This is a genomic window from Citrobacter sp. RHBSTW-01044 (assembly GCF_013781945.1).
Taxonomy (GTDB): domain Bacteria; phylum Pseudomonadota; class Gammaproteobacteria; order Enterobacterales; family Enterobacteriaceae; genus Citrobacter; species Citrobacter braakii.
Genome location: NZ_CP056180.1, coordinates 3384052 through 3499394 on the forward strand (window position 1 = coordinate 3384052; position 115343 = coordinate 3499394).

General features: G+C 52.7%; 109 protein-coding genes and 7 tRNA genes (2 of these 116 only partly in view). 76 read left to right on the plus strand and 40 right to left on the minus strand.

Annotated features, from left to right (window positions below; genetic code table 11):
- Positions 1-447: the 3' portion of an AbrB family transcriptional regulator gene (locus HV352_RS16515; protein WP_016156000.1), read on the plus strand. 600 nt of this gene lie to the left of the window's left edge; 447 of the gene's 1047 nt are visible here — the last part of the coding sequence; its start codon lies off the left edge, out of view; the stop codon is at positions 445-447.
- On the opposite strand, the gene nei is transcribed toward HV352_RS16515, so the two are convergent.
- Genes nei through ybgI form a run of 8 tightly spaced genes read right to left on the minus strand, consistent with a single transcriptional unit; the run spans position 444 to position 6739 of the window.
- Entirely contained in the window at positions 444-1235 is a 792-nt protein-coding gene (gene nei, locus HV352_RS16520; protein WP_104651689.1) for an endonuclease VIII, read from the minus strand. The genes HV352_RS16515 and nei overlap by 4 nt on opposite strands.
- A gap of 14 nt (positions 1236-1249) precedes the next feature.
- On the minus strand, positions 1250-1894 hold the full coding sequence (gene pcp / locus HV352_RS16525; RefSeq protein WP_019076289.1) for a pyroglutamyl-peptidase I: 645 nt from the start codon (positions 1892-1894) through the stop codon (positions 1250-1252).
- A 9-nt stretch (positions 1895-1903) separates the two neighbouring features.
- Complete coding sequence (locus HV352_RS16530; RefSeq protein ID WP_016152277.1) at positions 1904-2899, minus strand: DUF979 domain-containing protein; 996 nt, start codon at positions 2897-2899, stop codon at positions 1904-1906.
- Positions 2896-3618, minus strand: coding sequence for a DUF969 domain-containing protein (locus HV352_RS16535; RefSeq protein WP_181634902.1), 723 nt, complete (start codon positions 3616-3618; stop codon positions 2896-2898). The genes HV352_RS16530 and HV352_RS16535 overlap by 4 nt, the downstream gene beginning before the upstream one ends.
- A 55-nt stretch (positions 3619-3673) precedes the next feature.
- On the minus strand, positions 3674-4408 hold the full coding sequence (pxpA, locus tag HV352_RS16540; protein ID WP_181634903.1) for a 5-oxoprolinase subunit PxpA: 735 nt from the start codon (positions 4406-4408) through the stop codon (positions 3674-3676).
- Entirely contained in the window at positions 4398-5330 is a 933-nt protein-coding gene (gene pxpC, locus HV352_RS16545) for a 5-oxoprolinase subunit PxpC (protein ID WP_047359481.1), read from the minus strand. Before pxpC ends, pxpA begins: the two co-directional genes overlap by 11 nt.
- Positions 5324-5980 (minus strand): 5-oxoprolinase subunit PxpB, encoded by a 657-nt coding sequence (pxpB, locus tag HV352_RS16550; protein ID WP_046274709.1) that lies wholly within the window; start codon positions 5978-5980, stop codon positions 5324-5326. The genes pxpC and pxpB overlap by 7 nt, the downstream gene beginning before the upstream one ends.
- Before the next feature lie 15 nt (positions 5981-5995).
- The gene (gene ybgI, locus HV352_RS16555; RefSeq protein ID WP_016152273.1) at positions 5996-6739 is read right to left on the minus strand and encodes a radiation resistance protein YbgI; all 744 of its coding nucleotides are present in this window, start codon (positions 6737-6739) and stop codon (positions 5996-5998) included.
- Between the two features lie 289 nt (positions 6740-7028).
- Between ybgI and dtpD the strand changes: the two genes are divergently transcribed.
- Positions 7029-8510 (plus strand): dipeptide permease DtpD, encoded by a 1482-nt coding sequence (dtpD, locus tag HV352_RS16560; RefSeq protein ID WP_016152272.1) that lies wholly within the window; start codon positions 7029-7031, stop codon positions 8508-8510.
- 49 nt (positions 8511-8559) lie between these two features.
- On the opposite strand, the gene HV352_RS16565 is transcribed toward dtpD, so the two are convergent.
- From HV352_RS16565 to HV352_RS16575, 3 genes are all read right to left on the minus strand, one after another.
- On the minus strand, positions 8560-9510 hold the full coding sequence (locus HV352_RS16565) for an Rpn family recombination-promoting nuclease/putative transposase (RefSeq protein WP_181634904.1): 951 nt from the start codon (positions 9508-9510) through the stop codon (positions 8560-8562).
- Between the two features lie 161 nt (positions 9511-9671).
- Positions 9672-11090 (minus strand): deoxyribodipyrimidine photo-lyase, encoded by a 1419-nt coding sequence (gene phrB / locus HV352_RS16570; RefSeq protein WP_181634905.1) that lies wholly within the window; start codon positions 11088-11090, stop codon positions 9672-9674.
- A 124-nt stretch (positions 11091-11214) separates the two neighbouring features.
- Positions 11215-11421, minus strand: a complete 207-nt coding sequence (locus HV352_RS16575) for a YbfA family protein (protein ID WP_003022870.1) — start codon at positions 11419-11421, stop codon at positions 11215-11217.
- A 308-nt stretch (positions 11422-11729) separates the two neighbouring features.
- Between HV352_RS16575 and kdpF the strand changes: the two genes are divergently transcribed.
- The 9 genes from kdpF to potE all read left to right on the plus strand — a co-directional run bounded on the left by kdpF (position 11730) and on the right by potE (position 23664).
- Positions 11730-11819, plus strand: a complete 90-nt coding sequence (gene kdpF / locus HV352_RS16580) for a K(+)-transporting ATPase subunit F (protein ID WP_001670793.1) — start codon at positions 11730-11732, stop codon at positions 11817-11819.
- A complete protein-coding gene (kdpA, locus tag HV352_RS16585) occupies positions 11819-13498 on the plus strand; it encodes a potassium-transporting ATPase subunit KdpA (RefSeq protein WP_046274707.1) in 1680 nt (559 codons plus the stop codon). Before kdpF ends, kdpA begins: the two co-directional genes overlap by 1 nt.
- A gap of 20 nt (positions 13499-13518) precedes the next feature.
- On the plus strand, positions 13519-15567 hold the full coding sequence (gene kdpB / locus HV352_RS16590) for a potassium-transporting ATPase subunit KdpB (RefSeq protein WP_016152268.1): 2049 nt from the start codon (positions 13519-13521) through the stop codon (positions 15565-15567).
- 8 nt (positions 15568-15575) lie between these two features.
- The gene (gene kdpC, locus HV352_RS16595; RefSeq protein WP_016152267.1) at positions 15576-16142 is read left to right on the plus strand and encodes a potassium-transporting ATPase subunit KdpC; all 567 of its coding nucleotides are present in this window, start codon (positions 15576-15578) and stop codon (positions 16140-16142) included.
- Positions 16143-16152: 10 nt separating this feature from the next.
- Positions 16153-18837: a two-component system sensor histidine kinase KdpD gene (gene kdpD, locus HV352_RS16600; RefSeq protein WP_047359485.1), complete on the plus strand. Its 2685-nt coding sequence runs from the start codon at positions 16153-16155 to the stop codon at positions 18835-18837.
- On the plus strand, positions 18834-19511 hold the full coding sequence (kdpE, locus tag HV352_RS16605; protein ID WP_016152265.1) for a two-component system response regulator KdpE: 678 nt from the start codon (positions 18834-18836) through the stop codon (positions 19509-19511). Before kdpD ends, kdpE begins: the two co-directional genes overlap by 4 nt.
- A 278-nt stretch (positions 19512-19789) precedes the next feature.
- The gene (speFL, locus tag HV352_RS16610) at positions 19790-19894 is read left to right on the plus strand and encodes a leader peptide SpeFL (RefSeq protein WP_114149115.1); all 105 of its coding nucleotides are present in this window, start codon (positions 19790-19792) and stop codon (positions 19892-19894) included.
- Positions 19895-20149: 255 nt separating this feature from the next.
- A complete protein-coding gene (speF, locus tag HV352_RS16615; protein ID WP_016155988.1) occupies positions 20150-22348 on the plus strand; it encodes an ornithine decarboxylase SpeF in 2199 nt (732 codons plus the stop codon).
- Positions 22345-23664: a putrescine-ornithine antiporter gene (potE, locus tag HV352_RS16620; RefSeq protein ID WP_016155987.1), complete on the plus strand. Its 1320-nt coding sequence runs from the start codon at positions 22345-22347 to the stop codon at positions 23662-23664. The genes speF and potE overlap by 4 nt, the downstream gene beginning before the upstream one ends.
- 71 nt (positions 23665-23735) lie before the next feature.
- On the opposite strand, the gene pgm is transcribed toward potE, so the two are convergent.
- Positions 23736-25376, minus strand: a complete 1641-nt coding sequence (gene pgm, locus HV352_RS16625; protein ID WP_181634906.1) for a phosphoglucomutase (alpha-D-glucose-1,6-bisphosphate-dependent) — start codon at positions 25374-25376, stop codon at positions 23736-23738.
- Between the two features lie 24 nt (positions 25377-25400).
- Entirely contained in the window at positions 25401-25943 is a 543-nt protein-coding gene (gene seqA, locus HV352_RS16630) for a replication initiation negative regulator SeqA (protein WP_016152261.1), read from the minus strand.
- Between the two features lie 194 nt (positions 25944-26137).
- Here seqA and ybfF point away from each other — a divergent pair, with 194 nt between their 5' ends.
- The 9 genes from ybfF to HV352_RS16675 all read left to right on the plus strand — a co-directional run bounded on the left by ybfF (position 26138) and on the right by HV352_RS16675 (position 33781).
- Positions 26138-26911 carry an esterase gene (ybfF, locus tag HV352_RS16635; RefSeq protein ID WP_181634907.1) on the plus strand — a complete coding sequence of 258 codons (774 nt, stop codon included), beginning with the start codon at positions 26138-26140 and terminating at the stop codon, positions 26909-26911.
- Positions 26912-27039: 128 nt separating this feature from the next.
- The gene (ybfE, locus tag HV352_RS16640; RefSeq protein WP_003022842.1) at positions 27040-27327 is read left to right on the plus strand and encodes a LexA regulated protein; all 288 of its coding nucleotides are present in this window, start codon (positions 27040-27042) and stop codon (positions 27325-27327) included.
- Positions 27328-27482: 155 nt separating this feature from the next.
- Positions 27483-28013, plus strand: coding sequence for a flavodoxin FldA (gene fldA / locus HV352_RS16645; protein WP_003022839.1), 531 nt, complete (start codon positions 27483-27485; stop codon positions 28011-28013).
- 210 nt (positions 28014-28223) lie between these two features.
- A complete protein-coding gene (locus HV352_RS16650) occupies positions 28224-28310 on the plus strand; it encodes a ryhB-regulated fur leader peptide (RefSeq protein WP_049259739.1) in 87 nt (28 codons plus the stop codon).
- A complete protein-coding gene (fur, locus tag HV352_RS16655) occupies positions 28303-28749 on the plus strand; it encodes a ferric iron uptake transcriptional regulator (RefSeq protein WP_003022836.1) in 447 nt (148 codons plus the stop codon). The genes HV352_RS16650 and fur overlap by 8 nt, the downstream gene beginning before the upstream one ends.
- Before the next feature lie 129 nt (positions 28750-28878).
- Positions 28879-29805, plus strand: coding sequence for a tricarballylate utilization LysR family transcriptional regulator TcuR (gene tcuR / locus HV352_RS16660; RefSeq protein ID WP_047501718.1), 927 nt, complete (start codon positions 28879-28881; stop codon positions 29803-29805).
- A 97-nt stretch (positions 29806-29902) separates the two neighbouring features.
- Entirely contained in the window at positions 29903-31306 is a 1404-nt protein-coding gene (gene tcuA, locus HV352_RS16665; RefSeq protein ID WP_181634908.1) for an FAD-dependent tricarballylate dehydrogenase TcuA, read from the plus strand.
- On the plus strand, positions 31293-32432 hold the full coding sequence (gene tcuB, locus HV352_RS16670; protein ID WP_181634909.1) for a tricarballylate utilization 4Fe-4S protein TcuB: 1140 nt from the start codon (positions 31293-31295) through the stop codon (positions 32430-32432). Before tcuA ends, tcuB begins: the two co-directional genes overlap by 14 nt.
- Positions 32433-32485: 53 nt before the next feature.
- Positions 32486-33781 carry an MFS transporter gene (locus HV352_RS16675; RefSeq protein ID WP_047501723.1) on the plus strand — a complete coding sequence of 432 codons (1296 nt, stop codon included), beginning with the start codon at positions 32486-32488 and terminating at the stop codon, positions 33779-33781.
- 51 nt (positions 33782-33832) lie between these two features.
- Here the strand turns inward: HV352_RS16675 and chiQ are convergent, their stop codons facing one another.
- Positions 33833-34165 carry a ChiQ/YbfN family lipoprotein gene (chiQ, locus tag HV352_RS16680; RefSeq protein ID WP_016155980.1) on the minus strand — a complete coding sequence of 111 codons (333 nt, stop codon included), beginning with the start codon at positions 34163-34165 and terminating at the stop codon, positions 33833-33835.
- 49 nt (positions 34166-34214) lie between these two features.
- Positions 34215-35621 carry a chitoporin gene (gene chiP / locus HV352_RS16685; protein ID WP_016152254.1) on the minus strand — a complete coding sequence of 469 codons (1407 nt, stop codon included), beginning with the start codon at positions 35619-35621 and terminating at the stop codon, positions 34215-34217.
- A 635-nt stretch (positions 35622-36256) separates the two neighbouring features.
- Here chiP and HV352_RS16690 point away from each other — a divergent pair.
- The 3 genes from HV352_RS16690 to HV352_RS16700 are packed head-to-tail and all read left to right on the plus strand — an operon-like array spanning position 36257 to position 40718.
- Positions 36257-37258, plus strand: coding sequence for a LacI family DNA-binding transcriptional regulator (locus tag HV352_RS16690; RefSeq protein WP_181634910.1), 1002 nt, complete (start codon positions 36257-36259; stop codon positions 37256-37258).
- A gap of 34 nt (positions 37259-37292) precedes the next feature.
- A complete protein-coding gene (locus HV352_RS16695; RefSeq protein ID WP_181634911.1) occupies positions 37293-39401 on the plus strand; it encodes an ADP-ribosylglycohydrolase family protein in 2109 nt (702 codons plus the stop codon).
- Positions 39402-39434: 33 nt separating this feature from the next.
- Complete coding sequence (locus tag HV352_RS16700) at positions 39435-40718, plus strand: extracellular solute-binding protein (RefSeq protein WP_181634912.1); 1284 nt, start codon at positions 39435-39437, stop codon at positions 40716-40718.
- A gap of 58 nt (positions 40719-40776) precedes the next feature.
- On the opposite strand, the gene glnS is transcribed toward HV352_RS16700, so the two are convergent.
- Together glnS and nagE are read right to left on the minus strand one after the other, a co-directional pair.
- Positions 40777-42444, minus strand: a complete 1668-nt coding sequence (gene glnS, locus HV352_RS16705) for a glutamine--tRNA ligase (RefSeq protein ID WP_149381177.1) — start codon at positions 42442-42444, stop codon at positions 40777-40779.
- A gap of 187 nt (positions 42445-42631) precedes the next feature.
- Positions 42632-44581: a PTS N-acetyl glucosamine transporter subunit IIABC gene (gene nagE, locus HV352_RS16710; RefSeq protein ID WP_181634913.1), complete on the minus strand. Its 1950-nt coding sequence runs from the start codon at positions 44579-44581 to the stop codon at positions 42632-42634.
- Between the two features lie 342 nt (positions 44582-44923).
- Between nagE and nagB the strand changes: the two genes are divergently transcribed.
- From nagB to HV352_RS16770, 12 genes are all read left to right on the plus strand, one after another.
- Complete coding sequence (nagB, locus tag HV352_RS16715) at positions 44924-45724, plus strand: glucosamine-6-phosphate deaminase (protein ID WP_003022803.1); 801 nt, start codon at positions 44924-44926, stop codon at positions 45722-45724.
- A 60-nt stretch (positions 45725-45784) separates the two neighbouring features.
- Positions 45785-46933 carry an N-acetylglucosamine-6-phosphate deacetylase gene (gene nagA / locus HV352_RS16720; protein ID WP_019076270.1) on the plus strand — a complete coding sequence of 383 codons (1149 nt, stop codon included), beginning with the start codon at positions 45785-45787 and terminating at the stop codon, positions 46931-46933.
- A gap of 8 nt (positions 46934-46941) precedes the next feature.
- Positions 46942-48162, plus strand: coding sequence for an N-acetylglucosamine repressor (locus HV352_RS16725; protein WP_016152247.1), 1221 nt, complete (start codon positions 46942-46944; stop codon positions 48160-48162).
- A 155-nt stretch (positions 48163-48317) separates the two neighbouring features.
- Positions 48318-49070, plus strand: coding sequence for a ribonucleotide monophosphatase NagD (nagD, locus tag HV352_RS16730; RefSeq protein WP_005121413.1), 753 nt, complete (start codon positions 48318-48320; stop codon positions 49068-49070).
- Positions 49071-49322: 252 nt separating this feature from the next.
- A complete protein-coding gene (asnB, locus tag HV352_RS16735; protein ID WP_003835552.1) occupies positions 49323-50987 on the plus strand; it encodes an asparagine synthase B in 1665 nt (554 codons plus the stop codon).
- 222 nt (positions 50988-51209) lie between these two features.
- Positions 51210-51286, plus strand: a tRNA-Met gene (locus HV352_RS16740).
- Between the two features lie 8 nt (positions 51287-51294).
- A tRNA-Leu gene (locus HV352_RS16745) sits at positions 51295-51379 on the plus strand.
- A 23-nt stretch (positions 51380-51402) separates the two neighbouring features.
- Positions 51403-51477 (plus strand) — tRNA-Gln (locus HV352_RS16750).
- A 37-nt stretch (positions 51478-51514) separates the two neighbouring features.
- Positions 51515-51589 (plus strand) — tRNA-Gln (locus HV352_RS16755).
- A gap of 21 nt (positions 51590-51610) precedes the next feature.
- Positions 51611-51687: transfer RNA gene (locus HV352_RS16760), tRNA-Met, on the plus strand.
- 43 nt (positions 51688-51730) lie between these two features.
- Positions 51731-51805, plus strand: a tRNA-Gln gene (locus tag HV352_RS16765).
- 36 nt (positions 51806-51841) lie between these two features.
- Positions 51842-51916 (plus strand) — tRNA-Gln (locus HV352_RS16770).
- Between the two features lie 103 nt (positions 51917-52019).
- On the opposite strand, the gene ubiF is transcribed toward HV352_RS16770, so the two are convergent.
- A complete protein-coding gene (gene ubiF, locus HV352_RS16775; RefSeq protein WP_016152246.1) occupies positions 52020-53195 on the minus strand; it encodes a 3-demethoxyubiquinol 3-hydroxylase in 1176 nt (391 codons plus the stop codon).
- Between the two features lie 145 nt (positions 53196-53340).
- Here ubiF and miaB point away from each other — a divergent pair, with 145 nt between their 5' ends.
- The 10 genes from miaB (at position 53341) to rihA (ending at position 63823) form a co-directional block, all read left to right on the plus strand.
- Complete coding sequence (miaB, locus tag HV352_RS16780; RefSeq protein ID WP_016152245.1) at positions 53341-54771, plus strand: tRNA (N6-isopentenyl adenosine(37)-C2)-methylthiotransferase MiaB; 1431 nt, start codon at positions 53341-53343, stop codon at positions 54769-54771.
- A 191-nt stretch (positions 54772-54962) separates the two neighbouring features.
- A complete protein-coding gene (locus HV352_RS16785) occupies positions 54963-56009 on the plus strand; it encodes a PhoH family protein (RefSeq protein WP_019076268.1) in 1047 nt (348 codons plus the stop codon).
- The gene (ybeY, locus tag HV352_RS16790; RefSeq protein ID WP_003835559.1) at positions 56006-56473 is read left to right on the plus strand and encodes an rRNA maturation RNase YbeY; all 468 of its coding nucleotides are present in this window, start codon (positions 56006-56008) and stop codon (positions 56471-56473) included. The genes HV352_RS16785 and ybeY overlap by 4 nt, the downstream gene beginning before the upstream one ends.
- 162 nt (positions 56474-56635) lie before the next feature.
- Positions 56636-57514, plus strand: coding sequence for a CNNM family magnesium/cobalt transport protein CorC (gene corC / locus HV352_RS16795; protein ID WP_005121418.1), 879 nt, complete (start codon positions 56636-56638; stop codon positions 57512-57514).
- A 24-nt stretch (positions 57515-57538) separates the two neighbouring features.
- Positions 57539-59077 carry an apolipoprotein N-acyltransferase gene (gene lnt / locus HV352_RS16800; protein ID WP_094760687.1) on the plus strand — a complete coding sequence of 513 codons (1539 nt, stop codon included), beginning with the start codon at positions 57539-57541 and terminating at the stop codon, positions 59075-59077.
- Positions 59078-59434: 357 nt separating this feature from the next.
- Positions 59435-60343, plus strand: a complete 909-nt coding sequence (gltI, locus tag HV352_RS16805; protein WP_016152242.1) for a glutamate/aspartate ABC transporter substrate-binding protein GltI — start codon at positions 59435-59437, stop codon at positions 60341-60343.
- Between the two features lie 288 nt (positions 60344-60631).
- Entirely contained in the window at positions 60632-61372 is a 741-nt protein-coding gene (gene gltJ / locus HV352_RS16810; protein WP_016152241.1) for a glutamate/aspartate ABC transporter permease GltJ, read from the plus strand.
- A complete protein-coding gene (gene gltK, locus HV352_RS16815) occupies positions 61372-62046 on the plus strand; it encodes a glutamate/aspartate ABC transporter permease GltK (RefSeq protein ID WP_003022757.1) in 675 nt (224 codons plus the stop codon). The genes gltJ and gltK overlap by 1 nt, the downstream gene beginning before the upstream one ends.
- Positions 62046-62771, plus strand: a complete 726-nt coding sequence (gene gltL / locus HV352_RS16820) for a glutamate/aspartate ABC transporter ATP-binding protein GltL (protein ID WP_003022754.1) — start codon at positions 62046-62048, stop codon at positions 62769-62771. Before gltK ends, gltL begins: the two co-directional genes overlap by 1 nt.
- Before the next feature lie 116 nt (positions 62772-62887).
- On the plus strand, positions 62888-63823 hold the full coding sequence (rihA, locus tag HV352_RS16825) for a pyrimidine-specific ribonucleoside hydrolase RihA (protein WP_046274594.1): 936 nt from the start codon (positions 62888-62890) through the stop codon (positions 63821-63823).
- Between the two features lie 45 nt (positions 63824-63868).
- Here the strand turns inward: rihA and HV352_RS16830 are convergent, their stop codons facing one another.
- Positions 63869-64351, minus strand: a complete 483-nt coding sequence (locus HV352_RS16830; protein WP_003022748.1) for a zinc ribbon-containing protein — start codon at positions 64349-64351, stop codon at positions 63869-63871.
- 235 nt (positions 64352-64586) lie between these two features.
- Here HV352_RS16830 and leuS point away from each other — a divergent pair, with 235 nt between their 5' ends.
- From leuS to nadD, 4 genes are read left to right on the plus strand one after another with little or no spacing between them, the layout of a single operon-like run.
- Positions 64587-67169: a leucine--tRNA ligase gene (gene leuS / locus HV352_RS16835; RefSeq protein WP_181634914.1), complete on the plus strand. Its 2583-nt coding sequence runs from the start codon at positions 64587-64589 to the stop codon at positions 67167-67169.
- Positions 67170-67183: 14 nt separating this feature from the next.
- Positions 67184-67777 (plus strand): LPS assembly lipoprotein LptE, encoded by a 594-nt coding sequence (gene lptE / locus HV352_RS16840; protein WP_016152238.1) that lies wholly within the window; start codon positions 67184-67186, stop codon positions 67775-67777.
- Positions 67777-68808: a DNA polymerase III subunit delta gene (gene holA, locus HV352_RS16845; protein ID WP_181634915.1), complete on the plus strand. Its 1032-nt coding sequence runs from the start codon at positions 67777-67779 to the stop codon at positions 68806-68808. The genes lptE and holA overlap by 1 nt, the downstream gene beginning before the upstream one ends.
- A 1-nt stretch (position 68809) precedes the next feature.
- Complete coding sequence (gene nadD, locus HV352_RS16850; RefSeq protein WP_087121840.1) at positions 68810-69451, plus strand: nicotinate-nucleotide adenylyltransferase; 642 nt, start codon at positions 68810-68812, stop codon at positions 69449-69451.
- On the opposite strand, the gene cobD is transcribed toward nadD, so the two are convergent.
- Positions 69426-70520, minus strand: coding sequence for a threonine-phosphate decarboxylase CobD (gene cobD, locus HV352_RS16855; protein ID WP_137352683.1), 1095 nt, complete (start codon positions 70518-70520; stop codon positions 69426-69428). The two genes, nadD and cobD, sit on opposite strands and share 26 nt — an antisense overlap.
- A gap of 96 nt (positions 70521-70616) precedes the next feature.
- Between cobD and HV352_RS16860 the strand changes: the two genes are divergently transcribed.
- The 10 genes from HV352_RS16860 to lipA all read left to right on the plus strand — a co-directional run bounded on the left by HV352_RS16860 (position 70617) and on the right by lipA (position 80072).
- Positions 70617-71228 carry an adenosylcobalamin/alpha-ribazole phosphatase gene (locus HV352_RS16860; RefSeq protein WP_016155967.1) on the plus strand — a complete coding sequence of 204 codons (612 nt, stop codon included), beginning with the start codon at positions 70617-70619 and terminating at the stop codon, positions 71226-71228.
- Positions 71229-71482: 254 nt separating this feature from the next.
- Positions 71483-71800, plus strand: coding sequence for a ribosome silencing factor (gene rsfS, locus HV352_RS16865; protein ID WP_003022728.1), 318 nt, complete (start codon positions 71483-71485; stop codon positions 71798-71800).
- 3 nt (positions 71801-71803) lie between these two features.
- Complete coding sequence (rlmH, locus tag HV352_RS16870) at positions 71804-72271, plus strand: 23S rRNA (pseudouridine(1915)-N(3))-methyltransferase RlmH (protein WP_003022725.1); 468 nt, start codon at positions 71804-71806, stop codon at positions 72269-72271.
- Between the two features lie 30 nt (positions 72272-72301).
- Positions 72302-74203 (plus strand): peptidoglycan DD-transpeptidase MrdA, encoded by a 1902-nt coding sequence (gene mrdA, locus HV352_RS16875; protein WP_016152233.1) that lies wholly within the window; start codon positions 72302-72304, stop codon positions 74201-74203.
- 2 nt (positions 74204-74205) lie between these two features.
- Positions 74206-75318, plus strand: coding sequence for a peptidoglycan glycosyltransferase MrdB (mrdB, locus tag HV352_RS16880; RefSeq protein WP_006685529.1), 1113 nt, complete (start codon positions 74206-74208; stop codon positions 75316-75318).
- 10 nt (positions 75319-75328) lie between these two features.
- Positions 75329-76438 (plus strand): endolytic peptidoglycan transglycosylase RlpA, encoded by a 1110-nt coding sequence (gene rlpA / locus HV352_RS16885; RefSeq protein ID WP_016155966.1) that lies wholly within the window; start codon positions 75329-75331, stop codon positions 76436-76438.
- Between the two features lie 142 nt (positions 76439-76580).
- Complete coding sequence (gene dacA, locus HV352_RS16890) at positions 76581-77792, plus strand: D-alanyl-D-alanine carboxypeptidase DacA (RefSeq protein WP_003022711.1); 1212 nt, start codon at positions 76581-76583, stop codon at positions 77790-77792.
- A 106-nt stretch (positions 77793-77898) separates the two neighbouring features.
- Positions 77899-78162: a DUF493 family protein YbeD gene (gene ybeD / locus HV352_RS16895; RefSeq protein WP_003022706.1), complete on the plus strand. Its 264-nt coding sequence runs from the start codon at positions 77899-77901 to the stop codon at positions 78160-78162.
- Positions 78163-78258: 96 nt separating this feature from the next.
- Positions 78259-78900, plus strand: a complete 642-nt coding sequence (gene lipB, locus HV352_RS16900) for a lipoyl(octanoyl) transferase LipB (protein ID WP_016155965.1) — start codon at positions 78259-78261, stop codon at positions 78898-78900.
- A 206-nt stretch (positions 78901-79106) separates the two neighbouring features.
- A complete protein-coding gene (lipA, locus tag HV352_RS16905; RefSeq protein WP_003022702.1) occupies positions 79107-80072 on the plus strand; it encodes a lipoyl synthase in 966 nt (321 codons plus the stop codon).
- 77 nt (positions 80073-80149) lie between these two features.
- Here the strand turns inward: lipA and tatE are convergent, their stop codons facing one another.
- Both tatE and HV352_RS16915 read right to left on the minus strand, forming a co-directional pair.
- Positions 80150-80353 (minus strand): twin-arginine translocase subunit TatE, encoded by a 204-nt coding sequence (gene tatE / locus HV352_RS16910; RefSeq protein ID WP_016152230.1) that lies wholly within the window; start codon positions 80351-80353, stop codon positions 80150-80152.
- Between the two features lie 128 nt (positions 80354-80481).
- Entirely contained in the window at positions 80482-81270 is a 789-nt protein-coding gene (locus HV352_RS16915) for a deaminated glutathione amidase (protein WP_019076256.1), read from the minus strand.
- Between the two features lie 90 nt (positions 81271-81360).
- Here HV352_RS16915 and crcB point away from each other — a divergent pair, with 90 nt between their 5' ends.
- Positions 81361-81744 (plus strand): fluoride efflux transporter CrcB, encoded by a 384-nt coding sequence (crcB, locus tag HV352_RS16920; protein ID WP_003831281.1) that lies wholly within the window; start codon positions 81361-81363, stop codon positions 81742-81744.
- Positions 81745-81795: 51 nt separating this feature from the next.
- Here the strand turns inward: crcB and cspE are convergent, their stop codons facing one another.
- Together cspE and pagP are read right to left on the minus strand one after the other, a co-directional pair.
- The gene (cspE, locus tag HV352_RS16925; protein WP_000034825.1) at positions 81796-82005 is read right to left on the minus strand and encodes a transcription antiterminator/RNA stability regulator CspE; all 210 of its coding nucleotides are present in this window, start codon (positions 82003-82005) and stop codon (positions 81796-81798) included.
- 189 nt (positions 82006-82194) lie between these two features.
- Positions 82195-82758: a lipid IV(A) palmitoyltransferase PagP gene (pagP, locus tag HV352_RS16930; RefSeq protein WP_016155963.1), complete on the minus strand. Its 564-nt coding sequence runs from the start codon at positions 82756-82758 to the stop codon at positions 82195-82197.
- Between the two features lie 451 nt (positions 82759-83209).
- Between pagP and dcuC the strand changes: the two genes are divergently transcribed.
- A complete protein-coding gene (dcuC, locus tag HV352_RS16935) occupies positions 83210-84592 on the plus strand; it encodes an anaerobic C4-dicarboxylate transporter DcuC (RefSeq protein WP_016152227.1) in 1383 nt (460 codons plus the stop codon).
- A 149-nt stretch (positions 84593-84741) separates the two neighbouring features.
- On the opposite strand, the gene dpiA is transcribed toward dcuC, so the two are convergent.
- Both dpiA and dpiB read right to left on the minus strand, forming a co-directional pair.
- The gene (dpiA, locus tag HV352_RS16940) at positions 84742-85422 is read right to left on the minus strand and encodes a two-component response regulator DpiA (protein WP_016152226.1); all 681 of its coding nucleotides are present in this window, start codon (positions 85420-85422) and stop codon (positions 84742-84744) included.
- Complete coding sequence (dpiB, locus tag HV352_RS16945; RefSeq protein WP_046274583.1) at positions 85391-87052, minus strand: sensor histidine kinase DpiB; 1662 nt, start codon at positions 87050-87052, stop codon at positions 85391-85393. The genes dpiA and dpiB overlap by 32 nt, the downstream gene beginning before the upstream one ends.
- A 389-nt stretch (positions 87053-87441) precedes the next feature.
- Here dpiB and citC point away from each other — a divergent pair, with 389 nt between their 5' ends.
- The 8 genes from citC to rna all read left to right on the plus strand — a co-directional run bounded on the left by citC (position 87442) and on the right by rna (position 95096).
- Positions 87442-88518 (plus strand): [citrate (pro-3S)-lyase] ligase, encoded by a 1077-nt coding sequence (gene citC / locus HV352_RS16950; RefSeq protein ID WP_016152224.1) that lies wholly within the window; start codon positions 87442-87444, stop codon positions 88516-88518.
- On the plus strand, positions 88515-88811 hold the full coding sequence (gene citD, locus HV352_RS16955) for a citrate lyase acyl carrier protein (RefSeq protein WP_003831276.1): 297 nt from the start codon (positions 88515-88517) through the stop codon (positions 88809-88811). Before citC ends, citD begins: the two co-directional genes overlap by 4 nt.
- Entirely contained in the window at positions 88808-89716 is a 909-nt protein-coding gene (locus HV352_RS16960; RefSeq protein ID WP_019076252.1) for an aldolase/citrate lyase family protein, read from the plus strand. Before citD ends, HV352_RS16960 begins: the two co-directional genes overlap by 4 nt.
- 9 nt (positions 89717-89725) lie before the next feature.
- Positions 89726-91258, plus strand: coding sequence for a citrate lyase subunit alpha (gene citF / locus HV352_RS16965; protein ID WP_155574051.1), 1533 nt, complete (start codon positions 89726-89728; stop codon positions 91256-91258).
- 3 nt (positions 91259-91261) lie between these two features.
- Positions 91262-91816: a citrate lyase holo-[acyl-carrier protein] synthase gene (gene citX / locus HV352_RS16970; protein ID WP_181634916.1), complete on the plus strand. Its 555-nt coding sequence runs from the start codon at positions 91262-91264 to the stop codon at positions 91814-91816.
- Positions 91785-92690, plus strand: coding sequence for a triphosphoribosyl-dephospho-CoA synthase CitG (gene citG / locus HV352_RS16975; RefSeq protein ID WP_016152220.1), 906 nt, complete (start codon positions 91785-91787; stop codon positions 92688-92690). The genes citX and citG overlap by 32 nt, the downstream gene beginning before the upstream one ends.
- Before the next feature lie 25 nt (positions 92691-92715).
- Positions 92716-94179: a citrate/succinate antiporter CitT gene (gene citT, locus HV352_RS16980; protein WP_016152219.1), complete on the plus strand. Its 1464-nt coding sequence runs from the start codon at positions 92716-92718 to the stop codon at positions 94177-94179.
- Between the two features lie 110 nt (positions 94180-94289).
- The gene (gene rna, locus HV352_RS16985) at positions 94290-95096 is read left to right on the plus strand and encodes a ribonuclease I (protein WP_181634917.1); all 807 of its coding nucleotides are present in this window, start codon (positions 94290-94292) and stop codon (positions 95094-95096) included.
- Between the two features lie 41 nt (positions 95097-95137).
- Here rna and HV352_RS16990 read toward each other — a convergent pair whose 3' ends face one another.
- Both HV352_RS16990 and HV352_RS16995 read right to left on the minus strand, forming a co-directional pair.
- Positions 95138-95761 carry a flavin reductase family protein gene (locus HV352_RS16990; protein WP_181634918.1) on the minus strand — a complete coding sequence of 208 codons (624 nt, stop codon included), beginning with the start codon at positions 95759-95761 and terminating at the stop codon, positions 95138-95140.
- Between the two features lie 96 nt (positions 95762-95857).
- Entirely contained in the window at positions 95858-96688 is an 831-nt protein-coding gene (locus HV352_RS16995) for an alpha/beta hydrolase (RefSeq protein WP_181634919.1), read from the minus strand.
- Between the two features lie 275 nt (positions 96689-96963).
- On the opposite strand from HV352_RS16995, the gene rnk reads away from it, so the two are divergent.
- Positions 96964-97374: a nucleoside diphosphate kinase regulator gene (gene rnk, locus HV352_RS17000; protein WP_005120853.1), complete on the plus strand. Its 411-nt coding sequence runs from the start codon at positions 96964-96966 to the stop codon at positions 97372-97374.
- Between the two features lie 187 nt (positions 97375-97561).
- Positions 97562-97990, plus strand: coding sequence for a universal stress protein UspG (uspG, locus tag HV352_RS17005; protein WP_016152215.1), 429 nt, complete (start codon positions 97562-97564; stop codon positions 97988-97990).
- A gap of 69 nt (positions 97991-98059) precedes the next feature.
- On the opposite strand, the gene HV352_RS17010 is transcribed toward uspG, so the two are convergent.
- The 6 genes from HV352_RS17010 to ahpC all read right to left on the minus strand — a co-directional run bounded on the left by HV352_RS17010 (position 98060) and on the right by ahpC (position 104715).
- Positions 98060-98827, minus strand: a complete 768-nt coding sequence (locus HV352_RS17010) for a DmsC/YnfH family molybdoenzyme membrane anchor subunit (protein WP_049269767.1) — start codon at positions 98825-98827, stop codon at positions 98060-98062.
- Positions 98827-99384 carry a 4Fe-4S dicluster domain-containing protein gene (locus tag HV352_RS17015; protein ID WP_049269768.1) on the minus strand — a complete coding sequence of 186 codons (558 nt, stop codon included), beginning with the start codon at positions 99382-99384 and terminating at the stop codon, positions 98827-98829. Before HV352_RS17015 ends, HV352_RS17010 begins: the two co-directional genes overlap by 1 nt.
- The gene (locus HV352_RS17020; protein ID WP_181634920.1) at positions 99381-101657 is read right to left on the minus strand and encodes a molybdopterin-dependent oxidoreductase; all 2277 of its coding nucleotides are present in this window, start codon (positions 101655-101657) and stop codon (positions 99381-99383) included. Before HV352_RS17020 ends, HV352_RS17015 begins: the two co-directional genes overlap by 4 nt.
- Positions 101654-102208: a molecular chaperone TorD family protein gene (locus tag HV352_RS17025; RefSeq protein WP_181634921.1), complete on the minus strand. Its 555-nt coding sequence runs from the start codon at positions 102206-102208 to the stop codon at positions 101654-101656. The genes HV352_RS17020 and HV352_RS17025 overlap by 4 nt, the downstream gene beginning before the upstream one ends.
- Before the next feature lie 223 nt (positions 102209-102431).
- On the minus strand, positions 102432-103997 hold the full coding sequence (gene ahpF / locus HV352_RS17030) for an alkyl hydroperoxide reductase subunit F (protein WP_016152210.1): 1566 nt from the start codon (positions 103995-103997) through the stop codon (positions 102432-102434).
- 154 nt (positions 103998-104151) lie between these two features.
- A complete protein-coding gene (ahpC, locus tag HV352_RS17035) occupies positions 104152-104715 on the minus strand; it encodes an alkyl hydroperoxide reductase subunit C (protein WP_004859485.1) in 564 nt (187 codons plus the stop codon).
- 374 nt (positions 104716-105089) lie between these two features.
- Between ahpC and dsbG the strand changes: the two genes are divergently transcribed.
- The 4 genes from dsbG (at position 105090) to HV352_RS17055 (ending at position 108936) form a co-directional block, all read left to right on the plus strand.
- Positions 105090-105836, plus strand: coding sequence for a thiol:disulfide interchange protein DsbG (gene dsbG / locus HV352_RS17040; RefSeq protein WP_016155953.1), 747 nt, complete (start codon positions 105090-105092; stop codon positions 105834-105836).
- A gap of 204 nt (positions 105837-106040) precedes the next feature.
- Complete coding sequence (locus tag HV352_RS17045) at positions 106041-106961, plus strand: LysR family transcriptional regulator (protein ID WP_016155952.1); 921 nt, start codon at positions 106041-106043, stop codon at positions 106959-106961.
- 149 nt (positions 106962-107110) lie between these two features.
- Positions 107111-108334, plus strand: a complete 1224-nt coding sequence (locus HV352_RS17050; protein WP_149380549.1) for a phosphoadenosine phosphosulfate reductase — start codon at positions 107111-107113, stop codon at positions 108332-108334.
- Complete coding sequence (locus HV352_RS17055; RefSeq protein WP_016155950.1) at positions 108319-108936, plus strand: ParB/RepB/Spo0J family partition protein; 618 nt, start codon at positions 108319-108321, stop codon at positions 108934-108936. The genes HV352_RS17050 and HV352_RS17055 overlap by 16 nt, the downstream gene beginning before the upstream one ends.
- Here the strand turns inward: HV352_RS17055 and HV352_RS17060 are convergent, their stop codons facing one another.
- Entirely contained in the window at positions 108937-110097 is a 1161-nt protein-coding gene (locus HV352_RS17060) for a pyridoxal phosphate-dependent aminotransferase (RefSeq protein ID WP_046275110.1), read from the minus strand.
- Positions 110098-110229: 132 nt separating this feature from the next.
- On the opposite strand from HV352_RS17060, the gene HV352_RS17065 reads away from it, so the two are divergent.
- Positions 110230-111318, plus strand: coding sequence for an oxidoreductase (locus tag HV352_RS17065; RefSeq protein ID WP_181634922.1), 1089 nt, complete (start codon positions 110230-110232; stop codon positions 111316-111318).
- 103 nt (positions 111319-111421) lie between these two features.
- On the opposite strand, the gene HV352_RS17070 is transcribed toward HV352_RS17065, so the two are convergent.
- The 5 genes from HV352_RS17070 to HV352_RS17090 all read right to left on the minus strand — a co-directional run.
- A complete protein-coding gene (locus HV352_RS17070) occupies positions 111422-111619 on the minus strand; it encodes a YbdD/YjiX family protein (RefSeq protein WP_019076244.1) in 198 nt (65 codons plus the stop codon).
- A gap of 63 nt (positions 111620-111682) precedes the next feature.
- On the minus strand, positions 111683-113788 hold the full coding sequence (gene cstA, locus HV352_RS17075; RefSeq protein ID WP_016152202.1) for a pyruvate/proton symporter CstA: 2106 nt from the start codon (positions 113786-113788) through the stop codon (positions 111683-111685).
- 184 nt (positions 113789-113972) lie between these two features.
- Positions 113973-114386, minus strand: coding sequence for a proofreading thioesterase EntH (gene entH / locus HV352_RS17080; protein WP_181634923.1), 414 nt, complete (start codon positions 114384-114386; stop codon positions 113973-113975).
- Between the two features lie 2 nt (positions 114387-114388).
- A complete protein-coding gene (gene entA / locus HV352_RS17085) occupies positions 114389-115144 on the minus strand; it encodes a 2,3-dihydro-2,3-dihydroxybenzoate dehydrogenase EntA (RefSeq protein ID WP_016155947.1) in 756 nt (251 codons plus the stop codon).
- A protein-coding gene (locus tag HV352_RS17090; protein WP_016152199.1) for an isochorismatase crosses the window boundary here: on the minus strand, positions 115144-115343 show its 3' portion. 658 nt of this gene lie beyond the right edge of the window; only the last 200 of its 858 coding nucleotides appear in the window; its start codon lies off the right edge, out of view; its stop codon occupies positions 115144-115146. Before HV352_RS17090 ends, entA begins: the two co-directional genes overlap by 1 nt.

A 115343-nucleotide genomic window follows, 5' to 3' on the forward strand; every position in this document is an offset into this window, starting at 1 on the left:
CGTATCCCCTCTGGCGTCATGTTGCTACCGATGTTGGCAGGCGCATTGCTGAATGCTGGTGGCGTGATGGTGATCGAACTACCGGAATGGTTGCTCGCGATTGCCTATATGGCCATCGGCTGGCAAATTGGCCTGGGCTTTGACAAGCAGATCTTTTTAATGGCGTTGCGCCCCTTACCGCAAATCCTCTTGTCCATTTTTTCACTGATGGCGATCTGCGCCGCTATGGCCTGGGGACTGGCGCATTACATGCAGATAGATTTTCTTACCGCCTATCTGGCGACCAGTCCAGGCGGCGTGGATTCTGTTGCGGTGATTGCCGCGGGGAGTCACGCCGATATGGCGCTGATCATGGCGATGCAAACCCTGCGGCTATTCAGTATTTTATTGACTGGCCCGGCGGTGGCGCGGTTTATTTCGCTACACGCGCCAAAGCATCCCGCTTAGTGCTGACATCCTGGACACCAGTAAAAGGGTCGTGAAGAGAGCGTCGTTTTTTCGATGGTTCCGCCACAGCGCTCACAGGCTTCACCATCCCGGTGAAAGACCTTAAAGCGAAACAGCGCGCCGTGATGTTTATTCTCATCCACCAGCCCGCGGGTGTTATAGGACAAACGAGGAATATCAAGCAGCGCATGCGCCAGCGCATCCAACTGCTCATCTCCGAGCATCGACGCTTTATGCTGCCCGGTCAGCCCTACCTGCCAGAGAATCTCTACTCGCAGGTAGTTACCTAATCCCGCCAGAAAAGTCTGGTCCAACAGCAGGCCAGAAAACTGGCGATTGCGAAAACGCGGGGATAACAGACGCGCTTTCACGTCATCGGGCGTTAAACGTAAATCCAGGACGTCCGGCCCAACCCGTTGCAGGAACGGGTGGGTAGCGAGCTGTTCCGGCGTCAGCATGTCGATATCAGAGGCGCTATAGAGCAGAATAGTTTTGTCGTGTGTTTGCAACCTGACACGCAGAACCCGCGAAGTCTGCGGTATTTTTCCGGTATCCACTACTCGCCACACGCCATAGAGCTGATTGTGGCTGTACAGCGTCAATCCATTAGAAAAATGGGTCAGCAATGCTTTACCCCGCGTTTCAAGCTGGGTAACACTCTGCCCAATCAGTTGAGATTGATACGGTTTTAGCTGCTCAAAGGCAAACCAGACATCGGTCAGGGGTTTGCCTTTGACTGCCGCCTCCAGGTTATCCGCCGCGCGGCGGATCTCCGGGCCTTCAGGCATAAGACTGTCCTTTTTTAATGTGTTGCACCGCCCGTCACTGCGATATCACTCTCCACCTGCAACGCGGTGGCAATCGCAACTTCCAGCGCCCGGCGCACCGTGTCCGCTGCCATACTTGGTGCCCCGGGGTGCTGTGCAGCCTGTTGCGGCAAATAAGGGATATGAATAAATCCTCCCTTCACCGCCGGAACGTCACGTAGTTTATGCAGCAGGCCATACATCACGTGGTTACACACGAAAGTGCCCGCGGTCTGGGAAACCGAAGCCGGAATTCCCGCGTTGCGCATGGCAACAACCATCGCTTTGATCGGCAACGAACTAAACCACGCCGCCGGACCATCGGCCACAATCGGCACATCTACCGGCTGTTGACCCTGATTATCCGCAATACGCGCATCGTCAACGTTGATCGCCACGCGCTCCACGGTGACATCCGCGCGCCCACCCGCCTGCCCCACCGCCAGCACCAGTGATGGCGACAGCGCGTCAATCGCACCATTGAGTACGGCAAGAGATTCGCCAAAGACGCACGGCAGTTGGCGGGCAACGACGCGGCATCCGCCGATGATAGCATTGTCGAGGCCCGAGACCACTTCCCAGGAAGGGTTAACTGACTCGCCGCCAAAGGGTTCAAATCCCGTGATGAGTACTGTTTTCATCCTGTCACCTTACAAGAACATCAGGAAATACATCAGGAACACGTTGACCAGCAACAGCAGTATGCCGGTTGGCACCTGCGCTTTAATCACCGCGTTTTTATCCGGCAGCTCCAGCAGCGCTGCAGGAACAATGTTAAAGTTTGCCGCCATCGGCGTCATTAACGTCCCGCAATAGCCAGAGAACATACCAATTGCCGCCATTACTGCCGGATTGCCGCCGTGCTGCAGCACGAGGATCGGAATACCAATTCCAGCGGTCACGATCGGGAAAGCGGCAAACGCATTGCCCATGACCATCGTCAGCAATGCCATGCCGAGGGTGTACACCGCCACTGCGATAAAGCGGCTATCCACCGCCAGGTATTCTTGCGTCAGCCAGGAAATACCGCTGCCTACGCCCGCTGCCGTAAACAACAGCCCGAGCGTGGCCAAAATCTGCGGCAGGATGAACGCCCAGCCGATGGAGTCCAGCAGACGGCGCGCCTCCTGAATCGGTTGATGAACCCGCTCATGGGTCATTTTTATCGCCATCGCCAGACCAATCAACGAGCCTGCGGTCATAGAAAAGAGCGTCACCAGCGTGGCGTGATTACCCGGCCCAAACAGCGCATCCTGTAAGCCCGGAATATGGTTGAACATCAGCACGCCAATAACCGTTACCACCGGAATTGCCAGCGCCGGGAAAAACAGGCGGTTACCCAGACGACTGGCGCTTTCTTCGCGCTGTTGCTGCGTTCGTTGATGGTAGCTTCCCAGCTTCACGCCGCCAAAACCGGCGATCAGGGCCAGCACGACCACCGCAACGCCAACGGCAATATGCACCGTGCGTTTGTCGCCAAACAGCGAATATGTCCAGTCGCCAAGCAGAAACAGTACGCCGTATATGCCCCAAAACAGGCCGGTGGTGAAGCGACGCGGGTTCGCTTTGTCCTGCCAGGACATCAGCGCCACAATCAGTAATACCGCTCCCGCCAGCCAGTAGAGATAGCTTTGTTGAAAATTCATTTCGCTTCCCCTTTCGCTGCGGCATTCGCTTTCGCCACCTCACGTTGCAAATAGCTATCCAGACGCCACAGACGCGTACCGTGGATCAGGAATGCACAAATTGCCGTAGGGATCCCCCACAAGGCAATATGCAGCGGTTCGGTCTGGATCCCACCAGACTCCAGCATAAAGTTGTGCATAAAAATGATGGCGCCGAAGGCAACAAAGATATCTTCACCGAAGAACAGTCCGACGTTATCGGTCGCAGCTGACATGGCGCGTAGACGATAGCGTATCGCCCCAGGTATCTCGCCGTGATTTTTCTCTGCGGCTCCTTCCGCCATCGGCGCCAGCAGCGGACGCACCATCTGCGGATGCCCCCCCAGACTGGTCAGCCCTAACGCAGCGGTCGCTTCGCGAATGAACAGATAGACAATAAGCAGACGGCCACTGGTGGCGCTGCGGATTTTTGCAATCCACGCCTGAGCACGCTCTTTGAGTCCGTGGCGTTCCAGCAGGCCAATAACCGCCAGCGGGATCAGCAGGATAAATGGCAGGTTGCGGGTGTTAAGAAAACCTTCACCCAGCTTCTCAAGGATAGTGGCGATCGGCATATGCGCCGCCAGCCCCGTGACGATCCCGGCAATAATGACCACCAATACCGGGTTAAAACGTAAAAGAAATCCGACCACGATGACGGCGATCCCCGTCAATGGCCAGAGAGAAATTACCTCTCCCATAATTCAGTCCTGTATATGTTGTTGTGTAATATATTATTGTTTTGTATGAATAAATTTATGCGCTAATTTGAATGTTGCATGCATTGAATGCGGCTCGCAAGCGACGGGCAAAAGCGAGTGCGTGCTCACCATCCCCGTGAATGCATACCGTCTGGGCTGTCACGCTCGCCCACGTTCCACTCTGGCTTTTTACTCTGCCGGATTGCACCATTTCTAGCGTTTGCGCCAGCGCCTGCTCTTCATCCTCAATCAATGCGCCCGGCTGGCTGCGCGGCACCAGACTGCCATCCGCCTGATAACCCCGATCGGCAAAAACCTCCTGACGTGTTACCAGACCATAGCGTTCACCCGCACGAATCAGTTCGCTTCCCGCCAGCCCTACCAGAACCAGCGACGGATCGCAGGCATACACCGCTTGAGCAATAGCATCCGCCAACTGAGGATCTTTCGCCGCCTGGTTATAAAGCATACCGTGCGGTTTAACATGACGCATTACGCCGCCCTGCGCACCCGTGATGGCAGCCAGCGCACCAATTTGATACAGCGTCTGCGCATACACCGTTTCCACAGGCAGGGTCATGGCGCTACGGCCAAAATTTTCCCGATCCGGAAAACTCGGATGCGCGCCTATCGCTACGCCATTTTTTAGCGCTTCGCGCACGCTTAAAAGCATCGTCTGCGCATCACCGGCGTGAAACCCACAGGCGATGTTGGCTGATGACACCAGTTGCAGCAGCGCTGCATCGTTAGGGCATTCCTCACCGAGGTCTGCGTTGAGATCAATTTTCATTGTTAAGTCGCCATGTTAACTGTTCCAGATAACGCTGCCGATCGTGGCGCGCCTTAAGCGCTTCCTCCAGCGAACACTGCACAAAATGAATCGGCTGGCCGAGCGGGATCTGCGCCAGATGATACATATCCGCTTCGATGATACAGGCGATACGCGGATAGCCGCCCGTCGTCTGAGCATCGTTCATCAGCACGATGGGCTGACCATTATGCGGAACCTGCACTACGCCAGGGAGCAAACCATGCGACAATAACTCGCGATCGGTCGTGCGCGTCAGCGACTGCCCCTGCAAGCGATACCCCATACGGTTGCTTTGCGGACTCAGTTGCCACGGGGAGCGCCAGAAAGAAGCCTGCGATACTTCGTCAAACTCCTGGTATTCAGGCCCGGGGAGCGCACGAATGTGGTTGCCCCACATCAGCTGTTTTACGCCCTGCGGCCCGCTGAATTGCCGGGTCGATGCGCCAATTGCCAGCCGATCGCCATCACGCAGCAGACGCCCTTCCAGCCCGCCAATTCCGACTTTGAGATCGGTACTGCGCGAGCCCATTACTTCGGGTACATCAAAACCGCCCGCTACCGCCAGATAGCTGCGCATGCCGTGATGTGGACGTTTTAGCGTCAGACGTTGCCCGGCTTTCACCGGCAGCCGCCATCCGCTCCATACGGGAGTACGATCCAGGTGCGCTTCACATCCCGCACCGGTCAGGGCAAACCAGCCATCGGTTTCAAATTCCACCACCAACTGCCCCAGTGTGATTTCCAGCGCAGCGGCATTCGCATCATTACCCACCAGCAGGTTAGCAACGTTCAGCGCCGGTTTATCCAGCGCGCCACAGTGACTGATTCCGGATTGACGAAAACTATGGCGTCCCCCGTCCTGTACTGAGGTGTACATGCCAGCGCGAATGATGTTTAACATATCCCCTCCTTCTGCGGGACAAAACGCACGGTATCGCCAGCCCGTAACAGAATCGGCTCCTGCCGTTTTGGATCAAATAACGCAACGGAGGTACGGCCAATCAATTGCCATCCACCTGGCGTGGAAAGCGGATAGACCCCCGTTTGGGATCCGCCAATACCCACAGAACCTGCCGGAACAAGCAGACGCGGTTCCGCACGCCTCGGAGTATGGAGCGGTTCAGGTAAGCTCCCGAGATAGGGAAATCCCGGCTGAAAACCGATAAACCACACCACATAATCAACCGACGCATGAAGTTCGACGACCTGCTTGTCGCTTAATCCACTGTGCCGGGCGACCTCTGCCAGATCGGGGCCGAACTCACCGCCATAGGTCACGGGAATTTCAATAAAGCGCGAGTCCGGCTCCAGCGCCTCACTCTCTTCCCACCAGCGCTGTAGGCGTTCAATCGCATCCAGCGCCAGCGTTTTCGGGTCGCGCAGGGTAACCGTGATATTGTTCATTCCCGGAATAGCTTCCAGCACATTCGGGGCATCAACCAGACGCTGGGCCAGACGCCAGATGCGTTTCTGAGTCGCCAGCGTAATGGGAGGTTCCAGCTCAAGAACCACCGCACTTTCACCTAACAGATAACAACGCGCTCGCTGCACTTTCGTCCCTCTTTATTACGCTGGATTAGGAATATCGATAAAGGTTACGTCCAGATCGGTATTTTCATTCAGCCATTCGCTCAATGCGCGAATGCCGCCGCGTTCGGTCGCATGGTGACCAGCAGCATAAAAATGCAACCCCTGCTCGCGGGCTGAGTGAATGGTTTGCTCTGAAACCTCACCGGTGATAAAGGCATCGACACCAAACCGGGCTGCGCTATCAATGAAACTCTGACCGCCCCCTGTACACCAGGCGACGCGCTGAACTTTTTCCGGCCCGGTATCACCGCACCATAACGGTTTACGGCCTAAACGCGCTTCAATCCACGATGCCAGCTCCAGCCCCGGAACCGGCATGGAGAGTTCTCCCCATGGCACCAGCGGCTCGATTTCACCCATGACGGTGATCCCCAACAGCGCTGCCAGCTGCGCGTTATTACCCAGTTCCGGGTGAGCATCCAGCGGCAGGTGCCAGCCATACAGGTTGATATCATTTTCCAACAGCGTCTTCAGACGATGGCGCTTCATACCGCGAATAACCGGAGATTCGCCTTTCCAGAAATAACCGTGATGAACGATGACCGCATCCGCCTGCAGGCGTACCGCCTCGTCCAGTAACGCCTGACTTGCGGTCACGCCGGTCACGATTTTATGCACCGTCTCTTTGCCCTCAACCTGCAAACCATTCGGCGCATAGTCGCTAATGGCGGCGCTGTTCAGTTTGTCGTTGATCAGTTGTTCCAGTTCGGTGTTTTTCATCATCGTCCTCGTAGTCATAAATTCTGCCTGCCCAATCAGCAACACAGCTTAGGTTAAAATAGCGTTCCCGCTTGCGTTCGTCGATAGACATTTCACTGACACATCAAGAAACAATCACACCCGATTTGAACGCAATTTGCTTACCCCCACGCGATCTAATTCATGTATATTTATGCAATCAGACAGCATATTGCAAAAATAATCAGATCTGTATCAAAGTTAAAACTTTAAGGAAACACACTCGCGCAGCACGTTCAGCCTGTCGCGAGGCATTTACTTCGAGAAAAGAATGAATAAACAAGCATCTCAACCACGGGCGATTTATTACGTCGTTGCGCTACAAATTTGGGAATACTTCAGTTTTTACGGCATGCGTGCATTGCTGATCCTGTATCTCACTAACCAGCTTAAGTACGACGATAATCACGCATATGAACTGTTCAGCGCCTACTGCTCGCTGGTCTACGTCACGCCCATTCTTGGGGGATACCTGGCCGATAAAGTGCTCGGCAATCGAATGGCGGTGATGATCGGCGCATTTTTAATGGCAGTGGGACATCTGGTATTGGGCGCCAGCGAAATGGCCCCGGCGTTCCTTTATTTGTCGCTGGCGATTATTGTCTGTGGCTACGGTCTGTTTAAATCCAACATCAGTTGCCTGTTGGGCGAGTTGTATCAGCCTGAAGACCCTCGCCGTGACGGTGGATTCTCTCTGCTCTACGCTGCCGGTAATATTGGTTCAATCATCGCGCCCATTGCCTGCGGCTACGTGCAGGAAGAGTACAGCTGGGCGATGGGCTTTGCGCTGGCGGCGATTGGCATGCTGGCGGGGCTGGTGATTTTCGTATGCGGTAATCGCCATTTCGCCCATACCACCGGCGTCAACAAGGCCGTCTTGTGTGCGAAAAAATATATGCTGCCAAACTGGGCCTGGTTATTAGTTCTGCTGGTTGCAGCACCGCTGCTGATTACCGTTCTGTTCTGGAAAGAGTGGTCCGTTTACGCACTGATCGTTGCTACTGTTATTGGTCTGGCGGTTCTGGCGAAGATTTACCGCCAGGCGCAGACCCAGAAACAGCGCAAAGAGCTGGGGCTTATCGTTACGCTGACCTTCTTCAGTCTGTTGTTCTGGGCCTTTGCTCAACAGGGCGGCAGTTCGATTAGCCTGTATATCGACCGCTTCGTTAACCGCGATATTCTGGGATATTCCGTCCCTACCGCGATGTTCCAGTCGGTTAACGCCTTTGCCGTTATGCTGTGCGGTATCGTGCTGGCCTGGGTGGTCAAAGAAAGCGTTAGCGGTAATCGTACCGTCCGTATCTGGGGTAAATTTGCCCTTGGCCTCGGTTTAATGAGCGCCGGATTCTGTATTCTGACCTTGAGCGCCCGCTGGTCTGCGGCTTACGGTCACTCTTCCATGCCGCTGATGGTATTGGGGCTGGCGGTCATGGGCTTTGCCGAGCTGTTTATCGATCCGGTGGCTATGTCTCAGATTACACGTATCGAGATCCCAGGAGTGACCGGCGTATTAACGGGTATTTACATGCTGCTTTCCGGAGCCATCGCCAACTACCTGGCCGGCGTTATCGCCGATCAGACCTCACAAGGTTCGTTTGACTCAGCGGGCGCTATCAACTATTCCATCAATGCATATATTGATGTCTTTAGCGAAATAACCTGGGGCGCGCTGGCCTGTGTGGTGCTGGTGCTGCTGATTTGGCTGTACCAGTCGCTGAAGTTCAGAAATCGTCCGCTGGCGGTAGAGTCCTGAGTTTACAGGCCCGATGATGTAATAAGATTCGGGCCTGTTTTTCTGGAGATTATGCATGGTTTACAGCCAAATCTGCTTCTGAAACACCGGTCACCAGTTTTACCATTTCGCGTTCTATTCCCTGTTCCAACATGGTTTGCGCTATACGTAATGCCGCTTCTTGTTTTCCTTCTTCTTTGCCTTGTTGTAGTCCTTGTTGTAGTCCTTGTTGTAGTCCTTGTTGTAGACCTTCCTGTAATCCATCTAACCGTAACCGCTCTGCAATAGTCATCAGCCTCTCCTTGTGTTGGGGGATCCGTTGTGCCATCTCTTGCATAAACTCATTAAAGCGAGATTCATCGCCAGATTGTAGAATGTAATTAAACATCGCTTGTAATTGCGTGTCATTAGCGCATCCAGTAAGTAGCAGCGTGGTCAGTTGCTCTACCAGCCCCATCAAATCCCGCCGACGGATATGTTTTTGTATTAATTCCAGCAGCGCCATTCGCCTGTGAGCCATGATCTCATCATCGGGTACCACCGTTATGTCCACCAACGGAAATGCGCTGGAATAAAGTTGTCTTGCCACCACGGAGTCGGCAAAGGCATCCAGCCAGCACAACGAGTACGGATAAGGGCTTCGGCAGCCATGATAAAACAGCATCGGTATCACCAGCGGCAGTTCCTTATGCCCTGCGTCCAGATGGCGCTGCATCGCCGCCATCGCATAACGCAACAGACGAAAAGCCATATGCGGCTCGGCTGAACTTTGATGCTCTAAAACCACATAGACATAACCGTCGCCGTCGCGAGTGTGCAAAGACCAGAGCACGTCGGAGTAGCGCGAACGTAAATCCGCTTCAATAAAGCTTTCTGACTCCAGCTTCAGCGAATTCAAATCGCAAAGTGTCCGCAGTTCAGCTGGCAGGTGAATGTCGAGAAAATCCCGCGCAGTTTCGGGATGATGTAAAAACGTTTTAAACACCGCATCGTGCGGTGTGGATGTCGTTGGCGTTGTCATTAATTTCCGTCATCTGAATGAAGATGACGGAAATTTACTGCTGAGGGAAAACTTATGCAGCAGGGTATTCACGGTACTGAGAGCACGTTTCAGCGCTAATAGCTCCCGACTGCAACATGTTCATTCTGCTGGAAGGCATTACGCAGAAATCCGTCACATACTTATCCCTTGCGCGCCGCCTCATAGGCCGCCAGCGTCGCCAGTCTTGCCTGTTTATGATCGACAATCGGACGAGGATAGTTAAGCGTAACCTGCGCTTTTTCAGCCCATGTCCACGGATCATGAATGGCTTTACCCGGCACAACGCGCAGTTCCGGCAGCCACTGGCGGATGAACTCGCCGTCGCGGTCAAATTTTTCGCCCTGAGTCGTGGGGTTAAAGATACGGAAATACGGTGCGGCATCGGTCCCGGTTGAGGCCGCCCACTGCCAGCCGCCGTTATTGGCCGCCAGATCGCCATCGATCAGTTGCGACATAAAATATTGCTCGCCTTTACGCCAGTCGATCAGCAGATCTTTCACTAAAAAGCTGGCCGTAATCATGCGTAATCGATTATGCATCCAGCCCGTGGCGTTGAGCTGACGCATCGCCGCATCCACAATCGGGTATCCCGTGTTCCCTGTTTGCCAGGCATGCAAATGTGCCGGATTATTCTGCCATTGCACGCGATCGGTCCAACGGATAAACGGTTGATGCCGACACAGCACCGGATGGTAAGTCATCAGATGACGATAAAATTCACGCCAGATAAGTTCGTTCAGCCAGACGCTGCCTTCCCCTCCTTCAAGCGCCTGCGGCTGCTCCGCGAGCAGTCGATTCAGGCACTGGCGCGGCGACAATCCCCCTGTCGCCAGGCTCGCGGATAATCGACTGGTACCGTCAACCGCGGGGAAATCACGCCGTTGCTCATATTCTCTCGCGGCCTGCTGGCAAAACTGGCGTAATTGCGCGATAGCCAGTTTTTCTTCTGCCACAAACCGCTGCGCATCAAAATCTTGCTGCGGATAGCTCAGCGTTATTGATGTTAACGGAGCGTCAAGAGCGCCGCTTTCTCTCACCTTCGGCGCGCTAACGCATTCTGGAACACCCTCTTTAATCCGCTTCAGCCAGGCATTTTTAAACGGTGTAAAGACTTTATACATTTCGTGATTGCCGGTCATGACCGCCCCCGGAGGCAAGATCACGCTGTCGTCAAACCCTTCACACACCACATGGGGTAATGCCTTCTCAACGGCAACATCACGCTGACGTTCGTTTATTTCGTATTGATAGTTATAAAACAATCGGCTGACGCTATGCTGTGCGCAGACGTTTTTGACGGTTTCCACGCTGGTCGCAAAATCTGCAACTTCATCAAACAGAAGCGGGATGCCTTTTTCCGCCAGCGCCGCCTGCAACGCATTCAACTGCGCACTCACAAATGCCGCCTGACGTGGGGCCATTTCGTGCGCCTTCCACTGCTCAGGAGTAGAGATATATAGCGCGATGACCTGCGCAGTACGATCCCAACAAGCCGCCGCCAGCGCGAGGTTGTCATGCAGACGTAAATCACGTCGAAACCAGACCAGATGGGTGGTCATAATACTCCCGGATATAAATTAATCATTGCCACTCGTTATCTATTACACCGATAAGTGTAGACGTCGGCGCATAAAAAAAACCGCCACATTACTGTGAGCGGTTTTCTTGAGCAAGAACGATAACTTAGTAGAAATCGCAGGTGGCTTTTTCAGCCTGCTCCATCCACACCGGTTTATCACTGGTTTTAGACCAGACGCGGTGCAGGTAGCTGTAAAAACGAGCGCGGTCTTTCCAGAACAGCATGACCGGTAGCGCCAGCACGCCCGCCACTACGGCAAAGGTACGGCGCAAGAAAACAATGTGTGCTGGATATTCTTTATAAAAGTCCATAATCCTCTCCCATATATCTGTTCGGTGAATAGCACCGGAAAAATAAACTTGGTTAACTGATGAAAATAATACCGCCTTGTGTGTAATTTTGCTACTCATCCGACCACTTATTTTTATCTATTGATGCTCCGTTTAGCTTAAAACCGTAATTAAGTTACATAAAAGTTAAATTAATACTAACCATTAGTTAAATAATGGTTTTTGCCATTTTTATACTTTTTTTACACCCCACCCGCTGATTTTTGCGAAATCTTTGCAAGCAAAAACCTACGCTCTGGTTATCACATTTATGCCACTGGAGGTGCACTGTGAGTGCAGGCGTGATAACCGGCATTGTGCTGGTCTTTTTATTATTAGGTTACCTGGTCTATGCCCTGATCAATGCGGAGGCGTTCTGATGGCAGCCCAAGGATTTTTACTCATTGCCAGTTTCTTGCTGGTGCTATTTGTCATCGCCAGACCGTTGGGATTTGGGCTGGCTCGACTGATCAACAATACGCCCCTGCCGGGCCTGGTTGGCGCGGAGCATTTACTCTGGCGCGGTCTGGGCATCTCGCAGCAAGAGATGAACTGGCGGCAGTATCTGCTGGCTATCCTCGCTCTCAATGCGCTGGGCCTGCTGGTCCTGTTTTCGATGCTAATGGCGCAAAACCTGCTGCCGCTAAATCCCCAGCAACTGCCAGGGCTTTCGTGGGATCTGGCGCTCAACACGGCGGTGAGTTTTGTCACTAATACCAACTGGCAATCCTATGCTGGCGAAACCACCTTAAGCTATTTCAGCCAGATGGCCGGGTTGACCGTGCAGAATTTCCTGTCTGCGGCGACCGGAATTGCGGTGATTTTTGCCCTGACCCGCGCTTTCACACGCCAGAGTATGAACACGCTGGGCAACGCCTGGGTCGATCTGGTTCGCATTACGCTGTGGATCCTCGTCCCTATTGCGTTGCTCATTGCCCTGTTCTTCATTCAGCAAGGTACGTTGCAAAACATATTGCCTTATCAGCCCATCACCACCCTTGAAGGGGTGAAACAGCTGCTGCCAATGGGGCCAGTCGCCTCACAGGAAGCGATTAAGATGCTCGGCACTAACGGAGGGGGATTCTTTAACGCTAACTCATCGCATCCGTTTGAAAACCCAACCGCACTGACCAATCTGGTACAGATGCTGGCTATTTTCTTAATTCCCACCGCGCTGTGTTTTGCCTTTGGTGATGTAGTGGGCGATCGTCGTCAGGGGCGGACCTTACTGTGGGCCATGTCACTGATTTTTGCGGTCTGCGTTGCCGTCGTGATGTGGGCCGAAGTTCAGGGCAACCCGCACCTGATGGCATTCGGTGCCGACAGCAATATCAACATGGAGGGCAAGGAGAGCCGCTTTGGTGTGCTGGCCACGAGTCTCTTTTCCGTCGTCACCACAGCAGCATCCTGCGGGGCTGTCGATGCGATGCATGACTCCTTTACCGCACTGGGCGGCATGGTACCTATGTGGCTGATGCAGATTGGTGAAGTGGTCTTCGGCGGTGTGGGTTCAGGTCTGTACGGCATGCTGCTGTTCGTGCTGCTGGCGGTATTTATCGCCGGGTTAATGATTGGCCGTACGCCGGAGTATCTGGGTAAGAAAATCGACGTGCGCGAAATGAAAATGACCGCGCTGGCGATTCTGGTCACCCCTACGCTGGTCCTGCTCGGTACAGCGATCGCCATGATGAGCGATGCCGGGCGCAGCGCCATGCTTAATCCAGGTCCTCACGGCTTTAGTGAAGTCCTGTATGCCGTATCGTCTGCCTCGAACAACAACGGTAGCGCCTTTGCCGGATTAAGCGCCAATAGCCCGTTCTGGAACTGCCTGTTGGCCCTGTGCATGTTCTTCGGTCGCTTCGGCGTGATCATCCCCGTGATGGCTATTGCCGGGTCGCTGGTCAGTAAAAAGATCCAGCCAGCAAGCCCAGGCACGCTACCTACCCACGGCGCACTGTTTGTCGGGTTGTTAATCGGTACGGTGTTACTGGTTGGCGCTCTCACCTTTGTTCCTGCCCTGGCGCTTGGCCCGGTCGCAGAATACCTGTCATTACACTGAGTGATGCGGAGCACATTACTATGAGTCGCAAGCAACTGGCGCTGTTCGAACCCTCTCTGGTCGCACAGGCGCTGATGGACGCCGTGAAAAAATTAAGCCCACATACCCAGTGGCGTAACCCGGTGATGTTTATCGTCTGGCTGGGCAGTTTGTTAACAACCCTGTTAACGGTGGCGATGGCAACAGGTCATATGCAGGGCAGCCCGTGGTTTACCGGCGCGATAAGTCTGTGGCTGTGGATTACCGTTCTGTTCGCCAACTTCGCTGAGGCGCTGGCAGAAGGTCGCAGCAAAGCTCAGGCTAATAGCCTAAAGGGAGTCAAAAAAACCGCCTTCGCCCGCAAACTTCGCGAACCCAAATACGGCGCGGCAATGGATCACGTTCCTGCCGATGATTTACGGAAAGGGGATATCGTGCTGGTGGAAGCTGGCGATATTATCCCGTGTGACGGCGAGGTCATTGAAGGTGGCGCATCAGTAGATGAAAGTGCCATTACCGGTGAATCCGCGCCTGTGATTCGTGAATCCGGTGGCGATTTCGCCTCCGTCACCGGCGGGACCCGCATCCTCTCCGACTGGCTGGTTATCGAATGCAGCGTAAACCCCGGTGAAACGTTCCTCGATCGGATGATCGCCATGGTTGAAGGCGCGCAGCGGCGTAAAACGCCCAATGAAATCGCCCTGACGATCCTGCTGATTGCCTTGACCATTATCTTTTTGCTGGCGACCGCCACGCTATGGCCGTTTTCCGCCTGGGGTGGTAGTGCGGTCAGCATCACGGTGCTGGTTGCCTTGCTTGTGTGCTTGATCCCTACAACGATAGGCGGACTGCTCTCAGCGATTGGCGTCGCCGGGATGAGCCGCATGCTGGGCGCGAATGTCATCGCTACCAGCGGACGTGCAGTAGAGGCGGCAGGTGACGTAGACGTACTGCTGCTGGATAAAACCGGCACCATTACGCTGGGTAACCGTCAGGCTTCGGATTTTTTGCCCGCCCACGGCGTGGACGAAAAAACGCTGGCCGACGCCGCACAGCTTTCATCGCTGGCCGATGAAACGCCGGAAGGCCGCAGCATCGTGATCCTGGCAAAACAGCGCTTTAATCTGCGTATTCGCGACGTGCAATCTCTGCACGCTACCTTTGTGCCGTTTACCGCCCAAAGCCGGATGAGCGGCATCAACATCGACAACCGAATGATCCGCAAAGGGTCGGTCGATGCCATTCGTCGGCACGTTGAAGCCAACGGCGGCCACTTTCCCGCCGATGTGGAGCAGAAGGTCGAAAGCGTCGCTCGCCTTGGCGCAACGCCGCTGGTGGTTGCCGAAGGCTCCCACGTACTGGGCGTGATTGCGCTGAAAGATATTGTGAAAGGCGGGATCAAAGAACGTTTTGCTCAACTGCGCAAAATGGGGATTAAAACGGTGATGATCACCGGCGATAACCGCCTGACCGCCGCCGCGATCGCCGCTGAGGCCGGAGTGGATGACTTCTTAGCTGAAGCCACGCCGGAAGCCAAGCTGGCGCTGATTCGTCAGTATCAAGCGGAAGGTCGTCTGGTGGCAATGACCGGCGACGGAACCAATGACGCACCTGCCCTGGCGCAGGCCGACGTTGCGGTCGCCATGAACTCTGGAACCCAGGCAGCGAAAGAAGCAGGTAACATGGTGGATCTCGACTCCAACCCCACCAAACTGATTGAAGTAGTGCACATTGGTAAACAAATGCTGATGACGCGCGGTTCGCTGACCACTTTCAGTATTGCCAACGACGTCGCGAAGTATTTCGCTATTATCCCGGCCGCCTTCGCCGCCACGTATCCACAGCTCAATGCGCTGAACGTGATGGGACTGCATTCGCCAGACTCGGCGATCCTCAGCGCGGTTATCTTTAACGCGCTGGTTATCGTCTTTCTGATCCCGCTGGCGCTAAAAGGCGTGAGCTACAAACCTTTGTCCGCATCCGCGATGTTGCGCCGCAATTTGTGGATCTATGGTCTGGGCGGTTTGGTTGTGCCGTTTATCGGTATCAAAGCGATTGATTTACTGCTGACCCTGCTGGGTCTGGTGTGAGGTTTCAGATGAGTGGATTACGTCCTGCATTATCAACATTGATTTTCCTGATGCTTATCACCGGCGGGGCTTACCCGTTGCTGACGACCGCGCTGGGGCAGTGGTGGTTTCCCCACCAGGCTAACGGTTCGCTTCTTAGCGAAGGTCAGGTTGTTCGCGGCTCTGAGCTCATCGGGCAACATTTTACCGCTGCCGGTTATTTTCAGGGGCGTCCGTCTGCCACAGCTGAAATGCCCTATAATCCAATGGCTTCAGGCGGCAGTAATCTGGCAGCCAGCAACCCGGAACTGGATAAACAGTTGCAAAGCCGGATTGCCGCGCTGCGTGCCGCCAACCCGCAGGCAAGTCCTGCCGTCCCGGTAGAGCTGGTAACGGCTTCTTCCAGCGGGCTGGATAACAACCTGACGCCAGCCGCGGTGGCCTGGCAAATTCCCCGCGTGGCGCAGGCTCGCAACCTCAGCGTTGAAGAGGTTACGCGGTTGGTTGCACAATATACGCACAAGCCGTTGGTCAGTTTTATTGGTCAGCCGGTGGTGAACCTGGTGGAACTTAATTTAGCGCTGGATAAGCACTGAGAAAAAGGACATGCATAACGAACCCTTACGCCCCGACCCCGATCGCCTGCTGGAGCAGACCACGGCCCCGCACCGGGGAAAACTGAAAATTTTCTTCGGTGCCTGTGCTGGCGTCGGCAAAACCTGGGCCATGCTGGCAGAGGCCCAGCGACTGCGGGCGCAAGGGTTAGATGTGCTGATTGGCGTGGTGGAAACCCATGGACGCAAAGAGACCGCCGCGCTGTTGGACGGCCTCAGCATCCTGCCGCTAAAGCGACAGGCGCGTCACGGCCGCCATATCAATGAGTTCGATCTCGACGCGGCGCTGGCCCGCCGTCCGGCGCTCATTTTGATGGATGAACTGGCGCACAGTAATGCGCCAGGCTCACGGCATCCTAAGCGCTGGCAGGACATTGAAGAGCTGCTGGAAGCCGGGATTGATGTTTTTACTACCGTTAACGTGCAGCATCTGGAAAGTCTCAATGACGTGGTCAGCGGCGTTACCGGCATTCAGGTTCGTGAAACCGTACCCGACCCTTTTTTCGATGCCGCCGACGATGTGGTGCTGGTCGATCTCCCCCCCGACGATTTGCGCCAGCGCCTGAACGAAGGCAAGGTCTATATCGCCGGTCAGGCAGAAAGAGCAATCGAGCATTTCTTTCGCAAAGGTAATCTGATCGCGCTACGTGAACTGGCCCTGCGCCGCACGGCTGATCGGGTAGACGATCAGATGCGCGCCTGGCGAGGACGTCCGGGAGAGGAGAAAGTCTGGCATACCCGCGACGCTATTTTACTGTGCATTGGGCACAATACCGGCAGCGAAAAACTGGTACGCGCCGCCGCACGTCTGGCGGCGCGTCTCGGCAGCGTCTGGCATGCGGTGTATGTCGAAACGCCAGCGCTGCACCGACTGCCCGAAAAACAACGCCGCGCAATTTTAAGCGCTCTGCGGCTGGCTCAGGAGTTAGGCGCAGAAACAGCCACCCTTTCCGACCCCGCCGAAGACAAAGCGGTCATCCACTATGCCCGTGAGCATAATCTGGGAAAAATTGTGCTCGGGCGTCCGACTACGCGTCGCTGGTGGCGTAGCGATTCCTTTGCCGACAAACTCGCTCATCGCGCACCGGATCTCGACCTGATGATTGTTGCGCTCGATGAGCCCCCTTCACGCCCTGTGCTGCAAACGGCTGATAGTCGCACCTTTAAGGATAAATGGCGGGTACAAATTCAGGGTTGTGTGGTTGCCGTTGCGCTGTGCGCCATTATTACGCTAATCGCCATGCAGTGGCTAATGGCCTTTGACGCCGCCAACCTGGTGATGATCTATTTATTGGGTGTGGTGGTTATCGCACTCTTTTACGGACGCTGGCCATCAGTGCTGGCAACCTTTATTAACGTCGCCAGCTTCGATCTCTTCTTTATTGCCCCACGCGGGACGCTGGCCGTTTCAGACGTTCAGTACCTGCTCACCTTTGCCGTAATGCTAACGGTAGGGCTGGTTATTGGTAATCTGACCGCCGGGGTGCGTTATCAGGCGCGGGTAGCGCGTTATCGTGAACAGCGTACGCGTCATTTGTATGAGATGTCGAAAGCGCTGGCCGTCGGTCGGAGTCAGACGGATATCGCCGCCACCAGTGAACAGTTTATCGCTTCAACGTTTCAGGCCCGCAGCCAGGTTTTACTGCCCGGTGAGAACGGCAAGCTGGCCCCGCTCACCCATCAACAGGGCATGACGCCGTGGGATGACGCTATTGCCCAATGGAGCTTTGACAAAGGGCAACCGGCCGGTGCAGGCACCGACACGTTACCAGGCGTACCGTATCAGATTTTACCGTTAAAAAGCGCCGATAAAACGCATGGGCTGCTGGTAGTCGAACCGGGAAATTTACGCCAGCTTATGATCCCCGAACAGCAACGCCTGCTGGAAACCTTCACTCTACTGGTAGCCAGTGCGCTGGAGCGCCTGACGCTGACCGCCAGCGAAGAGCAGGCGCGGTTTGCCAGCGAGCGCGAAAGCATTCGCAACGCCCTGCTCGCTGCTCTGTCCCACGATTTGCGCACGCCGTTGACGGTGTTGTTCGGTCAGGCGGAAATCTTAACACTGGATCTGGCCAGCGAGGGATCGCCGCACGCGCGCCAGGCCAGTGAGATTCGCCAGCACGTTCTGAATACTACCCGACTGGTTAATAACCTGCTGGATATGGCGCGAATTCAGTCTGGCGGCTTTAATCTTAAGAAGGAGTGGTTAACGCTGGAAGAGGTGGTCGGCAGCGCCCTGCAGATGCTGGAGCCCGGTCTCTCTGCCCCGATAAATCTGTCGTTACCTGAACCGTTAACACTGATTCACGTCGATGGTCCGCTCTTTGAACGGGTGCTGATTAATCTGCTGGAAAACGCCGTCAAATACGCGGGGCCACAGGCGCAAATCGGTATTGATGCCAGCGTCGATGGCGCACATCTGCAACTGGACGTCTGGGATAATGGGCCGGGTATTCCGTCGGGTATGGAACAGCGCGTTTTTGACAAATTTTCCCGGGGAAATAAAGAGTCATCGGTGCCCGGCGTTGGGCTGGGGCTGGCAATTTGTCAGGCTATTGTGGACGTGCACGGCGGTACTATTTCGGTCCACAATCGCGCGCAAGGAGGAGCCTGTTTTCGTGTTACACTGCCCCAGGAAATCCCCCCTGAACTTGAAGATTTTCATGAGGATATGTGACGAACGTACTAATTGTTGAAGATGAACATGCCATTCGCCGCTTTCTGCGCACTGCGCTGGAAGCCGATGGCCTACGTGTATATGAAGCGGAAACGCTGCAACGTGGTCTGTTGGAAGCCGCCACGCGAAAACCCGATCTCATCATTCTCGATCTCGGCCTGCCGGACGGCGACGGCATTGATTTTATTCGCGACCTGCGACAATGGAGCGCGATTCCGGTGATTGTGCTTTCAGCCCGCAGTGAGGAAAGCGATAAAATTGCTGCGCTGGATGCCGGTGCCGATGACTATCTCAGTAAACCCTTTGGTATTGGCGAGCTACAGGCGAGATTGCGCGTGGCATTGCGTCGCCACGCCAGCGGTGCGTCTCCCGAACCGGTGGTACATTTTTCCAACGTCAAAGTGGATATTGCCGCGCGCCTCGTTCACCGTGGTGACGAGGAAATTCATTTGACGCCGATTGAGTTTCGTCTGTTAGCGGTTCTGCTAAATAATGCCGGGAAGGTACTGACGCAACGCCAGTTGTTAAATCAGGTTTGGGGACCAAACGCCGTCGAACACAGTCATTATCTACGTATTTATATGGGACACCTGCGCCAGAAGCTGGAACTGGACCCGGCCCGTCCGCGTCATTTTCTGACCGAAACCGGAATTGGCTATCGGTTTATGCCGTGAATTCTTATTCATTTTTTCTGATTAATTAATAAATATATTTTTCATTACTCATTCCACTGCATAATACTTATTATGCAGCCAGTAGAATATTGTAAAAAAATAATAAAATACAAATAAATAACATATAAACAACAAAACAGCATCTTGTCCCGCACTATGCATAAATGGCGACTAAATATTTTATAAACGATCGTTTTTTATTGATCTTCTTCACAGTTCATAGCCATTTCCTGGATAAAATACCCGCACCTTCCACTTATCCAGTAAAGGTAACTAAAATGGAAAATAATAGCCGTACAATGCCACATATAAGGCGAACAACGCATATTATGATGTTTGCCCACCGCAACAGTTTCGACTTTCATTTCTTTAATGCCCGTTAGTCTTCCGACTAAGGGCACTCAAGTATACAGGTCTTCCTGACTCTCTGTATCGCAGGCTAACGCCTGTATCCGCAGTGCTCTCCCTGCATAACCCTGTATTACCTGTGACCGGACCGGTTAGGGTTTATTGCATCTTCAAAAAAGCAATTTACTGATTTATTTATCAGCGGTATGACTTTGCTTTTTTTCCGGAGTTATCAATTTCTCATTTGAGAAATTGAGGACCTGCTATTACCTAAAAATAAAGAGATGAAAATGTCAGAATTAAAAATTGCCGTAAGCCGTTCCTGTCCTGATTGTTTTTCTACGCAGCGTTCTTGTGTAAATATCGATGAAAGTAATTTTATTGATGTTGCTGCTATCGTGTTATCCATCAATGATATTGAACGTGGAAAACTCGATGAAATTGACGCCACCGGCTATGGGATTCCTGTTTTTATCGCCACCGAAAATGAAGAACGTGTTCCATCTGAACATCTGCCGCGGATCTCAGGTGTATTCGAATGTAATGAAGCCCGTACCGCCTTTTATGGCCGGCAGTTAGAAACCGCCGCCAGCCATTATGAAACGCAGTTACGTCCGCCGTTCTTCCGTGCGCTTGTCGACTATGTCAATCAGGGTAACAGCGCCTTTGATTGTCCTGGTCATCAGGGGGGCGAGTTTTTCCGTCGCCATCCTGCGGGTAATCAGTTTGTCGAATATTTCGGCGAAACACTTTTCCGCTCCGATTTGTGTAATGCCGATGTCGCAATGGGTGATCTGCTGATTCACGAAGGCGCTCCCTGCATCGCACAACAGCACGCAGCTAAAGTTTTCAACGCGGATAAGACCTACTTTGTACTGAACGGGACCTCCTCATCGAACAAAGTGGTGCTTAACGCATTGCTCACCCCAGGCGATCTGGTGTTATTCGACCGCAACAACCACAAGTCAAACCACCACGGCGCGTTATTGCAGGCCGGGGCAACGCCGGTATATCTGGAAACCGCGCGTAACCCGTACGGCTTTATCGGCGGGATCGACGCGCACTGCTTTGAAGAAGGCTATCTACGTGAACAGGTGAGTGAAGTTGCGCCACAACGTTCGAAAGATGAGCGTCCGTTCCGTCTGGCCGTGATTCAGTTAGGTACCTACGACGGCACAATCTATAACGCCCGTCAGGTGGTGGATAAGATCGGTCATCTGTGCGACTACATCCTGTTTGACTCCGCGTGGGTTGGCTATGAGCAGTTTATTCCGATGATGGCCGATTGCTCTCCGCTGTTGCTGGATCTTAACGAAAATGACCCCGGCATTCTGGTCACCCAGTCAGTGCACAAACAACAGGCAGGCTTCTCCCAGACTTCGCAGATCCACAAAAAAGACAGCCATATTAAAGGCCAGTCTCGCTACGTGCCTCATAAACGAATGAATAACGCGTTCATGATGCACGCCTCCACCAGCCCGTTCTATCCGCTCTTTGCCGCACTGGACATCAACGCCAAAATGCATGAAGGCGTCAGCGGGCGCAACATGTGGATGGACTGCGTCGTCAACGGAATTGATACTCGTAAGTTGATCCTGGAAAACTGCCACCATATCCGCCCGTTCGTGCCGGAGATAGTAGAAGGTAAACCGTGGCAGGCTTATCCCACCGCTGAAATCGCCAGCGACCTACGTTTCTTCCATTTTGTCCCAGGTGAACACTGGCATGCTTTTGAAGGGTATGCCGAACACCAGTACTTTGTGGATCCATGCAAATTGCTGCTCACCACTCCGGGTATTAATGCACGTAACGGCGAATACGATACCTTCGGTGTTCCAGCTACCATTCTGGCTAACTTCCTGCGCGAAAATGGTGTGGTGCCCGAAAAATGCGACCTCAACTCCATCCTGTTCCTGCTGACTCCCGCAGAAGATATGGCGAAGTTGCAGCAGCTTGTCGCCCTGCTGGTGCGTTTCGAAAAACTGCTGGAAGCCGATGCCCCGCTAGCCGAGGTTCTGCCCTCGATCTACAAGCAGCACGAAGCCCGTTACGCCGGTTACACCCTGCGCCAACTGTGCCAGGAGATGCACGATTTGTATGCGCGTCACAACGTGAAGCAGCTACAGAAAGAGATGTTCCGTAAGGCACATTTCCCGCGCGTCAGCATGAATCCCCAGGATGCCAACTATGCATATCTGCGTGGTGAAGTTGAACTGGTGCGTCTGCCGGACGCTGAAGGTCGCATCGCGGCAGAAGGCGCGCTGCCTTATCCTCCGGGCGTACTGTGTGTGGTTCCGGGTGAAATCTGGGGCGGTTCAGTATTACGTTACTTCAGCGCACTGGAAGAAGGAATCAATTTACTACCGGGCTTTGCGCCTGAACTCCAGGGTGTCTACATCGAAGAACACGACGGTCGTAAACAGGTGTGGTGCTACGTGATTAAGCAACAAAGCGCGCAACCCGCTCTGTTGAAAGGGGAAATGTTATGAGCAAAGCCAAATCCAACAAAATGGGCGTCGTCCAGCTCACCATCCTGACCATGGTTAATATGATGGGATCCGGAATCATCATGTTGCCCACCAAGCTTGCGGAAGTCGGTACTATCTCGATCATCTCGTGGCTGGTGACTGCTGTCGGTTCAATGGCGCTGGCCTGGGCCTTCGCAAAATGCGGTATGTTCAGCCGTAAATCCGGTGGTATGGGGGGTTACGCTGAATACGCCTTTGGCAAATCCGGTAACTTTATGGCGAACTACACTTATGGCGTTTCGCTGTTAATCGCCAACGTGGCTATCGCCATCTCCGCCGTTGGCTACGGTACCGAGCTGTTTGGCGCCACACTGACACCGGTGCAGATTGGCCTGGCAACCATTGGTGTACTGTGGATCTGTACCGTGGCTAACTTTGGCGGGGCGCGCATTACCGGGCAGATCAGCAGCATCACCGTTTGGGGCGTCATTATTCCGGTTGTCGGTCTGTGTATCATCGGCTGGTTCTGGTTCAGTCCGACGCTGTACGCTAACTCCTGGAATCCACACCACGTCCCGTTCTTCACGGCTGTCGGCTCTTCCATTGCGATGACCTTGTGGGCTTTTCTGGGTCTGGAATCGGCCTGCGCCAACGCTGAAGTGGTAGACAATCCGGAACGCAACGTGCCCATCGCCGTATTGGGCGGTACGCTGGGCGCGGCGGTGATTTACATCATCTCCACCAACGTGATAGCCGGGATTGTGCCGAATATGGATCTGGCTAACTCTACAGCACCGTTCGGTTTAGCCTTCGCACAAATGTTCACCCCGGAAGTCGGTAAAGTGATCATGGCGCTGATGGTGATGTCCTGCTGCGGTTCACTGCTGGGCTGGCAGTTCACTATCGCTCAGGTATTCAAATCGTCGGCTGATGGGGGTTACTTCCCTAAAATCTTCTCTCGCGTGACCAAAGTAGACGCGCCGGTACAGGGGATGCTGGCTATCGTGATCATCCAGAGTGGTTTATCGCTGATGACTATCAGCCCGTCACTGAACAGTCAGTTCAACGTGCTGGTCAACCTGGCGGTGGTAACGAACATCATTCCGTATATTCTGTCGATGGCCGCGCTGGTAATTATTCAAAAAATGGCGAATGTTCCGTCGTCGAAAGCGAAACCGGCAAACTTCGTGGCGTTTGTTGGCGCATTGTACAGCTTCTATGCGCTCTACTCCTCTGGCGAAGAAGCAATGCTTTATGGTTCTATCGTGACCTTCCTCGGCTGGACGCTGTATGGCCTGGTATCACCGCGTTTTGAACTGAAAAATAAGCATAGTTAAATCCTGGCATAAAAAAGCCCGGTAGCGCTAACGCTTACCGGGCCTACAAAACGCGTCAGTACAAACAAGACTTACGCGTTTTTCAGCACTTCGCTGACAATCTCAACGGCTTCTTTTTCGATCTGCTTGCGATGTTCTTCACCAAGGAAGCTCTCGCAGTAGATTTTATAGGCGTCTTCAGTACCTGACGGACGCGCAGCAAACCAGCCGTTGTCAGTCATCACCTTCAGACCACCGATAGAAGCACCGTTACCCGGTGCCGCCGTCAGACGTGCCGTGATCGGGTCGCCCGCCAGCGTGCTGGCACTCACCATTTCCGGAGACAGCTTAGACAGCGCCGCTTTCTGCGCGGAGGTCGCGCTTGCCTGCAGGCGGTTGTAGCTTGGCGCGCCGAAGCGGGCTGCCAGTTCGTTGTAGTGCTCTTGCGGATTCTTACCGGTCACTGCGGTAATTTCTGCCGCCAGCAGGCACATGATGATGCCGTCTTTGTCGGTTGACCACGGTGTACCGTCAAAGCGCAGGAAAGAAGCGCCCGCGCTCTCTTCACCACCAAAGCCAAAGCTGCCGTCAAACAGACCGTCAACGAACCATTTAAAGCCAACCGGAACTTCGACCAGTTTACGCCCTAAATCATTCACTACGCGGTCAATCATCGCCGAAGAGACCAGCGTCTTACCAACGGCAACGTCTTTGCCCCACTGCGGACGATGCTGGAACAGGTAGTTGATCGCCACCGCCAGGTAGTGGTTCGGATTCATCAGACCCGCCGGGGTGACGATACCGTGACGGTCATAGTCCGGATCGTTGGCAAAGGCCAGATCGAACTTGTCACGCAGCGCCAACAGTCCCGCCATCGCGCACTCGGAGGAGCAGTCCATACGGATTGCGCCATCTTTGTCGAGATGCATAAAGCGGAAAGTCTGATCAACGTGATCGTTAACGATAGTCAGGTTCAGGTTGTAGTGCTTGGCAATACGCTTCCAGTATTCGATACCGGAACCGCCAAGCGGATCGACGCCCAGCGTCAGGCCCGCTTTCTGGATCGCCGCCATGTCGACGATGTCGGCCAGTCCTTCAACAAACGGCTGAACCAGGTCCTGCTCTTTTACATGACCAGATGCCAGCGCAGCGTCCAGCGACATACGCTTCACGCCTTGCAGACCGTCAGCCAGCAGAGCGTTAGCCCTGTCTTCCACCACTTTGGTGACGTTAGTATCTGCCGGACCACCGTTTGGCGGGTTGTATTTAATACCACCATCTTCCGGCGGGTTGTGGGATGGCGTGATCACAATGCCGTCAGCCAGCGGGCCGCCTTTTTTGTTGTGGACCAGGATAGCATTCGACACGGCAGGGGTTGGCGTAAAGCCGTTATTTTCCTGCACGATGACGTCCACGCCGTTCGCTGCCAGCACTTCCAGTACAGAGATAAAAGCCGGTTCAGACAGCGCGTGGGTATCCTTGCCCACGTAGCACGGGCCATTGATCCCGTTTTTCGCACGTTCTTCAGCAATCGCCTGAGCGATAGCCAGAATATGCGGCTCGTTAAAACTATGACGACCTGCACTGCCGCGATGTCCGGACGTACCGAACTTGACGGCGTGCTCAGCGTTCCCTGCCGTTGGTTTCAGTACATAGTACTGTGCCGTCAGTTGGGCGACGTTAATCAAATCACTCTGTTGCGCAGGTTGACCTGCACGGTTGTGGATTGCCATTGCCTGGTCCTTCTAATGCAAGGATTAAATTGTTCCGCAAACCTTTTCAATCAATTCCGCAGGGAATTGCATTGACTGCATGATGTGCTCAACCATGCTGCATTTACGGCCGGTATTGGTATTGGTGATCACCCAGTACGGCGTGCCTGGCACGTGTTTCGGTTTGGTTTGATTACCATTTTTCAGCAGCGTCTGTTCATCTGCTGCAAAATAAACGCGCGTACGACCATGCAACGATTCCGTTGCTTCGGCGAACGCGTTTTGATCCAGTGAATAGAGTGTAGACAGCACCAGCATAAAGCGATTTACTGCTTTCTTCTGCTCCGCATATTCGTCGGACAGCAGCAGTTCACGCATCGCGCGCACTTTATCTTTTACGGGGTTAACCGGCTTCGCTTCCACGACAGCTTGCACAGCGCGGACTTCTTTTACTACCGGAGTGACAGGCTGTGATGCGGCGGAAAACTTCAACATACGCCGTAAAATGTCGGATGCGCTCTCGCCGATATGCTTGGTGTGGCTGGCAATATAGCTATAGAGTTCATCATCAACTTCAATCGTTTTCATCTTAATCCAGTGCAGTGTTTAGCTGAATACAAGTTGTTGGGGTCAACACGCGTAGTGTAAAGGCAAATCCCAACAGCGGATAGCGTCAAGCCTGGTGGCTGGCAAAACTCAGAGTAACCGTAGTTGTTGCAGCCATGTGGCAGAATGGTCAACATGATACCCTAACCCGTGAGTGTGAAAAAAAGAACTTTGCCATGAAATTGAATATCCGAGCGCAATCTGCGCAAAACCTGCACAATAATTCTCCCATCGTCCTGGTGCACGGCCTGTTTGGCAGTCTGGATAACCTGGGGATCCTGGCGCGCGATCTGGTGGCCGATCACGATATCATCCAGGTTGATATGCGAAATCATGGCCTCTCCCCGCGTTCACCTGAGATGAATTATCCGGCCATGGCGCAAGATCTGCTGGATACGCTGGACGATCAACAGATCGAAAAAGCGATCTTTATTGGTCACTCGATGGGGGGCAAAGCCGTCATGGCGTTAACCGCGTTGGCCCCTGAACGTGTCGAACGGTTGGTAGCCATCGACATTGCCCCCGTTGACTATCATGTTCGCCGTCACGATGAGATTTTTGCTGCCATTAACGCAGTAACTGACGCGCAGTCCTCTTCGCGTCAGCAGGCGGCGAGCGTCATGCGCCAGCATCTGCAAGAGGAAGGCGTGATCCAGTTTCTGCTCAAATCCTTCGTGGACGGCGAATGGCGCTTTAATGTTCCCGTGCTGTGGGAGCAATATCCTCATATTGTCGGCTGGGAGACCATCCCGGCGTGGGTGCACCCGGCGCTGTTTATCCCCGGCGGCAACTCACCTTATGTAACCGAAGCGTATCGCGAACAACTGCTGGCGCAATTCCCGCAGGCTCGGGCGCACGTTATTGCAGGCGCGGGCCATTGGGTGCATGCGGAAAAACCGGAGGCGGTACTGCGCGCCATCCGTCGTTATCTGAGCGAACAGGTTAACTGATTAAAAACTCAGCGTCTGCGCGTGATTACGCGCGTGGGCGTTGGCGTGTCTCCCCTGCTGATGTATTATGGCGGGCTATCCATCCGGGCAGACGCCTGGCTGATTGTTTCCCCGAAGTCACCAAGATCATGGCCAAAGAACAAACGGACCGTACGACATTAGATCTGTTCGCGCAGGAGCGTCGCCCGGGACGACCCAAAACTAATCCGCTCTCGCGTGATGAACAGTTACGTATTAACAAACGTAATCAGCTTAAACGCGATAAAGTTCGCGGGCTTAAGCGTGTCGAACTGAAACTGAACGCTGATGCTGTTGACGCTCTGAACGAGCTGGCCGAGGCGCGCAACATGAGTCGCAGTGAACTCATCGAAGAGATGCTGATGAACCAACTCAGCGCATTGCGCGGTCAGGCTTAGTCTGAATTTCTGCTCTAAATCATAAATCGTGTAGCACAGAGTGCAGTCCTGCGTGTTTGCTGTTTCCGCATGCCTGACTGTTCTGCTATGATTGCCCTTATCCGTGGGCAATGCGCCACCACCATTTCAATAAGTTTCAAGAGGTTATTTTACTCATGGCAATCACTGGCATCTTTTTCGGCAGCGACACCGGTAACACCGAAAACATCGCAAAAATGATTCAAAAACAGCTTGGTAAAGACGTTGCCGATGTACATGACATTGCAAAAAGCAGCAAAGAAGACCTCGAAGGGTATGACATTTTGCTGCTCGGCATTCCAACCTGGTACTACGGTGAAGCGCAGTGTGACTGGGACGATTTCTTCCCTACCCTAGAAGACATTGATTTTAACGGCAAACTGGTTGCATTGTTCGGCTGCGGCGACCAGGAAGATTACGCAGAATATTTCTGCGATGCGTTGGGTACAATTCGCGACATCATCGAACCGCGCGGCGCAACCATCGTTGGTCACTGGCCAACGGCGGGTTATCACTTTGAAGCGTCCAAAGGCCTGGCGGACGACGACCACTTTGTGGGTCTGGCCATTGATGAAGATCGCCAGCCTGAATTGACCGCCGAACGCGTAGAAAAATGGGTTAAGCAGATCTCTGAGGAGCTGCACCTCGACGAAATCATCAATGCCTGATTTTGTGTGGCGCAGATTTCCATCTGCGCCACATCAATAGATAAAACCAATCAAAATAATTGCTACAAATTTGTAACTTTTTCGTCTGACCCTGTACAATGGCCGGATGCCAATCGGGTATTGCACAGTGTGTTTGTCGGCGATACCACGTTTTGATTAACAATATATGCCAGAGACTTGCAGTTTTCATTTAGCCATGGCAGTTCTATAATGAATCGCATTATCTCAAGTGCAATTTCTGTCACTTCTGTTAATGAAGTGAATCGTTTAGCTACAGGACAGATTCCGCATGACTGACAACAATACCGCATTAAAGAAGGCTGGCCTGAAAGTAACGCTTCCTCGTTTAAAAATTCTGGAAGTTCTTCAGGAACCGGATAACCATCACGTCAGTGCGGAAGACTTATACAAACGTCTGATCGATATGGGTGAAGAAATTGGTCTGGCGACCGTGTATCGCGTGCTGAACCAGTTTGATGATGCCGGTATCGTGACCCGCCATAATTTTGAAGGTGGTAAATCCGTCTTCGAACTGACTCAACAGCATCATCACGATCACCTCATCTGCCTCGACTGCGGCAAAGTGGTCGAGTTCAGCGATGATTCCATCGAGGCGCGCCAGCGTGAAATTGCGGCTAAACATGGTATTCGTTTAACCAACCATAGCCTCTATCTTTACGGTCACTGCGCCGAAGGCGATTGCCGCGAAGATGAGCATGCTCACGACGGTAAATAATGTAATGCTTTCTGAAAAGCCAACCATTCGGTTGGCTTTTTTTATGGGCGCTATCCCCTCTTTTCCCCTTCCCTCCACTCCTGTGTTGCTTTAATGTAAAAATCAATTATCCCTTCCCGGAGAGTCGAAATGGAACTTCGCCAGCTACGCTATTTTGTTCGCATTGTAGAAACCGGCAGCATGGGTAGCGCGGCGCTCGATCTCAATATTGGGGTTTCGGCACTCAGCCAGCAAATGTCCCGCCTGGAAAACGAACTCGCTATTCGCCTGCTGCAGCGCACCTCGCGTGGCGTGACGCCCACCAGCGCCGGACTGGCTTTTTACTCCCAGGCGCAGCTGGCGCTCCGCCACGCAGACGATGCAATCCTCGCCGCGCGAGAGTCCCGGCTTTCCGGGCACGTCAGCGTCGGTATGGCCCCCAGTACCGCTTCCGTTCTCGGCATGCCTTTTATTAACGCCATGCGGGAAAGCTATAGTGATGTCCGCCTGCATGTGGTGGAAAGCCTCTCTGGCAACCTGGAACGGATGATTAATACCCGCCAGATTGATCTGGCCGTGGTATTTCAAAAAGAAAAGCTCCTGCGCTGGAGCGCCAGACCGATTCTCGAAGAGCGCCTGTTTTTGATTGGGACTCATGCCTTACTGGCCGATATTGCCGATGACAATATTGCGCCAGCCCAGCTGGCAAGTATCCCATTGATAATGCCCAGTCCAGGCCACGGTCTGCGCGGCAGGCTGGAAGCAATTTGTCAGGAACACGCACTGCGCATTGAGATCGCCACAGAAATTGATGGTCTGGCGCTGCTAATGCGCGCCGTTCGCAGTGGAATCGGCGCTACTCTCCAGCCCGGCGCGGCGATTTCCCATCTTGATAAAGAGACGCTAAGAGTGATCGGCGTCCATAATCCAATACTGAGTCGCCCCAACTTTCTGGTCAGCCTTTCTGATGATGAGCTCACCCCCGCGGGCCTCGCCGCCCGCGTGGTGCTAACGAAAGTGATGCATCAACTGGTGGAAGCAGGAAGCTGGCCAGGTGCCATCCTTTACAATAACTAAAGCCCTCTTTAGCACTTCGTCATAGCGCCCGCACAAGCTGTGCGTATACATTTTAATTACAAATTTAACAATTAGTTAAATGGTAATGGAGTATACGATGGTTGATGTTCTGGTGATTGGCGGTGGCAATGCCGCGTTATGTGCTGCCCTAACCGCCCGGGAGCAAGGAGCTTCGGTACTCCTGCTCGAAGCGGCTCCACGGGAATGGCGCGGGGGAAATTCTCAACACACGCGTAATCTGCGCTGTATGCATGACGCGCCGCAGGATGTGCTGGTGGAAAGCTATCCTGAAGAGGAGTTCTGGCAGGATTTGCGGCGCGTCACCGAGGGAAATACTAACGAAGCCCTGGCGCGTCTGGTGATCCGCACCTCTTCACAATGCCGCGACTGGATGCGCCAACACGGCGTTAATTTTCAACCTCCTCTCTCCGGTGCTTTACACGTAGCGCGAACCAACGCCTTTTTTATGGGGGGCGGGAAAGCCCTCGTGAATGCCTATTATCGCAGCGCAGAAAAGTTAGGCGTGCAAATCCGCTATAACACACCGGTGCAGGCGCTTGAACTGCATAACGGTGAGTTTGTGGCAGCGCTGGCAGGCGAAGAGCGCATAACCGCTAAGTCCTGCGTGCTTGCCGCTGGCGGATTTGAGTCAAACCGCGAATGGCTGCGCGAAGCCTGGGGAGAGAACGCCCGTGGCGAGTGGCCTGCGGATAACTTCCTGATTCGCGGCACGCGCTTTAATCAGGGCGTACTGCTTAAATTTATGATGGATGCCGGGGCGGACATCATCGGCGAACCCTCCCAGTCACACTGCGTAGCCATTGATGCCAGAGCGCCATTATATGACGGCGGGATTTGCACCCGCGTGGACTGCGTTTCACTTGGCATAGTAGTCAACCGTGACGCAGAACGTTTTTATGATGAAGGCGAAGATTTCTGGCCCAAACGCTACGCCATCTGGGGACGCCTGGTCGCCCAACAGCCAGGACAGATTGGCTATTCCATTATCGACAGTAAAGCCATCGGCCACTTTATGCCACCGGTATTCCCCGGCGCACAGGCGAATACGCTGGCGGAGTTGGCGCATCAGTTGGGGCTGGATGCCGAACGCTTTACCCACACTGTGACGGCGTACAACAACGCCTGCCAGCCAGGTCAGTTCGATCATACCGTCCTGGACAACTGCACGACGAAGAAGTTATCCCCCGCGAAAACACACTGGGCGCGACCGCTGGACCAGCCACCTTACTACGGCTATGCCCTGCGGCCAGGAATCACCTTCACCTATCTTGGGTTAAAAGTGAACGAACGCGCTGCCGTACACTTTGCCGGGCAGCCAAGCCGCAACCTGTTCGTCGCCGGAGAGATGATGGCGGGCAACGTGTTGGGCAAGGGTTACACCGCAGGCGTGGGTATGTCGATCGGGACAACCTTTGGCCGCATTGCCGGAAAAGAAGCCGCGCTGGCAGCACGAAAGGAGGCACGTCATGAAGCAGCTTGAGAAACTGATCATCGAAGCACAAATTATCACCGAGCCGGAAGCAGAAGTTGAGCGTGTGATGCAGGTCTGTAACGCCTGCCGCTATTGTGAAGGTTTTTGCGCCGTGTTCCCGGCAATGACTCAGCGCCTGGAATTCGGTAAAGCGGATATCAATTATCTGGCTAACTTGTGCCATAACTGCGGCGCCTGCCTGCACGCGTGTCAGTATGCCCCACCTCATGAATTTGCCATCAACGTACCGAAGGCGATGGCGGAAGTGCGGCTCGAAACCTATCAGCACTACGCGCAACCCGCCGCCTTTGGCGCGCTTTATCGTCGCGCAGGCATCACTGTGACGCTGGCGCTGGTTTTCGGTCTGATCCTGTTTTTACTCCTCGCCATGAGTTTAAAGGGCTCGTTAATCCATCCTCCGCTGGCCGGGGATTTTTATCAAATTTTCCCGCATAACCTGCTCGCATGGATGTTTGGTTCGGTATTTATTCTGGCGATAGGTCTGCTGATAGCGGGTGTTCTCCGCTTCTGGCGCGAAATCTCTCCGGGTGTACCGCGTTCCGCTGAAATTGCTGAAGCCTCGCACAATGCGCTGACGCTGAAGTATCTCGATGGTGGGCATGGCAAAGGTTGTAACGAGGCAGATGATGCCTTCACCCTGATGCGCCGCCGTTTCCATCACTTCACCTTCTACGGTTTTATGCTCTGCTTTGCCGCCACCGTGGTGGCAACGGGCTATCACTACTTTGCAGGTATAGAAGCGCCCTATCCGTTCTTCAGCGTTCCGGTAATGCTGGGCACGTTGGGCGGCATTGGCCTGGTTGTCGGCCCGGCTGGCTTGCTATGGCTCAATTTTAAGCGTTCACCGCTGCATGGCGACGCACGGCAAAAACCGATGGATCGCGGTTTTATTTTGCTGCTGCTCCTGACCAGTCTGACCGGTTTAGCGCTGCTGGCGGGAAGAGACACCTCCTGGATGGCTATTTTGCTCGCCATTCACCTCGGCGTGGTCATGGCGCTCTTTCTGACCATTCCTTATGGAAAATTTGCCCACGGATTTTACCGCTGCGCAGCCTTACTCAAGTGGGCGATTGAGAAACGGCGCGGCAAACAGGCGGGGGTCGCAGGCGACTAACCCGCAAACTCTTACCTCTATAAATATTATGATAAGACAGTGGAGCAAACCCAATGACACAACAACCATCGCGCGCCGGAACTTTCGGCGCAATACTGCGGGTAACCAGCGGTAATTTCCTCGAACAGTTTGACTTTTTTCTGTTCGGTTTTTACGCCACCTATATCGCAAAGACCTTCTTTCCTGCAGAGAGTGAATTTGCCGGGCTAATGTTAACTTTCGCCGTGTTTGGTTCAGGTTTCTTAATGCGGCCTGTTGGCGCAATTGTGCTGGGTGCTTACATCGACAGAATTGGTCGCCGTAAAGGACTGATGGTGACGCTGGCGATTATGGGCTGCGGTACCCTGCTGATTGCCCTGGTACCCGGTTATCACAGTATTGGTCTGCTGGCCCCTGTCCTGGTATTACTCGGCCGATTATTACAGGGCTTTTCTGCAGGGGTGGAACTGGGCGGCGTCTCGGTTTATCTTTCTGAAATCGCCACCCCTGGCAATAAAGGCTTCTACACCAGTTGGCAGTCCGCCAGTCAACAGGTCGCCATTGTGGTGGCGGCTCTGATTGGTTACGGCCTGAACGCCACCCTGGGACATGATGAGATCTCTGAATGGGGCTGGCGTATTCCATTCTTTATTGGTTGCATGATTATTCCTTTGATCTTCGTGCTCCGCCGCTCGCTTCAGGAAACAGACGCCTTTTTACAACGTACGCACCGTCCCGACACCAGGGAAATTTTTACTACCATCATCAAAAACTGGCGTCTCATCGCTGCGGGTACGCTGCTGGTGGCGATGACCACAACGACGTTCTACTTTATTACCGTCTACACACCGACCTACGGTAGGGCTGTACTTCACCTGAGCGCTCGCGACAGCCTGATCGTCACCATGCTGGTCGGTATTTCTAATTTTATCTGGCTGCCGATTGGCGGGGCGATTTCTGACCGAATTGGTCGTCGTCCGGTGTTGATGGGGATTACCATCCTTGCACTGATCACCACCTGGCCGGTTATGCACTGGCTCACCGCCGCGCCAGATTTCACGCGCATGACGCTGGTTCTGCTTTGGTTCTCGTTCTTTTTTGGTATGTACAACGGGGCAATGGTCGCCGCACTCACCGAGGTGATGCCTGTCTATGTGCGTACGGTGGGCTTTTCACTGGCATTCAGTCTTGCCACGGCGATTTTTGGCGGCCTTACGCCAGTCATCTCCACAGCGCTGGTCCAGCTAACCGGGGATAAAAGCTCACCGGGGTGGTGGCTGATGTGTGCGGCACTTTGCGGGCTCGCCGCCACGGCAATGCTGTTTGTCCGGCTGAGTCGTAATTATCAACCGGTGGAATATAAACCCTGAAATGCAAACGGGCGGAAAACTCTCCGCCCGTTGTCTGTTTCATTTTTCGATTTACTGCGCAGTATTCTTGCTACGAATTTCCTGCCAGACCTTGTCGCAATCAGCATTAACGGACTGACCATTACCCGTGCGCGTAGCCTGGATGCATTGCTGATAATCCAGTACGCGTACGCTTTCTTCATTGGCAAACTGCTGATGCTGCTTTTCTTTCTTCAGCACATTCAACACGCTTTGGCAGGCTTCGATTTTCTCCGGTGATCCTTGCGCGGTAGTAATGCACGCGCTGTAGGCTTCTTTCAGACGACTGTCTTCTTTTGGTGCCGGGGATTGCGCGCAAGCCACCAGCCCGGATGCCATAACAGCGATGAGTATCAGTTTTTTCATAGCACTTTCCTCAACGATGCGGCAGGCGCCCGGCCTGCCGCTGTTGGCATTAGAAGATGGTGAACGGAGCAATAACGATGAATTTCACGTCGCGCTCATCCTGGAAGATGTTGCCGTAACCACCGCCCCAGCTCGGAATGTCTGAATGATTGTCGTACTGGGTGAAGTGCAGTTTAAACATGGTGCCCTTCGCACGCCCCTCTTGCAGGGTATAGACCGCATCCAGGCTGTAAGAAGATTCTTCGATAGTCCGGTTTTTGTCGTAGTACGCATCCGGATTGATCTGCCAGGTTGATGGCTTGGCATCCCATGCGTAAACGTAGGACGCGCCCACTGCCCAGCCCGGCAAATTCCAGTTCTTCAGGTCATACATTGCGCCGAAGAAGACAGCCTTTTCGCCGTTGGCGTTGAAGTCGGAACGGTTATCCCACCAGATATCCAGGCGACCGTTTGATGAGGCGTAGGTCGGGGTCATACGCTGCAGGAAGTACCCCTGCTGCCCGTCCGCTTTAACCCAGGTCCCTTCCAGACGCAGGTCAACCACTTCCGCCACTTTGTAGCCAAATGTCAGCGCCTGCAGCCAGGCCGTACCGTCATAAATATCGTTCACGGTGCGATCATCAACTTTGTCGCGCGCGCCGTAGAACTGATAGCTGGTGGTAAACGGGTTACCGCCTAAATCGAATTTATAGCTGGCTTTTGCGAAGTACTGATCGACGTAGCCTTCAGACTGACCAAATGCGGCTTCCAGCAACAGGTTATTTTTGAAGTCATATTTCGCGCCGATTGAGTGTAGATAATCTACGCTGGTCTTTTTATCAGCCTGATAGAATTTATCGACTTCAGTGTGCCATGGTGCTTTATATTCGTTGGCCCACATATAGGAGAAGCTCAGTGCACCAGCATCACCATAGTCGAAGTTGGCTCCGGCTTCAGCACCCTGATAGGTACCTGGCATAAAGCTCCAGTGCGGAGCCAACAGAGTCTGTCCGGTTGGTTGAATGTAACCGGCGCGCGCCCAGGTTGGGCCGAATTTAAATTTGGCTGCTGCTTTATAAAGGCTAATTCCGCTCTTATCGCCGGAGTAATCTTCATCATAGCCTTTATTTTTTGACGAGAATGCAATTTCGTTTGGATGGCCGCTTTCGCTACTTTCGTTCATTTCAATAGCGGTAAATGCTGCGATATCAATACCAAACATATCAGCCGCATAACCGGACTGGAAGTCGAGGTTAGCGTTCCAGGTGGAGTGAGAAAGGTTGGTTTTGTATTTGTCGTGATCGGTCACATCTTTACGGTCACGCTCACGCTGCCAGTAATAGATGCCGCCGGTTAAGGTTGAGTCATCAATAAACCCTTCGGCGTGTACCTGGGGAGCGACAACGAAACCCGACATTGCTGTGATACCGGCGATAGCCAGCGCCAGCGTACTACGTTTGCCACTAAACGTACGCATATGTTAATCCTCTTTGACGTATAACCCTTCGTTTTTCAAGCTGCATCAGTGTTGGCTTTACTCGGCCTTTGGCCTCGCCCATCGGGGACAGCGCACGCGCTGCGTCTCCGCCTTGATGCAACTCGAAATCCATTGGGTATAAAATGCTGCCGACAAAAGCGGACAGCGAAAAAACAAAAATTAAAAAAGTAGCGCTGAGAAAACCTCAGTGACTACAATGAATAGACTATTTTTCGCGACGCGAATTATCAATCTCTTTCTGTAACGAGTATGTAATAGTATGAGCAACCGCACATATTTTCTTGTTTTCTGTTACATTTTGCTTTGGGAGTAAAAAAAGTCACAAAAACAAGAAAAAACACTTTATATACATATAGATATCTTCAATTTTATTATTATATATATAATTCCACCCCTAATAATTGTCTTTTCATTCGCAAAACAAATTAATTCTCGAACGTCATTAATTCGCTCTGCAAACAGAACGTTTGAACTCCTGAATTTACTCTCCGTCGTTGATGTGACCGTCCTCGGATTTTCCACACAAATACACTCACTTTATAAGGTTTTTATTGACAGCTACCGGGTGTCCCATTATTCAAAGATGCAGGTTATACGTATAAGTTGATAAATAAATGACAAAACGCATCACGCAGAAAGACGTTGCGGCCCTGGCTGGCGTTTCACAGGCGGTGGTATCCGTGGTACTCACCAAAGGAAATCACACCTATCCACAGGAGACAGTGAGCCGGGTTGAGCAAGCGGCTAATCAGCTGGGATATATACCGAACCGTTTTGCACAAGCGCTGAAAACCAATAAAACCATGTCGATCGCCTGCATCGTGCCGGATATCGCCAACCCTTTTTATGCCTCGCTCGTCCGTGGTGTTCAATCGGTGACGGATAGGTATCACTACGATGCGATCGTGGCCAGCACCGATGGATTACGGGAAAGAGAGCTGCATTTTTTGCGCTGGTCAGCGCAGGGGCGGGTCGACGCCGTGGTGGGGACATTTTTTAACGTCGGGATGAAAGATTTTGCCCCGTATCTTCAGGCAGGGATCCCGATTGCACGTATTGAAGCCAGGATGAAAAAAAGCGGCCCGCTGCCGCTGCATAATGTTTATATCGACAACGCCGCTGCCGCGCGCAGCGCCGTCGAATATCTGCTGGCACAGGGGCACCAAAATATCACGATGATCGCCAGCGCTGGCGGTCCTGAGCCTGCCAGAGTGGAAGGATATCGCCAGGCGATGACCCAGGCCGGCCGCCTTCCGCGCATCAAAATTCTGCCAGGTTTTAACGAACAGAGCGGCTATCAGATCGCGATGCAGCTGATTAATGACGGCTCGCTCCCGGATGCGATTTTCGCCGCCAACGATTTAATGGCTATCGGCGTGATGCGTGCCGCAAGGGAGAAAGGCATCACTATCCCGGAGCAGCTTGCGGTGATGGGTTTCGATGATATTCCCGCCGCCGGGCTGGTGACCCCTTCCCTGACCACTATCGCCCAGTACCCGGAGCAGCTTGGGCAAAAAGCGGCCGCCCTCCTCCTGGCACAAACCGATATCACCGCGCCGCTCCAGGGCAGCACCACAGAAATGCCCTGGGGCCTGGTAAAAAGAGAATCCGCCTGAACGGCTGATAAAAAACCACACAAGGATCAAACAGATGGAATTGCCTTCAGATTATGAGTCGCGCGTTTATGCAGGGGTGTTAGGGAAATTAATCGGCGTCTACCTTGGCCGCCCTTTCGAAGGGTGGACCTACGAAAAAATTATGCAGGAGCTGGGGCCGATCCAGTATTACGTCCACGAAAAATTTAACCGTCCGCTGGTTGTCACCGACGATGATGTCGCCGGAACCTTTACCTTTATCCGCGCACTGGAAGATTATGCCCTGCCGCCGGATCTGAGCGCGGAACAGATGGGGCACTGCTGGCTTAATTACATCATTGATAAGCGCACCATTCTCTGGTGGGGCGGCAACGGTAATTCGACGGAACACACCGCCTGGCTGAATCTCAAAAAAGGCATTCCGGCTCCGCTAAGCGGAGCCATTGCGACCAACGGGAAAACGATTGCCGAACAGATTGGCGCACAAATCTTTATTGATAGCTGGGCGCTTGTCGCACCGGGACAACCCCGTCTGGCGGCAGAACTTGCCAAAAATGCCGCCAGCGTGAGCCATGACGGTGAAGCGGTGTATGCCGCTATGCTCTGGGCGGCGATGGAATCACAGGCCTTTATCTGCCAGGAGATCGAACAGCTTATTGACGTCGGACTATCCGTGATCCCGGCAGAGTCGCAAATAGCCCAGTTGGTTGGCGATATCCGTCGCTGGCGACGGGAAGATAACGACTGGCAGACGACCCGCCAGCGAATCGACGACAACTATGGCTATCACAAATATCCCAGCAATTGTCACATCATCCCTAATCATGCGCTGATGATTATGGCGATCCTTTACGCGCCGGACGACTTCCAGCAGGCCCAGTGCATTGTCAATACGTCAGGATGGGACACTGACTGCAATGCGGGGAATGTCGGCTGTCTGTCCGGCATTATGCTGGGACTCCAGGGTATTGACGCAGGCCCGGACTGGCGCGGGCCGCTGGCGGACAGAATGCTGATCTCCTCAGCCGACGGGGGGTTCTCCATAAACAACGCCGTGCGGATCACCGATTACCTGGTCGGGCTGGGACACCAGATTGCCGGTCTGCCGCGCCCTGAAGCCAAAAAATCCGGCGCGCAGTACCATTTCTCACTACCGGGCAGCGTGCAGGGTTTCCGCTGGCTTAATGAAGAAAATGCGGCCGCGGTTGAGGTTAAGAATGAGGCGCACCTGGGGCGGCAGATGTTGAGTCTGCACTATCGCCATCTTGCGCCCGGACTTCACGCCAGCGTGACCACGCAAACCTTTACCCCGCCTGAAATCGTGGAAATGCGCAGCTACGATTTAATGGCTACCCCACTTATCTACCCAGGTCAGCGTCTTCAGGCAACCCTGATTGCGCCACCGGATAACACATCCGCGTTAAACGTGCGGCTCTGCTACCGGGTTTATGATGACAACAATCAGCTGACGCCTCAGTACGGCGACGCGCAGATCATAGCCCCGGGTGAATCGCTAACGCTGGCGTTGGATCTCCCGGACTGCCAGGGCCAACCGATCGGCGAGATTGGCGTAACAATCAGCACAGATGCCCGCGTTGCCCGCGGTCGCCTGCTCATCGACAGTATGCGCTGGGACGGCGCACCTGAGCTGACCCTGCGTAAACCCACAGGGGAAACTAATTTTTGGTGGCGAGCCTGGGTAAACGGCGTGGATCTCTTTTCACGCCACTATCCCACCAGCTTTCGCATCTCCAAAGAGTACGACGAGGGATTGATTATTCACGGAACGCGGCAGTGGGATAACTACCGCGTTCAGAGTGACATTACGCTGCATTCAGGGGAGTACGGCGGTCTGGCTTTTCGGGTGCAGGGGATGAGGCGCTATTACGCCGCGCGCATCCTGCGCGACGGGAAATTACAGATCGTCCGCGTGCGCGACACCAGTACCAAAGTCCTGGCAGAAGCGGCGTTGTCCGACGTGTACGAGCGCCCTGTGTCGTTCGATATCAGCGTCAACGGGCAGATTATCTCCGTGACCGTTGACGGTAAAACGCTGCGCGTGGAGGACGCTGAACACGAAGCCTTGATGGATGGCGGGATCGGTTTACTGATTTGTGCGGGTGCGCTGTCGACGGACGCTATCCATATCAGCGCCAGTTGTTAATTAACGGAAATGGACGACAACAAGGGATTAAAAATGAACATACCAAAAACAATGCTGGCGCTGGTAACCGCCGTTTTGCTTTCAGGCTGTGAGGATAAACCGCAGCAGGTGACCATCGAATTTATGCACTCCGCCGTTGAGCAGGAGCGCCAGACCGTCATTGCCGGGATCATCAACCGCTTTCAGCAAGAGAATCCGGATATTATTGTGAAGCAAGTTCCCGTCGAAGAGGATGCCTATAATACCAAAATCATTACCCTTGCCCGCTCAGGATCACTGCCGGAGGTCGTCGAGGTCAGCCATGACTATGCCAAAGTCATGGATAAAGAGCAGCTTATCGACCACAAAGCGGTGAAAACGCTGATCGACAGGCAAGGTGAAAGCGCCTTCTACGACGGCGTGCTGCGCATTGTTCGTACCGAAGACGGAACGGCCTATACCGGCGTGCCGATCAGCGCCTGGCTACAGGGAGTCTGGTATCGGAAATCGGTACTGGCTAAAGCAGGAATCGACGAACCCAAAAACTGGACGCAGCTGCTGGAAGCGGCACGCAGGCTGACCGACAGCACCAGTAAAAAATATGGCATCGCGCTGCCGACGGCTGAAAGCGTCATGAGCGAACAAACCTTCTCCCAGTTCGCACTTTCAAACGGTGCCAATGTGTTCAACGCAAACGGCGACATCACGGTTAACTCAGCGGAAATGCAGGCCTCGCTGAACTATTATCGCGAACTGGCCCGCTATACCATGCCCGGCTCGAACAACGTAACAGAGATCAAAGACGCCTTTATGAACGGCACCGCGCCGATGGCGGTCTATTCGACCTACATCCTGCCAGCGATTTATCAGGATGGTTCACTGGCGGATTTAGGCTTTGTCGTGCCGAGCGAAAAATCACCTGCCGTATTTGGCGTTATCACATCATTAACGCTCACAGCCGGTCAGACTGAGGCAGAAACGAAAGCCGCCGAAAAATTTGTCAGCTTTATGGGACAGGCGCAGAACGCGGCTGACTGGGTATTGATGTCGCCGGGGGCGATGCTGCCGGTGACGAAGGCCGCCGCGCAAAACGTCAGTTGGAAGGACAACCCTGCCGTCAAAGTCTTTGGTAGCCTCCCTGAACAGCTGATTGCCCAGTACCCGAATATGCAGGTCTTTGGATCGGTCGGCGAGAAGAACTTTACGCGGATGGGGGATATTACCGGCTCCATGATCCTCAGTGAAATGGTCAATCAGGCGACGGTGGGTAAGCAGGAGACATCGGTGGTGCTGGAACGCAGCCAGCAGCGGGTTCAGGCGTTAATGCAGCATAAGTAAAACAGAAAAATCCGCCTCAAACGTCGCGTTGGCGGCGTTTGAGGCAGTGTGACAGCAATTACTCGCCGACTTTAGCCCACGTATCGCGCAGACCTACAGTGCGGTTAAATACCAGCTTGTCAGCGGTTGCATAGCGGCTGTCCAGGCAGAAGTAGCCTTCACGCTCAAACTGGAACGCTTTACCTGCAATCGCAGCCTGCAGTGACCGCTCACCGTAGCCCTGCTTAATGACCAGCGATTCCGGGTTGATAACGGACAGGAAGTCTTCCGCCGCACCTGGGTTTGGCACGCTAAACAGACGATCGTACAAACGGATTTCAATCGGCAGCGCATGGGACGCACTCACCCAGTGAATAACACCTTTTACTTTACGGCCATCAGCCGGATCTTTGCTCAGGGTGTCGGCATCGTAGGTGCAGAAAATGGTGGTGATATTCCCTTCTGCATCTTTCTCTACACGTTCAGCCTTGATCACGTAAGCATTACGCAGACGTACTTCTTTGCCCATCACCAGACGCTTGTACTGCTTGTTCGCTTCTTCGCGGAAGTCTGCGCGATCGATCCAAATTTCACCGCTAAACGGCACTTCACGGCTACCCATTTCCGGTTTGTTCGGATGGTTAGGCATGGTAACCAACTCGCTTTCGCCCTGCGGGTAGTTTTCGATAACCAGTTTCACCGGATCGATAACTGCCATCGCGCGCGGGGCGTTTTCGTTCAGATCTTCGCGAATGCAGGACTCCAGAGAAGCGATCTCAATGGTGTTATCCTGCTTGGTCACGCCAATGCGTTTGCAGAACTCACGAATAGCGGCAGCGGTATAACCACGACGACGCAGGCCAGAAATCGTCGGCATACGCGGATCGTCCCAGCCTTCAACGTGCTTGTCGGTCACCAGCAGGTTCAGCTTGCGTTTGGACATCACGGTGTATTCCAGATTCAGGCGCGAGAATTCGTACTGGCGCGGGTGAACCGGAATGGTGATGTTGTCCAGCACCCAGTCGTACAAACGACGGTTATCCTGGAACTCCAGCGTACACAGTGAATGCGTAATGCCTTCCAGCGCATCGCTGATGCAGTGGGTAAAATCGTACATCGGGTAGATGCACCACTTGTTGCCGGTCTGGTGGTGTTCGGCGAACTTAATACGGTACAGCACCGGATCGCGCATCACGATAAACGGCGAAGCCATATCGATTTTCGCGCGCAGGCAGGCTTTACCTTCTTCAAAACCACCGGTACGCATTTTTTCGAACAGTGCCAGGTTCTCTTCGACGCTACGATCGCGGAACGGGCTGTTTTTACCTGGCTGCGTCAGAGTGCCGCGGTATTCGCGGATCTCCTCCGCTGACAGTTCATCAACGTACGCCAGGCCTTTATTAATAAGCTCTACCGCATAGGCGTGAAGCTGATCGAAGTAATCCGAAGAGTAGCGAATATCGCCAGTCCAGTGGAAACCTAACCATTCAACGTCGTTTTTAATCGACTCAACGTACTCGATATCTTCTTTAACCGGGTTCGTATCATCAAAACGCAGGTTGCACTGGCCCTGGTAATCTTGCGCAATGCCAAAGTTCAGACAAATGGATTTCGCGTGGCCAATGTGCAGATAGCCATTTGGCTCCGGCGGAAAACGTGTATGGATAGTGGTGTGCTTACCACTGGCCAGATCTTCATCGATGATCTGACGAATAAAGTTACTCGGGCGGGCTTCAGCCTCACTCATCGTGGATTCCTCAAAGCGTAAACAACGTATAACGGAACATGATCTTATAAGCGACGTCAGGAGACAACTATTAGTTGCACAAAAAAGGTGTTTCAACAGGATATATGGGGGTATTTGCTGCAAAAAAAAGCGGCGGAGGAATATCCCCCGCCGCTTAAGGCACTTAACTCACTTTACTCAGGAGCAGTTATTTACCTTTAATCTCATACAGTGGTGTTTGACCAGCAACCACATGACCTTCGGCTTTAATGACCAGAGCACCGAAATCATCGCTGTTGCTGCACACAACCGGGCTAATCATGGAACGTGCGTTGGCGTTCAGGAACTCCAGATCCATTTCCAGAATCGGTTGACCTGCAGTCACTTCCGCACCTTCTTCAACCAGACGCTTAAAGCCTTTACCTTCCAGCGCTACTGTATCGATGCCCATGTGGACCACAATTTCCGCGCCTTTAACGGTTTCCAGACAGAACGCATGGTTAGTGTTGAAGATTTTCACGATGGTGCCGGCAGCCGGAGCAACCACGATTTTATCCGTTGGCTTCACCGCCACACCGTCGCCTACAGCTTTGCTGGCGAAGGCTTCATCAGGTACCTGCTCCAGCGCAACCACGTCACCGGTAATCGGAGAAACTAAAGTTTCAACGGTTACTGCGTTCGCTACAGCTTGCGGTTTAGCAACCGGAGCCGCTGCTGCTGGCGCACTTTCACCAGACGCTGCAGCCACCGGGCCACGCGCGACAACTTTCTTCATTTCGTCGCCGATAGATTCGGCCTTCGCACCCACGATGACCTGGATAGTTTGCTTGTTCAGCTTAACCACTCCAGATGCGCCTAAACGTTTACACATCGCATCATTTACGCGACCGGAGTCGGCAACGGTCAGACGCAGACGAGTGATACAGGCATCAATCGCTTTCAGGTTATCGGTACCGCCAACTGCTGCAATGTAGTTGGTTGCCAGTTGAGCCAGACCTTCTTCAGTGTTGCTGTTCGCTTCTTCAGTAACGATATCGTCTTCTTTATCTTCACGGCCCGGCGTTTTCAGGTTAAACATACGAATAACCGCGCTGAACAACACAAAGTAAATGACGAAGAACACCAGGCCCATCACGACCAGCATCCAGACGTTCTGACTCGCCGCCGGCAGGTTGTACATCAACACGTAGTCGATAGCACCTGCGGAGAAGGAGAAGCCCGCGTGGATCCCCAGCAGTGTTGCAACGAACAGGCTGATACCCGTTAACAGTGCGTGCAGGAGGTACAGCAATGGCGCCAGGAACATGAACAGGAATTCCAGTGGCTCGGTAACACCGGTCAGGAACGCGGTGATCGCAACGGACAACAGCATACCGCCAACCATCGGACGACGTGCTTTCGGAGCAGCGAAGTACATTGCCAGCGCCGCACCCGGCAGACCAAACATCATGATCGGGAAGAAGCCAGACATGAACATACCCGCAGTGCCGTCACCCGCGTAGAAGCGGTTGATGTCACCGTGGAATACGGTACCTGCAGCGTTAGTGAATTCACCAATCTGGAACCAGGCGATGGTGTTCAGCACCTGATGCAGACCGGTTGGGATCAGCAGACGGTTGATGAAACCAAAGATACCGGAACCCAGCGCGCCAGCGCTTACGATCCACTCACCTCCCGCATGGATGGCGTTCTGCACCGGCGGCCACACGTAGCCGAAGATAGCAGCCAGCACCAGACAGAAGAAGCCAGTGGCGATCGGCACGAAGCGTTTGCCGCCAAAGAAGCTCAGGAAGTCAGGTAGTTTGATACCAGACCAACGGTTATATACCGCACCGCCGACCAGACCAGTGATGATACCTGCCAGCACGCCCATGTTGATGGCCGGGTTAATGGTAACCATTGCTTTGGTCAATATGAAATAACCGACCGCACCCGCCAGCGCTGCAGCACCCGCGCTGTCTTTTGACCAGCTGGAAGCCACACCGATAGCGAAAATTAACGCCAGGTTATCAAAGATGGCCCCACCCGCTTGCGCGATGAAGGGTACGTTAAGTAAATCTGGTTGGCCGAATCGCAGCAGCAGTGCCGCGACTGGCAGCACAGCGATGGGGAGCTGTAACGCCCTACCCAGCCGCTGGAAAAAACCTAAAATATTCATTTTATTCCCCCTACGAGACCCCGATTAGGCTTCTTTGAAGCCATATTTTTATTGTGCGACCATTCCTGACAGCAAGATTCTGGAACAACAATATTAACCATTCATCTACATTCAGAGTGTGTGAAAATTTAATTCGTATCGCAAATTAAATGCGTGTTTTTTGTGATTCCAGTCACCAAATATCGTTATCAACCCTCCCTTCCACTGGCTAACTACGAAAACTTATTTTATCATTCAAAAAATCGAAACGGATTGATCCTTACCGATGCAAAACCAGGTTACGCTTAATACTGCACAGAGACTCAATCCGCCAATTGCTTACATTTACTTTTGAGGTGAAGAATGAGACTGATCCCCCTGAATACCGCTGAACAAGTCGGCAAATGGGCTGCTCGCCATATCGTTAACCGTATTAACGCGTTCAAACCAACGGCTGATCGTCCGTTCGTTTTGGGCCTGCCGACTGGCGGTACTCCGCTGACAGCCTACAAAGCATTGGTTGAAATGCACAAAGCGGGCCAGGTAAGCTTCAAGCATGTTGTAACGTTCAATATGGACGAATATGTTGGCCTGCCGAAAGAGCATCCGGAAAGCTACCATAGCTTCATGCATCGCAACTTCTTTGATCACGTTGATATTCCAGCAGAAAACATCAACCTCCTCAATGGTAACGCACCGGATATTGATGCAGAATGCCGTCAGTATGAAGAGAAAATCCGTTCTTACGGTAAAATCCACCTGTTTATGGGCGGCGTAGGCAACGATGGTCACATCGCGTTCAACGAACCAGCCTCTTCTTTGGCTTCCCGTACCCGCATCAAAACGCTGACTCACGACACGCGTGTTGCGAACTCACGCTTCTTTGACGGCGACGTAAGCCAGGTGCCTAAATATGCGCTGACCGTTGGCGTGGGCACCCTGCTGGATGCCGAAGAAGTGATGATCCTGGTACTGGGCCACCAGAAAGCGCAGGCGCTGCAAGCCGCCGTTGAAGGCAACGTTAACCATATGTGGACCATCAGCTGTCTGCAGTTGCATCCGAAAGCCGTTGTGGTCTGCGATGAGCCTTCCACCATGGAACTGAAAGTGAAGACGCTGAAATACTTTAACGAGTTAGAAGCGGAAAATATTAAAGGTCTGTAATTGATGTCTCCGCCCTGTCGATAAGTTGCAGGGCGGCATTTTTTGAAATCGGGGGTCGGAATGTATGCTTTAACCCAGGGCCGGATTTTTACCGGTCACGAAATTCTTGATGACCATGCGATTGTTGTCGCCAATGGCCTGATTGACAACGTTTGCCCACTGGCTGAGTTACCGTCAGGAATTGAACAGCGCTCACTGAATGGGGCCATTGTTTCCCCCGGTTTTATCGATGTACAGCTAAACGGCTGCGGCGGCGTACAATTTAACGATACGGCAGAAGCCGTGACCGTTGAAACGCTGGAAATCATGCAGAAAGCCAATGAAAAATCTGGCTGCACCAGCTACCTGCCAACGCTTATCACCACCAGCGATGACCTGATGAAACAAGGTGTTCGCGTCATGCGTGAATACCTGGCGAAACACCCGAATCAGGCACTAGGACTTCATCTGGAAGGTCCGTGGCTGAATCTGGTGAAAAAAGGCACCCATAATCCGGGATTTGTCCGTCAACCGGACGCTGCGCTGGTTGATTTCCTGTGCAATAATGCCGATGTGATCACCAAAGTAACGCTGGCGCCAGAAATGGTCCCGGTAGAGGTCATTACCAAACTGGTGAATGCGGGTATTGTGGTTTCTGCGGGTCACTCAAATGCAACGGTAAAAGAAGCAAAAATCGGGTTCCGCGCAGGCATCACCTTTGCGACGCATCTGTTCAACGCGATGCCGTACATTACCGGTCGCGAACCTGGTCTGGCGGGCGCTATTCTTGATGAAGCCGATATCTATTGCGGTATCATCGCCGATGGCCTCCACGTTGATTACGTTAACATTCGTAATGCCAAACGCTTGAAAGGCGACAAGCTGTGCCTGGTCACCGACGCAACCGCACCAGCAGGTGCAAACATTGAACAGTTCATTTTCGCTGGTAAAACAATATACTACCGTAATGGATTGTGCGTTGATGAGAACGGTACACTGAGCGGCTCATCATTAACCATGATTGAAGGCGTACGCAATCTGGTCGAACATGCGAATATCGCTCTCGACGAAGTCTTACGTATGGCAACGCTCTACCCTGCTCGCGCCATTGGCGTCGACAAACAACTCGGCAGCATCGCGCCAGGCAAAGTAGCCAACCTGACTGCGTTCACGCACGACTTTAAAATTATCAAGACCATCGTTAATGGCAACGAGGTCGTTACTGAGTAAGAGAAAGAATGACACCAGGCGGACAAGCTCAAATAGGTAATGTTGATCTCGTAAAACAGCTTAACAGCGCGGCGGTTTATCGCCTGATTGACCAGCATGGGCCAATCTCGCGAATTCAAATTGCCGAGCAAAGCCAGCTTGCCCCCGCCAGCGTAACGAAAATTACGCGTCAATTGATCGAACGCGGGCTGATCAAAGAAGTCGACCAGCAGGCCTCCACCGGGGGCCGCCGCGCTATCTCTATCGTCACTGAAACCCGCAATTTCCACGCGATTGGCGTACGCCTGGGTCGCCACGATACTACGCTCACGCTCTATGATATGAGCAGTAAAGTGGTCGCTGAAGAGCATTATCCTCTCCCGGAGCGCACCCAGGAAACGCTGGAGTATGCGCTGCTCAACACCATTGCCACCTTTATTGAGAACTGCCAGCGGAAAATCCGCGAGCTGGTTGCGATTTCCGTCATTCTGCCAGGCCTGGTTGATCCTGAAAGCGGCGTCATCCGCTATATGCCGCACATTCAGGTCGAAAACTGGGGGCTGGTCGAAGCACTCGAAAAACGCTTTAAGGTCACCTGCTTTGTCGGTCACGATATTCGCAGTCTGGCGCTGGCCGAGCACTATTTCGGGGCAAGCCAGGATTGCGAAGACTCCATTTTGGTGCGTGTTCACCGCGGAACCGGGGCGGGAATCATCTCCAATGGCCGAATTTTTATTGGTCGCAATGGCAACGTGGGTGAGATTGGCCATATTCAGGTAGAGCCGCTGGGTGAGCGCTGTCACTGCGGTAATTTCGGCTGTCTGGAAACAATTGCCGCCAATGCCTCTATTGAACACCGCGTGCAGAACTTATTGAAACAGGGTTATCCAAGCCGACTCACGCTGGATGATTGCGGCATTAAAGCCATCTGTAAGGCGGCTAATAAAGGCGATAACCTGGCATCAGAAGTCATTGAGCACGTTGGTCGTCACCTGGGTAAAACCATCGCCATCGCCATCAACCTGTTTAACCCACAAAAAATCGTCATTGCGGGCGAAATTACCGAGGCTGATAAAGTGCTGCTGCCTGCTATAGAAAGCTGTATCAACACGCAGGCGTTGAAAGCGTTTCGCCACAATTTACCGGTGGTTCGTTCCACGCTGGATCACCGTTCAGCCATTGGCGCCTTTGCGCTGGTGAAGCGTGCGATGCTCAACGGTACATTGCTGCAACGTTTGCTGGAAAGCTAATACCAAGCAGCCTCTGCGTTAGCTGCATCTGCTCACCCTAGTCACTTACTTCAGTAAGCTCCCGGGGTTCTCAGACTTGCCGCCTTGATGCAACTCGAATGATTTAGTGTATTTTGTGTATAGTAATGCCTTCTTTTTTTGATGTCGGATTGTCCATGGCCATTAAGAATGTAATTTGTGATATCGACGGCGTGCTGATGCACGACAATGTTGCCGTACCGGGTGCGGCAGAATTTCTGACTGGGATCCTGGAAAAAGGCCTGCCGTTAGTTTTGCTGACTAACTATCCTTCACAGACCGGGCAGGATTTGGCAAACCGCTTCGCCACCGCGGGTGTGAATGTCCCTGATAGCGTCTTTTATACTTCCGCCATGGCTACCGCTGATTTTCTTCGCCGCCAGGAAGGGAAAAAGGCTTACGTGGTAGGTGAAGGTGCGTTAATTCACGAGCTGTATAAAGCCGGGTTTACTATTACTGACGTGAACCCCGATTTTGTGATTGTTGGCGAGACGCGATCCTATAACTGGGACATGATGCATAAAGCAGCATATTTTGTGGCCAACGGCGCGCGTTTCATCGCCACAAACCCAGATACTCACGGACGCGGCTTTTATCCCGCCTGCGGTGCGCTGTGCGCCGGTATCGAAAAAATCTCTGGCCGCAAGCCGTTTTATGTGGGCAAACCCAGCCCGTGGATTATTCGCGCGGCGCTCAACAAAATGCAGGCGCATTCGGAAGAGACCGTTATCGTTGGCGACAACCTGCGTACCGATATTCTGGCGGGCTTCCAGGCGGGTCTCGAAACCATCCTGGTATTGTCTGGCGTTTCGACGCTCGACGACATTGACAGCATGCCGTTCAGACCAAGCTGGATTTACCCGTCCGTTGCGGAAATTGATGTGATTTGATGCGTAAGCCGGATAAGACGCCCCCGCGTCATATCCGGCCAGAAGAAATCCTTCCATTTAATAAAACCGCCATAAAATTATCGATTCATTAATAAACCCGTCTATTCTGTAATCTTTTTTCACCAATCCACAATGACCATTGCGTTTTTTATTTTCTGACCCGTAATTCACTTGCGCCCTCTCCAGCTTTGCGGCATTTTCTTTATCAAGCAAACATAAAAAGCATCACGCAACAGGTTAACGGAGAAGGTTATGTGTTCTATTTTTGGCGTATTCGATATTAAAACTGACGCAGTTGAACTGCGTAAAAAAGCCCTGGAATTGTCTCGTCTGATGCGCCATCGCGGCCCGGACTGGTCGGGTATTTACGCCAGTGATAACGCCATTCTGGCGCACGAACGTCTGTCCATCGTCGACGTCAACGCCGGTGCTCAGCCGCTGTACAACGTGAAGAAAACGCATATCCTGGCGGTTAACGGTGAAATTTATAACCATCAGGCGCTGCGCGCTGAATACGGCGATCGCTATCAGTTCCAGACCGGTTCCGACTGCGAAGTTATCCTTGCACTGTATCAGGAAAAAGGCCCAGAGTTTCTGGATGACCTGCAAGGCATGTTTGCTTTTGCTCTGTACGACAGCGAGCAGGACGCTTATCTGATCGGTCGCGATCATATCGGGATCATCCCGCTGTATATGGGTTACGACGAGCACGGTAACTTCTACGTTGCGTCTGAAATGAAAGCTCTGGTTCCCGTGTGTCGCACGATCAAAGAATTCCCGGCCGGTAGCTATTTATGGAGTAAAGACGGCGAAATTCGTCAGTACTATCAGCGCGACTGGTTTGAATACGATGCGGTAAAAGACAACGTTACCGATAAAAACGAGTTGCGTCAGGCACTGGAAGATGCAGTGAAAAGCCACCTGATGTCAGATGTTCCTTATGGTGTATTGCTGTCCGGCGGTCTGGATTCATCCGTCATTTCCGCAATCACCAAAAAATACGCCGCGCGTCGTGTTGAAGATCAGGAGCGTAGCGAAGCCTGGTGGCCGCAGTTGCACTCCTTCGCCGTAGGCCTGGAAGGCGCTCCAGACCTGAAAGCCGCACAAGAGGTGGCGAACCATCTGGGTACTGTACACCATGAGATCCACTTCACCGTGCAGGAAGGTTTGGATGCTATCCGCGACGTGATTTATCACATCGAAACTTACGATGTTACGACGATTCGCGCCTCGACCCCGATGTACTTAATGTCGCGTAAAATTAAAGCGATGGGCATTAAAATGGTGCTGTCGGGCGAAGGTTCTGACGAAGTATTTGGCGGCTATCTCTATTTCCACAAAGCACCAGATGCAAAAGAGCTGCACGAAGAGACCGTGCGTAAGCTGCAGGCGCTGCATATGTTCGACTGTGCCCGTGCCAACAAAGCTATGTCGGCCTGGGGAGTGGAAGCTCGCGTGCCCTTCCTGGATAAGAAATTCCTTGATGTGGCGATGCGCATCAACCCGCAGGACAAAATGTGCGGCAACGGCAAAATGGAAAAACATGTTCTGCGTGAATGTTTTGAATCCTACCTGCCAGCAAGCGTTGCATGGCGTCAGAAAGAGCAGTTCTCCGATGGTGTCGGTTACAGCTGGATTGATACCCTGAAAGAGGTGGCCGCTGAGCAAGTTTCTGACCAACAACTGGAAACCGCCAGCTTCCGTTTCCCTTACAACACGCCATCATCTAAAGAAGCGTATTTGTACCGTGAGATTTTCGAAGAGCTGTTCCCGGTTGCGAGCGCTGCGGAATGTGTGCCTGGCGGGCCGTCTGTTGCCTGTTCTTCTGCCAAAGCAATTGAATGGGATGAGGCGTTTAAAACCATGAACGATCCTTCTGGTCGTGCGGTTGGCGTACATCAGTCCGCTTATAAATAAGTTAATCCTTAGAAAAGGGCCCTGCGGGGCTCTTTTTTATGTCTATTTTCTGTGCAAAAAAACAATTAATAACTAATAATTGCCGAATATTGCGTCATGCTGTTCGCAACCTAACCAAACAGTCACATTCCAGCTATTTTCAATGAAAAAGGGGTTGACGCTTCAAGGCTCAATACGCATAATGCGCCCCGCAACGCCGATAAGGTTACGCGAAAAAAAGATGGCTACGTAGCTCAGCTGGTTAGAGCACATCACTCATAATGATGGGGTCACAGGTTCGAATCCCGTCGTAGCCACCATCTTTTTTGCGGGAGTGGCGAAATTGGTAGACGCACCAGATTTAGGTTCTGGCGCCGCAAGGTGTGCGAGTTCAAGTCTCGCCTCCCGCACCATTCACCCGTAAGCGTTGCACGGATGGGGTATCGCCAAGCGGTAAGGCACCGGTTTTTGATACCGGCATTCCCTGGTTCGAATCCAGGTACCCCAGCCATTTTTTCTTCGATGTAGCGGTTCACCGCAACGGTCATTGGGGTATCGCCAAGCGGTAAGGCACCGGTTTTTGATACCGGCATTCCCTGGTTCGAATCCAGGTACCCCAGCCATCGAAGAATATGATAGTATCTGGCTACGTAGCTCAGCTGGTTAGAGCACATCACTCATAATGATGGGGTCACAGGTTCGAATCCCGTCGTAGCCACCATATTAAGGACGTATCGACTCGTTCGGTAAATCCAAAAAATTGTTGGGGTATCGCCAAGCGGTAAGGCTCTGGTTTCTGATACCAGCATTCCGAGGTTCGAATCCTCGTACCCCAGCCAATTTCAAAAAGCCGTCCATTCTGTGGATGCACCCGTTGGGGTATCGCCAAGCGGTAAGGCTCTGGTTTCTGATACCAGCATTCCGAGGTTCGAATCCTCGTACCCCAGCCATATTAAAAAAGCTCGCTTCGGCGAGCTTTTTGCTTTCCTGCATTTATTACCTGATGGCACTACGCTTACCAGGCCTACAACGTTCTCTGTAGGCCTGTCTGAATTACAATCCTAACGCGTACTTGAGTGCCTGGCGTTTCAACATACCGGCGCGCTCTGCGGCCATTAGCCCAAGATTACGCATGATACGCAGCGGCTGCAGGTTGTTGCTAAATCCTGCGTAGAACAGATCCATGCCGCTTTGCATGATGAAATTGTCAGTCATGCGACGGTTCTGATAGCGCTTCAGCACCGGCTGACTTGCCCAGGACTCACCGTAGCTGCGCGCATTCACCAGCACGTCAATTAGCGCATCCACATCACGGAACCCCAAATTAACGCCCTGCCCCGCCAGCGGATGAATGGTATGCGCGGCGTCACCCACCAGCGCCAGTCCTGGCTGCACATATTGCAGCGCGTGACGGCGCGTTAGCGGGAATGCCCCCGCTGCCACAGGCGTAACGTTACCGAGTCGCGATGGGAAATGTTTGGCGATCTCCGCCTGCAGTTGCGACATATTCAAACCTTGCAACTGGCGGATACGCGCCGGTGAGTCGTACCACACCAGCGAGGCCCAGTTATCAAACAGCGGTAAAAATGCGCGCGGACCGTCAGGGGTGAATTGCTGCCAGGTGCTGTCTCCCGGCGAATTCTCGCACTGCACGGTTATCAACATACAGGACTGCGCATACTGCCAGGCATGGATACCAATCCCGGCCATTTTCCGCACCTGAGAATTTGCGCCATCGGCGCCGATGACCAGCTTCGCGCTGATTTTTTCGCCACCAGCCAGCTCAAGCTCATGCCGATCGTTATGTTGATGCAGAGAGATCAGCGACGCAGGCACGCGCAGCGTGACTTTGGGGTGAACGTCCAGAGCCTGCCAGAGCGCCTGTTGCAGGACCGTGTTTTCCACCATATAGCCCAGCAAGGGCAGCTTAAGCTCGGCGGCATCAAACATCACATGGGCATTTTCCCATTCCCACGTTTCCAGACGACGGTAAGGATGGCTGCGCATCCCCTGAACCGTATCCCAGACGCCCAGCCCTTTCAGTAACGACACGGAGGCGGAGCTGATGGCCGAAATTCTGACATCAGGCTGTCCGTCAGCCACAAACGGCGCGGGAACGGCATGCTCAATGACCGTTACCGTAAATCCATGCTGCGCCAGTCCTAGCGCCAGCGCGCCGCCGACCATCCCCCCGCCGACAATGGCAATTTCCGTTGGTTGATTTGTCATGGTCAATTATCCTGTTACATGTATTGTGTAAGTTTACAGGATTTTTTACCCCTTGAGGCTGACATCCGTCATACTGGTCACAACCGCGCCAAAGCAGTACACTATGCGCCCTGCATTTCAGCCACAATTTCGCAAGAGCAAGTCGATGACCAAAAAACTCCATATTAAAACCTGGGGCTGTCAGATGAACGAATACGATTCATCGAAGATGGCCGATCTGCTGGATGCCACCCATGGGTATCAACTGACCGACGTGGCCGAAGAAGCGGATGTGCTGCTGCTGAATACCTGCTCTATCCGTGAGAAGGCTCAGGAAAAAGTCTTCCATCAGTTGGGCCGCTGGAAGCTGTTAAAAGAGAAAAACCCCAAGCTGATCATCGGTGTCGGTGGCTGTGTTGCGTCTCAGGAAGGCGACCATATTCGCCAACGCGCGCACTATGTCGATATTATTTTTGGGCCGCAAACCCTGCATCGTCTGCCGGAAATGATCAACAAAGTGCGTGGAAGCACCACCCGTAGCCCGGTGGTTGATATTAGTTTCCCGGAGATCGAAAAATTCGACCGCCTACCGGAACCGCGTGCTGAAGGTCCAAGCGCTTTCGTGTCAATCATGGAAGGTTGTAATAAATATTGTACTTACTGCGTGGTGCCATACACCCGCGGTGAGGAAGTAAGCCGTCCGGCGGACGATATCCTGTTTGAAATCGCCCAGCTTGCGGCGCAAGGCGTGCGTGAAGTGAACCTGCTGGGACAAAACGTGAACGCCTGGCGCGGTGAGAACTACGACGGCACGATCGGATCTTTTGCCGATCTGCTGCGGCTGGTCGCGGCGATCGATGGCATTGACCGTATCCGCTTCACCACCAGCCATCCGATCGAATTCACCGATGATATCATTGAAGTGTATCGTGACACGCCAGAACTGGTGAGCTTCCTGCACCTGCCGGTACAGAGCGGTTCAGATCGCGTACTGAACCTGATGGGACGCACCCATACCGCGCTGGAATATAAAGCGATCATCCGCAAACTGCGCGCAGCGCGTCCGGATATCCAGATTAGCTCCGACTTCATCGTTGGCTTCCCTGGCGAAACCACGCAGGATTTCGAGCAGACCATGAAGTTGATTGCAGACGTCAATTTTGACATGAGCTACAGCTTTATCTTCTCTGCGCGTCCTGGCACCCCTGCCGCCGATATGGTTGACGACGTGCCGGAAGAAGAGAAAAAACAGCGCCTGTATATTCTGCAGGAGCGTATTAACCAGCAAGCCATGGCCTGGAGCCGTCGCATGGTTGGCACGACCCAGCGCATTCTGGTTGAAGGCACATCGCGTAAAAGCATCATGGAACTGTCTGGCCGTACCGAAAATAACCGAGTGGTGAACTTTGAAGGCAACCCGGAAATGGTCGGTAAGTTCGTGGATGTAGAAATTACCGATGTCTGGACGAACTCCCTGCGCGGTAAAGTGGTGCGCACCGAAGACGAAATGGGTCTGCGCATCGCTGAATCCCCTGAGTCAGTTATTGCGCGTACCCGCAAAGAAAACGATCTGGGCGTCGGTATTTATCAGCCTTAATCTTCAATGCCCGATGGCGCTACGCTTGTCGGGCTTACTCTTCTGGGCTCGCTGCCCCGGCGGGCCTTGTAATCTACCTCATCATCCCCATATTTATCGCAATGCTTGCGCCTTTCCCCCATGGCGTGAATAATTTCCTTAGATGCCGGTAAATGTTCAGCGTCCGGCAAGACATGCAAAAGAGGAACAGTTTGAACATAGACACTCGTGAAATCACACTTGAACCCGCAGACAATGCCCGCCTGTTGAGCCTTTGCGGCCCATTTGATGACAACATCAAGCAGCTGGAACGTCGCCTCGGCATCGAAATTAACCGCCGTGATAACCACTTTAAGCTGACCGGTCGCCCAATTTGCGTCACCGCGGCGGCAGATATTTTACGTAGCCTGTACGTCGATACTGCCCCAATGCGCGGTCAGACGCAGGACATTGAGCCTGAACAAATTCATCTGGCAATTAAAGAAGCGCGAGTGCTTGAGCAAAGCGCAGACAGCGTGCCGGAATTTGGCAAAGCGGTGAACATCAAAACCAAACGCGGGGTAATTAAGCCGCGTACGCCGAACCAGGCACAATACATTGCGAATATCCTCGACCACGACATCACCTTTGGCGTTGGCCCTGCGGGTACGGGTAAAACGTATCTTGCGGTTGCCGCTGCGGTCGATGCGCTTGAGCGTCAGGAGATCCGTCGAATTCTGCTGACCCGTCCGGCAGTGGAAGCGGGCGAAAAACTCGGCTTCCTGCCGGGTGACCTCAGCCAGAAAGTCGATCCCTACTTACGACCGCTGTATGACGCACTGTTCGAAATGCTCGGGTTTGAGAAGGTCGAAAAGCTGATTGAGCGTAACGTCATTGAAGTTGCGCCGCTGGCCTACATGCGCGGTCGTACGTTAAACGATGCGTTCATCATTCTTGATGAGAGCCAGAACACCACCATCGAACAGATGAAAATGTTCCTGACCCGTATCGGCTTTAACTCCAAAGCGGTTATCACCGGCGATATCACCCAGATTGACCTGCCGCGAAGCACCAAATCCGGTCTGCGTCATGCCATTGAAGTACTGGCTGAAGTCGACGAAATTAGTTTTAATTTCTTCCATAGCGAAGACGTGGTTCGCCACCCGGTGGTCGCCCGTATCGTCACGGCGTATGAAGCCTGGGAAGAAGCAGAACAGAAACGCAAAGCCGAGCTGGCTGCAGAACGCAAGCGCGAAGCTCAGGAGCAGGAACAAAAATGAGTCAGGTTATTCTCGATTTACAGCTGGCATGTGAAGACGAATCTGGTTTACCAACAGAAAGTCAGTTTCAGGGTTGGCTGGATGCGGTGATCCCACAGTTTCAGGAAGAGTCTGAAGTTACCATTCGTCTGGTCGATGACGCGGAAAGCCACGAGCTGAACCTGACCTATCGCGGGAAAGATAAATCAACCAACGTACTCTCTTTCCCGTTTGAAGCCCCGCCGGGCATTGAAATGCCGCTGCTGGGCGATTTGATCATCTGCCGTCAGGTAGTCGAGAAAGAAGCGCAGGAACAAGGCAAACCGCTTGAGGCCCACTGGGCGCATATGGTGGTGCACGGTAGCCTGCATTTACTCGGTTACGACCATATCGAAGACGATGAAGCGGAAGAGATGGAATCCCTCGAAACAGAGATTATGCTTGCTCTGGGCTATGAGGATCCGTACATTGCCGAGAAAGAATAAGCATTTCGAAATCTTGTAAGCCTGATAAGGCGCAGCCGCCATCAGGTATTGCGCCTTATCCGGCTTACCTGGTTTGAAGTACGATGAAGAGACATGCCGTCAACAGCTGAATATACGCATGACGAGCTTTGTATTAACTAACAAGAGAACCCATACGACGCCATGAGCGACGACAATTCACACAGTAGTGACACCTTAAACAGCAAAAAGGGATTTTTCTCCCTGTTACTGAGCCAACTTTTCCACGGTGAACCAAAAAACCGCGACGAACTGTTGGAGCTGATCCGTGATTCCGGGCAAAACGACCTTATCGATGAAGATACGCGCGATATGCTCGAAGGGGTGATGGATATTGCGGACCAACGCGTGCGCGACATCATGATCCCTCGCTCTCAGATGATTACCCTGAAACGCAACCAGACCCTGGACGAATGTCTCGATGTCATTATCGAGTCTGCCCACTCGCGTTTCCCGGTGATCAGCGAAGACAAAGATCACATTGAAGGGATTCTGATGGCCAAAGATCTGCTGCCGTTTATGCGCAGCGATGCCGAAGCCTTCAGCATGGAGAAAGTGTTACGCCAGGCGGTTGTCGTACCTGAAAGCAAGCGAGTTGACCGCATGCTGAAAGAGTTCCGCTCCCAGCGTTATCATATGGCTATCGTCATCGACGAATTCGGCGGTGTCTCAGGTCTGGTGACCATTGAGGACATCCTTGAACTGATCGTGGGTGAAATTGAAGATGAGTACGACGAAGAAGACGATATCGATTTCCGTCAGCTCAGTCGCCACACTTGGACCATTCGCGCTCTGGCGCCGATCGAAGACTTCAACGACGCTTTCGGTACCCATTTTAGCGACGAAGAAGTAGATACCATCGGCGGGCTGGTCATGCAGGCCTTTGGTCATCTGCCCGCGCGCGGGGAGACTATCGACATTGATGGTTACCAGTTCAAAGTGGCAATGGCCGACAGCCGTCGTATTATTCAGGTTCATGTCAGAATTCCGGACGACTCACCCCAGCCCAAACTGGACGAATAAACCCGAAACTGGATCTAAGACTACATGGCATTTGCCCCATTAATTGAACGCCAGCGCATTCGCCTGCTGCTGGCGTTATTATTCGGTGCCTGCGGGACGCTGGCTTTCTCTCCGTATGACATCTGGCCCGCTGCGATCGTTTCGCTGATGGGCCTGCAGGCTCTTACCTTCAATCGCCGTCCGCTCCAGTCTGCCGCAATCGGCTACTTCTGGGGATTGGGGCTGTTTGGCTCCGGCATCAACTGGGTTTACGTCAGCATCGCGCAGTTTGGCGGTATGCCGGGCCCCATTAATGTGTTCCTCGTGGTTCTGCTTGCCGCATACCTTTCCCTCTACACCGGCCTGTTTGCCGGCGTGTTGGCGCGTCTGTGGCCGAAAACCACCTGGATACGCGTGGCGATTGCCGCGCCGGTCGTCTGGCAAATAACCGAATTCCTGCGCGGCTGGGTACTGACCGGCTTCCCGTGGCTACAGTTCGGCTACAGTCAGATCGACGGTCCGTTAAAAGGGCTGGCTCCGGTGATGGGCGTTGAGGCGATTAACTTCCTGCTGATGGTGGTTAGCGGCCTGCTGGCGCTGGCGCTGGTGACGCGTAACTGGAAGCCGCTGATTGCCGCGCTAGTGCTCTTTGCTCTGCCCTTTCCGCTGCGCTATATCCAGTGGTACACGCTTGAGCCGGAAAAAACCACTCAGGTCTCGATGGTGCAGGGCGACATTCCGCAGTCGCTCAAATGGGATGAAGGTCAGTTACTCAACACCCTGAAGATTTATCTCGACGCCACCCAGCCTGAGATGGGCAAATCACAGCTGATCATCTGGCCAGAATCCGCTATTCCGGACCTGGAAATTAATCAGCAGCGTTTTCTGGGCATGATGGATGACCTGCTGAGATCGAAAAACAGCACGCTGATTACCGGTATCGTTGACGCACGGCTGAACAAGCAGAATCGTTACGACACCTACAACACCATCATCACGCTGGGTAAAGACAGCCCGTACAGTTACGACTCCAGCAACCGCTACAACAAAAACCATCTGGTACCGTTTGGCGAGTTCGTCCCGCTGGAATCGATCCTGCGCCCGTTAGCGCCGTTCTTTGACCTGCCAATGTCGTCTTTCAGCCGTGGGCCTTATGTGCAGCCACAGCTGCATGCGCACGGCTTTAAGCTGACGGCTGCCATCTGCTATGAAATCATTCTTGGCGAACAGGTACGGGATAATTTCCGCCCGGATACGGACTACCTGCTGACGATTTCCAACGATGCCTGGTTTGGTAAATCCATCGGCCCGTGGCAGCACTTCCAGATGGCGCGTATGCGTTCACTCGAGCTGGCGCGCCCTCTGCTGCGTAGCACCAACAACGGTATTACGGCGGTGATTGGTCCACAGGGTGAGATTCAGGCGATGATCCCGCAGTTTACCCGCCAGGTCCTGACCACCAGCGTGACGCCAACGACGGGCTTAACCCCTTATGCCCGTACCGGTAACTGGCCGCTCTGGCTGCTTACCGCGCTGTTTGGCTTTGGTGCGGTAGTAATGAGCCTGCGCCAGCGTCGTAAGTAACCTTCCTTTCCCGGCCGGATAACGTTTCGCTTATCCGGCCCACAAAACATTTCCCGCTCCCCATTCTGGCACGTCTATTGCTTTGTTCTACAAGACAAATGCAGTTTTGGCTGAATGTGCAACCTGGTCGCACCAACGTTGAGCGCCGGTAGCACCTGAAAAGTGCAACAAGATATTTTTGCCCCCAAATGGTGCGGCGCACCTCGCAAAAATAAACAATAAAACAGCAAATTCTTTACACTCATCCAAACTAAATGTTAACAAACATATACAAGACTGCACGTTTTAGTAGCAAACAATAACAACATCACAATGGGTATCAATGCGTCCCTGGCGCAGACGATAAAGGAGTTGGATATGCAATTACGTAAGCTCGCCACTGCCATGCTGGTCATGGGAATGTCCGCCGGTCTGGCGCACGCAGAAGACGCAGCACCAGCGGCAGGCAGCACGCTGGACAAGATCGCCAAAAACGGCGTGATTGTGGTCGGCCACCGTGAATCATCGGTACCGTTTTCTTACTACGATAACCAGCAAAAAGTGGTCGGTTATTCACAGGATTACTCCAACGCGATCGTTGAAGCCGTGAAGAAAAAGCTGAACAAGCCTGACCTGCAGGTGAAACTGATCCCGATTACTTCACAAAACCGTATCCCGCTACTGCAAAACGGCACCTTCGACTTTGAATGTGGCTCCACCACCAACAACGTCGAGCGCCAAAAACAAGCGGCTTTCTCTGACACCATTTTCGTCGTCGGTACTCGTCTGCTGGCGAAAAAAGGCGGCGACGTCAAAGATTTCGCCGATCTGAAAGGTAAAGCCGTAGTCGTGACCTCGGGTACCACCTCAGAGGTGCTGCTGCACAAGCTGAATGAAGAACAAAAAATGGATATGCGCATCATCAGCGCGAAAGACCACGGTGACTCTTTCCGTACTCTGGAAAGCGGCCGCGCCGTTGCCTTTATGATGGATGACGCCCTGCTGGCTGGCGAGCGCGCGAAGGCGAAGAAACCAGACAACTGGGAGATCGTCGGCAAGCCACAGTCTCAGGAAGCTTACGGCTGCATGCTGCGTAAAGATGACCCTCAGTTCAAAAAGCTGATGGATGACACTATCGCCAAGGCGCAGACCTCAGGCGAAGCTGAGAAATGGTTTGATAAGTGGTTTAAAAATCCAATTCCACCGAAGAACCTGAACATGAATTTCGAACTGTCAGACGAGATGAAAGCCCTGTTCAAAGAACCGAATGATAAAGCGCTTAACTAATTAATTAGAAGAGTACACAAAACCTTTCAAGTTATATCGAGGCGGCAACTGAGCGAATTCCCGGGCGCTTACATGAGTAAGTAACCGGGATGAATAAAGGCAGCCAACAACGAGATATCTTGAAGGATGAAGTGTAATCAGGGAGGCTTCCCCTCCCTCTCGATTGCTACTCAGCACGGACAGACTATAAGCCTGATGGTCGTTCCCCATCAGGCCTGAAAACCGCAAAACGCTGAATAACAATCTTCGGGGGTAGCGCTGCTACCCTTTTTTTTCTGGAGTAGATTTATGTCTATAGACTGGAACTGGGGTATTTTTTTACAACAAGCCCCGTTCGGCAACACCACCTATCTCGGCTGGCTCTGGAGTGGTTTCCAGGTCACTGTCGCGTTATCTATCACCGCCTGGGTTATCGCTTTCCTCATCGGCTCTTTATTCGGCATCTTACGTACCGTACCAAATCGTTTCCTTTCCGGGATCGGTACGCTGTACGTCGAGCTGTTTCGTAACGTTCCGCTCATCGTCCAGTTTTTTACCTGGTATCTGGTCATTCCTGAACTGCTGCCGGAAAACATCGGGATGTGGTTTAAGTCAGAACTGGATCCCAACATTCAGTTCTTCCTCTCATCCATGCTTTGTCTGGGGCTGTTTACCGCTGCGCGCGTCTGCGAACAGGTTCGTGCCGCTATTCAGTCTCTGCCTCGCGGGCAGAAAAATGCCGCGCTGGCGATGGGGCTGACGTTGCCGCAGGCCTACCGCTATGTTCTGCTGCCAAACGCTTACCGCGTGATTGTTCCGCCAATGACCTCAGAGATGATGAACCTGGTAAAGAACTCCGCGATCGCCTCCACTATCGGCCTGGTCGATATGGCTGCGCAAGCGGGTAAACTACTGGATTACTCCGCCCACGCATGGGAATCGTTTACGGCTATCACTCTGGCCTACGTACTGATTAACGCCGTCATCATGCTGGTGATGAATCTCGTCGAACGCAAAATCCGCCTGCCTGGCAATTTGGGAGGCAAATAATGTACGAATTTGACTGGAGTTCTATCGTCCCTTCCCTGCCGTATCTGCTGGATGGGCTGATCATCACGCTGAAAATCACCGTCACGGCAGTCGTCATTGGTATCGTCTGGGGGACCATCCTTGCAGTAATGCGTCTGTCCAGCTTCGCGCCAATTGCCTGGTTTGCGAAGGGCTACGTCAACGTATTCCGCTCCATTCCGCTGGTGATGGTGCTGCTGTGGTTCTACCTGATTGTGCCCGGCTTCCTGCAAAACGTGCTGGGTCTGTCGCCAAAAACCGATATTCGCCTGATCTCAGCGATGGTCGCATTTTCGATGTTTGAAGCCGCGTACTATTCCGAGATTATCCGCGCCGGTATCCAGAGTATTTCTCGCGGGCAGTCCAGTGCCGCGCTGGCGCTGGGGATGACCCATTGGCAGTCGATGAAGCTCATCATTCTGCCGCAGGCATTTCGCGCGATGGTGCCGCTGCTGCTTACCCAGGGCATCGTACTCTTCCAGGATACCTCGCTGGTCTATGTATTGAGTCTGGCAGACTTCTTCCGTACCGCCTCCACCATTGGCGAGCGTGACGGCACGCAGGTTGAAATGATCCTGTTTGCTGGTGCCGTTTATTTTGTATTCAGTCTGAGCGCATCGTTGTTGGTCAGCTATTTGAAGAAAAGGACAGTTTAATGATTACCCTGAAAAATGTTTCTAAATGGTATGGTCACTTTCAGGTGCTGACCGACTGCTCCACGGAAGTGAAAAAAGGTGAAGTGGTGGTGGTCTGCGGCCCGTCAGGTTCAGGTAAATCAACGCTTATCAAAACGGTGAACGGGCTGGAGCCGGTACAACAGGGCGTCATCACCGTTGATGGTACCGTGGTGAATGATAAAAAGACCGATCTGGCCAAACTGCGCTCTCGCGTTGGCATGGTGTTCCAGCACTTTGAACTGTTCCCGCATCTGTCGATTATTGAGAACCTGACTCTGGCGCAGGTAAAAGTGCTTAAACGCGATAAAAAGCCGGCCCGCGACAAAGCGCAAAAGTTACTGGAACGCGTTGGTCTGTCAGCGCATGCCGAGAAGTTTCCAGCTCAGCTCTCCGGGGGCCAGCAACAGCGTGTCGCCATCGCCCGGGCGCTGTGCATGGATCCTATCGCCATGCTATTTGACGAACCGACGTCAGCGCTCGACCCAGAAATGATCAACGAAGTACTGGACGTCATGGTTGAACTGGCCAATGAAGGGATGACCATGATGGTGGTTACCCACGAAATGGGCTTTGCGCGTAAAGTGGCGAACCGGGTGATCTTCATGGATGAAGGGAAGATTGTTGAAGACTCACCGAAAGAAGAGTTCTTCGCTAATCCAAAATCAGACCGTGCCAAAGACTTCCTCGCGAAAATCCTGCACTAATTTTGCTGGCGCGCACCTCCATGTGCGCGCCACCTCACGATTTATCTCTTCACTTCTCGAAACAGGCACAGCCCAGCGTTAACCTTGTCACAAAGTCCCACTTACAAGGAGCAACAATGGCACTTCCTATCCTGTTTGATTGCGATCCAGGTCATGACGACGCTATCGCAATTGTTCTCGCCCTCGCTTCACCTGAACTGGATGTGAAAGCGATAACCTCCTCTGCCGGTAACCAGACCCCCGACAAAACGCTGCGTAACGTATTGCGTATGTTAACGTTGCTCAACCGCACGGATATCCCAGTGGCCGGTGGCGCAGTCAAACCGCTGATGCGCGACCTGATAATTGCCGATAACGTCCACGGTGAGAGCGGGCTTGATGGCCCAGCGCTGCCTGAACCCGCTTTTGCTCCACAGGACTGTACCGCCGTGGAATTGATGGCGAAAACCCTGCGTAACAGTCAGGAACCGGTGACGATTGTCTCCACCGGGCCGCAAACTAACGTGGCATTGCTACTGAATAGCCATCCTGAACTGCACCCCAAAATCGCCCGTATCGTGATCATGGGTGGTGCAATGGGCCTCGGAAACTGGACGCCCGCCGCTGAGTTCAACATCTTCGTGGATCCAGAAGCCGCTGAGATCGTGTTCCAGTCGGGCATTCCGGTGGTGATGGCTGGACTGGATGTCACGCATAAAGCGCAAATACATCGTGAAGATACCGAACGGTTCCGCGCTATCGGCAATCCCATTTCGACAATCGTTGCTGAACTACTCGACTTCTTCTTTGAATATCACAAAGATGAAAAATGGGGATTCATTGGCGCGCCGCTGCACGATCCATGCACCATTGCCTGGCTGCTGAAACCTGAACTGTTTACCACCGTTGAACGCTGGGTTGGTGTGGAAACTCAGGGCAAATACACCCAGGGAATGACCGTGGTTGATTACTACTTCCTGAGCGGCAATAAGCCAAACGCCACCGTAATGGTGGACGTGGATCGCGAAGGTTTTGTCGATCTGCTGGCAGAACGGTTGAAGTTTTACGCCTAATGCGTAGGCCGGATAAGACGCAGCGCGTCGCATCCGGCAACATTATCACGGCTCAAACGGTCGACGCTGGAACTGATCGTGTCCGCATTTCGGGCATAGCGGCAGCACATCAGGAGTGTACACCGCTAAATGGAAGTGGCACTTCTCGCAGACCAGATTGCCCAACCCGACCACCTCGCCGCTGTGATAAACCCCGTGATGGCTGAGGTCCTGGAACACTTCGCGCCATTCGAGCTGCGTTTTATCGGTAATATCGGCCAGTTCCTGCCAGATACTCTCTTTGATAACCCGCATAAAGACGCTGTCGGTCTCCTCATCGAGGCTTTCTTCATAGCTCAGAGCAAACTCTTCCAGGTCGCGTCTGACGGCCCGGGTGAGCTCTTCCACCTCGGTGCGCGTTAACTCCCCGGTCTGCATAACGCGCTGACGCGCCTGTTCCACCAACGCATCAATATCGCGTTCGCCATTACGCAGGCGTTCACTCAGTGAAGCCACCAGTTCACGGTAATATTGAGCAACCTTGTTCATCGCTTCGCCTCCTGGGTCGTTAACTGTCTATAATAATAGACGTTATTTACGCTACGCTTTGCAAGACTGTCCACAGAGTGTGTAAATTCGTGCAAGAATTATCCTTACGGGAATTCAACGTTGAATGCGCGAAAGGCTGTTTTGGCGCGGGCGTTTGGGCTATGCTATGCGGATCTAAAACACCACATCTAGAGCTACGTTTGTAGCTGTATTGAAAACAGGACCACTGGCTGCCATGCAAGAGCAATACCGCCCGGAAGAGATAGAATCCAAAGTACAGCTTCACTGGGATGAGAAGCGCACATTTGAAGTTACCGAAGACGAGAGCAAAGAGAAGTATTACTGCCTGTCTATGCTTCCCTATCCTTCTGGTCGACTACACATGGGCCACGTCCGTAACTACACCATCGGCGACGTGATTGCCCGCTATCAGCGCATGCTGGGCAAAAACGTACTTCAGCCAATTGGCTGGGATGCGTTCGGCCTGCCTGCCGAAGGTGCAGCGGTCAAAAACAACACCGCCCCGGCACCGTGGACGTATGACAACATTACATACATGAAAAACCAGCTCAAAATGCTGGGTTTCGGTTACGACTGGAGCCGTGAGCTGGCGACCTGCACCCCGGAATACTACCGCTGGGAACAGAAGTTCTTCACCGAGCTGTACAAAAAAGGGCTGGTGTACAAGAAAACGTCTGCCGTTAACTGGTGCCCGAACGACCAGACCGTACTGGCGAACGAACAGGTTATCGACGGCTGCTGCTGGCGTTGCGATACCAAAGTTGAGCGTAAAGAGATCCCGCAGTGGTTCATCAAAATCACCGCTTACGCTGACGAACTGCTGCGCGACCTGGATAATCTGGATCACTGGCCTGACACCGTGAAAACGATGCAGCGCAACTGGATTGGCCGCTCTGAAGGCGTGGAAATCACCTTCGATGTGAACGGTTACGACAACACGCTGACCGTCTACACCACACGCCCGGACACCTTTATGGGTGCGACCTACCTGGCCGTTGCTGCAGGTCATCCGCTGGCGCAGAAAGCCGCTGAAAATAACCCAGAACTGGCTGCCTTCATTGACGAATGCCGCAACACCAAGGTTGCTGAAGCCGAAATGGCGACCATGGAGAAGAAAGGCGTCGACACTGGTTTCAAAGCCGTTCACCCGCTGACTGGCGAAGAGATCCCGGTTTGGGCGGCAAACTTCGTGCTGATGGAATACGGTACAGGCGCAGTTATGGCCGTTCCGGGTCACGATCAGCGCGATTACGAATTTGCGACCAAATATGGCCTGACCATCAAGCCGGTAATTCTGACCGCTGAAGGCGCAGAGCCGGATCTGTCTGAACAAGCGCTGACCGAAAAAGGCGTGCTGTTTAACTCCGGTGAGTTTGACGGCCTCGACTTCGAAGCGGCCTTCAACGCTATTGCTGACAAGCTGGTAGCTAAAGGCGTGGGTGAGCGTAAAGTTAACTATCGTCTGCGTGACTGGGGTGTTTCCCGTCAGCGTTACTGGGGCGCGCCGATTCCGATGGTGACGCTGGAAGACGGTACCGTCCTGCCAACGCCAGAAGACCAACTGCCGGTTATTTTGCCGGAAGACGTAGTCATGGACGGCATTACCAGCCCAATCAAAGCCGATCCAGAGTGGGCGAAAACCACCGTTAACGGTATGCCTGCGCTGCGTGAAACTGACACCTTCGATACCTTTATGGAGTCGTCCTGGTACTACGCGCGCTACACCTGCCCGCAGTATCAGGAAGGTATGCTGGATTCCGACGCGGCGAACTACTGGCTGCCGGTTGATATCTACATTGGCGGTATTGAACACGCCATCATGCACCTGCTCTACTTCCGCTTCTTCCACAAACTGATGCGCGACGCAGGCATGGTCAACTCTGATGAACCAGCTAAACAGCTGCTGTGTCAGGGGATGGTTCTGGCCGATGCGTTCTACTACGTTGGCGCCAACGGCGAACGTAACTGGGTTTCTCCGGTTGATGCCATCGTTGAGCGTGACGAAAAAGGTCGTATCGTCAAGGCTAAGGACGCAGAAGGCCATGAACTGGTGTATACCGGCATGAGCAAGATGTCCAAGTCAAAAAATAACGGTATCGACCCGCAGGTCATGGTTGAACGCTACGGCGCCGACACCGTACGTCTGTTCATGATGTTCGCTTCTCCGGCTGATATGACGCTGGAATGGCAGGAATCCGGCGTTGAAGGGGCGAACCGCTTCCTGAAACGTGTCTGGAAACTGGTTTACGAACATACGTCCCAGGGAGATGTTGCTGCCCTGAACGTTGATGTGTTGAGCGAAGATCAAAAAGCGCTGCGTCGCGACGTGCATAAAACCATTGCTAAAGTCACCGATGATATCGGTCGTCGTCAGACCTTTAACACCGCGATTGCGGCGATTATGGAGCTGATGAACAAGCTGGCGAAAGCACCGCAGGCAGACGAGCAGGACAGAGCCCTGATGCAGGAAGCATTGCTGGCTGTTGTACGCATGCTCAACCCGTTCACCCCACACGTTTGCTTCACCCTGTGGCAGGCGCTGAAAGGCGAAGGCGATATCGACAACGCGCCGTGGCCGGTGGCGGACGAAGCAGCAATGGTTGAAGACTCAACGCTGGTTGTGGTTCAGGTAAACGGCAAAGTACGTGGCAAAATCACCGTTCCGGTAAACGCCACTGAAGAGCAGGTTCGTGAACGTGCTGGCCAGGAGCATCTGGTGGCAAAATATCTTGATGGCGTTACCGTACGTAAAGTGATTTATGTACCGGGTAAACTCCTCAATCTGGTCGTTGGCTAAGCGCGGGAGGAAGCGTGCGACTTCTGACAACATTGTTGTTATCGCTGGCGGTGCTTGTCACCGCCGGGTGTGGCTGGCATCTGCGTAGTACTACGCAGGTTCCACCCTCAATGAAAACCATGATCCTGAACTCTGGCGATCCGAACGGCCCGTTAAGCCGCGCGGTGCGTAATCAGCTGCGTCTGAACGGCGTTACGCTGCTTGAAGACGGTACCATGCGTAAAGATGTGACGTCCTTACGTCTGGGTGCGGTCAGCCTTTCGCAAGATACGGCATCGGTATTCCAGAACGGTCAAACGGCTGAATACCAGATGGTGATGTCCGTAAGTGCTACTGTGCTGATTCCAGGTCATGATATTTACCCAATCAGCGCCAAAGTTTATCGTTCGTTCTTTGACAACCCACAGGCTGCACTGGCGAAGGATAACGAGCAGGACATGATCATAAAAGAGATGTATGACAAAGCGGCTGAACAGTTGATTCGTAAGCTGCCAAGCGTACATCTGGCCGATACTCAGTCATCCAATGCTGATGCTGAGCCTGCGGTGAATAAAACCGCAGCGCCTGCGTCATCTCCGGCGCGTGTCTCCACCACGCTGGGTAACTGATGCTCAAGTTGTACCCTGAACAACTCCGCGCACAGCTCAATGAAGGGCTGCGCGCGGCGTATTTACTCTTGGGCAACGATCCCCTCTTATTGCAGGAAAGCCAGGATGCCATCCGTCAGGCTGCCGCAACGCAAGGATTCGAAGAACACCACGCCTTCACTCTGGACAACAGCACCGACTGGGGAGAGATATTTTCACTCTGCCAGGCGATGAGCCTGTTTGCCAGCCGTCAAACCCTGCTTCTGCAGTTGCCTGAAAATGGCCCTAATGCCGCCATTAATGAACAGCTCGCGTCACTCGTCACTCTGTTACATGACGATCTGCTGCTGATGGTTCGCGGCAACAAACTCACCAGGGCACAGGAAAACGCCGCATGGTATACGGTGCTTGCGAATAACGCGGTGCAGGTAAGCTGCCAGACGCCGGAACAAGCACAGCTTCCTCGCTGGGTTGCCGCCAGGGCGAAACTTAACAACCTGCAACTGGATGACGCGGCCAATCAGCTTTTGTGCTATTGCTATGAAGGTAATTTGTTAGCACTGGCGCAAGCGCTGGAACGATTAGCGTTGCTTTGGCCTGACGGCAAACTAACGCTGCCTCGCGTAGAGAAAGCGGTTAACGATGCCGCGCACTTTACCCCATTCCACTGGGTAGACGCGCTGCTGATGGGCAAAAGCAAACGCGCGCTGCACATTCTGCAGCAGCTACGCCTGGAAGGTAGCGAGCCGGTTATTTTGCTGCGTACAATACAGCGTGAGTTGCTGTTGCTGGTTAACTTAAAACGGCAGTCGGCCCATACGCCTTTGCGCACGTTGTTTGATAAACACCGGGTGTGGCAAAATCGCCGGGGCATGATGGGAGATGCGTTAAACCGGCTGAACCCGGCGCAACTGCGTCAGGCTGTTACGCTTTTAACGCGTACGGAAATTACGCTTAAACAAGACTATGGTCAGTCAGTGTGGGCGGAACTTGAGGGGCTTTCCCTTTTGCTCTGTCATAAATCGCTGGCCGATGTTTTTATTGATGGTTGATATGAAATCATTGCAGGCTCTGTTCGGTGGCACCTTTGATCCGGTGCATTACGGTCATCTTAAACCGGTTGAAATTCTGGCGAATCTGATTGGCCTTTCCCGGGTCATCATCATGCCCAATAACGTGCCGCCACATCGTGCGCAGCCCGAAGCGTCCGGTGAGCAACGTAAGCGTATGGTTGAACTGGCCATTGCTGATAAGCCGCTGTTTTCCCTGGATGAACGCGAGCTGAAACGCGATACCGCCTCCTACACCGCGCAAACGCTAAAAGAGTGGCGCGAGGAGCAAGGCCCGAACGTGCCATTAGCGTTTATCATTGGTCAGGATTCGCTGCTTACCTTCCCTTCCTGGCATGACTACCACACGATTCTGGGTAATACCCATCTCATCGTGTGCCGACGTCCGGGCTATCCACTCGAAATGGCGCAGGAAAAACACCAGCAATGGCTGGAGGATCATCTGACCCATTCAGCAGATGACCTGCACAACCTGCCTTGCGGGAAAATTTACCTGGCCGAAACGCCGTGGTTTAACATCTCCGCCACGCTCATCCGTGAGCGCCTGGAAAAGGGCGAGCCGTGCGACGACCTGATGCCAGACGCGGTGCTTGACTATATCAATCAACAGGGACTGTACCGCTAAGCGCCTTGCGTAAGGCCGTCAGCAGGCGGTTATTCTCTTCCTGGCTGCGAACGGCTACCCGATAATAGCGCGCATCCAGCCCCGGATAATTGGCGCAACTGCGAATCAAGACATGCTGTTTCAGCAACGCAAGTTGCAGATCAATATCCGCACGATCGCAGCGTAATAAACGATAATTTGCCCGGCCGGGATACGCCGTCAGGCCGGGCAGATCTTGCAGTTGTTGATCAAACCGCTCCCCCTCTTGTTCCAGCCATTTCCACGTCGCCCGCTGATACGCGCTATCGCGTAAGATAATCTCGCCTGCCAGGGCAGCAAACGCATTAATTGACCACGGCATTTGTTGGCTGCGCATCTGTGCAACCGCCTGTTCGTTACTGTTGACCAGATACCCCAGACGCAGTCCCGGGATCGCATAGAACTTGGTGAGCGAACGCAGCACCCAAATATGCGGGTTCTCGTGCAGTAACGGGATAAACCCCGACTCCCCGGCAATAAAATCGATAAACGCTTCATCAAGGATCAGGGCGATCCCCAGCGACTCGCAACGCGTGGCAATTTCACGCAGCAGGCGGGTTTCAGGCAACAACCCGGTGGGATTATTGGGCGTACAGAGAAACAGGCAGTCCAGCTCAGGCGTTAACGCATCGAGGATCGCATCGGTAAGCTGCCAACCATCGTCTTCGCACAGCGCAAACTCATGGATCGTACAGTCTCCCCATTGCAGCGCCCGACGATATTCCGCAAATCCGGGCGTCACGATCATCGCGTGGCGTGGCTTCAGGCCATGCACCAGGGTAAAAATGGATTCGGTTTCACCGTTCCCGGCCAGGATCCACGAGGACGGAATTTGATGATGCTCCGCCAGCGCGGCATGCAGTTGCGCGTAATCGATATCCGGGTAACGCTCCGTGCAGTCCAGATTGTCGATAATCGCCCGTTTTAAACTTACTGGCATACCCAGCGGGTTAATATTCGCGCTAAAATCCAGCAACTGCTCAGGCAAGATGCCCAACAATTCGGCGGCTTCTCGGGTGTTACCGCCATGTGCGCTCTTCAATAAAGACATCGTGCCGCTCCACGTAAAAAAGGGTATTTTAGTGAAAAATCACTGCGCAATCAGGGCAAACATCATATTTTGTGCGAATAGCCTCACGAGGAAAACATGAGACTCTGGTTAGTACGTCATGGCGAAACCGAAGCCAATGTCGCTGGTTTATATAGCGGCCACGCCCCCACACCGCTAACGGAACGGGGGATCGCTCAGGCACAAACGCTGGGTACGCTGTTACGCAATGTCCCTGTCGACAACGTTCTGTGCAGCGAACTGGAACGCGCCCGCCATACAACGCAGTTGATTCTGGCAGAACGTGAAGTTCCTGTGCGCAACATGCCTGAGCTTAATGAGATGTTTTTTGGTGACTGGGAAATGCGTCACCATCGCGATCTGGCGCGCGAAGACGCCGAAAATTACGCCGTGTGGTGTAACGACTGGCAGAATGCGACGCCCACCAATGGCGAAGGTTTTCAGACGTTTTCCCAGCGAGTGGAACGTTTCATTGCCCAGCTTGCTGATTATAAAGCGTGCCAAAATCTGCTGGTGGTGAGTCATCAAGGCGTGCTGAGCGTGTTGATCGCCCGTCTGCTGTCCATGCCCGCTGCGGCAATGTGGCATTTCCGCGTCGAACAAGGCTGCTGGAGCGCAATTGATTTTTGTGACGATTTTGCGGTTCTGAAAGTGCTTAACAGCCGGGCCGTATGGCGCGACGGGGAGTGAAAGCGCTGTTTTTTATGCCGAAGGGCCTCTCTCCCATTGACACCCCATGACAGGCTGTTATTCTCCGCAGCCTGACTTTTCCCGCCCTTCAGAGCTTTGCAGAAATTGTTTTACAAAAATGGCGATGCATTCTGTGGCGTGGGGTGGGATGATAGCGCACTTCACAAGCGCATTCGGAGACATTTGTCCCGATATCGCCTCTGGTTCAGGTATACTAACAGACGTTTTTAACTCTTTTCACCCAGGGGGAACACTTGCAGGGTAAAGCACTCCAGGATTTTGTAATCGACAAAATTGATGACCTGAAAGGTCAAGACATCATCGCCTTAGACGTTCAGGGCAAATCCAGCATCACTGATTGCATGATTATCTGCACCGGTACATCCAGCCGTCACGTTATGTCTATTGCAGACCACGTGGTCCAGGAGTCCCGCACTGCTGGCCTGCTGCCGCTCGGCGTGGAAGGCGAGAACGTCGCTGACTGGATCGTCGTTGACCTCGGCGATGTGATTGTCCACGTGATGCAGGAAGAGAGTCGTCGCCTGTATGAACTGGAAAAACTCTGGAGTTAATGCGTGAAGCTGCAACTTGTCGCTGTGGGTACGAAAATGCCTGACTGGGTACAAACCGGATTTACCGAGTATCTCCGTCGGTTTCCGAAAGATATGCCCTTTGAGCTGATCGAAATCCCGGCAGGAAAGCGCGGCAAGAACGCGGACATTAAACGCATTCTCGACAAAGAGGGTGAGCAGATGCTGGCTGCCGCAGGCAAAAACCGCATCGTCACCCTTGATATCCCGGGTAAACCCTGGGACACGCCGCAGCTGGCGACCGAACTGGAGCGCTGGAAACTGGACGGTCGTGACGTCAGTCTGTTAATTGGCGGGCCGGAAGGTCTCTCTCCTGCCTGTAAAGCCGCAGCGGAACAAAGCTGGTCACTCTCTGCATTAACCCTTCCACACCCTCTTGTTCGGGTTCTGGTTGCGGAGAGTCTGTACAGGGCGTGGAGCATTACCACCAACCATCCTTATCACCGTGAGTGATCATTGATTCTTGAGTAGATTAAGCAGCGGATGAAACTACAGAATTCTTTTCGCGACTATTCGGCTGAGTCCGCGCTGTTTGTGCGCCGGGCGCTGGTCGCTTTTTTGGGGATTTTGCTGCTAACCGGCGTGCTGATCGCCAACCTTTATAATCTGCAAATCGTTCGCTTCACTGATTATCAGACCCGTTCGAACGAAAACCGCATCAAACTGGTGCCTATCGCGCCGAGTCGCGGCATCATTTATGACCGCAACGGAATTCCTCTCGCCCTTAACCGCACCATTTATCAGATAGAAATGATGCCGGAAAAGGTAGACAACATTCAGGATACCCTCGACGCGCTGCGTAACGTCGTAGACCTGACGGACGACGATATTGCTGCCTTTAAAAAAGAGCGCGCCCGTTCACACCGTTTCACCTCAATTCCGGTAAAAACCAACCTGACTGAAGTTCAGGTCGCACGCTTTGCCGTGAATCAATATCGCTTTCCTGGGGTCGAAGTTAAAGGCTATAAACGCCGCTATTACCCATACGGCTCTGCGCTGACCCACGTAATTGGCTACGTATCGAAGATCAACGATAAAGACGTAGACCGCCTGGACAAAGACGGCAAACTGGCTAACTACGCGGCAACGCATGACATCGGCAAGCTGGGTATTGAACGTTATTATGAGGACGTGCTTCACGGCCAAACCGGGTATGAAGAAGTTGAAGTGAACAACCGCGGCCGCGTCATTCGCCAGCTGAAAGAAGTAGCGCCGCAGGCCGGGCACGATATCTATCTCACCCTTGATTTGAAACTCCAGCAGTATATTGAAACGCTGCTGGCGGGCAGTCGTGCCGCCGTGGTGGTTACCGACCCGCGTACCGGTGGCGTTCTGGCGCTGGTATCTATGCCGAGCTATGACCCGAATCTGTTCGTGGATGGTATCTCCAGTAAAGATTACTCCGGGTTGCTCAATGACCCGAACACCCCCTTGGTTAACCGCGCCACACAGGGTGTTTACCCCCCTGCTTCGACGGTTAAACCTTACGTTGCGGTTTCTGCGTTAAGCGCAGGCGTCATCACCCGCAATACCGGCCTGTTCGATCCGGGCTGGTGGCAGCTACCGGGCTCTGAAAAACGTTACCGCGACTGGAAAAAGTGGGGGCACGGCCATCTGAACATCACCCGCTCACTGGAAGAGTCCGCGGATACGTTTTTCTATCAAATCGCCTATGATATGGGGATTGACCGGCTTTCAGAGTGGATGAGCAAATTTGGCTACGGCAAATATACGGGCATCGATCTTGCCGAAGAGCGCTCCGGCAATATGCCAACCCGCGAGTGGAAGCAAAAACGGTTTAAAAAGCCATGGTATCAGGGTGATACCATTCCCGTCGGCATCGGCCAGGGTTACTGGACAGCAACCCCAATCCAGATGAGTAAAGCGCTGATGATCCTTATCAACGACGGTTTGATAAAAGTCCCGCATCTGCTGATGAGCACGGCAGAAAACGGCAAGCAGGTGCCGTGGGTACAGCCACACGAACCACCCGTTGGCGATATTCATTCTGGTTACTGGGAAATCGCGAAAGACGGTATGTACGGTGTTGCGAACCGCCCTAACGGAACTGCGCATAAGTATTTTGCTGGCGCGCCTTACAAAATTGCGGCGAAATCCGGTACCGCGCAGGTCTTTGGCCTGAAAGCTAATGAAACCTATAACGCGCATAAGATCGCCGAGCGTTTACGTGACCACAAGCTGATGACGGCCTTCGCCCCCTATGATAAACCCCAGGTCGCTGTCGCCATGATCCTTGAAAACGGCGGTGCGGGTCCGGCGGTGGGTACCATTATGCGCCAGATCCTTGACCATATTATGTTGGGCGACAACAACACCAATCTGCCTGCGGAAAACCCAGCGGTTGCAGCAGCGGAGGACCAATAATCGTGACGGATAATCCGAACAAAAAAACATTCTGGGACAAAATCCACATAGATCCCACAATGTTGCTTATTTTGCTGGCTCTGCTGGTTTACAGCTCACTGGTCATCTGGAGCGCCAGCGGCCAGGATATTGGCATGATGGAGCGCAAAGTCGGCCAGATCGCAATGGGCCTGGTCATCATGGTAGTGATGGCGCAAATTCCCCCCCGGGTGTATGAGGGCTGGGCGCCCTATCTCTATATCTTTTGCATCATTCTGTTGGTGGCGGTAGACGCCTTCGGCGCCATTTCCAAAGGTGCGCAGCGCTGGCTGGATTTGGGTATCGTGCGTTTTCAGCCTTCTGAAATTGCCAAAATCGCCGTGCCGCTGATGGTTGCGCGCTTTATTAACCGTGACGTTTGCCCACCATCGCTAAAAAATACCGCCATTGCGCTGGTGCTGATTTTTATGCCCACGCTGCTGGTCGCCGCCCAACCAGACCTCGGCACTTCAATTCTGGTCGCCCTTTCCGGTCTGTTTGTCTTGTTCCTTTCTGGTTTGAGCTGGCGCTTAATCGGCGTTGCGGTGGTTCTGGTCGCGGCGTTTATCCCGATACTGTGGTTCTTCTTGATGCATGATTACCAGCGTCAGCGCGTCATGATGCTGCTCGACCCGGAAACCGATCCGCTGGGCGCGGGTTATCACATAATTCAGTCTAAAATTGCTATTGGCTCCGGCGGGTTACGCGGCAAAGGCTGGCTGCATGGTACACAATCGCAGCTTGAGTTTTTACCCGAACGCCACACCGACTTTATCTTTGCTGTCTTAGCGGAAGAGCTGGGTCTGGTGGGGATCTTGATTCTGTTGACGCTCTACATTTTGCTGATTATGCGCGGATTATGGATCGCTGCCCGCGCGCAAACTACCTTTGGTCGCGTCATGGCGGGTGGCTTAATGTTGATATTATTCGTTTATGTCTTCGTAAATATTGGTATGGTGAGCGGTATTCTGCCCGTGGTTGGGGTTCCACTCCCACTGGTCAGTTACGGAGGCTCGGCACTTATCGTGCTGATGGCCGGGTTCGGGATTGTTATGTCGATCCACACCCATAGAAAAATGTTGTCGAAAAGCGTGTAAGGGGTACGCAATGCGTAAGCAGTGGCTTGGTATCTGCATCGCAGCAGGAATGCTCGCGGCGTGTTCGAGTGATGATGGTCAGCAACAGGTTGCTGTCGCGCCGCAGCCTGCGGTGTGTAATGGTCCGATTGTTGAAATCAGCGGGGCCGATCCGCGCTTTGAACCCCTGAACCCAACGGCGAATCAGGACTACCAGCGTGATGGTAAAAGCTACAAAATCGTGCAGGATCCCTCCCGCTTTAGCCAGGCCGGACTTGCCGCTATCTATGATGCGGAACCAGGAAGCAACTTAACCGCGTCTGGCGAAGCGTTCGACCCGATGCAGCTGACCGCTGCGCATCCGACGCTGCCTGTCCCCAGCTATGCCAGAATTACCAATCTGGCGAACGGCAGGATGATCGTCGTGCGCATTAACGATCGCGGGCCTTATGGCAACGATCGCGTGATTTCACTTTCGCGCGCCGCAGCCGATCGTCTGAACACCTCCAACAACACTAAAGTGCGTATCGACCCAATCATCGTCGCCCAGGATGGTTCATTGTCCGGACCGGGTATGGCTTGTACCACGGTCGCGAAACAAACTTATGCCTTGCCTGCGCGTCCTGATTTAAGCGGTGGCGGCAATATGGGAAGCATGCCTTCGCCATCGGATGCAGGTCAGCCGCAAGGCGATATTCGTCCGATCAGCAATTCCACGCTGAAAAGCGATGACCCAACCGGTGCGCCAGTAAACAGCAGTGGATTCCTCGGTGCGCCAACCACGCTCGCATCAGGCGTGCTGGAAAGCAGCGAGCCGACTCCGGCACCGCAATCGACAACCACCGCACCGGTCACGTCAACCGCGCCGGCAGCAACCCCAGCAGCCGTCACAGCCCCTGCGCCTGCGGCAACTGCCAACGGACGCTATGTGGTTCAGGTTGGCGCAGTCAGCGAGCAGTCGCGCGCGCAGCAGTATCAAAAGCGTTTAAGCCAGCAGTTTGGCGTTCCTGGCCGGGTGGTACAAAACGGCGCAGTCTGGCGTATCCAGATGGGGCCGTTTGCCAGCAAAGCTGAAGCCTCCACATTGCAGCAGCGTCTTCAATCCGAGGCGCAATTACAGTCCTTCATCACCGGCGTGTAATAACGTAAATCAGGTATCTGAACTGTCAGTTTCTGTAAATGACATTAACAAAGTCACGCGGAAAGTCAGATGCCTGCCAGTTATGCATTTGCTATAGTAGGGCACTTTTTTTAATTTCATCACGGACGTCGTAGTTCAGACCATGAAGACCACTTTTTCCGCTCGTTTCGTGCAGCGTATGGCGCTCACCGCGGCTCTCTGCGCAGCCTCTCTCTCTGCTGCCCATGCCGATGACCTGAATATTAAAACCATGATCCCGGGTGTTCCGCAGATCGATGCGGAGTCGTATATCCTGATTGATTACAATTCAGGTAAAGTTCTGGCAGAACAGAACGCTGACACTCGCCGCGACCCCGCCAGCCTGACCAAAATGATGACCAGCTACGTCATCGGCCAGGCGATGAAAGCCGGGAAATTCAAAGAAACCGATCTGGTCACCGTCGGCAATGACGCATGGGCTACGGGCAACCCGGTCTTCAAAGGTTCATCGCTGATGTTCCTCAAGCCAGGCATGCAGGTTCCTGTTTCTCAGCTGATCCGTGGTATTAACCTGCAATCCGGAAACGACGCGTGCGTGGCGATGGCAGACTTCGCAGCCGGTAGCCAGGATGCTTTCGTCGGCCTGATGAACAGCTATGTGAATGCGCTGGGCCTGAAAAACACCCACTTCCAGACCGTTCATGGTCTCGATGCTGACGGTCAGTACAGCTCGGCTCGCGACATGGCGATGATTGGTCAGGCTCTGATTCGCGACGTGCCTAACGAATACTCTATCTATAAAGAAAAAGAGTTCACCTTTAACGGCATTCGTCAGTTAAACCGCAACGGCCTGCTGTGGGATAACAGCCTGAATGTCGACGGTATCAAAACCGGTCACACCGATAAGGCTGGCTATAACCTCGTTGCATCCGCAACCGAAGGCCAGATGCGTCTGATCTCCGCCGTTATGGGTGGTCGCACCTATAAAGGCCGAGAAACCGAAAGTAAAAAACTGCTGACCTGGGGCTTCCGTTTCTTCGAAACCGTGAACCCGTTGAAAGTGGGTAAAGAATTTGCCTCAGAACCCGCCTGGTTTGGTAACACCGATCGTGCGTCGTTAGGCGTTGATAAAGACGTCTACCTGACCATTCCGCGCGGCCGCATGAAAGACCTGAAAGCCAGCTATGTGTTGAACACCACTGAACTGCACGCCCCGCTGCAGAAAAACCAGGTTGTCGGCACTATCAACTTCCAGTTGGATGGCAAAACCATTGAACAGCGCCCGCTGGTGGTGCTGCAGGAAATCCCTGAAGGCAACTTCTTTGGGAAAATCATTGATTACATTAAATTAATGTTCCATCACTGGTTTGGCTAAAAATCGAACACTTGAAAGTGTGATTTACGTCCCCATATACTAGGTATCCAGATAACTCCCACGCGCAGTGGGAGTTATTATTTTTTGATGTAACGCCGGAGCTGACATGAAAACCAAACTTAACGAACTGCTTGAATTCCCTACTCCATTTACTTACAAAGTAATGGGGCAGGCGTTGCCTGAGCTGGTTGATCAGGTGGTTGAAGTGGTACAGCGCCATGCGCCAGGTGATTACTCTCCGACGGTAAAACCGAGCAGCAAAGGCAACTACCACTCGGTCTCAATCACCATCACTGCTACACACATTGAGCAGGTTGAAACGCTGTACGAAGAATTAGGCAATATCGATATCGTACGCATGGTGCTGTAAAAACCTGTCGGTTACCCGCTGCATCCCCGCTCGGGTAACCCCTCCCCCCTGTGATATACTTTTCCCCTCTTTAACATTCTCTACGGAGATGCCGTTTTGTATCAGGATAAAATTCTGGTCCGCCAGCTCGGTCTTCAACCTTACGAGCCAGTCTCTCTGGCCATGCATGAATTTACCGATACCCGTGATGAAAACAGTCATGATGAAATCTGGCTGGTAGAGCATTATCCTGTCTTCACCCAGGGTCAGGCAGGTAAAGCTGAGCACGTATTGATGCCGGGAGATATTCCGGTGATCCAGAGCGATCGTGGCGGTCAGGTAACCTACCACGGGCCAGGCCAACAGGTCATGTATGTGCTGTTGAACCTGAAGCGTCGTAAACTTGGCGTTCGCGAACTGGTTACGCTGCTGGAGCAAACCGTCGTGAATACCCTTGCCGAAATCGGCATTGACGCCCACCCGCGAGCCGATGCGCCTGGCGTATACGTGGGTGAGAAGAAAATCTGCTCTTTGGGATTACGTATCCGTAAAGGATGTTCATTTCACGGCTTAGCGCTCAACGTGGATATGGACTTGTCGCCTTTCCTGCGTATCAATCCTTGCGGTTATGCCGGGATGGAGATGGCGAAAGTATCGCAGTGGGATAGCACAGCCACGACCGAGAGCATTCGCCCCCGCCTGCTGGCCAACATCTTCGCGCTGTTGGGTAACCCACCGCACGAGTACATTGCGGGCTGAAAATACGGTCATACTTTGCCACGGCATATGTTGTGGCAAATGGCACAAAACAACAACTATTTTACATTTTGCCAGCCTGTCAGGCTGCTTTCTGGCCCGTTTCAATGATATACTGCGTATCACTAATTCAAAAATAGTTGATAAATGCAACATTCCCTTGAATTGAAACGCTTTCCTTCGTAATTCGCAACTGGAACACGCAAGCTATGAGTAAACCCATTGTGATGGAACGCGGTGTTAAATACCGCGATGCCGATAAGATGGCTCTTATCCCGGTAAAAAATGTGGCAACAGAGCGTGAAGCCCTGCTGCGTAAACCGGAATGGATGAAAATAAAACTGCCAGCGGACTCCACTCGCATCCAGGGCATCAAAGCGGCAATGCGCAAAAATGGCCTGCACTCTGTCTGCGAAGAAGCTTCCTGCCCTAACCTGGCTGAATGTTTCAATCACGGAACAGCAACCTTTATGATCCTCGGCGCAATCTGTACTCGCCGTTGCCCATTCTGTGACGTTGCCCATGGCCGTCCGGTTGCTCCTGACGCCAACGAGCCGTTAAAACTGGCTCAGACGATTGCGGACATGGCGCTGCGCTATGTCGTGATTACCTCCGTTGACCGCGACGATCTGCGTGACGGCGGCGCTCAGCACTTTGCTGACTGCATCACCGCGATTCGTGAGAAAAGTCCGTCGATTAAAATCGAAACGCTGGTGCCTGACTTCCGTGGTCGTATGGATCGCGCGCTGGATATCCTCACAGCCACACCGCCGGACGTGTTTAACCACAACCTCGAAAACGTACCGCGTATTTATCGTAATGTACGCCCTGGGGCTGACTACAACTGGTCGCTGAAGCTTCTGGAACGCTTTAAGGAAGCGCACCCGGAGATTCCGACCAAATCGGGTCTGATGGTGGGTCTGGGTGAAACTAATGCTGAAATCATTGAGGTCATGCGCGACCTGCGCAGCCATGGCGTGACCATGCTGACGCTGGGGCAGTATTTACAGCCAAGCCGCCATCACCTCCCGGTTCAACGCTATGTAAGCCCGGATGAGTTCGATGAGATGAAAGCAGAAGCCATGGCTATGGGCTTTACCCACGCTGCTTGCGGTCCATTCGTGCGCTCTTCATACCATGCTGACATGCAGGCCAAAGGGCTGGAAGTGAAGTAATCGTGTAATACTCACTTACATATCAGCAATAAAAAACCGGCAAATCGCCGGTTTTTTTTCATGCAGAGTTTGCAGTATTACTCTTTATGAGAAAGCTTCTCAGCCTGAACGCTACCATCAGCCTCTTTCTTGGCATCGGCATTATCGTCGTTCATTGCTTTCTTGAAGCCCTTGATTGCCGTCCCCAGGTCTCCACCCAGAGTACGTAACTTCTTGGTACCAAACAGCAGAACAACCAGTGCGGCAACCACCAGCAGTTTGGTAATACTAATCTCACCCATAGATACCTTCTTGACTTAAACCAGGCTACATAAAGCGCCATATTAACCTGAGAATATTAACGGCCTTTCGACGCGCGCACACAATAGCAATCTGTAACAAGGTGAATCAAGCCTTGTTTAAAAAAACGTCATAATAATTGCGGTGGCGCAAAGCGTCGGTTACTTAACACCGGAAGTTGTGCCCTGACCTGCCTCACCCGCTCGGCGGAAACCTCGGCCATAATGAGCGCGGGCGTTTCAGCCGCCGCCGCAATAGTCACGCCAAAGGGATCGATGACCCGGCTTTGGCCGATATTCTTGTTACCGCATTCTCCAGCCGCAACCAGATAACACGTGGCATCCAGCGCTCTTGCCGCCAAAAGCGTGGCCCAATGATGCTCTTTTAACGATCCCCGCACCCAAGCCGCAGGTAAAACGAGAATCTCAGCCCCCTGCAACGCGTGCGCCAGCGCCAGCTCAGGGAAGCGCAGGTCATAGCAGGTCATTAGCCCTACTTTTAATCCGCCTACGTCCAGCAGCGGCGCTATGGCGTCCCCTGCATCGACATTACGTGACTCCTGAATCGAAAAGGCGTCATAGAGATGTAATTTAGCGTAATGGGCCACTACCCGACCAGCCCGTAGCGCCACCAGCATGTTAAATGCCCGGCCTGGCACAGAGGGAACATGAATCGTCAGGATTGTCGTCATCTCATTTTGTGCGCTTTCTCGCAACAAACGCGTCAGAAACCCACCTTCCAAAAGCTGAGCTGATTTCACTGACAGGTCAGGGTCTAAATCGTCACGCGCCAGCAATGCCTCCGGTAATACCAGTAGCGACGCCCCCTCTCCTGCAGCCTGAGACATCAGTAAGGCGCAGGTTTCTGCATTTTTTTCCCATGAAGGTCCCACGGCAAATTGCCCTGCTGCAACGAACATATTCCCTCCAGAAAACTTTGTTAAGCTCGCCAACAACAATTATTCAGCGTTACACTCACCCTCTATACAATCAAATAGCAGGATTACGCAGTGTTACAACTCCTTTTAGCGGTTTTTATCGGTGGTGGCACAGGTAGCGTAGCAAGATGGATGTTGAGTATGCGGTTTAACCCGCTGCATCAGGCCATTCCATTCGGTACGCTGGCTGCAAACTTACTTGGCGCATTTATCATTGGTATGGGTCTGGCATGGTTTAATCGCATGACAAATATTGACCCAATGTGGAAGGTGCTGATTACTACTGGCTTTTGCGGGGGACTGACAACGTTTTCCACTTTCTCTGCTGAGGTAGTGTTTTTACTGCAGGAAGGACGCTTTGGTTGGGCTATGGTGAATGTACTGGTTAATCTGTTGGGATCATTCGCGATGACCGCCCTGGCATTCTGGTTGGTATCTGCCTCTCCCGCACATTGAAGCGAAAAAAACCCGCAATTAAGCGGGTTTTGAATGCTTGCTGTCGTATGCTTACAGAGCGATTACGTTTGCAGCAGAAGGGCCTTTGGCACCGTTAGTGATTTCGAACTCTACACGCTGACCTTCAGCCAGAGTTTTAAAACCATTGGTCTGGATTGCAGAGAAGTGTACGAACACATCTTTGCTGCCATCTTCCGGAGTAATGAAACCGAATCCTTTGGACTCATTAAACCACTTAACGTTACCTTTAATCTTAGACATCAAAATTACCTTTACATGAAAAATAGACACAAATGCTGTGTCGGGTATCAGTACAACAATTGTGGTGCACTTTGTCCAGTCGAACTTTATCAAAAAGTGATAAATGTCGCGTTATTTTTCAGTTAAACTTCCTATCACTATGTTTTTAAAAGACTTTCCAATAAACCACCTGACAATACAGGTAGTTCATCAAAACTGGAACCGCATCCACGCAAAGTAGACGTTGCCGTTGTTATACGTTCCAGGAATGTAGGTCATCTGAAACGTTGCCGGACCATAACCAATTGATGCCAGCGGTAACAGCACCGGTACCGGAATGTAGTTCCAGTTATCACGCGCGGTGAAACCGGCGGTAAAGCCGAGACCTGTATGGAAGTTTTCATCAGCCAGCGGTCGCCAGGTTTTTTCCCAGCCATAGCCGCCAATGGGTTCCCATTTATTGTAGGAATCCTTAAACGCCATGATATAAAGTCCGTGCCAGTTACCTTTATCATCCCAACGGGATTGACCAAATCCTGCACCCCACGGCCGTTCATTGTAGCGATCCGTTTTTTCTTTATCGTAGGCAAAACGCGCATGCCAGGTAATAGCAGGTACATACAGATCATAATGTTCCGGCTGCTGCCAGGTTTCACTGACATTATCTTTAAAAGTAGCAAACCAGCCTTTATCTTCAGCAGCAGCCTGGGAAGTGAAAGCTAACTGAATAAAAATAAATGAAAAAATGAGAAAATATCGTTTAGCGAAAATCACAACTTAATTACCATCCTGGGATTTATTATTAATTTTAGCAAACCCAACCTTAATGTCAGCTTAACAAAAATGCGCAAATAAAAAATCAGAATATTCCTCAGCCTATAACCTATCCCTTTATTTACTGAGCCATTTCATAGGAACTATTTTCTCTTTATTGCCAATAAATTGTGCTTTCCTGCGGCGAGAGTTAAATAACTTCACAATAAATTAACAACAAAGCATCAATATCACCACAAAACACACACACCAACGCTGCGCTTCACAGTTTTTTATTGTGATATTCTTTTTTTAATCGCGATGCTGAAAAAACGGCTTAGCCATCGCTTGAATCCGTATTTTTATTGATTTCAATCAGCAAGAGTTATCGGTTTATTAGGCACATTCTGTCACCACTTTTTACTTTTTTTAGTTTTTTAACTTTCTGGGCAGCAATGCGACAGGGGAAACAATGTTGACATTTATTGAACTCCTTATTGGGGTTGTGGTTATTGTGGGTGTAGCGCGCTACATCATTAAAGGTTATTCCGCGACAGGCGTACTGTTTGTCGGCGGTCTGGTTTTGCTGATTATCAGTGCGTTGATGGGCCATAAAGTTTTGCCGTCTAGCGCAGCAACAACGGGCTATACGGCAACAGACATTGTTGAATATATTAAAATTTTGCTGATGAGCCGTGGCGGCGATCTCGGCATGATGATTATGATGCTGTGTGGTTTTGCCGCCTACATGACGCATATTGGCGCGAATGATATGGTGGTTAAGCTGGCCTCTAAGCCGCTGCAGTATATTAATTCACCTTATCTGCTTATGATTGCCGCCTATTTTGTCGCCTGCCTGATGTCCCTGGCGGTCTCTTCAGCAACCGGTCTGGGCGTATTGCTGATGGCGACATTGTTCCCGGTCATGGTTAACGTTGGGATTAGCCGTGGCGCCGCAGCGGCCATTTGCGCCTCCCCAGCCGCTATTATTCTTTCGCCAACATCCGGTGATGTAGTGCTGGCTGCAAAAGCCGCGGAAATGCCGCTGATCGATTTCGCGTTTAAAACCACGCTGCCAATTTCCATTGCCGCCATCATTGCTATGGCGATTGCCCACTTTTTCTGGCAGCGTTATCTGGATAAAAAAGAGAACATTTCTCATGAAATGTTAGATGTGGCTGAAATTACCACTACCGCCCCGTCGTTTTACGCCATCTTGCCATTTACCCCGATCGTTGGCGTCCTGATTTTCGATGGAAAATGGGGCCCACAGCTGCATATCATTACGATTCTGGTGCTGTGCATGCTCATCGCTGCTGTACTGGAGTTCGTACGAGGATTCAACACCCAGAAGGTTTTCTCGGGTCTGGAAGTCGCCTACCGTGGTATGGCGGATGCCTTTGCTAACGTGGTGATGCTGTTAGTCGCGGCGGGCGTTTTTGCCCAGGGTCTGAGCACAATCGGCTTTATTCAGAGTCTGATTTCTATCGCCACCTCGTTTGGTTCCGCGAGCATTATTCTGATGCTGGTACTGGTGATCCTGACTATGCTGGCGGCAATGACCACGGGGTCCGGTAACGCACCGTTCTATGCCTTCGTTGAGATGATCCCAAAACTGGCGCACTCTTCTGGCATTAACCCGGCTTACCTTGCTATCCCGATGCTGCAGGCATCAAACCTTGGACGCACAATCTCTCCGGTCTCCGGTGTGGTTGTCGCTGTCGCAGGGATGGCAAAGATCTCTCCGTTCGAAGTAGTGAAACGTACCTCGGTTCCGGTTCTGGTTGGACTGCTGGTTGTGATTATCGCAACTGAAGTGATGGTGCCGGCGACGTCCGCCCTGATTGGCGGTTAACGATAACTGTCAGTATCGGACCTTGATACGCAAAATCATTTAAGCTGCATCAAGGTGGCAAGTGAAGACATCCCCAGTACCATAGATAATTATGTGACTGGGGTTTCTTCACGCAGCCCACAAAGAGGCAGCTTCAAGGATGACGTGAATTAGCCGCCGTGATAAATACGCTGCGGCCTCCCCACCTTACCGTGAATAATCTCCGCAATAATCAAATGACGGCTGGCACAGTACTCCAGGTAGCGCCTGGAGGTGGTACGGCTGATAGTGAGCGCCTGAGCGATCGTTTCCGCAGTATGATGTACCGTCGGATCGGCAAATAATTTCAACACCGCATTCAGCGTTAACGCATCAATTCCGGTCGGCAAATCGCCTTTCGGTTCGCCGCGCGCATAAGCATTAAACATTTCATCAATCTGCTTTTGACTGGCGCTGTCATTACCGGCCAACATGCGTCTGCGCTGTTGATAACGCGTCAGCGTCTGCCCCAGGCGCTCGTAGGCAATGGGTTTGACCAGATAATCAAACGCGCCGCTGCGCACGGCCTCGGAGACCGTTTCCATGTCGCTGGCCGCCGTGGTAAACACCACGCCGCCCGGATAACGCGTCTGGGTTAGCTCATGCAACAACGTAATTCCCTTGCCGTCCGGCAAGTAGTTATCGAGCAGAATCAAACCGGGCTTAAAACGCTCAATCATCATCCTCGCTTGCGCAAGATTACCCGCCAGCCAAATCTGGCTGAAGCCGGGTATATGGCGGATATATTCAGCATGCATTTCCGCCAGTAGCGTTTCATCCTCAACGATCAATAGCGTTAATGGTTCCGTCATTATTTTTTTTCACTTTCGGAAGAAATAAAGAAAATAAGGTGCCGCAGGGGGAGTTATCTTCGAGTGTAATCACCCCGTTACAGCGCCTCACATAACTTGCAATCAGATACAAACCGATGCCATGTTCACCTGGTTCATCGGTACGGGTGCTCACACCCTGTTCAAATATTTTTTCACGCAATGCTTCCGGTACACCGCATCCCTGATCGGCAACTTCGATGATCACGTCATCCCCTTCATCGCTCAAATAGAGTTCGACGATCTTGTTGCCTTGCTGGGTGCGCAAGCTCGCTTCAAATGCATTATCAAGCAGATTGCCAACAATTGCTGCAAACTCTGTGCTATCCAGCCCCTCAGGGAGTTGATGCAGTTGACTGCCAGGAACGATAGTCATAGTGAGGCCCAGTTCACGTGCACGCTGCACCTTGCCAAACAACAGACCGGCTACCTGACGATCGGCAAACGCGCCACGCAGGCTGTCAATCAGTTGCTGTTGCGCCTGCGACTCCCCCTGCACCATTGCCAGCACCCGGTCATACTCTTTCATTTGCAGCAGGCCATTAATGGTCGACATCCAGTTAAGGTGTTCATGACGCAGCGTTCTCAGGCTCTCTACATACTGTTTGATCTGCGTTAATTGCGCATTAAGAGTAGCAATTTCATCTTTACTACGAAAACTGATGATTGCCCCAAGCAGTTCATCGCCGGAGCGAATCGCCTCACGGTTAGCGATAACGCTCAGGCCATTAAAGTTCACCATCGCGTCCTGTCGTTTTTCCGCAATCTGCTGGGTGAAAAAGTCAGTCGGCTGAACCACCTCACTAACCGGTTTTCCAAGCCACTTTCGCCCTGGCGAAGACAGCCCCAGCATTTTCCTCGCGCTGCGGTTTATTGCGGTGATATACCCATCAGGGTCCACGGCGATCAAACCTTCATATACCGAGCTGAATAGCGCTTCCTGCTGACGCACTACCCGCGCGATTTGCTTAGGCTCCATCCCCAACATCTGCCGGCGAATATGGGCGGCAAATAACCAGGAGAGCAGCATAAGTACCAGCAACAGCAGGATAAACACCCCTGCCATTGGGAGTAAAAAGTCCGATCGCCAGCTATCGATTTTACTGATCAGATAGCCAATTGAGACCACGCCAATGATTTTGCCATCGTCATCAAAGATGGGCGTTTTGGCGCGCATCGCCATCCCAATCGACCCTTTGCCGGTAATAAAGTAACTCTCCCCTCTTTCCAGCGCGCCGGGTTTGGTGAACTGCATCGGGTAGCCAATTTTTTCCGGATTTGGGTGGTAAAGGCGGACAGAGTTGGTATCCCCGATAACCACATAGTCGAAGTCAGTCCCGCTCTGCAGTTTGTCGGCAATGGTCGCCAGACGCTTGTAATCACGATGCTTCACCGCCGCGATGATACTGTCGTTAGAGGCGATGATTTTGGCCTGGTTCATCGCCATATCGCGGACATGCGTTGCCAGATAATCTTCAAAACTGGCGGTAAAGTATTGTGCTAACGCGGCGATAATAAAAACAGAAACGACCAAAATAAGCAGAAAGATACGCAATGGAAACGCCAGACTGCGAAAAAAAGGAAACCGTGTTTTATTTTTCTGCTCTGCCATATTTCTTCCTCAGCGACGATACCTGAAACTTATTTCTCATTGTAGTTGTAATAAAAATGTTTTATTTGCAAGTCGCGGTATAAAACAGGATCGTTGCAGATTCCCCACCTTAAATCAATTAAACAAATTAAAACCACACGCTATTTCGGAGTTAAATTAATTAAAAAACTTAAAACCATAAAACACATTAAAACCTTCTAACTTATTGTGAAATAAATCAAAAATTACCTCCAAAATACTCCTTACGATGTATGCAGCAGGGAAAAAAAGAAATACTCCGTAATAAAAAAACATTCCCTTCAATTGCAAACAAAAAGTTATCAGGTTGCTAAACAGAGCAACAAAAACAGAAACCCAGTAACAAATATAGCATCGGGGCTCTATTCACTATGTTCGGTAATAATATATTCACGCAAGTTAAACGCTCAGAAAATAAAAAGATGGCGGCTATCGCGCAATTTCTGAAAGAGAATGATTTGAGCGTTGATACAACTGTCGAAGTATTTATCACCGTCACCCGTGATGACCGCCTGATTGCCTGCGGCGGCATTGCCGGCAATATCATAAAGTGCGTCGCCATCTGCGAATCCGTAAGGGGTGAAGGCTTAGCGCTGACGCTGGCGACCGAGTTAATCAACCTCGCCTATGAGCGCCACTGTACGCACCTCTTCATCTATACCAAAACCGAGTACGAGTCGCTGTTTAAGCAGTGCGGCTTTTCTACGCTAACCAGCGTTCCCGGCATTATGGTGCTGATGGAAAACAGCACCACACGTCTGAAACGCTACGCTGAATCACTGGCGAAACAGCGCCATGAAGGGAAAAAAATTGGTTGTATCGTCATGAACGCCAACCCCTTCACCAACGGACATCGTTTTCTGATCCAACAAGCAGCCGCGCAATGTGACTGGCTGCATCTGTTTTTGGTGAAAGAAGATACCTCGCGTTTTCCGTATGAAGACCGACTGGATCTGGTGCTTAAAGGGACAAAAGACATTCCACGTTTAACCGTTCATCGCGGTTCGGAATACATCATTTCCCGCGCCACATTCCCGTGCTACTTCATCAAAGAGCAGAGCGTTATTAACCACTGCTATACCGAAATAGACCTGAAAATCTTCCGCCAGTATCTGGCCCCGGCTCTCGGCGTCACGCACCGCTTCGTCGGTACCGAGCCGTATTGCACCGTCACCTCCCAGTACAACAACGATATGCGCTACTGGCTGGAGACCCCAACGCTTCCCGCCCCACCGATTGAACTGGTGGAAATTGAGCGGCTGTGCTTCCAGGAGATGCCGATTTCTGCCTCCTGGGTGCGCAAGCTGCTGGTTAAAAAAGATCTCACGGCTATCGCATCCCTGGTCCCTGACGCCACGCTGCACTATCTGCAAAGCATGGTTGAGCGGGCCTCATCGGGTGCGGCAGTCCGCCAAAATACCCCCGCATTAGCAACAGGTGAAAAATGAAAATAAACCAGGCAGCCGTCGCAGGCACACTCGAGTCCGGTGATGTGATGATTCGCATCGCCCCACTCGATTCGCAGGATATTGACCTGCAGGTTAACAGTAGCGTCGAAAAGCAGTTCGGTGATGCCATCCGGGCCACCATTCTGGACGTTCTGTCCCGCTACAACGTACGCGGCGTGCAATTAAATGTTGATGATAAAGGCGCACTGGACTGCATTTTACGTGCGCGACTGGAAGCACTACTGGCCCGCGCTGGCGGTATTCCTGCACTGCCATGGGAGGATTGCCAGTGATTAGTGAATCTTTGCAGCAACGTAAAACCCGTACCCGCCGCAGCATGCTGTTCGTACCGGGCGCCAATGCCGCCATGGTCAGCAACTCGTTCATCTATCCGGCAGATGCGCTGATGTTCGACCTGGAAGACTCCGTCGCGCTGCGCGAGAAAGATACAGCTCGCCGTATGGTGTACCACGCGCTGCAGCATCCGCTGTATCACGACGTTGAAACTATCGTGCGCGTAAACGCCCTCGACTCCGAATGGGGCATTAACGATCTCGAAGCCGTGGTACGCGGCGGCGCTGACATCGTGCGTTTACCGAAGACCGATACCGCGCAGGACGTCATCGACATCGAAAGCGAAATCCTGCGTATCGAGAAAGCCTGTGGCCGTGAGCCCGGCAGTACCGGTCTGTTAGCTGCCATCGAATCGCCGTTAGGCATTACCCGTGCGGTAGAAATTGCCCACGCTTCCGAGCGCCTGATCGGTATTGCACTGGGTGCGGAAGATTATGTGCGTAACCTGCGCACTGAGCGCTCTGCGGAAGGGACTGAACTGCTGTTTGCCCGCTGCTCTATTTTGCAGGCGGCACGCTCTGCCGGCATTCAGGCGTTCGACACCGTTTATTCCGATGCCAACAACGAAGCGGGTTTCCTGCATGAAGCCGCACACATCAAGCAACTGGGTTTTGACGGTAAGTCGCTCATCAACCCGCGCCAGATCGAGCTCCTGCACAACCTGTACGCGCCGACACGCAAAGAGCTGGCTCACGCGCGCCTGGTCGTGGAAGCCGCTGAAGCCGCCGCTCGCGAAGGCCGTGGCGTAGTTTCCCTGAACGGCAAAATGGTCGACAGCCCGGTTATCGAGCGCGCCCTTCTGGTTATCTCCCGTGCAGAACTTTCCGGCATTCGCGAAGAATAAGGCAAAAAAATGACGCAGAAAATCGAACAGTCTCAACGCCAGGATCGCGTGGCGACCTGGAGCCGTCATGCAGAAAGTGAGCTTTCCGCTTATCAGAGCACCGCAAAAGTAGAATTACAGGCGCAAAAACCGCGCGACAAGAAGCTGTGCGCTAACCTGGAAAACGCCATTCGTCGTTCAGGTTTACAGGATGGCATGACTATCTCTTTCCACCACGCTTTTCGCGGTGGCGATCTGACGATTAACCTGGTGATGGACGCCATCGCCAGAATGGGCTTTAAAAATCTGACGCTGGCCTCCAGCTCCCTGAGCGACTGCCATGCTCCGCTGGTTGAGCACATCCGTCAGGGCGTAGTCAGCCGTATTTACACCTCCGGGCTGCGTGGTCCGCTGGCGGAAGAGATCTCCCGTGGCCTGCTGGCCGAGCCTGTGCAGGTCCACTCCCATGGCGGCCGTGTACACCTGGTGCAAAGTGGCGAACTCAGTATTGATGTGGCGTTCCTCGGCGTACCGTCCTGCGACCAGTTTGGTAACGCTAACGGCTATACCGGTAAAGCGTGCTGTGGTTCACTGGGCTATGCCCGCGTCGATGCCGAAAATGCAAAACAGGTTGTCCTGCTGACTGAACAGCTGCTGACCTATCCGCATAACCCGGCCAGCATTACGCAGGATCAGGTGGATCTGATTGTACAGATCGATCAGGTCGGCGATGCGGACAAAATCGGTGCTGATGCGACACGCATGACCACCAACCCGCGTGAACTGTTAATCGCCCGTAGCGCGGCAGACGTCATTGCTAACTCCGGTTACTTCAATGAAGGCTTCTCACTGCAGACAGGAACCGGCGGCGCTTCTCTGGCCGTTACTCGTTTCCTGGAAGACAAGATGCGCAGCCGCGATATCCGTGCTGACTTCGCGCTGGGCGGCATCACCGCTACCATCGTTGACCTGCACGAAAAAGGCCTGATTCGCAAACTGCTGGACGTACAGAGCTTTGACCGTAACGCGGCTGAGTCGCTGGCCCGCAATCCAAACCACATTGAGATCAGTGCCAACCAGTATGCCAACTGGGGCTCAAAAGGCGCCTCCGTCGATCGTCTGGACGTCGTGGTACTGAGCGCGCTGGAAGTTGATACCAGCTTCAACGTTAACGTACTGACCGGTTCTGACGGCGTACTGCGCGGCGCATCCGGCGGTCACTGCGATACTGCGGTTGCCGCTGCGCTTTCCATCATTGTCGCTCCGCTGGTTCGCGGACGCATCCCGACGCTGGTTGATAACGTCCTGACCTGCGTAACCCCAGGCTCCAGCGTAGACATCCTGGTCACTGACCACGGTATCGCCGTTAACCCTGCGCGTCCGGAACTGGCTGAACGTCTGAAAGAAGCCGGTATGAAAGTGGTGTCCATTGAATGGCTGCGCGAACGTGCACAGCAGCTCACCGGTCAGCCACGCGCTATTGAATTCACCGACCGCGTGATTGCCGTTGTGCGTTACCGCGATGGCTCGGTGATTGACGTTGTGCATCAGGTGAAGGAATAAGCCATGCGCCTGCTCCCTGAACACGCCACCCAACACGCGGTTTCGATTCCCGAGCTGCTCGCCAGCCGGGATGAGAGACAAGCAAGGCAACATGCCTGGCTGACGCGTCATCACGCGCCACTGGTCTCGTTTACCGTGGTCGCACCGGGTCCGATTAAAGACAGCGCATTAACCCGTTGCATCTTTAATCACGGCGTAACCGCCCTGCTCGCGCTGGCGGAAAAATCCACCTGGATTGTCAGGGAGCAAACGGCGCTGGTTTCTGCCAGCGGTCCGGAAGGTCTTTTGTCTATTGAGGCCCCGGCCCACGATCTCAAGCTCGCCACGATTGAACTTGAGCATTCACATCCGCTGGGACGGTTATGGGACATCGATGTCCTGACCCCTGAAAGGGAAATTCTGTCCCGGCGTCATTTCGCACTCCCTGCCCGCCGCTGTCTGCTGTGCGGGCAAAGCGCTGCCGAATGCGCGCGGGGTAAAACCCACGCGCTTTCCGACTTACTCTCTCAGATGGAGGCTCTGCTGCATGATGCCGATTCCCGCAACATCAACCAATAACGCAGTCCTTCCTCTGGATCTGCCTGACGCTTACGCAACGCTTGCGTGGCGGGCCATGTTGACTGAAGTCAACCTGTCGCCCAAACCGGGTCTGGTGGATCGTATTAACAACGGCGCACATAAAGATATGGCGCTGGAAGATTTTCATCGCAGCGCTGAGGCAATTCAGGCCTGGCTGCCGCGTTTTATTGAATATGGGGCGTTTAGCGCACAGCTGTCGCCTGAAGATGTGTTGAAAGGACTGCGCCCACTGGGTATGGCCTGCGAAGCCGATATGTTTCGCGCCACCGAGGGGGTAAACACCCATAAAGGGAGCATCTTTTCACTGGGGCTGCTGTGTGCCGCCATTGGCCGCCTGCACCAGCTCCAACTGACTGTTACCGCTGAAACCCTTTGCTCTACGGCAGCAACATTTTGCCGTGGCCTGACCGAGCGCGAACTGCGCCAGAACAATCAACAACTCACGGCTGGCCAACGTCTTTATCAACAACTGGGATTAACCGGCGCACGGGGCGAAGCCGAAGCGGGATACCCGCTAGTCATCCAGCATGCCCTGCCGCACTACCGCGCACTGCTGACTCAGGGCCGCGATCCTGAACTAGCGCTACTCGACACGTTATTGCTGCTGATGTCTATCAATGGCGACACCAACGTGGCTTCACGTGGCGGCGCAGAAGGTCTGCGCTGGCTACAGCAGCAGGCCACAACTCTATTGCAGCAAGGGGGGATTCGCACCCCTGCCGATCTCGAATACCTGCGCCAGTTCGACCAACAGTGCATTGAACGCAACCTCAGCCCAGGAGGCTGCGCCGATCTGCTGATCGTCACCTGGTTCTTAGCTCAGATTTCACAAGTTCATCATTATCACAATTAAAGATCCTTTCCGGAGAATCACACACATGTCTTTAGCAAAAGATAAAATATGGAAATTACTGGCCCCATTGGTCGTAATGGGCGTCATGTTTCTTATCCCTGTCCCTGATGGAATGCCCCCGCAGGCCTGGCACTATTTTGCCGTTTTCGTGGCAATGATTGTCGGGATGATCCTGGAGCCAATCCCGGCAACAGCGATAAGCTTTATCGCCGTAACGATCTGCGTCATCGGCAGCAACTATCTGCTGTTTGATGCTTCAGAGCTGGCAGACCCGGCGTTTAAAGCGGGTAAGCAAGCGCTGAAATGGGGTCTGGCAGGCTTCTCCAGCACTACCGTGTGGTTGGTGTTTGGCGCGTTTATCTTCGCGCTGGGCTATGAAGTCACCGGTCTGGGTCGTCGTATCGCGCTGTTCCTGGTAAAATTCATGGGTAAGCGCACCCTGACGCTGGGCTACGCGATTGTCATCATCGACATTCTGCTGGCGCCGTTTACACCGTCCAACACCGCGCGAACCGGTGGTACCGTATTCCCGGTTATCAAAAACCTGCCGCCGCTGTTTAAATCATTCCCGAACGATCCGTCCGCGCGCCGTATCGGCGGATATCTGATGTGGATGATGGTAATCAGTACCAGCCTGAGCTCCTCTATGTTCGTTACCGGTGCTGCACCTAACGTGCTGGGTCTGGAATTCGTCAATAAAATTGCCGGTATTCAAATCAGCTGGTTGCAATGGTTCCTCAGCTTCCTGCCGGTTGGTATTATTTTGCTGATCGTTGCTCCGTGGCTGTCCTATGTTCTTTACAAGCCAGAAGTTACTCACAGTGCTGAAGTTGCCGCGTGGGCTGGTGATGAACTGAAAACCATGGGTAAACTGACGCGTAAAGAGCTGACCCTGATCGGTCTGGTTCTGCTCAGCCTGGGTCTGTGGGTCTTTGGCGGTAAACTGATTGATGCGACCGCTGTGGGTCTGCTGGCAGTCTCGCTGATGCTGGCGCTGCACGTTGTCCCGTGGAAAGACATCACCCGTTATAACAGCGCATGGAACACCCTGGTTAACCTCGCCACGCTGGTCGTTATGGCGAATGGTTTAACCCGTTCAGGCTTCATCGACTGGTTCGCCAACACGATGAGCTCGCACCTGGAAGGCTTCTCGCCTAACGCGACCGTCATCGTTCTGGTGCTGGTGTTCTATTTTGCTCACTACCTGTTTGCCAGCCTTTCCGCACACACCGCCACCATGCTGCCGGTTATTCTGGCCGTCGGCAAAGGCATCCCGGGCGTTCCGATGGAACACCTGTGTATCCTGCTGGTACTGTCCATCGGTATCATGGGCTGTCTGACTCCGTATGCAACTGGCCCTGGCGTTATTATCTACGGCTGCGGTTATGTGAAGTCCAAAGACTACTGGCGTCTGGGTGCTATCTTCGGCGTTATCTACATCTCTATGCTTTTGCTGGTCGGCTGGCCGATTCTGGCAATGTGGAGCTAATCATTCGGGTTCCCGCCTGATGAAAATGATGCCAGTCAGCTAAACCTGACTGGCATTTTTTATGATTAAATAGATGATATTCAGAATTGATATAAGTATCCGAAATCATCATGACATCAAGATGGCGTTATTCTTCGCTGCTGGCAGCACTTCTGCTCCCAGTTTCTGTAGCTCAGGCCGACGAACTTCAGGCAAAACAGTACGCTGATTTTGACAGCTACGTGCTGGCCCTCTCCTGGCAAACCGGATTTTGTCAGAGCCAACACGAGAGAAATCGTCAAGAGCCCGCCGAATGTCGTCTGCAAAAAGAGAGCGCGGACAAAGCAGATTTCCTGACCGTTCACGGTTTATGGCCCAGCCTGCCAAAATCCATCGCCGCCCGTGGAGTAGACAACCGCCGCTGGATGCGCTTTGGCTGCGCGACTCGCCCTATTCCCAACCTGCCTGAAGCGCGCGCCAGCCGTAAATGCGCGGCTCCCGAAACGGGCCTGTCGCTGGAAAGCGCGGCAAAACTCAGTGCCGTAATGCCCGGTGCCGGCGGGAGATCGTGTCTGGAACGTTACGAATATGCCAAACATGGCGCCTGTTTCGGTTTTGATCCCGACGCATACTTCGGCACGATGGTACGGATGAATAATGAGGTTAAGAACAGCGAGGCTGGCAAATTCCTCGCGGAAAACTACGGCAAAACCGTCAGCCGCAGCGCATTTGACGCCGCCGTCGCTAAAAGCTGGGGCAGAGAGAACGTTAAAGCCGTGAAGCTAAGCTGCCACGGCAATCCGGCCTATCTCACAGAAATCCAGTTGTCCCTGAAAGCCGACACCATTAACCAGGCGTTATCCGCACAGTCATTCTTACCGCAACCGCATCCGGGTAACTGCGGTAAACAGTTTATTATCGACAAAGTGGGATACTGAAAATAACGACCGGCGCGGCAAGCTGGCGTCGGTCCATATGGTTAGCGTTTTGAACGGGCATCCGGGCGAATTAAATCAAAGCGGTGTGTTTCACTGATCGAATAATACGCCGTTGGCCCGCCCGCACGCAGTACCGGTTTTGCTTTCGCCGTCTGGTAGATGTCGCCTTCCAGTAGCGTTTCATCAATATGAATACCCACCACTTCTCCCAGCACCAGCCAGGTTTCAACAGGCGAACCATCAGCGGTGGTCAGTTGCAGACTTTGCGATAAGCGACACTCAAAATTGACCGGGCTTTGCGCCACGCGCGGCACGCTGACTATCCGACTATCTGCCTTACTAAGCCCGGCGGCAAAAAACTCATCCTCGCCGTGAGGCAAGCTGGCTGACGTTTCGTTCATCGCGCTGGCCAGCTCAAGAGTCGTCAGATTCCAGACAAACTCACCGGTGTCGATAATATTCTGCACGCTATCTTTCCAGCCGCTACTGGCGAAACCGATAATCGGCGGATGATAATTAAAGCAGTTAAAGAAACTGTACGGTGCAAGGTTATGCCGACCGTCGCTGTCGCGGGAGGCAATCCAGCCAATAGGGCGCGGTCCAATGATGGCATTCAGCGGGTCATGCGGTAAACCGTGTCCTTGTGATGGTTGATAGAAATACATAGTGTTCTCTGTTGAAGTTAACATCAGCGCAGCACAAATTATGCTTCGCTCATCTCCCTGGAAAAAGAAGATCAGCGTAGAACAATCCGCTAAAGATTACGATTGAATAAAGTTGAGCAGATCGCCGTTGATCTGTTGTTTATGGGTAGTGCAAATGCCATGCGAACCGCCAACATACACCTTCAACTGCGCGTCCGGCAGTATTTCCGCCGCAACCTTTCCGCAGGTTTCAAACGGGACAATCTGATCGTCATCACCATGGATCACCAGCGTCGGGATAGTCATCTTTTTGAGATCCTCACGCAGGTCAGTTTCTGAAAACGCGTGAATACAGTCGTACAACGCTTTGATGGAACCTTGTAAGCCCTGTTCAACAAAGCTTTCACGAACGGCTTTCGACGCATTTACGTCCGGGCGGTTGTAGCCATAAAATGCAGCGGTCAGTTCATAGAAGAAAGCAGCGCGATCGTTTATCACTCCCTCACGGATGCCATCAAACACCTCTTTCGGCACACCATTTGGGTTAAAGTCGGTCTTGATCATAATGGGCGTCACCGCGCCGATTAACACCGCTTTGGCTACCCGCTGCGTTCCATGGCGACCAATGTACCTCGCCACTTCCCCGCCCCCGGTAGAGTGTCCAACATGTACGGCATCTTTAAGATTGAGATACGCGGTAAGTTCAGCCAGATCGTCAGCATACTGATCCATATTGTGACCATCCCAGGGTTGGGCTGAACGCCCATGCCCACGCCTGTCATGGGCGATCACCCGAAATCCTTTCGACCCAAGGAACAGCATCTGATCTTCAAACGCATCTGCCGTCAGCGGCCAGCCATGGCTAAAGACAATAGGCTGCCCACTTCCCCAATCTTTAAAATGCAAATAGCTGCCGTCTTTCAAGGTAAGTTTGTCGTACTGGCTCATGAGATCTCCTGTCGCGGAACACTGAGTTGTTTGACGCGCCCGCAGCGAGCGCTTAAAAAGCATAATGCAAATTGGAGAACGATCGCGTTTTTCGGCTAAAATCACACCATACGCAACAATATTGATGATTTGCCTGAATGTGAACTAAATCACTTCAAACCAGGGGTAAGTCTCAGTATCATCATAAAAGCTAAACCCTTGCCGCCTGACGGTGAGGGTTTTCTTTTGGGATTATTTACCTGCGCACCCGCAGTATCGACGACATGGAGTAACAAATGTCCAGACCAACTATCATCATTAACGACCTCGATGCGGAACGCATTGACCGCCTGTTGGAGCAACCTGCGTTTGCTGGTTTACCGATTGCCGACGCCCTGAACGCCGAGCTGGATCGTGCCCAAATGTGTTCACCAGAAACCATGCCGCACGATGTCGTGACCATGAACAGCCGCGTGAAATTCCGCAATCTGAGTGATGGCGAAGTCCGTGTGCGTACCCTGGTGTATCCGGCCAATATGACTGACAGCAGCACACAGCTTTCGGTAATGGCACCTGTTGGCGCGGCACTTCTGGGCCTGCGCGTTGGCGACACCATTCACTGGGAACTACCAGGCGGGACCTCAACACACCTCGAAGTCATCGAGCTTGAGTACCAACCTGAAGCTGCGGGCGACTACCTGCGCTAACTCTGTCTTATCAAAGCCACTCGCTTTATCTTACAGGGGATGCATCCGCATCCTCTTTCCGGTTAGCCCCCAACTCCTGACCCTCACCTTATCTCCTGTTCGCAAAACATAAATCTGTGTCGTGACTGACAGAATCATTTTTAATACTATGCTGATATGTGTTCATGTAATGACAAGGAGAATGTTTATGTACAACACAATCATAATGCCTGTTGATGTATTCGAAATGGAACTGAGCGACAAGGCTATTCGCCATGCAGAATTTCTGGCACAGGAAAACGGGGTTATCCATCTGCTGCATGTGCTGCCAGGCTCAGCAAGCTTAAGCCTGCACCGCTTTGCAGCCGATGTCCGTCGTTTTGAAGAGCATCTACAACACGAAGCGGAAACTCGTCTGCAAACGATGGTCGGTCACTTCAGCATCGATCCTTCCCGTATTAAACAACACGTCCGCTTTGGCAGCGTACGTGACGTCGTCAACGAGTTGGGTGAAGAGTTGAATGCGGATGTGGTCGTCATTGGATCGCGCAACCCATCAATCAGCACTCATCTGCTCGGCTCAAACGCTTCCAGCGTTGTTCGCCACGCTACTCTGCCAGTGCTGGTTGTACGTTAATAGCCTCTAATTTGCTAAAGAAAACCCCTGCCAGGTTAATGCCTGACAGGGGTTTTTATTGCCTGACGATCAGTACAAATGACCGATATTCACGATAGTACTAACCGTATCGCCAAAGAACGTCAGACGACCCAGGAATACGCCAACAAACAGCAGGACAAAGAGCGCTTTTGCACGACGCTCGCCCTGGCGGCTGAGGACAAAGGCCACCGCCAGACACACCAGACTTGCCAGATAAAGCGGCGACGTCAGCCAGGCATGTGCCGTCATCTGCATGATGGTGCCACCACTTAGCCAGATAATGGGCGCGGCAATCATGACCGCCATACAAACGACAATCCCCTGACGCAATGCGGCAACGGCAGGCGTGAGGTTAAGCAGCGGAATCGCCGCACAACCCATAACCCACACCGTGATGAAGAACAGCAGCATCGTCAGACCGTTGGCGATCGCCACCATCGCAGGGGCGGCATAGGTCATCCCCTGTACCGCCACCAGCGCGATCCCGAGAACAGAGGCCAGAACGGCCGGCGCTTTGTGCCCTTTTGCCAAAAACGTCACGCCCACCGCCGCGCCGTATAAAGTTGCGCCGAGAATCTCACGGCTCAGCCAGGCATGCTGGAGGTTAATCAGGGCATTGTAGGCGCGATCCGGATGCGCCAGGTGCAATACCGCCGCCACGGAAGCAGCCGCCAGAACCAGCCCGCTTACCAGCCAGTACAGGCGCTTGCTTTCCAGTTTCCCTTGCAGCGTGCGCAGCGTCAGAATGAGCGTTATACCAACCGACATCTGGCTCAATACGGTAAAAATAACCAGAGGGAATTCATACTTTTCCATTACTTGCCCTCCGGTTGCTTCGGTTGACGCGCGAGGATAAAACGCGTGCCAGGGTTAAGCTGCGGCATACGTGGGAATCCCGGCGGATACTGTACGGCATTGTTGGGGATCGGATCGGCATCCAGATCGATAAGCGTCAGGGCGCCTACCGGGCAGGCACTCACGCACGCCGGCTGCATACCGACATCGAGACGCTCGTAGCACATGCTGCATTTTTCCGCTTTTTTCATCTCTTCATTAAAGCGCGGCGCACCGTATGGGCAATTGCGGATACAGTTTTTGCATCCGATACAACGTTCCGGATTATGCACCACAACACCATCCTCGCGTTTGGTGTACGCCTCTACCGGACAAGCCGCCAGGCAGGCCGGATTTTCGCAGTGGTTACAGGCCAGCGAGTAGAACGCTCGCTCCTCATGCGGGTAAATTTCTTTATCCAGCGGGTAGACATAGCGCCAGAAACGTTCAGGCTCCAGCTGATTAAAACTCTTACACGCCATCGCACAGCCACGGCAGCCGATGCACTTATCGCTATTGACTAAAAACGCGCGTCTCATGCCGCAGCTCCTTCATTTTCTGACAGAGTAATATCTACAAATTGACTGTGAATGGCCGCACCGGGCGCGCCTGTCGCCATTTTTCCCATATCGGCGGGAGTATCTTTGACCACATTCTGTACGTTGTAACTAAGCTTGTTGAACCAGGATTCGTACATCACAAGAAAATCTTCCGGCACATTAGTGGTAATTTTGGCTCGCAACTCAACATGGCCCACCTCGTTGAAGACTTTGACGTGAGCGCCCTCAGTGATGCCCTTTTTCTGTGCAGCAAGCGGGTGGATATAAACAAAGGGTTCTGGCCAGAAAACCTGCATCCAGTCCAGATTGACAAACTGCGAGTGCAGACCGTACTGAAGATGAGGTGTAAACAGGTGGAACGGCAGCGCACCCTGTGCACCCGCTTTATATTCCGGCAAAGCCGTGTGACCATTTTCCGCACAACGTTCTGATTTGAACTCGTACTTGCCTGACGGCGTTTTGAACTTGCGATCGTACCAGGCCGCGGTGCTGACCATTTTTGCTTTGCGTGGTCCTTCCAGCAGGTCATCCCAGCCCGCAATGCCAAACTGTTTCCCCATCCCCTCATTAAATTCCTGATCCAACCAGCGTTTAGCATCACACGCCTGCGGGAAGGTACATGAACCGGGTTCCAGTTTATTGATGGTTTTGGACAGCAGCGCCGCGATTTCCGGATCGCTCTTGCACTCATACAGCGGTTTGATAGCCGGCTCGTTGACGGATAACCAGTAGTGCCAATAAGACGAAGAGACATCCCATTGTTCAAAGGTGGTAGTGACAGGCAGCACGATATCCGCATGTTGGACGGTTTCGTTGAAGAACTGGTCGACACAAACCACCATTTCCAGTTTATCAAACGCTTTGATCATCTTGTTGCGGTCGAAATCCTGAGCAAACGGGTTTTTAGAGGCCACCCACAGCATCCGTACCGGTGGTTCACTGGCGTCCAGAATCCCTTGCGCCGTCTGGTTGATATTCAGCGCACGATCGGAGTATTCGCTCTTCTCACCGCTATCGCTGACAAACTCACCCACCGGACCACCTGCGCCTTTTATTCCGACAGAACCTGCAGGAGGCTTCTGCATCATTCCATGGTAGTTATAACCCCATGTCTGCAGATGACCGTAGCGGGCACCGCCGCCCTCAATACCAATATTGCCGGTCATTGCCACAAAGGCATCGATCGCCCGTACGTTAGCGCCGCCGTTAACATGGCGCTGCATGCCGTAGCCAATCCACACGGTGGCAGGATTAACCGCCGTAAACTCTTCCGCTAACTGGCGAATGACATCCGCCGACAGACCGCAAATTTCAGCGGCCCACTCGACGGTCACACTGCTGCGCAGATAAGCTTCGAATTCCGGGTATCCGTGGGAATAGTTATTGACGAAATCCTGATCAACTAAACCTTTATCCACCAGGTGACGCGCCATGCCCAGCGCCAGAGCGCCATCTGAGCCTGGGCGAACACGTAAATAAAGATCGGCTTTCGCGGCGGTCTGCGTTAACAGCGGATCGATAACGACAACTTTTGCGCCTTTCTCCCGCGCCTGATAGATGTATTTCATAGTGTGCATAGAGCACCAGGCCGGATTCGCGCCCCAGATGATGATATATTTTGCTTTTACAAAATCTTCCGGGTCGTTACACCACATATCCCCCATATCATAGTTCTGGGCGTCGATACCGGCTGGCCAGCAAGGTGTCCCGGCAAAACGGGTGGTGTAACCCAGCGAAGACATCATCCCTTCAACGGCATAACCCATCACCCCAAGGTTGCCTGAGTATTTTGACAGCGCCAGCCCCAGCATTGAGCCGTCTTTCTTTTTAATCTCCAGCATCTTGGTCGCAATGCGCTGCATTGCTTCGTCCCAGGAGATACGACGCCAGTTACCGCTGCCGCGAACATCCTGAACCATCGGATATTTAATGCGATCCGGGCTATACACCCGGCGAGGATAAGTCAGACCTTTTACACAGGGTGTTCCATGCGTAAACGTTGACTCAGGCGCGCCTTCCACAAAGGTAATGACGTCATCCTTCACCCAGGTTTTCAGGCTACAGGTGTCATAGCAGTTACGCGGACAGGCGTTGCGAGAAATTTTGTAAGTTTTAGGGTTAAACGGAATTGGCGGTTGCGCCAATGCGCAGCGTGAAGTCAGCAACCCCCCAGGCAGGGCAGCCACGGTTCCAAGGGCAACTAACCCTTTCAAAAATGAACGTCTGTTCAGAACTCCCGGTTCATTACTCATATTGATACTCTCGTGTTTAATTCATCAAGCCAAGAAGACAACCTTCCCGCTACGGTTTTCAGCGTGGCGGTGTGTGCATTTATATTTATTTTTTCGATATACTCGGGCACCCACAGCGCTATATATTCACTTACATACTGAGTGAGGGCGACCTGGTATTTAGCTGATGTTCTGGCATTAGCCGATAATAAAACCGCCAATTCCAATACATATGAAATATGATCATCCGGTATATTATTTTTGTGGTTTATAGATAAACCTATATTTGCCATGAATTCCCGAATGCTCAAAGTTGATTTACCCATTACGAGGGCATCTTCTTCGAGATAAACCGAAGCGAACGGCGCAGCCTTTAACGTCTGTGGCCCGACAAATAGCGCATTGAAGTCGTACTCCGCGTCCAACCACTCCTGTTCTGTAAGCGTCGAGGCATGTGTTTCCAGAGCTGAATAAGCCGCTTTCAGCGTGTGACTATCGTGAGAAATAAAAAAATCACGCAACAATAACCCTGTCGATTCAAAGGTCGTCAGGGTTTCATATATTTCACCCATGAATTAACCAACCATTTATTCATAAAACAAATGAAAACGTAATGCAGGTTGATATAATAAAGAAAACGCCTCATCTTTCTTTGATGAAACTAATGGTCAGACTCATTAAATGAATGTGTTATGCGGTTTATTGTTTCAAGAATTGACAATCTGAAAGCGTGGAAATAAAAAACCGCCAGCGGATGGCTGACGGTTTTGGCATTGCAGGTGTGTCTTACTTTTTTTATGCTACTGTCGTGCGAATCAGATAATCAAACGAACTCAATGAGGCCTTCGCGCCTTCACCGGTCGCGATGATGATCTGCTTATATGGTACGGTGGTGCAGTCACCAGCGGCGAAAACCCCCTTCACGCTGGTTTCGCACTTGGCATCGATGATGATTTCACCCATGCGATTACGCTCGACGGCACCTTCCAGCCAGTTGGTGTTTGGCAGCAGACCTATCTGTACAAAGATACCCGCCAGTTCCACACTGTGAACGTCGCCACTCACGCGGTCACGATACTCCAGGCCGGTGACTTTGCTGCCATCGCCTTTCACTTCTGTCGTTTGCGCATTCAGAATAATATCGACGTTTTTCAGACTGCGAAGCTTATTCTGCAGCACCTGATCAGCCTTCATTTCAGGTGCGAACTCCAGCAGCGTCACATGTTCAACAATGCCTGCCAGGTCAATAGCAGCTTCAACACCGGAGTTGCCGCCACCAATCACCGCAACGCGCTTGCCTTTGAACAGCGGGCCATCGCAGTGCGGGCAGTAGGTTACGCCTTTGGTGCGATACTGATCTTCACCCGGAACGTTCATGTTGCGCCATTTCGCACCGGTGGCAATGATAATGCTGCGTGCTTTCAGCACCGCGCCGGATGCCGTTTCAATCTGATGTAAACCGCCTTCCTGCGCCGCCGGAACCAGTTTACTTGCGCTCTGGCTGTCGATCACATCAACATCATAGTCATCAACGTGTGCTTTCAGCGCGCCCGCCAGTTTCTGGCCTTCGGTTTTCGGTACCGAGATGTAGTTTTCAATATCAACGGTATCAAGAACCTGACCGCCAAAACGTTCGCCCATCAGACCGGTGCGAATACCTTTACGTGCAGAGTACACTGCCGCTGCCGCCCCCGCAGGACCGGAACCGACAATCAGCACGTCATAAGCATCACGTTTGTTCAGCTCTTGTGCCGCACGTTTTTCTGCGCCGCTATCTACTTTCGCCACGATCTCAGTCAGCGTCATACGCCCCTGACCGAACTCTTTGCCGTTCATATACACCGCCGGAACGCCCATCACGTTGCGATCGGTAATTTCGTTCTGGAATGTACCGCCGTCAATCGCCGTATGCTTGATGCGTGGATTCAGTACCGACATCAGGTTCAGCGCCTGTACCACGTCCGGACAGTTATGACAGGAAAGCGAATAATAGGTTTCAAACTCAAAATCACCGTCAAGATCGCGGATCTGCTCCAGCAACGCCTGCGCCTCTTTTGACGGATGACCACCGGTCCACAGCAGCGCCAGCACCAGGGAGGTAAACTCATGGCCCAGCGGAGAACCGGCAAAGCGCGGCCCCTGGTGAGAACCTGGATTGGTGATCAGGAACGATGGCTTGCGTACCGCCAGAGTATTGTCTTCTTTAAAGGTGACTTTTTCTGACAGTTCAGCAATTTCAGTCAGCAGTTCCTTGATTTCTGCCGATTTAGCGCTGTCATCCAGCGTAGCAATCAGCTCAACAGGTTTGGTCAGTTTCTCAAGATAAGCCTTGAGCTGGGTTTTCATATTTGTGTCGAGCATTCTTCTTCCCTCTCTGAAAACATCATCATGCAAGCCGACTTTGCGGGACTGCATTAATGCAACTTGCGTCATGGTGCTGGAATGAAACAGGCGCAAACTGCGCCTGTGGAATGGCCGGATGCACTGTGTTTATCCGGCCTACAAATTATGCGACTTAAATCTTACCGACCAGATCTAAGGATGGAGCCAGGGTCGCTTCGCCTTCTTTCCATTTCGCCGGGCAAACTTCACCTGGGTGAGAGGCAACGTACTGTGCGGCTTTAATTTTACGCAGCAGGTCAGACGCATCACGGCCGATACCTTCAGCGGTAACTTCGATTGCCTGGATGATACCCTGCGGGTCTACAACGAAGGTTGCGCGGTCAGCCAGACCTTCATCTTCACGCATGTTGTCGAAGTTACGGGTCAGGGCGCCAGTCGGGTCGCCGATCATCGCGTATTTGATTTTCGCGATGGTGTCAGAGCTGCTGTGCCACGCTTTGTGGGTGAAGTGGGTGTCAGTAGATACGGAATAGACATCTACGCCCAGTTTCTGCAGTTCTTCGTAGTGGTCAGCCACATCACCCAGCTCGGTCGGGCAAACGAAAGTAAAGTCAGCCGGGTAGAAGAAGAAGACGCTCCAGCGACCTTCGGTATCTTTCTCGGTTACTTCGATGAACTCACCGTTTTTGAACGCCTGGTTTTTGAAAGGTTTAATTTTGGTATTAATCAAAGACATCTGTACTTCCTCCGTGTTTTCGTTGAGAGATAAGTTAACGAAAATCTCTTCGCAGGGCTAATGCGTTTCCTTTATCAAATCAATAAGCGTTAACTAACAACCCACTCAAACTCATGTTGTGAACCTAAAGATAAAAGTAAAAAAGGCCCCCTTTGCAGGGAGCCTCATTACCCGAGCTACCCGCAGGTAACGTCAGTGCCAGCAGGGCTGGCTATGTGTTGCGCTCTACATTACCTTAACAAAGGTCGTAACAGCGATTGGGATTACATCACCCCACTCAAGAAAGGGCAATCGACAGACGGTCGATCTTACCTATGGCTGCGATAGGTTTTGCAACTTAGCCCCCTTTCCTTCTGATTTTATAAGGAAAATCAATGTTTAAACGTACCTTACTCTTAACCCTGCTTCCTGCCGTGGTGCACGCCGAAGAACTTCCTGCCCCCGTTAAAGCTATTGAGAAACAGGGCATTACTATTCTCAAACCCTTCGACGCGCCGGGTGGAATGAAGGGCTACCTGGGAAAATACCAGGATATGGGCGTTACTATCTATGTTACGCCTGACGGCAAACACGCCATTTCCGGTTATATGTATAACGAAAAAGGTGAAAACCTCAGTAATACACTGATAGAAAAAGAGATCTACGCCCCTGCCGGACGCGAAATGTGGCAGCGAATGGAAAAAACATCCTGGATTCTGGACGGGAAAAAAGAGGCTCCAGTCATTGTCTATGTGTTTGCCGATCCCTTCTGTCCCTATTGCAAACAGTTCTGGCAAAAGGCTCGCCCGTGGGTAGACTCAGGTAAAGTTCAGTTGCGCACAATACTGGTTGGCGTAATTAAACCCGAAAGCCCGGCTACCGCCGCTGCGATTCTGGCCGCAAAAGATCCGGCCAAGACCTGGCATGACTATGAGGCATCTGGTGGGAATATGAAGCTAGAAATCCCGACCTCCATTTCACCGGAGCAGATGAAGGTATTGAATATCAATCAAAAGTTGATGGATGATTTAGGCGCCAACGTCACGCCGGCTATCTATTACATGAGTAAAGACGATACGTTACAACAGGAAGTCGGCTTGCCGGATAAGGAGAAATTAAACATTATCATGGGTAATAAATAAAAGTAACAAAATGAGTGGTTGTTATCATTTTCATGTCAATCACTCATTTAAATTAACTTTTTTGGTCAAAATTATGCAATATGTGCTATTTTAGTTTAAATTAATAATTCATTAAGCACACAAACATAAATCACAAGAATAATCACAACTTAAAATATTTCAAAATTAAATCTTTCAAAACATGACCATCACAGGAAGGTATGCATGGCTAACCTCTATGACCTCAAAAAGTTCGATCTCAATCTGTTGGTTATCTTTGAGTGTATTTATCAACATTTGAGTATCACTAAAGCTGCTGAAACTTTGTATATTACCCCCTCTGCCGTTAGCCAGTCACTGCAACGGCTACGCACACAATTTAATGACCCGCTGTTTATCCGCTCCGGAAAAGGCCTAACGCCAACGATTATGGGGATTAACCTCCATCATCATCTTGAGAAAAACCTCAACAGTCTGGAGCAGACAATAAACATCATGAATAACTCCAGTCTGAAGAAAAAATTCATTATTTACTGTCCACAACTGCCAACCATTATCAACATCGAGGAAGTTATTCATTTTCTCAGAGAAGACTCACATGTCGAAATTGAGCACCATAACATACTCATCACTGCTGAAAGTACGGAAAATCTGTTGGCTTACAGAAAAGCAGATTTAGTCATTGCTACCGCCCCAGTGAGTAATCGCTCGATAATATGCTCACCATTTAAAACTGCTGAAACAATATTAGTTTGCAACAAAAACCATCCAAGAATTAATGGAGAAAGCACGCTTGAAACAATATTAAAAGAACAGTTCACGCAACTTATCTCTGAAGACCCTGGCGTTAAAGAATACTGGCAAAAAACCAGCGCCTTGCTGGCTAATCGAGATATTGGTTTCCGCAGCGACTCATTAATAACGATCATTAATATTATTTCAAACACAGATATCATAGGTCTGCTACCAAGGGATGTTTACGAACAATATACCGGCTCATTTAATTTAAAAGAGATCTGTATCGATATCCCCTTACCAAAAATAAATTTATTTTTGATGTATAACAGAGCATCACTCAACAATACTGGCTTCGTTAATTTAATTAATAAAATAAATGATAAAAATGACCAGAGGACTAACAAATAGAGCTTTAGCTATTCATTTTATATTTTTATGAATAAAGGCAATTCAAAACAACCATGAATGTATTAAAACGTTGCACCTGAAAAAAATTAGCATATCTTATTGTCAGCATTTGTTATTGTTTTGAATAATAATTCTGATATGAGCTTAATATGTCTATTTATAAAATCCCGCTTGCTCAAAACGTGCTGGACGCCGCTCTGGAGCGCATAACCTGGGCGCTGGAAACTCTGCCTCGGGTTTGTGTCTCTTTCTCCGGCGGGAAAGATTCAGGACTGATGTTACATCTGACAGCTATGCTTGCACGCCAACTGCATAAAAAAATTGATGTACTATTTATCGACTGGGAAGCCCAGTTTTCCTGCACTATTGATTATATTGAGGCGCTTCGTGCACGTTATTCTGATGTCATCGAGCGCTTTTATTGGGTGGCTTTACCGCTCACCACCCAGAATTCCCTCTCTCAATTTCAGCCAGAATGGCAGTGTTGGGAACCAGGTACTCCGTGGGTTCGCCAGCCTCCCACGGATGCCATAACCGATCCAGAGTATTTCTCCTTCTATCAACCCGGCATGACCTTTGAACAATTTGTTCGCGAGTTCGCTGACTGGTATTCAGAGAAACGTCCAGCCGGCATGATGGTCGGGATCCGCGCCGATGAGTCATATAATCGTTTTGTCGCCATTGCCAATTCGCAAAAGCAGCGCTTTGCCGATGATAAACCCTGGACCACCAGCGCCCCCGGCGGGCATACCTGGTATATTTACCCGATTTATGACTGGAAAACTGCCGATATCTGGACCTGGTTCGCAAAAACCAGAATGTCGTGCAATCCCTTATACAATCTCATGTATCAGGCCGGTGTCCCAACACGTTACATGCGTATTTGTGAGCCCTTTGGCCCGGAACAGCGTCAGGGATTATGGCTATATCACGTCATTGAACCCGAGCGCTGGGCAGCCATGTGTGCCCGTGTCAGCGGTGTAAAAAGTGGCGGAATTTATGCCGGTCAGGACAACCATTTTTACGGGCACCGCAAAATATTAAAACCCGAACATTTAAACTGGCAGGAATACGCCATGCTGCTACTCAATAGCATGCCGGAAAAGACCGCTGAGCATTATCGCAATAAAATCGCCATCTATTTGCAGTGGTATAAGAAAAAGGGCATGGACAATATCCCGGAAACTCAGGAAAAAGATATTGGCTCAGCGGATATTCCGTCGTGGCGGCGTATCTGTAAAGTCCTGCTGAATAACGACTACTGGTGCCGGGCGCTGTCATTCAGCCCCACAAAACCCAAAAACTACCAACGTTATAATGAACGCATGAAAATAAAACGCCAGCAATGGGGAATCTTATGCAACACCGACTAACTCAAGAACTCACTGGTTTTCTTTCTGGGCTGTCAGAAGAAGAACGAATTGAAGCAATCAACCAATTCAGAATGGCTATCCACAGCGTCAGCCCTTTTCGCGAAGAGCCAGTAGATTGTGTACTATGGATTAAAAATGAGCATATCTCACCCAATGACTATAACCCCAATAACGTTGCGCCTCCGGAGAAAAAACTGCTGCAGAAATCCCTCGAAGCAGACGGATTCACGCAGCCCATCGTGGTAGTTCACTCCACGGCGGAAGAATACGAAATTGTCGATGGTTTCCACCGTCATGAGCTAGGTAAAAGCAAACCGTCGCTGAAATCACGCCTGCATGGCTACCTGCCGGTCACCTGTTTACAGCGTGAACGCCATGAACGCATGGCAGCGACAATTCGTCATAACCGTGCCCGTGGGCGGCATAAAATTCATGCCATGTCGGAAATCGTTCGTGAATTATCGCTCCTGGGATGGAGCGAAGAGAAAATCAGTAAAGAGTTAGGTATGGACGACGATGAGGTTTTACGTCTGAAACAAATTAACGGTCTGCAAGAGTTATTTGCCGACCGTCGCTTCTCCAAAGCCTGGACAGTAAAATAACTACAGCGCGACCAGACGTTCGGCTGCCGCCAGCAGCGTCGATTCTTGCTTGGCAAAACATAGGCGAATCAGCTTATGCGGGAAAGGATCGGCGCAGAAAACCGACAACGGGATCGCGGCAACGCCCACTTCTTTGGTCAGCCACTGGCAAAACTCAACGTCGTTAAGCGTGGAGACGGCACTGTAATCGACCAGCAGAAAATAGGTGCCTTCACACGGCAAAATTTCCAGTCGGCTGTCACGCAGCGCGTTCACCAACACATCGCGTTTTTTCTGATAAAAGGCTGGCAACTCACGATAGTGTGTTGGATCCTCCCGCAGCATATCCGCCAGCGCCAACTGAGCCGGCGTATTCACTGAGAACGTCAGATACTGGTGTACCTTGCGTAATTCAGCGCTAATGGCGGCTGGCGCAACACAGTAGCCGACTTTCCAGCCGGTCATATGGTAGGTCTTCCCAAACGATGAAACGGCAACGGCGCGTTCGCGCAGGTGTGAATGCGCCAGCACGCTGGCATGTCCCTGTCCGGCGAAGCAAATGTGCTCATAAACTTCGTCGCTAATGACAAAGATCTCACGTTCTTTAATTGCCTGCCACAGGGCATCAAAATCGGCGTGATGCCATACGGTGGCGGAAGGGTTGTGCGGCGTGTTAAGGATCACCAGTCGGGTACGTTCGCTGAGTACAGCGCTAAATTCCTGCCAGTTGACGCGAAAAGACGGCGGTTGCAGCGCGATACGTTTAACTACGCCGCCGGATAATTCGACCGCGGGCGCATAGCTGTCGTAGCTCGGGTCAAAACAAATCACCTCATCGCCAGGACGCACCAGCGCCGTAATTGCGGCGAACAGCGCTTCTGTGGCCCCCGCCGTCACGGTCACTTCACTATTCGCATCAGGTTTATAGCCGTACAACTGCGCGGTTTTATCCGCAATGGCTTCGCGCAACGGCTGTACGCCCGTCATCGGCGCATACTGGTTTGCGCCATGCGCGACGTGATACGCCAGGCGTTCCTGCAAAAAAAGTGGGCCGTCAAAATCAGGAAATCCCTGCGAGAGGTTAATGGCCTGATGCTGCTGCGCCAGCGCGCTCATTTGCGTGAAGATAGTGGTGCCAAGATTAGGCAGTTTGCTTTGCGGAATCAGCGGGTTATTACTCATTATTGTTATCCCAGCGTGTGATGTTGTGGTTGAAGCCACTATAGCACGATGCTAGTATTTGGCAATCAAGACGTTCAGACGTCTATATAAAAATAACCTGCATTGACAGGACAGCCAAAAGGACAACACAACATGAGTAATACCGAGATTCGCGTCGTCACCGGCCCGGCCAACTATTTTTCCCATCCCGGCAGCCTGTCAAGACTCAACGATTTTTTCACCGCAGAGCAACTCTCACGCGCCGTCTGGGTTTACGGTGAACGCGCCATCGACGCGGCCCGCCCTTATCTGCCTGAGGCATTTCATCTTGCCGATGCCAGACACCTGCTGTTTACGGGACATTGCAGTGAAACCGGTGTTACTCAACTGGCAAAAGAGTCAGGAGAGAATCGCAGCGTGGTGATTGGTGTGGGCGGCGGGACATTGCTCGACACGGCCAAAGCGCTGGCTCGTCGTCTGGGTCTGCCTTTTGTCGGTATTCCTACTATCGCAGCGACCTGCGCCGCATGGACACCGCTCTCCGTCTGGTACAACGATGCAGGCCAGGCGCTGCATTTCGAAATTTTCGCTGACGCCAATTTCCTCGTGCTGGTCGAGCCAGAGATCGTTCTCAATGCGCCTGAAGAATACTTACTGGCGGGGATCGGCGACACGCTGGCGAAATGGTACGAGGCAGTCGTGCTCGCACCTGAGCCGGAAAACCTGCCTCTGACCGTACGTCTGGGTATCCATGCTGCGCAGACGATCCGCGACGTCCTGTTGGAAAGCAGCGAGCAGGCGCTGGTCGATAAGCAACAAGGTACGTTAAGCCGCACGTTTTGCGATGTAGTGGATGCAATTATTGCCGGAGGCGGCATGGTCGGCGGTCTGGGTGAGCGCTACACCCGCGTGGCGGCGGCGCATTCGGTACATAATGGCCTGACCGTGCTCCCGCAAACGGAGAAGTTTTTGCATGGCACCAAAGTGGCGTACGGCATACTGGTGCAGAGCGCGCTGCTGGGACAAGATGATGTGCTGGCGCAGTTAATTACCGCCTATCAGCGCTTCAACCTGCCAACCCGGTTGGCTCAACTGGACGTGGACATCAACAACCGCGCTGAAATCGACAACGTGATTGCGCACACCCTGCGCCCGGTGGAGTCCATTCATGCACTGCCGGTAACGTTAACGCCACAGACGCTGCGCGCAGCGTTCGAAAAAGTAGAATCGTTTACGGTGTGATTATGGTGTGAGATGCCTGATGGCGGCAACGCAGCGAAACCCTGGAGCTTACAAAGGTAAGTGACCAGGGTGAACACGCCTGCAGCTTGAATGATGAAGAGCATTAACAGCAGCGCGCGCCGCCTTTCCCCCCGTAGCGCGCATCCTGGCGTTCGCGGAAAAATTCTTCGTAGGTCATTGGCGTCAGGTCCGGATGCGTGACGCGCATATGTTCAACATAGTTGTCGTAATCCGGCACACCTATCATTAATCGGGCGGTTTGACCTAAATACTTCCCGGCTTTAGAGAGCGTTTCAAACATAGTGGTTCCCTGTCGAACAAACGCCCTCCCCATTCAGGAGAGGGCTCGTTGGTTAAGAGAATATTAGTGCGCGCCTTTCGCCTGCGCCACGATCTCTTCGACATTCTCAGGCATCGGTTCGTATGGCGTTTCTTTCGACGTAGGTTTGTCCTCTTTCAGTGCTGCCAGTGCAGTTTTGATGGAGAACAGACCCAGCACCACAACGACTACCATAAAGAAGATAGTGAGACCCGCATCCAGGCGGTTGTTAAACACCAACTGCGTCAGCTGCGACTGAGTGTACTGCGCCGGAATATTTCCGCTGTCGATCATCGCCTGGAACTTGTTAGCGATGGCGAGGAAGCCAATTTTCGCATCCGGGCTAAACGCTTTCTGCCAGCCGGCGGTCAGGGTACAAATCAGCAGCCAGGCCGTTGGCACCAGCGCCACCCACGCGTAGCGCTGACGTTTCATCTTGAACAGCACCACCGCGCAAAGCATCAACGCCATACCGGCCAGCATCTGGTTGGCGATACCAAACAGTGGCCACAGGGTATTAATACCACCCAATGGATCCACCACGCCCTGGTGCAAGAAGTAACCCCAGGCCAGCACGCACAGCGCCGTTGCCAGCAGGTTCGCAGGCAACGAATCGGTACGTTTCAGACCCGGTGACACCACGCCCAGCAGATCCTGCAGCATAAAGCGTGCGGCACGCGTACCGGCGTCTACCGCCGTCAGAATAAACAGGGCTTCAAACAGAATGGCGAAGTGATACCAGAACGCCACATCCATCATTCCGCCCAGTGCACCATGCAGAATATACGCCATGCCCACCGCCAGCGTCGGCGCACCGCCTGCGCGGGAAATAATGGATTGTTCGCCGACATCGTTCGCAATCTGATGCAGCGTATCAGGCGTGATAACAAAGCCCCAACTGCTCACAACCTGTGCCGCTGACGCAACCACATCGGTGGTTCCGGCAGGTGCCAGTACAGCCATCGGGCTGTTCATCGCAAAGTAGACGCCCGGGTCGATAACGCAGGCCGCCACCAGCGCCATAATGGCGACAAAGGATTCCATCAGCATCCCGCCGTATCCAATAAAACAGGCCTGACCTTCATTCGCCAGCATCTTCGGCGTGGTGCCGGAGGCAATCAGCGCGTGGAAACCAGAGACCGCACCGCAGGCGATGGTAATAAACAGGAACGGGAACAGGTTACCGCTCCAGACCGGGCCTGTACCGTCAACAAACTTGGTCAGCGCAGGCATGGTCAGCGTCGGACGCATGATCAGAATCCCTACCGCCAGACCAACAATGGTACCGATTTTCAGGAAGGTAGAGAGATAATCACGCGGCGCCAGCAGCAGCCACACCGGCAGTACGGCGGCGACAAAGCCGTATCCCACCAGCATCCAGGTCAACTGTACGCCGGTAAAGTCAAAGTACGGTGCCCAGGTCGGGCTTTCAGCCACCCAGCCGCCGGAAATAATAGCAAACACCAGGAATACCAGACCGATGACCGACACTTCACCAATGCGGCCCGGGCGCAGATAACGCAGGTAAATCCCCATGAAGATCGCCAGCGGGATAGTAAAGGCGACGGTGTAGGTTCCCCACGGGCTGTGGGTCAGCGCTTTCACGACGATCATCGCCAGTACCGCGAGGATAATCACCATGATCATAAAACAGGCCACCAGCGCAATGACGCCCGCCGTTGGGCCCATCTCTTCTTTCACCAGTTCGCCAAGGGAACGCCCATCGCGACGGGTAGAAACAAACAGCACCATAAAGTCCTGCACCGCCCCCGCCAGTACCACCCCGGCAAGCAGCCAGATCATACCCGGCAGATAGCCCATTTGCGCCGCCAGCACCGGTCCAACTAATGGACCCGCTCCAGCAATCGCCGCGAAATGGTGGCCAAACAGCACTTTTTTATCGGTAGGAACATAGTCCAGACCATCGTTATGACGCACAGCTGGCGTCATACGCGTCGGGTCCAGCGCCAGTACATTTTTCGCGATGTACAGGCCGTAGAAACGGTAAGCGATAAGGTAGACACAGACCGACGCCACGACTATCCACAACGCGTTGATCTGTTCGCCACGATTTAATGCGATATAGCCGAGGGCAAATGCTCCCATAACGGAGAGCACTGTCCAGACGAGGTACTTCCCTGATTTATTCATACTTGGTTTTCCGTTGTCCTGGTCAGAGAGATGTTACATTTTGTTTCTATAACATCTTTTCTGAATTTAACAACCTGACAACCATGTAAACCCGAAGTATCACTGAGTATTTACATTGCATTGTTAACTAGATCACTTCATTTAGCCGTTAACCCTGCAATTTCATTTTACTTTGTCGGGCGACTCACCCCATCACCGCAGTGCCTAAACGACAGGTGCAACAGCGTCGTCCCTGCTCATCAAAGATGACGATTTCCCAGCTTTGACTCTGACGCCCGAGGTGCAGCGGCTGGCAAACGCCGCGCACTTTCCCCAGCGCAACCGCCCGATGGTGCGTGGCGTTCAGTTCCGTACCCACCACACACTGCCCGTCGCGAGTCATCAGATAACCCGCCATCGAACCCAATGTTTCCGCCAGGGCCGCCGACGCGCCGCCGTGCAGCAGACCAAACGGCTGATGCGTCCGGCTATCCACCGGCATTTCGGCTTCCAGCACATCATCCCCCAGTCGGGTATAGACCATGCCTAAATGCGCCACCATCGTGTTCTGACTGGTGGCATTCAGTTCATCCAGCGTTAAATGACGTTTCCAGATCATCGTCATGCCCCCAGCGTGGAGCCGCCGTCCACCACGATATCCTGAAGCGTAATGTGGCTCGCCAGATCGGAAGCGAGGAATAAAATAGTGTTAGCGATTTCCTGTGGACGAGCGATTTTCCCCAGCGGAATGCCGAGCTTAAACTGCTCGCCAAACCCACGAATGCGCTGTTGCTCCGCGTCATCGCTGACCCACAACGTACGCTGCATGTCGGTGTCGGTCGAGCCTGGCGAAACCACATTGCAACGCACACCGCTGCCTGCCAGTTCAAGTCCGACGGTCAGTGCCAGGTTTTTCAGCGCGGCTTTTGACGCACCGTATGCGCTCATACCGATACGCGGCGTGTGCGCCGCATCCGACGCGACGGTCACGATTGCCCCGCCCTGCTGGCGACGAAACTGCGCCATCGTCTGCTGAAACAGATTGAACGCCCCACCAACGTTAACCGCAAACGTCTGCTGCCACTCCTCAATGCTCAGCGCATCGGTGGCCCCCATACGCAAAATACCCGCCGCATTGACCAACACATCCAACCGCTCGCGCGTTTGCAGGACGCGCTGACACACCTCAGCCACCTGTTCAGCATTCGCCACATCCAGCACTTCGGTGGCAAACGGGTAGTTATTCTGAGAAAATTCACGATCGAATCCTGTCACCTCAGCACCCGCTTTCACAAACGCCAGCGCCGTGGTGTAGCCAATCCCTTTTCCCGCGCCGGTTACCCAGACGGTTTTCCCTGCGAAGTCAAATCCAGACATTACTTCACCTCGCGAGAGAGCAGCGTCCACCAGGCGTCAATGGTCGGGTTTTTCGCCAGCATCACGAAGTCAATATCGCCATGAACCTTACGCCAGCGCGCCGCCAGCGCCATCATGCGCACGGAATCCAGTCCGTAGTCGATCAGGTTTTCGTCATCCATCGGCTCTTCGGACTCATCGAGCAGCGGCAGAATAATGC

Excerpts from the sequence above, each read along its gene's own strand:
- gltL (WP_003022754.1), top strand. The coding sequence starts at position 62,046 with ATGATTACCCTGAAAAATGTTTCTAAATGGTATGGTCACTTTCAGGTG.
- nagD (WP_005121413.1), top strand. The coding sequence starts at position 48,318 with ATGGCCATTAAGAATGTAATTTGTGATATCGACGGCGTGCTGATGCAC.
- HV352_RS17020 (WP_181634920.1), bottom strand. The coding sequence starts at position 101,657 with ATGAGTAATGAACCGGGAGTTCTGAACAGACGTTCATTTTTGAAAGGG.
- nagE (WP_181634913.1), bottom strand. The coding sequence starts at position 44,581 with ATGAATATTTTAGGTTTTTTCCAGCGGCTGGGTAGGGCGTTACAGCTC.
- cstA (WP_016152202.1), bottom strand. The coding sequence starts at position 113,788 with ATGAATAAATCAGGGAAGTACCTCGTCTGGACAGTGCTCTCCGTTATG.
- chiQ (WP_016155980.1), bottom strand. The coding sequence starts at position 34,165 with ATGAAAAAACTGATACTCATCGCTGTTATGGCATCCGGGCTGGTGGCT.
- uspG (WP_016152215.1), top strand. The coding sequence starts at position 97,562 with ATGTACAACACAATCATAATGCCTGTTGATGTATTCGAAATGGAACTG.
- fldA (WP_003022839.1), top strand. The coding sequence starts at position 27,483 with ATGGCAATCACTGGCATCTTTTTCGGCAGCGACACCGGTAACACCGAA.
- miaB (WP_016152245.1), top strand. The coding sequence starts at position 53,341 with ATGACCAAAAAACTCCATATTAAAACCTGGGGCTGTCAGATGAACGAA.
- HV352_RS17025 (WP_181634921.1), bottom strand. The coding sequence starts at position 102,208 with ATGGGTGAAATATATGAAACCCTGACGACCTTTGAATCGACAGGGTTA.
- dcuC (WP_016152227.1), top strand. The coding sequence starts at position 83,210 with ATGTTGACATTTATTGAACTCCTTATTGGGGTTGTGGTTATTGTGGGT.
- citG (WP_016152220.1), top strand. The coding sequence starts at position 91,785 with ATGATGCCGATTCCCGCAACATCAACCAATAACGCAGTCCTTCCTCTG.
- ahpC (WP_004859485.1), bottom strand. The coding sequence starts at position 104,715 with ATGTCTTTGATTAATACCAAAATTAAACCTTTCAAAAACCAGGCGTTC.
- speFL (WP_114149115.1), top strand. The coding sequence starts at position 19,790 with ATGGAAAATAATAGCCGTACAATGCCACATATAAGGCGAACAACGCAT.
- HV352_RS16690 (WP_181634910.1), top strand. The coding sequence starts at position 36,257 with ATGACAAAACGCATCACGCAGAAAGACGTTGCGGCCCTGGCTGGCGTT.
- seqA (WP_016152261.1), bottom strand. The coding sequence starts at position 25,943 with ATGAAAACGATTGAAGTTGATGATGAACTCTATAGCTATATTGCCAGC.
- HV352_RS16915 (WP_019076256.1), bottom strand. The coding sequence starts at position 81,270 with ATGTTCGTTGCAGCAGGGCAATTTGCCGTGGGACCTTCATGGGAAAAA.
- pcp (WP_019076289.1), bottom strand. The coding sequence starts at position 1,894 with ATGAAAACAGTACTCATCACGGGATTTGAACCCTTTGGCGGCGAGTCA.
- leuS (WP_181634914.1), top strand. The coding sequence starts at position 64,587 with ATGCAAGAGCAATACCGCCCGGAAGAGATAGAATCCAAAGTACAGCTT.
- speF (WP_016155988.1), top strand. The coding sequence starts at position 20,150 with ATGTCAGAATTAAAAATTGCCGTAAGCCGTTCCTGTCCTGATTGTTTT.
- HV352_RS16990 (WP_181634918.1), bottom strand. The coding sequence starts at position 95,761 with ATGTATTTCTATCAACCATCACAAGGACACGGTTTACCGCATGACCCG.
- HV352_RS16535 (WP_181634902.1), bottom strand. The coding sequence starts at position 3,618 with ATGGGAGAGGTAATTTCTCTCTGGCCATTGACGGGGATCGCCGTCATC.
- ybeD (WP_003022706.1), top strand. The coding sequence starts at position 77,899 with ATGAAAACCAAACTTAACGAACTGCTTGAATTCCCTACTCCATTTACT.
- HV352_RS16700 (WP_181634912.1), top strand. The coding sequence starts at position 39,435 with ATGAACATACCAAAAACAATGCTGGCGCTGGTAACCGCCGTTTTGCTT.
- HV352_RS17060 (WP_046275110.1), bottom strand. The coding sequence starts at position 110,097 with ATGAGTAATAACCCGCTGATTCCGCAAAGCAAACTGCCTAATCTTGGC.
- HV352_RS17055 (WP_016155950.1), top strand. The coding sequence starts at position 108,319 with ATGCAACACCGACTAACTCAAGAACTCACTGGTTTTCTTTCTGGGCTG.
- dpiB (WP_046274583.1), bottom strand. The coding sequence starts at position 87,052 with ATGGCAGAGCAGAAAAATAAAACACGGTTTCCTTTTTTTCGCAGTCTG.
- citX (WP_181634916.1), top strand. The coding sequence starts at position 91,262 with ATGCGCCTGCTCCCTGAACACGCCACCCAACACGCGGTTTCGATTCCC.
- gltK (WP_003022757.1), top strand. The coding sequence starts at position 61,372 with ATGTACGAATTTGACTGGAGTTCTATCGTCCCTTCCCTGCCGTATCTG.
- citT (WP_016152219.1), top strand. The coding sequence starts at position 92,716 with ATGTCTTTAGCAAAAGATAAAATATGGAAATTACTGGCCCCATTGGTC.
- HV352_RS17045 (WP_016155952.1), top strand. The coding sequence starts at position 106,041 with ATGGCTAACCTCTATGACCTCAAAAAGTTCGATCTCAATCTGTTGGTT.
- fur (WP_003022836.1), top strand. The coding sequence starts at position 28,303 with ATGACTGACAACAATACCGCATTAAAGAAGGCTGGCCTGAAAGTAACG.
- kdpD (WP_047359485.1), top strand. The coding sequence starts at position 16,153 with ATGCATAACGAACCCTTACGCCCCGACCCCGATCGCCTGCTGGAGCAG.
- corC (WP_005121418.1), top strand. The coding sequence starts at position 56,636 with ATGAGCGACGACAATTCACACAGTAGTGACACCTTAAACAGCAAAAAG.
- ybgI (WP_016152273.1), bottom strand. The coding sequence starts at position 6,739 with ATGAAAAACACCGAACTGGAACAACTGATCAACGACAAACTGAACAGC.
- HV352_RS16565 (WP_181634904.1), bottom strand. The coding sequence starts at position 9,510 with ATGACAACGCCAACGACATCCACACCGCACGATGCGGTGTTTAAAACG.
- lipA (WP_003022702.1), top strand. The coding sequence starts at position 79,107 with ATGAGTAAACCCATTGTGATGGAACGCGGTGTTAAATACCGCGATGCC.
- rna (WP_181634917.1), top strand. The coding sequence starts at position 94,290 with ATGACATCAAGATGGCGTTATTCTTCGCTGCTGGCAGCACTTCTGCTC.
- ybfE (WP_003022842.1), top strand. The coding sequence starts at position 27,040 with ATGGCCAAAGAACAAACGGACCGTACGACATTAGATCTGTTCGCGCAG.
- gltI (WP_016152242.1), top strand. The coding sequence starts at position 59,435 with ATGCAATTACGTAAGCTCGCCACTGCCATGCTGGTCATGGGAATGTCC.
- nagA (WP_019076270.1), top strand. The coding sequence starts at position 45,785 with ATGTATGCTTTAACCCAGGGCCGGATTTTTACCGGTCACGAAATTCTT.
- kdpB (WP_016152268.1), top strand. The coding sequence starts at position 13,519 with ATGAGTCGCAAGCAACTGGCGCTGTTCGAACCCTCTCTGGTCGCACAG.
- HV352_RS16830 (WP_003022748.1), bottom strand. The coding sequence starts at position 64,351 with ATGAACAAGGTTGCTCAATATTACCGTGAACTGGTGGCTTCACTGAGT.
- HV352_RS17065 (WP_181634922.1), top strand. The coding sequence starts at position 110,230 with ATGAGTAATACCGAGATTCGCGTCGTCACCGGCCCGGCCAACTATTTT.
- nadD (WP_087121840.1), top strand. The coding sequence starts at position 68,810 with ATGAAATCATTGCAGGCTCTGTTCGGTGGCACCTTTGATCCGGTGCAT.
- HV352_RS17015 (WP_049269768.1), bottom strand. The coding sequence starts at position 99,384 with ATGAGACGCGCGTTTTTAGTCAATAGCGATAAGTGCATCGGCTGCCGT.
- ybeY (WP_003835559.1), top strand. The coding sequence starts at position 56,006 with ATGAGTCAGGTTATTCTCGATTTACAGCTGGCATGTGAAGACGAATCT.
- cobD (WP_137352683.1), bottom strand. The coding sequence starts at position 70,520 with ATGTCTTTATTGAAGAGCGCACATGGCGGTAACACCCGAGAAGCCGCC.
- asnB (WP_003835552.1), top strand. The coding sequence starts at position 49,323 with ATGTGTTCTATTTTTGGCGTATTCGATATTAAAACTGACGCAGTTGAA.
- tcuA (WP_181634908.1), top strand. The coding sequence starts at position 29,903 with ATGGTTGATGTTCTGGTGATTGGCGGTGGCAATGCCGCGTTATGTGCT.
- entA (WP_016155947.1), bottom strand. The coding sequence starts at position 115,144 with ATGTCTGGATTTGACTTCGCAGGGAAAACCGTCTGGGTAACCGGCGCG.
- nei (WP_104651689.1), bottom strand. The coding sequence starts at position 1,235 with ATGCCTGAAGGCCCGGAGATCCGCCGCGCGGCGGATAACCTGGAGGCG.
- dpiA (WP_016152226.1), bottom strand. The coding sequence starts at position 85,422 with ATGACGGAACCATTAACGCTATTGATCGTTGAGGATGAAACGCTACTG.
- HV352_RS16725 (WP_016152247.1), top strand. The coding sequence starts at position 46,942 with ATGACACCAGGCGGACAAGCTCAAATAGGTAATGTTGATCTCGTAAAA.
- potE (WP_016155987.1), top strand. The coding sequence starts at position 22,345 with ATGAGCAAAGCCAAATCCAACAAAATGGGCGTCGTCCAGCTCACCATC.
- entH (WP_181634923.1), bottom strand. The coding sequence starts at position 114,386 with ATGATCTGGAAACGTCATTTAACGCTGGATGAACTGAATGCCACCAGT.
- citC (WP_016152224.1), top strand. The coding sequence starts at position 87,442 with ATGTTCGGTAATAATATATTCACGCAAGTTAAACGCTCAGAAAATAAA.
- dsbG (WP_016155953.1), top strand. The coding sequence starts at position 105,090 with ATGTTTAAACGTACCTTACTCTTAACCCTGCTTCCTGCCGTGGTGCAC.
- tcuB (WP_181634909.1), top strand. The coding sequence starts at position 31,293 with ATGAAGCAGCTTGAGAAACTGATCATCGAAGCACAAATTATCACCGAG.
- pxpA (WP_181634903.1), bottom strand. The coding sequence starts at position 4,408 with ATGAAAATTGATCTCAACGCAGACCTCGGTGAGGAATGCCCTAACGAT.
- mrdA (WP_016152233.1), top strand. The coding sequence starts at position 72,302 with ATGAAACTACAGAATTCTTTTCGCGACTATTCGGCTGAGTCCGCGCTG.
- HV352_RS16860 (WP_016155967.1), top strand. The coding sequence starts at position 70,617 with ATGAGACTCTGGTTAGTACGTCATGGCGAAACCGAAGCCAATGTCGCT.
- HV352_RS16575 (WP_003022870.1), bottom strand. The coding sequence starts at position 11,421 with ATGGACTTTTATAAAGAATATCCAGCACACATTGTTTTCTTGCGCCGT.
- ubiF (WP_016152246.1), bottom strand. The coding sequence starts at position 53,195 with ATGACAAATCAACCAACGGAAATTGCCATTGTCGGCGGGGGGATGGTC.
- pxpC (WP_047359481.1), bottom strand. The coding sequence starts at position 5,330 with ATGTTAAACATCATTCGCGCTGGCATGTACACCTCAGTACAGGACGGG.
- HV352_RS16530 (WP_016152277.1), bottom strand. The coding sequence starts at position 2,899 with ATGAATTTTCAACAAAGCTATCTCTACTGGCTGGCGGGAGCGGTATTA.
- HV352_RS17010 (WP_049269767.1), bottom strand. The coding sequence starts at position 98,827 with ATGGAAAAGTATGAATTCCCTCTGGTTATTTTTACCGTATTGAGCCAG.
- ahpF (WP_016152210.1), bottom strand. The coding sequence starts at position 103,997 with ATGCTCGACACAAATATGAAAACCCAGCTCAAGGCTTATCTTGAGAAA.
- gltJ (WP_016152241.1), top strand. The coding sequence starts at position 60,632 with ATGTCTATAGACTGGAACTGGGGTATTTTTTTACAACAAGCCCCGTTC.
- lnt (WP_094760687.1), top strand. The coding sequence starts at position 57,539 with ATGGCATTTGCCCCATTAATTGAACGCCAGCGCATTCGCCTGCTGCTG.
- holA (WP_181634915.1), top strand. The coding sequence starts at position 67,777 with ATGCTCAAGTTGTACCCTGAACAACTCCGCGCACAGCTCAATGAAGGG.
- rihA (WP_046274594.1), top strand. The coding sequence starts at position 62,888 with ATGGCACTTCCTATCCTGTTTGATTGCGATCCAGGTCATGACGACGCT.
- HV352_RS16695 (WP_181634911.1), top strand. The coding sequence starts at position 37,293 with ATGGAATTGCCTTCAGATTATGAGTCGCGCGTTTATGCAGGGGTGTTA.
- phrB (WP_181634905.1), bottom strand. The coding sequence starts at position 11,090 with ATGACCACCCATCTGGTCTGGTTTCGACGTGATTTACGTCTGCATGAC.
- HV352_RS16995 (WP_181634919.1), bottom strand. The coding sequence starts at position 96,688 with ATGAGCCAGTACGACAAACTTACCTTGAAAGACGGCAGCTATTTGCAT.
- kdpA (WP_046274707.1), top strand. The coding sequence starts at position 11,819 with ATGGCAGCCCAAGGATTTTTACTCATTGCCAGTTTCTTGCTGGTGCTA.
- nagB (WP_003022803.1), top strand. The coding sequence starts at position 44,924 with ATGAGACTGATCCCCCTGAATACCGCTGAACAAGTCGGCAAATGGGCT.
- rlpA (WP_016155966.1), top strand. The coding sequence starts at position 75,329 with ATGCGTAAGCAGTGGCTTGGTATCTGCATCGCAGCAGGAATGCTCGCG.
- dtpD (WP_016152272.1), top strand. The coding sequence starts at position 7,029 with ATGAATAAACAAGCATCTCAACCACGGGCGATTTATTACGTCGTTGCG.
- ybfF (WP_181634907.1), top strand. The coding sequence starts at position 26,138 with ATGAAATTGAATATCCGAGCGCAATCTGCGCAAAACCTGCACAATAAT.
- dacA (WP_003022711.1), top strand. The coding sequence starts at position 76,581 with ATGAAGACCACTTTTTCCGCTCGTTTCGTGCAGCGTATGGCGCTCACC.
- tcuR (WP_047501718.1), top strand. The coding sequence starts at position 28,879 with ATGGAACTTCGCCAGCTACGCTATTTTGTTCGCATTGTAGAAACCGGC.
- tatE (WP_016152230.1), bottom strand. The coding sequence starts at position 80,353 with ATGGGTGAGATTAGTATTACCAAACTGCTGGTGGTTGCCGCACTGGTT.
- HV352_RS16650 (WP_049259739.1), top strand. The coding sequence starts at position 28,224 with ATGAATCGCATTATCTCAAGTGCAATTTCTGTCACTTCTGTTAATGAA.
- cspE (WP_000034825.1), bottom strand. The coding sequence starts at position 82,005 with ATGTCTAAGATTAAAGGTAACGTTAAGTGGTTTAATGAGTCCAAAGGA.
- chiP (WP_016152254.1), bottom strand. The coding sequence starts at position 35,621 with ATGCGTACGTTTAGTGGCAAACGTAGTACGCTGGCGCTGGCTATCGCC.
- HV352_RS16675 (WP_047501723.1), top strand. The coding sequence starts at position 32,486 with ATGACACAACAACCATCGCGCGCCGGAACTTTCGGCGCAATACTGCGG.
- HV352_RS17070 (WP_019076244.1), bottom strand. The coding sequence starts at position 111,619 with ATGTTTGAAACGCTCTCTAAAGCCGGGAAGTATTTAGGTCAAACCGCC.
- pgm (WP_181634906.1), bottom strand. The coding sequence starts at position 25,376 with ATGGCAATCCACAACCGTGCAGGTCAACCTGCGCAACAGAGTGATTTG.
- glnS (WP_149381177.1), bottom strand. The coding sequence starts at position 42,444 with ATGAGTGAGGCTGAAGCCCGCCCGAGTAACTTTATTCGTCAGATCATC.
- citD (WP_003831276.1), top strand. The coding sequence starts at position 88,515 with ATGAAAATAAACCAGGCAGCCGTCGCAGGCACACTCGAGTCCGGTGAT.
- rnk (WP_005120853.1), top strand. The coding sequence starts at position 96,964 with ATGTCCAGACCAACTATCATCATTAACGACCTCGATGCGGAACGCATT.
- kdpC (WP_016152267.1), top strand. The coding sequence starts at position 15,576 with ATGAGTGGATTACGTCCTGCATTATCAACATTGATTTTCCTGATGCTT.
- citF (WP_155574051.1), top strand. The coding sequence starts at position 89,726 with ATGACGCAGAAAATCGAACAGTCTCAACGCCAGGATCGCGTGGCGACC.
- HV352_RS17050 (WP_149380549.1), top strand. The coding sequence starts at position 107,111 with ATGTCTATTTATAAAATCCCGCTTGCTCAAAACGTGCTGGACGCCGCT.